The sequence below is a fragment of the Streptomyces olindensis genome (genome assembly GCF_040645895.1).
Taxonomy (GTDB): domain Bacteria; phylum Actinomycetota; class Actinomycetes; order Streptomycetales; family Streptomycetaceae; genus Streptomyces; species Streptomyces olindensis.
The window spans coordinates 1-83,857 of sequence record NZ_JBEYZD010000039.1 but is presented as its reverse complement, the minus strand read 5'-3'; the positions used below and the strand labels follow the sequence as shown (position 1 = coordinate 83,857).

Below are 83,857 nucleotides of genomic sequence, written 5' to 3'. Positions count from 1 at the left end.
GCACCGGGCGAACACCCGAGTACAACCAGTACGCGGGCGTCCGCCCGGCACGCCGAGAGCACGCACCGAACGCCGCAGGGCCCGCCCTCCGGGCGGACGACGGGACTTTGCGGACACCCCCTAGACAGCCTCGTACGCCGCCAGCCCCTCGAAGGCGGGTCCGCCGGCGTCGCCGTACACCACCGCGCCGCCTCCGCACGACGCCGTGATCTCGCGGGACTTCGCGCACCGGTCGAGTTCGCACCAGATGCGCTTGCCGGTGCTCTCGACGCTCCAGCCCCAGCGGTCGGCGAGGCCGTCGACGAGGGCGAGACCCCGGCCGCCGGTCGCGTCGTCGTCGGCGCACCGGGGCACGGGGGCCCGGCCGCTGCGGTCGGCGACCTCCAGGCGGACCGTGGCCTCCTCCGTCACCGCGGGCGGCAGGGAGAGCCGCAGCACGGCGGGGCGGCCGGTGTGCACCACGGCGTTGGTGACGAGCTCGGAGACGAGCAGCACCAGCGTCTCGGCGAGCGGCTCATCGGCCTGTATGCCCGACCCGGTCAGGCGCGAGCGGGCCCACCGCCGGGCCCGCCCCACCTCTGCGGGGTCGGGCCGGATCTCCAGCTGCACTTGAAGCACCTGCACCGCTCACACCATCCGAACCGGCGGACACTTAGGCTCGCGCCTCACGAGGGCCACGATCGTAGCCATTTTCTGCATGGCCAGAACAACGGCCGGGACAAGGATCACGGAATGTGAATCCCTTGTGGGACAGCATGGTTGACGTACAGTCACCCCAACAAGCGCTTCGGGCATATTCCAGCGCGAAGGAGTACCTGTGCGGCATACTGTGCGACGCCCGTCGCGGGCAGTCGAACAGGCGGCGCCACTGGGTCGCACTGCGCTCAGAGCCACTCGCATCTCACACAAGGTACCGGAGCGGGCAGTCGACTCCGGGCCGTGACGACTCACGCAGAGGACACAAGCCGGTATCAACGCTCCGTGATCCCGGTATGCCACGATCCGCGACATCTTCGCGGGCATATTCCACGACGTCGCAGCCAGTGGGCCCGTCAGGCGTCTCCGGCCATCAGAGCGGCCGCCAGAATTTCCTCACTCTCCGTAACTCCGCCCGTACGGTGGGTTCGAACCCATGCCCGCTTCAGGTGGAGGTGGACCTCGGACTCCCAGGTGAAGCCCATGCCGCCGTGGACCTGGAGGCAGTCGCGCGCGCCGCGCACGGCGGCCTCGTCGGCGAGCAGCCGGGCGGCGGCGATGTCGACCGGGTCGGCGGTGACGGCCGCCGCGTACACCGCGGCGCGGGCCGTCTCCGTGCGCACCAGCATCCCTGCGCACAGGTGTGCCACCGCCTGGAAGGCCCCGACGGGCCGTCCGAACTGCTCGCGCGCCCGGGCGTGTTGCGCGGCCAGTTCGCAGACCCGGGCCGCCGTGCCGAGCTGCTCGGCCGCCGTGAGGAGGGCCGCGAGGGGGTCCCGGCCGGGCTGTCGCGCGGGCAGGCGGTGCAGGGGCGTCAGCGGGTCGAGCGAGCGCAGCGGCACGGCCCCGGAGGCGTCGCCTCGCACGACGTCCGCCTCCGCCAGCCACTCCACCAGCGTGCCGTCGACGGCCGCGACCACCGTCTCCCCGGTCGCCGCGCCCGGCACCGCCCCGGCCGCGAGGTGCGTGGCGAGCAGCGGCCCGGGCAGCAGCGCCCGCCCGGCCTCCTCGAACGCCAACACCGCCTCCGGCAGGCCGAGTCCGACCCCGCCGTCCGCCTCCGGCAGCCGCAGCGCGAAGAACCCGGCGTCTCCGAGGGCCCGCCACAGGGCCCGGTCGAGCCGTGGTGGCCCGCCCGCGGGGCCTTCCCCGCCCCGGTCCGCACCACCGACGCCGGCGCCGTCACCGCCCGCCACGGCCCCCCACAGCGCCTCCCGGCCGAAGCAGCGGCCCAGCATCTCCCGCACCCCGTCCCGCAAGGCCCGCTGGTCCTCCGTGAGTCGGAACCGCACGCCCGCTCACCGTCCCTTCGGCAGGCCGAGGATCCGCTCGGCGACGATGGTGCGCTGGATCTGCGAGGTGCCGGCCGCGATGGTGTACGAGAGGGAGGAGAGGCGGTCGAGCGTCCAGGGGCGGTCCAGGTCGAGGCAGTCGGCGCCCAGTACCTCGGCGGCGGCGTCGTACAGCTCCTGGCGGGCGTGCGAGTAGCGGAGCTTGAAGACCGAGCCGCCGGTGCCGGGCACCCCGCCCGCGGCCTCCGCCGCGCTGACGTTCCACTGCGCCAGCCGCCACAGGGCCCGGAACTCGGCGCCCAGCCTGCCCAGCCGGCGGCGCAGGGCCGGGTCGTCCCAGCGGCCGTTCTTTCGGGCCTCGACGGCCAGTTCGCCCAGGACGCGGCGGCAGGCGACGACCTCCCCGGCGAAGGCCGTGCCGCGTTCGAAGGACAGCGTCACCAGGGTCACGCGCCAGCCGTCGTTCTCGTCCCCGACCCGGTTCGCCACCGGCACGCGCACCTCGTCGAGGAAGACCTCGGCGAACTCGGCCGACCCGGCGAGCGTGCGCAGCGGCCGTACGGTGATGCCGGGCGTGTCCATGGGCATGGCCAGCCAGGTGATGCCGCGGTGCTTCGGGGCGCGCGGGTCGGTGCGGACCAGCAGTTCGCACCAGTCGGCGACTTCCGCGTGGGAGGTCCAGATCTTGGAGCCGGTCACCACGTAGGCGTCGCCGTCGCGCCACGCGCGCGTGCGCAGGGCCGCGAGGTCGGAGCCGGCCTCCGGTTCGCTGAAGCCCTGGCACCACACCTCCTCGCCGCGCAGGATCGGCGGCAGCCAGCGCTCCCGCTGCTCCGGCGTGCCCTCGGCGGCGATGGTGGGCCCCGCGTGCAGCAGCCCCACGAAGTTGGCGCCGACGTAGGGCGCGCCGGCCTTCTCGGTCTCCTCCAGGAAGATCAGCCGGGTCGTCGGGGAGGCGTCCCAGTGGACGTCGGCGTACCCGGCGTCGTGGAGCCTGCGCTGCCAGCCGAGGTCGTACGCCCGCCGCCCTGGCCAGTCGTCGGGGGACGGCTTGGGCGGGAGGCCGGGCAGCACCCGCGCGAGCCAGTCCCGCAGCCGGGCCCGGAACTCCTCCTCCTCGGGCGTGTACGACAGGTCCATCAGCGGTCGAGGTCCAGGTCCAGCATCCGGATGGCGTTGCCCCGCATGAGCTTGTAGACCGTCTCGTCGTCGAGGCCCTTGACGTGGTCGAGGGCGACCTCCTTGGTGTGCGGGAAGGTCGAGTCGACGTGCGGGTAGTCGGTCTCGAAGGTGGCGTTGTCGCGGCCGACCACGTCGATCGAGGCGACCCCGTGCTTGTCGCGGAAGAAGCAGCAGTAGATCTGCCGGTAGTAGTACGTCGACGGCGGCTCGGGGACCGTGTCGCGGACCCCGCCCCAGGCGCGGTGCTCCTCCCAGACGTCGTCGGCGCGTTCCAGGGCGTAGGGGACCCAGCCCATCTGGCCCTCGGAGTAGGCCAGTTTGAGGCGCGGGAACCGCACGAGCACCCCGCTGAACAGGAAGTCCATCATCGAGGCCATCGCGTTGTTGAAGCTGAGCGAGGCCTGGACGGCGGGCGGGGCGTCGGGGGATGCGGCCGGCATCTGGGACGAGGACCCGATGTGCATGTTGACGACCGTCCCGGTCTCCTGGCAGACCGCGAAGAACGGGTCCCAGTAGCGGGAGTGGATGGACGGCAGTCCGAGGTGGGTGGGGATCTCGGAGAAGGTGACGGCCTTCACCCCGCGCGCGGCGTTGCGGCGGATCTCGGCGACCGCGAGCTCGACGTCCCACAGCGGGATCAGGCAGAGCGGGATGAGCCGCCCGCCGCTGTCGCCGCACCACTCCTCGACCATCCAGTCGTTGTAGGCGCGCACGCAGGCCAGGGCGACCTCCTTGTCGTGCGCCTCGGCGAAGGTCTGGCCGCAGAAGCGGGGGAAGGAGGGGAAGCAGAGGCTGGCCTCGACGTGGTTGAGGTCCATGTCCTCCAGCCGCGCCTTGGGGTCCCAGCAGCCGCGCCGCATCTCCTCCCGCGTGATGCCCTCCAGGGTCATCTCGTCCCGGTCGAAGCCGACGGCGGCGATGTTGCGCTTGTACGGGAACTTCAGGTCCTCGTAGATCCACCAGTCGGTGGGCGGGCCGTCCGGGTCCATCGTGATGCGGTACTTGCCGCCGATGTAGGCGAGGTCGCCGATCCCGGCGGTCAGCGGCTTGGGCCCGCGGTCGCGGTACTTGGCCGGCAGCCAGGTGTCGAAGAGGTGGGCGGGCTCGATCACGTGGTCGTCGACGCTGATGATGCGGGGCAGTTCGGTCGCCATGGGTCCCCTCCGCCGGACGGTACTTATCTGATGCAGCGTCAGTTAGCATCCCATCTGACGACCCGTCAGCCAAGCAGCAGGGGGCATCCGTGAACGAGACCCCGCACGCACTGAGTTCGTCCCGCACCCTGTGGGAGCTGGCCGGCCGCCGCGCCGCCCTCACCCCCGACCGCCCGCTCTTCCGCCAGGACGACCGCACCCTCACCTTCGGCGGGCTGGCCGCGCGTGCCGAGCGGGTGGCGGCCGGGCTGTACGGCATGGGCGTACGCCCCGGCACGGTGGTCGCCTGGCAGCTGCCCACCCGCATCGAGACGGCCGTGCTGTCCTTCGCCCTGGCCCGCCTCGGGGCCGTGCAGACCCCGGTGATCCCCTTCTACCGGGACCGCGAGGTCGGCTTCGCGCTGCGGGAGTCCAAGGCCGAGTTCTTCGCGGTGCCGGGCGTCTGGCGCGGCTTCGACCACGCGGAGATGGCCCGGCGGCTGGGCGCCAAGGGCGTCTTCGAGGCCTACGACGGGCTGCCCGACGGCGATCCGTCCGTGCTGCCTCCCCCTCCCGCCGACGGCACCGCCGTCCGCTGGATCTACTGGACGTCCGGCACGACCTCCGACCCCAAGGGCGTGCTGCACACGGACCGTTCGCTCCTCGCCGGGGGCTCCTGCCTCGCCCACGCGCTGCGGCCCTCGGCGGACGACGTGGGGTCGATCGCCTTCCCGTACGCCCACATCGGCGGGCCCGACTACACGGTGATGCTGCTGCTGTACGGCTTCCCGGCGGTGCTGTTCGAGCAGTTCGCGCTGCCGGAGGCGCTGGCGGCGTACCGGGCGCACGGGGTGACGCTGGCGGGCGGGTCGACGGCGTTCTACTCGATGTTCCTGGCGGAGCAGCGCAAGCAGCCGGGAGAGCCGGTGGTGCCGTCGCTGCGGCTGCTGGCGGGCGGCGGGGCGCCGAAGCCGCCGGAGCTGTACCACGCGGTGGTCCGCGAGATGGGCGTGCAGCTCACCCACGGCTACGGCATGACCGAGGTGCCGATGATCACCATGGGCGACCCGGACGACACCCCCGAGCTGCTGGCGGCGACCGAGGGGCGGCCCCCGGAGGGCATGGAGATACGGATCGTGGACGGGGAGGTGCGGCTGCGCGGGGAGGCCGTGTGCCGGGGGTACCTGGACCCGGGGCAGACGGCGCAGGCCTTCGACGAGGAGGGCTTCCTGCGCACCGGCGACCTGGGGCGTCTCACGGAGACCGGGCATCTGGTGCTCACCGGCCGGCTGAAGGACGTCATCATCCGCAAGGGCGAGAACATCTCGGCCCAGGAGATCGAGGACCTGCTGCACCGGCATCCGGCGGTCGGGGACGTGGCCGTGATCGGGCTGCCGGACGCGGCGCGCGGGGAGCTGGTGTGCGCGGTGGTGGAACAGCCGCCGGGAGCCGGGGCCTTGACCCTCGGCGCCGTGACCGCGTTCCTGCGCGCCGAGGGGCTGTCCGTGCACAAGCTGCCGGAGCGGCTGGAGGTGGTGGACGCCCTTCCGCGGGGCGAGACCCTGCGGAAGGTGCTGAAGTACAAGCTGCGCGAGCGCTACGCGGGCACGTGACGCCCGGCGCCCGGTGCGGCTACTCGGGCACGGTGAAGTAGCGGGCGAAGGCGGGCACGACCTCGGCCTCGCCGACCTTGCCGTCCCCGTCCGCGTCGAGCGCGGCGGCGGCCGCGCCGGCGACGTCCTCGGGGACGCCGAGGCACTTCAGCACGCGGGCGGCCTCCTCGACCGTCGCCGCGCTGTCACCGTCGGTGTCGGCGACGTCCAGGGCCGCGTGCAGGAAGGGGCGGGCGATCTCGGCGAACCGGTCGGGGTTGTCGCGCAGGCGCTTGACCGCGCCGTTGACGAACTCCTCGCGCGTGATGCGCTGGTCGCCGTCGCGGTCCGCTATCCCCGCCATGCCCTGCCAGAACGCCTCGGCGCCGCCGTACAGCGCCTGTCCCTTGTCGGAGCGGGCCGCCACGGCGAACTCCGCGAGCAGCGCCTTGGCCGCCCCGTAGAAGTCCTCGCGGTCGATGTAGCCGTTGCCGTCCTGGTCGAAGGTGGCGAACCGGGCGGCGATCCTGCGCTCGTACTCGCTGCTGACCATGTCTCTTTCGGGCCGCCTTACGTCAGGTGGGGTGCGTCTCGGTCGGAGCGTACGACGGAGGGGGCCGTTCGGGCGCGCGAAAACGTCACTTGTGCCAAGACCGGGGGAATTCCGGGACAACAGCGTGTCGGAACGGCAACACTCGGCCTACCGTGCGTGTGGGTTACGTCACGCGGACAGGGGTTCGCCCTCGTCGCCCAGGGCCGCGTCCAGATCGCCGTACACGTCGAACAGCCTGCGGACGCCCAGTGCGCCGAGGACCCGGTTGACGTGGGACCCGTCGGCCGCGCCCCGGGCGGGCAGCACCAGCCGCAGCCGGCCCTGGCAGGAGCGGATCAGCCTGCGGGCGGCGATGAGCACACCGACACCGCTGGAGTCGCAGAAGAACACCTCGGACAGGTCCAGGACCAGACAGTGGTGCCCCTCGGCCACCACGTCGTGCACACGCTGACGCAGCACCGGTGACGTCACCAGGTCCAGCTCGCCCGACACCTGGAGCACGGCCCATTCGCCCTGCTCGCCGCCGGTCACTTTGAAGGTCACCACCACGCCCCTCGCTCGCCAAAACGGAAGCAATGCCTACGCTTCCTTGCAGCGCGGCTGCCCAGCGGCCGTTTCCCTGAAACACAACCCGAAAAACGGATCCCCCGCGGAAGAGGCTTGTTTTAGTCGACTTCGATCCTGTTCGATCCTCTTCAGTCAGGTCTGATCGGGGCACGGGTGGGTAGGCGCCGTCTCCGGGGAACCCGGCGCGGGTGCCCGCGACCCCCTACCACCTGCGGCCCGTCGGGGGGCGCACATTGCCACAAAGGGGCGTGCGCCACCGGACGTGCCGACTACATTCGGAGAGACGGCGAGCACAGGCTGGACAGGTCACGGGCGCGGAACACGAGCAGCGGGACACGAGCAGGGGGTGAGGGGGCCGCATGGCGAAGAAGGACGTACCGCCGCGCTGGGACCGCAAGATGCAGCAGCGGCTCGCCCGCGGGGAGGCGGCCGCCCTCGGTGAGCTCTACGACCGGTTCGCCTCCCTCGTGCACGGCCTCGCCCACCGCGTCCTCGGCGACGAGCGCGCCGCCGACGGCATCACCCGCGAGGTCTTCGTCCACGTCTGGGAACACCCCGACTCCTACGACCCCAAGCAGGGCCCGCTGCGCACCTGGGTCGCCACGCTGACCCACCGGCTGGCGGTGCAGCGGCTGCGCGCCACCGAGACCGCCGCCCTCGCCCGCGCGGGCTCCGGCACCGCCGAGGAACTGGAACACAAGGTGCGCCACGCCGCGGTCGCCGCCCGCGCCGACTACATCGTCCAGTCCATGCCCGTGCCGCTGCGCTCGGCCCTGGAGCGGGCCTACTTCCAGCGCCGCGACTACCGCCAGACCGCCGCCGACCTCGGCATCACCGAGGACGAGGCCCGCCGCCGCCTGCGCCTCGGCCTGCAGCTGCTGTCCACCGCCCACGACACCGAGGCACCGGGCGCACCGCCCGGATACGGGGGTGCGGTGTGAACGGGCCGGACCGGTTCGATGCCCACGACGGCCGTGGGGAAGACGGCGACCGCGAGGAGACCGACAACGCCCGGGGCGCGAGCGGCGTCCAGGACGACGGCGGTTCCGGCGCGCCGGACGGACCCGGGCGGGGCGACGGCCGGAGGCCGGACCGGCCGCCGCGGATACCGATGCCCCGGGCCTCCGTCGAGGACAGCGGGCTGCCGCTGCCCGCGCCGGCGGAGCTCGGCGACGCGGCCCCGCCGCCCGTACCGCCCGTGTTCGAGCACGGCGTGCTGAAGGCCCTGCTCGGCGCCTGGGCGCTGGCCGCCTGCTCCGCCGAGGAGGCCACGGCCGTCGAGGAGCACCTCGGTACGTGCGGCGCGTGTGCCGACGAGGCGCGGCGGCTGCGCGAGGCGGTCGGGCTGCTGCAACGCCCCGAGAGCCTCGACCTGGACCCGGGCCTGCGCACCCGCGTCCTGGAGACCTGCCTGGAGCGCCGCCCGCCGCGCATCCCGGTGCCGGACTGGGCGGCCGCGTACGACGCCGAGACCGCGCGCCTGGACGCCCTGCTGCAGGACTTCGGCGACGCCGAGTGGCACGCGCCGGTACGGCTGCGCTGGTTCCGGGGCGAGGAGCCGACGAGCCGCCGCACCACCGTCGCCGGGGTGATCGCCCACCTGCTCAGCGTCGACGGGCTGGTGGCCGTCGCGCTGGGCCTGGACGACCCGCTGGGCGACGTCACGTCCCGGCGCCCGACGCCGGCGTCCCGGACCGAGGCGTACTGGCGCGCCTCCCACTTCCCGCCGACCCGCGCGGTGCGGGCGCCCTGGCGGGAACAGAGCCACGGCCTGGTCCGCACGGTGTCCTTCACGGGCGGCGGCGTCGGCCGCATGCCGGTGTCGTACGGCGACTTCGAACTGCCCCTGCACGACGCGATGCTCGACCGCGCCTTCGAGTGCTGGGTGCACGCCGAGGACATCGCGGACGCGGTCGACTACCCCTACGACCCGCCCTCGCCGCGCCATCTGCACCGCATGATCGACCTGGCGGCCCGCATGCTGCCGACGGCCCTGGCCCACCGCCGGCGGACCGGCCTCGCGGCCCCCGCCCACCACCGCCACCTCGTGGCGGCCGGCGAACCCGGCCGCAGCCTGCGCCTGGAGATCGAGGGCTCGGGCGGCGGCGAGTGGCTGATCCCCCTCGACTCCCCCGCGGCCAAGGGCTCCGCCGACCACGAGGTGGCCCACGTCGCCCTGGACGGCGTCGAGTTCTGCCGCCTGGCAGCGGGCCACGTACCCCCGCAGGAGGCGGCAGCCGGCCAGGTGGGAGACAGGGAGGCGATCAGGGACGTCCTCTACGCCGCCGCTTCACTGAGCCGGATGTAGAACCCGACCTCAGGGGCATGCCCTCAGGGGCGCGGGGAAGTGCGCGACCAACCCCCACGCACCCGCACCCGCCCCCAACGGGACGACCCGAGCTTCTAGGCGAACACCACAGTCCGCCGCCCATTGAGCAGAATCCGACGCTCGGCATGCCACTTCACGGCCCGCGCCAGCGCCTGGCACTCCACATCCCGCCCGATCGCGACCAGCCCCTCCGGCGTCACGTCATGCCCCACCCGCTCGACCTCCTGCTCGATGATCGGCCCCTCATCAAGATCAGCCGTCACATAGTGAGCGGTGGCCCCGATCAGCTTCACACCCCGGGCGTGAGCCTGGTGATACGGCTTCGCCCCCTTGAAGCTCGGCAGGAACGAGTGGTGGATGTTGATGATCCGCCCGGCCAGCGCCTTGCAGAGATCGTCCGACAGCACCTGCATGTACCGGGCGAGGACGACCAGTTCCACGCCCTCCTCGCGCACGATGTCGAGCAGCCGCGCCTCCGCCTCGGCCTTCGTGTCCTTCGTCACCGGAATGTGGTGGAAGGGGATGTTGTAGGAGCCCACCAGCTCGGCGAAATCCGTGTGGTTGGACACCACGCCCGCGATCTCCACCGGCAGCGCACCGGTCCGCGCCCGGAACAGCAGGTCGTTCAGGCAGTGCCCGAACTTGCTGACCATCAGCAGGATGCGCATCTTCTCGTCGCCCCGGTTGATCTGCCACTCCATCTGGAAGGAGTCACCGATCGCCGCGAAGCTGGCCCGCAGCTTCTCCACGGTCACCGGCGCGTCCGCCGAGAAGTGGACGCGCATGAAGAACAGTCCCGTGTCGTGGTCGCCGAACTGCTGGCTGTCCTCGATGTTGCAGCCGGTCATGAACAGGTAGCTCGACACGGCGTGCACGATGCCCTTCCTGTCCGGGCAGGAAAGGGTGAGGACGTACTGGTCGGCCGGGACCGCGGCGCTGGTGGACTGCTCGTTCATGCAGGACAGGTTCCCACAAGGGACGACACCACCGGCAATCGTCCCGCTAGGCGGACCTCGTCATGATCCGCAGCACCTCGAGGCTGCGCGGCGGCGTGTCCGGCTCCTCGCCGTCGCTCGCGGCGAGCCGGACGTGCGCGTCCCGGGCCGCCCGGACCGCCTCCGGCCAGGCCTGGTGCTCCAGGTACGCGGCGACCGGCGCGTCCGGCCCGACCTGGTGCATGATCCGCAGCACCCGCAGCACGGCCGTGTCGACGAGGGCCGCCTCCTGGGAGTCGCGGAAGATCGTGCCGACGTACTTCTCGGCGGACCAGTGGTCCAGCCAGGTGTCCTCGACCAGCCGGTACACCGCGTCGGTCACGTCGCCGTAGCCGTCCACGCCGGCCAGCCAGACGTCCCGCTGGAAGACGGGATCGGAGAGCATGTGCAGCGCCGAGCGCACGTTGCTGCGCCAGCGCCACCACGGCATGTCATTGACAGGCATGCCGCCCATGGTGGAGGAGCGACGGCCACGACGGGAAGAGTTCTCCGAAGCTTGCACGGTCATCGATCGTACGTTCCCCTCCACATGATCCTCACGGACCCCCGCAATTCACCTGTGCGTCACCAATTGTTGACCGGAGATCACTCGCCGGTTAGCCGTGTGACGGAATCGTGCGGAACCATGACCGGCAGGCGACGCATCACCCGCACATACCTCCCCGGCCTCCTCACCCGTCACGCCAAAAAAGGCGTCCTCAGCGCGGGCACGGCGGTCGCGTGCGCGTCCCTCCTCGCCGGCTGCGGGGTCGTCCCCGGTACCACGGGGGGTGCCGGGGACGACCCGATCACCGTCATGACCTGGGCGCCCGAGGACACCAAGGCCACCAACAAGCCCGGCATGCCCGCCTTCGCCCGCGCCTACGCCCGCTGGATCAACGCCAAGGGCGGGATCAACGGCCGCGAGCTCAACGTGCTGACCTGCAACGACCACAACGACAGCGTGGCCGCCGCCAAGTGCGCCCGGCGGGCCGCCAAGGAAAACGTCGTCGCGGTCGTAGGATCCTACAGCCAGTACGCCGACTCCTTCTTCCCCTCCCTGGAGGGCGCGGGCATCCCGTACATAGGCGGCTACGGCATCACCAACGCCGAGTTCACCAGCCCCCTGTCCTACCCGGTCAACGGCGGCCAGCCCGCGCTGCTCGCCGGTCTCGGCAGCGCGCTCGCCGACTGCGGGCCCGTGACGCTGGTGCGCCCCGACACGATCGCCGGGGACCAGCTGCCCCCGCTGCTCGACTCCGGTCTGAAGGCGGGCGGGCACAGGGCCGCGAACGACCAGCGGGCGGCGGAGGACGCCACCGCGTACGACAGCCAGGCGGCGCGGGCGCTGCGGGCGACGGCCGGCGACCCGACGGACAAGGGCTGCGTGGTGCCCGCGCTCGGGGACCGCACCGGCACCTTCATGGACTCCTTTCGGCGCGCCCGCGAGGACTACTCCGACGTACGGACGGCCACCGTGCTCGGCAGCGTCGACCAGACGGTGATCGACGCGACCGGCGGGGCGTCGGGGCCGTACGAGGGCTCGTACATCACCGGCTGGTACCCGGTGGCGAGCGACCCGCGCTGGGACGGGATGAAGCAGGTGATCCGCGAGCAGGCCTTCGGCGACAACCGCATCGACCCCGCGGACGCCGGAGTGCAGACGACGTGGATCGCCTACACCGTCTTCACGAAGATCGTCGAGTCGCTCGGCGACGGCGAGGTGACCGCCGACTCGGTGACGGAGGCCCTCGACAACGGCCTGAAGGTCGGCACGGGCGGGCTCACGCCGACGCTGCACTGGAAGTTCCAGGACAAGCTCGCCGCCGTCGGCTTCCCGCGCCTGGTCAACGCCAACGTGACCCTTCAGGTGGTGCGGGAGGGGCAGCTGGTCTCGGCGCGGAAGGGCTTCGTCGACACCACGAGGACCCTTGAGGACGCCGACGTGAACTACTGAGCCTGCCCGCTCAGCAGTCCACGCCAGGACCCGGTGGCGCGGTCCGTCACAGCTGCGTCGGCTGGCGCTCGGTCAGGCCGTACGTCTTCGCGATCCCGTTCCACAGCCGGGCCGCCTTCGCCTTCTCCGTGCTCGCGACGCCGCTCGCCCGGTTGCCCGCCTGGGTCTGCGCGGTGACGCGGGCCTGGCCCTTCTTGCAGCCCTTCTTGCCGGCGGTCTGGTCGGCCCAGGCCGCGTAGTGGTTGTCGGCCGAGGCCGAGGCCTGCCACGCCTTGGTGAGGGCGGTGGTCAGCGCCGCGTGGTCGGGCAGCCGGTCGACCTGGATCCCGCCGAGCCGGGTGACCAGCTGGGTGCGCTGCCCGGCCGCGTCGCGCAGGTCCTTGGCCGCCTGGGCGAGGTTGTCGCAGCCCTTGACGTCGGCCACCGCGTTGATCACCGTGCTGCGGCTGTTGCCGCTGTCGGCGAGGAGCTTGTCCAGCTCGACCGCCTGGGCGCGGGCCGGGTCGGCGGACGGCGAGGCGGAACCGTCCGTGGCGGGCGCCGAGGCGGCCACGGTCTTGTTGTCGCCGCTGTCGTCGCCGTCGCCCCCGCCGCCGGCGAGCAGCGCGCCGGCGCCGACGCCGAGGACGGCGATGCCGATGCCGACGGCCGCGATGACCGGCAGGCGCGAGCCGGTGCGGCCACCGCGGGAGCGGCCTCCGGCGGGCGGGGTGGGGGAGGGCTGGGGAGCACCGTACGAGGGCTGCGGCTGCTCGATGCGGGGCAGTTGCTGCGTGGCCCCGGCCGGGCTCTCACCGCCCTGCCGGGTGCGGAAGAGGTTGTCGAACTCGGCGGGCGGCTGCTTGTCCCCGCCGGGCACCGGCGCGATGTACTGCGTCGCCTCGGCGTCCGGGTCGGCGGCCGGCGGCAACGGCCCGGCCCCCGCGGCGGCCCGGGGTCCGGTCCCCAGGAACCGCGTCACCTCGGGGTCCTCCCCGGCGGGCGTCTCGGGCGGCAGCGCGCCCGGGCCGACCGGGGGTATGTACTGCGTCGCCCCCTCGTCGGCGGCCGGGGCGACGGGCGGCAGGTACTGCGTGGCCGCGGCGGACCCGTCCGCCGGGACGGGCGGCAGGTACTGGGTGGCGCCCTCGGCGGTGGCCGCGGGCCCCTGGGCGTGGGCGTCGGAGGCCGGCGGCAGCGGGGCGCCTCCGGCGGCGTTGCCGCCCTGCTCGACCGCGGGCGGCAGCGGGTTACCGGCACCGGCCTGCCCGTAGGCGGCGGGCGGGTACGCCTGGCCGCCCGACGGCAGGTCGCCCCCGGTGTGAGGCCCGTAACCGGCAGCGGCCGGAGAGCCGTACGCGCCGGCCTGCGGCAGCGGACCGCCGCCCGGAGCGGAACCGTGCCCACCAGGCCCCGCCTGCGGCAACGAGCCCCCTCCGGCCGGAGAGCCGTACGCGCCGGCCTGCGGCAGCGGACCGCCGCCCGGAGCGGAACCGTGCCCACCAGGCCCCGCCTGCGGCAGCGAGCCGTCTCCCGACGGTGTGCCGTACGCACCGGCCTGCGGTGCGGGCTGGGAACCGTACGGAGACCCGTACGCGTCGGGCTGCGGCAGGCGGCCACCCGTGGCGGCGGTGCCGTAGGGGTCGGAGGCCGGCGGGAGGCCGGCTCCGTGTGCGGCGGGTCCCTCCGGGGGCAGCGGGGCGGCCCCGCCCGGGGTGCCGTAGGGGCCGTTGTCGGGCGACGGCTGCGCCCCGGCGTACGGGTTCGGGGGCTGCGTGCCCTCCGGGGGGAGCGCTCCCGAGCCCTGTGCGCCGGGGGTGTGCCCGGCGTCCCAGGCAGGGGGTTCCGGGGCGGTCCACTGCTGGGACTGCGGGGACTGCCAGGTCTGGCCCGGCGGTGGCGGCGGGGTCTGCCGGTCGGGGCCCCACGGCTGGCCCCAGGTCTGGCCCTCCGCCGGGGCGGCGGCCGGGGCCGGGCCGGGACGGCGGCCGGCCGGAGCGTCACCGGGTCCGCCCGTCATGCCCGGCAGCAGCGGTTCGCCGCCGTCCGAGGGCAGCACGATGCCTTCGCGCGCGGGGCGCGCCGAGGGCTCCTCGCCCCGTCCACTCTGCGTCACCGGGACTCCTACTAATGGGGGACCTTGTGAATCGTCGGGTCACGCTACCGGGTCCCCTGAGCCCGGTGCCACGCAGCACAGGGCGCGACCTCCTGCCCTGTGAGCGCGGCCACAAAACCGGGTCACGGCGCGCCGCTCCTCTCACCTCCCACGCGCCGAGCAGCCGTTTTCCGCACGTTCACGTATCCGCAGGCCCTGTGTTCACGCCGCCGCCTGGAGGTCCAGCCGCGCCCCGAACTCCCTTACCACGGCCTCGTCCCGGTACGGCTCCAGCCGTTGCTGGAAGTCCTCGAGGTACTCGGCGCCCCGGTTGGACCGCAGCCCTTCCAGCAGCTCCACGGCCTTCATGCCCGTGTGGCACGCCTCCTCGATCTCGCGCTGCTGCACCTGTGCCGTGGCGAGGAGCACATAGCCGATGGCCCGGCGGCGCGCCCGCGTCTCGGGATGCCCGGCCAGCGACTCCTGCGCGCACCGCGCCGCCGCCTCGGCCTGCCCGAGGTCCCGGTGGCAGTGGGCCAACTCATCGGCGAGGTAGGCCTCGTCGAAGTGCGCGATCCACACCGGGTCGTCCCCGGCGGCCGGATCGGCCGCCTCCAGGGCGCACACCGCGCGCCCGGCCGCCGACTGGGCGGCGCGCGCGTCGCCCATCAGGGCGTGCCCGCGCGCCTCCGCCGCGTGGAACATCGACTCCGCACGCGGCGTCACGCGCCCCCGCGCCCCCTCCTGCGCCGCACGCGCCAACTGCGCGATCTCCCGCGGGTTCCCGAGCTGCGCGGCGAGGTGGCTCATGGAGGCGGCCAGGACGTAACCGCCGTACCCCCGGTCCCCGGCCGCCTGGGCCAGCCGGAGCGCCTGGATGTAGTAGCGCTGGGCCAGGCCCGGTTGCCCGGTGTCCACGGCCATGTACCCGGCGAGTTCCGTCAGCCGGGCCACCGCGGCGAACAGGTCCCGCCCCACGGCCTCGCGGTACGACCCCGCCAGCAGCCCGGAGACGACGCTGTTGAGGTAGTGCACGACGACCGGGCGCACGTGCCCGCTGCCGTACTGGTGGTCGAGGTCCACCAGCGCCTGGGTCATGGCCCGTACGGCCTGCACGTCGGACTGCCCCACCCGCGGCCCGGCCGAGCGCGAGACCTGCGCGTCGGGCGCGGAGATCAGCCAGTCCCGGCTGGGCTCGACCAGCGCCGACGCGGCGACGGAGGAGCCGGACAGGAAGTCCCGCCGCCCCACGTCGCTGCGCCACAGCTCGCAGACCTGCTCGATGGCCCCCAGTACCGTCGGCGAGAACTGGAGGCCCACGCCCGAGGCGAGGTTCTTGCCGTTGGCCATGCCGATCTCGTCGATCGTGACCGTACGGCCGAGTTTGCGGCCCAGCGCCTCGGCGATGATCGCCGGGGCCCGGCCCCGCGGCTGCTGCCCGCGCAGCCAGCGCGCCACGGACGTCTTGTCGTAGCGCAGGTCGAGGCCGTGCTCGGCACCGCACATGTTGACCCGGCGGGCGAGGCCGGCGTTGGAGCATCCGGCTTCCTGGATGAGCGCCTGCAGCCGTTCGTTCGGCTGCCGAGCGACGAGCGGCCTTGCGGCCATGGCGTACCCCCTGTGGCTGCGGTGCCTGCCCACGCACCGAGTTGACGTGTCTTCCGCGGCCGAACCCCTCACGTCCCAGCGAAAAGATCCGGCCGTGAAGATCAATGCCCCGCCGACCAGGCGAAAATGCGAGGCATGTGAGGATTGCCGGGGTAACGGCTGGTGCCGGCCCCACTCGTGGCTACCCACCTCCGGCCACGGATCCTCCTGCGCGCCCCCGCACATGCACCCATGCGCCCCGGCCACGGAAGGGATGCTCCTCCCCGCGCACGCGGGCGGGCGTAACCCCTGGTGACGACCAGAGTTGTGTTCATCGTGGAAGAGACGATCGCCGGCACCGAAGCCGCTCAGATCCCGAAGCAGCGCGGGGAATCGCTGCTGGAGACCGCCGTCCGCTACGCCGAGGAGCGCCACTGGGACGTGTTCCCGGGCACCTGGCTGGAAGCCGTCGACGGAAGTCAGCGCTGCTCCTGCGGTGACGCCGCGTGTCCGGCACCGGGCTCGCACCCGGCGCGCCCGGACTGGGCGACGCAGGCGACGGGCAGCGCGACGGTCGCGCGCCGCATGTGGCAGAAGCAGCCGACCGCGTCGATCCTGCTGCCCACGGGACGGACGTTCGACGCGATCTCCGTGCCGGAGACCGCCGGGTTCCTGGCGCTGGCGCGGATGGAGCGGATGGAGCTGACGCTGGGGCCGGTGACGCTCACGCCGGACCGGCGGATGGAGTTCTTCGTGCTGCCGGGGGCCTCGGTGAAGGTGCCGGATCTGGTGCGCAAGCTGGGATGGTCGCTGTCCTCGCTGGATCTGACCGTGCTGGGTGAGGGGGCGTACGTGGCGGCGCCGCCCACGCGGTTCGGGTCCCGGGGGGCCGTGCAGTGGGCCTGCCGGCCGACCCCTGCGAATCGGTGGCTGCCGGATGCGGAGGAGTTGATCTCGCCGTTGGCCTATGCGTGCGGGCGGGATCGATAGCGCCTGATCGTCTGCCTGGTTGCCGTTTCGTGGCGGCCGCGGGTGGTCGTCGGTTGCTCGCGCAGTTCCCCGCGCCCCTTGGGTACCGCCGAAACCGTAGGGTGCAAGGTGACGGAGGGAGGCGCGGTGGGATCCAGCGCTGTGCGTGTGCAGGGGCTCTGGAAGCGGTTCGGGCAGCAGATCGCTGTCGCCGGGATCGATCTGGAGCTGCCCGCGGGCAAGTTCATCGGGCTCGTCGGGCCGAACGGGGCCGGGAAGACCACCACGCTGTCGATGGTGACCGGACTGCTCCGGCCCGACCAGGGGACCGTCGAGGTGGTCGGGCACGACGTGTGGCGGGATCCCGTCGAGGTGAAGGCGCGGATCGGGGTGCTGCCGGAGGGGCTGCGGCTGTTCGAGCGGCTGTCGGGGCGGGAACTGCTGGCGTACACCGGGCGGTTGCGCGGACTGCCCGGTGCCGAGGTCGACAAGCGGGCCACGCAGCTCCTCGACGTCCTCGATCTGGCCGGGGACCAGCACAAGCTCGTCGTCGACTACTCGACCGGCATGCGCAAGAAGATCGGGCTCGCCTCCGCCCTGCTCCACAACCCCGAAGTGCTCTTCCTGGACGAGCCGTTCGAGGGCGTCGACCCCGTCTCCGCCCAGACCATCCGGGGCGTCCTGGAGCGGTACACGGCCTCCGGCGCCACGGTGGTGTTCTCTTCCCACGTCATGGAGCTCGTCGAGTCGCTGTGCGACTGGGTCGCGGTGATGGCCGCCGGGCGGATCCGGGCCACCGGCACCCTCGCCGAGGTGCGCGGCGAGGCGCCGTCGCTGCAGCGGGCGTTCCTCGAACTCGTCGGCGCGCAGAGCCGGGACGCCGGGTCCGACCTCGACTGGCTGGGCGGCGGGTCCCGGTGAGCGCCCCCGCGATCACCCCCGTCTTCGTACGGCTGAAGCTGTCGCTGCTGCGCAACGGGCTGCGGCGGTCCGGTGCGCAGCGGGTCGCGTACATCGCGTCCGCCGTCATCGCGCTGCTCTTCGCCGTCCTGCAGATGGTCGGCCTGATCGCGCTGCGCGGGCAGGCGCACATCGACGCCCTGGTCGTCCTTCTGACGGCGGTGCTGGGACTGGGGTGGGCGGTGATGCCGCTGTTCTTCCCCAGCGGTGACGAGACCCTCGACCCGACGCGGCTGGTGATGCTGCCGCTGCGGCCCCGGCCGCTGGTAGGGGCGCTGCTCGCGGCCTCGCTGGTCGGGATCGGGCCGCTGTTCACGGTGTGCCTGCTGGCCGGTTCCGCGATCGCCGTCGCGCGGGGCGGCGCCGCGTACGCCGTCGGGGTCGTGGCCGTCGGCCTGGCGCTGCTGGTCTGCGTGGCGTTCGCGCGGGCCGTCGCCGCCGCCAACGTCCGGCTGCTGAGCAGCCGCAAGGGGCGGGACCTGGCGGTGCTGAGCGGGCTGGTCATCGCGATCGGCGCGCAGGTCGTCAACTTCGGCGCACAGCGGCTCGGTTCGTCCGGCCTCGGGGAACTGGAACCGGTGGCGGACGTGGTGGCGTGGCTGCCGCCGGCCTCCGCGATCGGGGCGGTGCACTCGGTGAGCGAGGGCTCCTACGGGGTCGCCGCCGCACAACTCGCCCTGAGCGCGGCCGCGCTGGTGGTGCTGATCGCCGTGTGGTCCCGGCATCTGACCCGGCTGATGACCTCGCCCGACGGATCCACCCTGCCGGCCGCCGGTGCGGCCCGCGAGCGGACGTCGAGCGGGCTCGGACGGCTGCTGCCCGGGGGCCGCACCGGCACGGTCATGGAGCGCAGCCTGCGGTACGTGTGGCGCGACCCCAAGACCAAGGCCGCGTGGGTGACTTCGCTCGCCATCGGGCTGATCGTGCCGGTGTTCAACGCCTGGCAGGGCACCGGCTCCGTGTACTTCGCGTGCTTCGCCGCCGGGATGCTCGGCATCCAGATGTACAACCAGTTCGGCCAGGACACCTCGGCGTTCTGGATCGTCGCGATGACGATCTCCTCGACGCGGGACGCCTACGTCGAGCTGCGGGCCCGGGCGTACGCCCTGCTGCTGATCACCCTGCCGTACGCGACGCTGGTGACGGTCGTGACGACCGCCATGCTCGGTGACTGGCGGCGGCTGCCCGAGGCGCTGGGGCTGTCCTTCGCTCTGCTCGGCGCGATGCTCGCGACCGGGGCGTGGACGTCCGCCCGCTTCCCCTACTCCATCCCGCAGGAGGGCTACAAGAACGTCGCCCCCGGGCAGACCGGGCTCGCCTGGATCTCCATCTTCGGCGGGATGATCGCGGCCGCCGTGCTGTGCGCGCCCGTCATCGCGCTCACGATCTGGCTGAACGTGAGCGCGCGGGGCGACGACTGGACGTGGCTGCTGCTGCCGGTGGGCGCGGCGTACGCGGCGGGGCTCACCGCGGCGGGCCTGCGCCTGGCCGCGCCGCAGACGGCCCGGCGGCTGCCGGAGATCCTGGGGGCGGTCAGCAAGGGCTGAGCCGGGCTCAGTCGTGGTCGAGGGAGTCCAGGAAGGGCTCGATGGCCGCGCGCCAGGCCTCCGGCTGGTCGTAGTGGACCAGGTGGCCGGCGTCGGCGACCTCCGCGTACTGGCCGCGGGGCAGGACGCGGACCATCTCCTGGGCCTCGGCGCGGCCCAGCTCGCCGTCCAGGCCGCGCACGACCAGGGCGGGGCACCGGACCTGGGTCAGCTCCTCCCAGTGGGCGTCGTACACCCAGGTCTCACGGGAGCGGAGCATCTGTTCCGGTTCGAAGACGGGGCGCCAGCCGTCCGGGGACTCGGCCATCACCTCGGCGTAGAACTCGCCGCGGGCCGGATTCGGCCGCTCCACCCAGGGGTCGTCCTCGCCGAACCACTTGCGGACGTCGGCGAGCGTGGCGAAGGGCAGGGGCCAGGACTTGAACCACTGGTCCCACTCGCGCTGCGAGGCGGCGCCGAGCGCGGAGGCCCGCATGTCGCAGATGACCAGTCCGCGGACCAGGTCGGGACGCTTGGCGGCGAGCTGCCAGGCGGTCAGCGCGCCCATGGCGTGGCCGATGAGGACGACCGGGGCGAGACCGAGCTGCTCGAGGGCGGCCTCGGCGTCGTCGACGTAGGCGTCACGCGTGAAGGAGCCCTGCGGGGGCTTGTCGCTGCGGCCGTGGCCGCGTTGGTCGAGGGCGACCGCGCGGTACCGGCCGGAGAGCCAGCGCGCGGTGGGGGCCCAGTGCGAGGCGCGGCCCATGAGGCCGTGGAGTAACAGCACGCCCGGGGAGCCGTGCGGTGCGGTCCCCGTGCCCGGGCCGCCCTGCACCGGATCCGCCCCGCCCGGAGCGGTGGCCGAATCGACGGCCGGCTCGATGGCTGGATCGACGGCCGGCTCGATGGCGGCCGGATCCGTCTTGGGCGGGTCGCCGAACTCCCAGGCCGCGAGGCGTACGCCGCCCGTCCCGGTCACGTCGATGCGTCGCGCCATGTCCTGGCACCCCCCAAGCTTCGCGCGGACCTCGGCCCTTTCAAGCCGATCGGTCCTGTGAACCGTGTTCTGCCTGCTGTGCCTGTCGTGCTGTGCCTGCTGTGCCTGCTGTGCCGTGCGCGCCGGTGCGCCGGTGAACCTGTGCCCCGGCGTCATCCGCAGACTATCGAATGTCCATTCGAAGATGCCGTTCTCGCGGGCAACACCCCACCTTCGAGTGACCGCCCGCGGGGATTGATCGCCGCCGCCGAGGGGAGATCTTCAGCGGGAGGCGGACCGCTCGGGGAAAACGGTCCGAGGGGGATGACCCTGAGAGCTCGGGGCTCCGGGTCAGCACAGGGGAGGACAGGCCCCGGCGCCACACGGCGCCGGGGCCCTCCTCATCCGCACGGCACGAACGGCACATCCTCCCGCCCCCTCCCCGGCCGGGCGACATCGCTGTCGAGCCACGGCCCAGAGCCCCTCAGGTCATATGCCTCACGCGACAGCGTCGCACGGGAAGCGTACGAGCGCTGCCATTCGACGGACTGAATACAGGATTCGGTACGGATCACGCCAAGCGCCGGGCACACCGCGCGCAGCGGCCCTCGGCGACGCCCCGGCGCCGGCCCCGGGACGCGCCCGGCAAGGCTCAGGGCTTGCAGCCCGGCAAGGCTCAGGGCTTGGCGACGAACACGTGGGAGGCGACGTCCGACTCCAGCTCGGCCGCCTCGCCGCCGCTGCCCACCAGCACACCGCCCGCCGACTCCGTCACGCTCACCACCGAGCCGGGCTGCACGCCCGCCCGGCGCAGCGTGTACATCAGCTGCGCGTCCGTCTGGATCGGCTCGCCGATCCGGCGCACCACGACCGTCTTGCCCTCGGCACCCGGGTCGAGGCTGGCCAGCGACACCATGCCCTCGTCCAGGAACGGGTCGGCGCCGTCCTTCTCGCCGAGCTCCTCCAGACCCGGGATGGGGTTGCCGTACGGCGACTCCGTCGGGTGCCGCAGCAGCTCCAGCACGCGGCGCTCCACGGCCTCGCTCATCACGTGCTCCCAGCGACACGCCTCGGCGTGGACCTGCTCCCACTCCAGACCGATCACGTCGACGAGCAGACACTCGGCGAGCCGGTGCTTGCGCATCACGCGCGTGGCCAGACGACGGCCCTCGTCGGTGAGCTCCAGGTGCCGGTCGCTCGCGACGGACACCAGGCCGTCGCGCTCCATCCGCGCCACGGTCTGGCTCACCGTCGGCCCGCTCTGGTCGAGCCGCTCGGCGATACGGGCGCGCATGGGGACCACACCCTCTTCCTCCAGCTCGAGGATGGTGCGGAGATACATCTCCGTGGTGTCGATCAGTCCGGACATACGTGCCCCTCGATGAGATCTGCCGGAGGCTGGACGGCTCACCGGCGCGTGCGCTGGCCCTGCACCCAATTCTGCCGGATACCACCGACAACCGTGCCGCGGGCGGGAAAGCGGTCGCACGCGCGGACCGGCGGACGAGCACGAACCCGCTCTCCGGGGCCCCGGAGCCTCCCCACCGCGGCCCCGCGGCGCCCGCGGCACCGCTCCCACGGCCGTATTGACACCGCACTGGTCCAGACCGCACCGTGATGCGCGACACCAGCCAGCGAGGCCAGCCTGAAGGGACCCCGTATGAGCGACCGCGCGCCGGCCGGCCAGTTCCTCGACGCCGCGATCGACCTGCTGCGCCGGGTGCGCGACGAGGAGGCCGACAGCATCGCGGCGGCCGGCACCCTCCTCGCCGACACCGTCGCGAGCGGGGGCCGCCTCTTCGCCTTCGGCGCCGGGCACTCCTCCCTCGCCGCGCAGGACCTCGTCTACCGCGCCGGCGGCCTCGCCCTGATGAACCTGCTCGCCGTGCCGGGCGTCGTCGGCGTCGACGTCATGCCCGCCCCCCTCGGCTCCGCCCTGGAACGCGTCGACGGCCTCGCGAGCGCCGTCCTGGACAGCTCCCCGCTCCGCGACGGCGACGCCCTGCTGATCATCTCCCTCTCCGGGCGCAACGCCCTGCCCGTGGAGATGGCCGTGAAAGCCCGCGCCCTGGGCGTGCGCGTCATCGGCGTGACCTCCGTGGCCTACGCCTCGCAGACGACGTCCCGGCATGTCTCGGGCACGTATCTCAAAGACCACTGCGACCTCGTCCTCGACTCGAAGATCGCGGTCGGCGACGCGGAACTCACCCACGACAAGGTGCCCGCCCCCTTCGCCCCCGCCTCCACGGTCGTCACCTCGGCCCTCCTCCAGGCCGTCATGGCGACGGCCGCCGCCACCCTCGCCGACCGCGGCATCGAACCCCCGCTGCTGCGCTCCGGGAACGTCGACGGCGGGCACGAGTGGAACGGCAGGGTCATGGAGCAGTACCGGGACCGGATCTTCTACCGGCACTGAAGCGACCGGCCTGAACCGACTGGACCGAGGCGACTGGACCGAAGCTACTGGCGGCCCGGTGCGCCCTCACGCCTCGTCCGACAACCCCGCGAGGTCCAGCGCCGCCGCGATCCGCACCGCCACGTCCTCCGCGTACACCGCGTCGGACCGCTCGAACGCGCTGCGCCCCGCGCCCCGCAGGAACGTCACGACACCCAGCGTCCGCGCCCGGCTGCGCAGCACCGCGCACAGCGCGTGCACCGCGTCCGGCGGCCACTGACGGGCCAGCGCCCACTCCCGGGCCTCCTCCGGCCGCACCGCGCCCGCGCTCGCCCGCAGCGCGCCCACCCGCTCCACGCACTGCAGGGCCGGATGCCCCTCCGCGTACCGCACGGGAAGCCCCGCCCGGTCGGCGAGCCTGCTCGGCCCCGGCGCACCCGAGGGCGTGGCCGCCACCCGCACCAGCCGCACCGGCCCCTCCGCCTCCGCGTCGGTGAGCGCGCCGCCCGCCACCCGGTCGATCAGCGCGTGGTCGGCGAACCCGGCCAGCGCGAAATCCAGGTGGACGGTGGCCGCCTCCGCCGGGTCCTCGCACTCGGCGGCCGCCCGCGACGCACGGTGCAGCTGCTGCGTACGGAACCGCAGCAGCGACGCCTCCTGCTCGCCCTGCTTGGCCTCCGTCACGTCCTGGAACAGCCAGCCCACCCCCAGCGGAACCGGCTCCTCCGCAAGCGGCGAGGCCAACCGCAGGAACCCGCTGCGCCAGCACCGCCGCTGCTCGCCCTGCGGCGTGCGCACACTCACCCACACCTCCGCGGGCGCCGGCGGAGCGCCCTCGGCGAGCACATGCTGCAGCGCGCTCTCCAACTCCTCCACACCCTGCGCGAGCAGTTCCCCGAGCGGCCGCCCCAGCACGGACGTACGCCCCGTGCCCAGCGCCCGGGCCGCGTGCGCGTTCACCACCGCGGGCCGCAGATCGACGTCCACCAGCACGACACCCCAGCTGGCGTCCTCGAACAGCGCCTCGCTCAGCGCGATCGACCGCTCCAGGTCGATCTGCGCGTGCACCTCGCTGAACGCGCAGTACACCCCCGCCGGCTTCCCGTCGGGCCCCCGCACGGCCGCCGACTGCGTCCGCACGAGCACCCGCCCGCCGTCCTTCGTCAGCAACGCGAACTCGTGCACCTGCCGCCCCGGGGCGTGCATCGCGGACAGCAGCCGGCCCTCGACCTCCTCGGCGTCCGCGCTGCGCACGGCCCACCCGGCCAGTCCCTGCCGCCCGACGGCCTCCTCCGCGCTCCACCCGAGGATCCGCTCGGCCTCGCGGTTCCAGTGCGTCACGACCCCGTCGGCGTCGAAGGCACACAGCGCCGCGTCCATCCCGTCCAGCAGCGCGGCAAGCAGATCGGACCCATCCGAACCATCCCGCTCGGGCTCGTCCGGCCCCAGCTCGTCGGTGGTCCCACTACGCCGGGAAGCACTCACCTGGACCCCCTGCAGGCTGCGTCCGCACGTACGGCACGTCGGTTCGCTACTTGCAATCATTCAACTCGAACGTGACCCAGCGCACACCGAGTTCCCACAACATTGAAGGAATCGTTGTACGGCGGCAATCCCCACGTCAACGCCCCCGGCGACCGCCTGCCGCCACGTCGTGGAGTCAAGGTCTCAAAAAAAACGGTTGATCCGGAGCCGAACCGTTTCCTAGGGTTCCAGGTACACGAGAGAGGAGGTGGTTCGGCAGATGTATGGAAACCGGACGCGTGAGGTGGCTGCGGGCTAGCGGCCCGACACCACACTCAGTGCGGTGCCGAGCCAGCGCGTGAGCGAAGCGCGCAGCCGGCCCAATCTCAGGCAGTCACCCGACCCGCGAGTCGCCGGTACGTCCGGCCGGCTCCTCCTCAGGAGGACCCAGACTCGCGGGTCGTCTGCGTTTTCGGGGGTGATCGTGTCGGCTGAATGGCGCGCGGAGCGTGTCGGCAGTGCCCTGCGGGGTGAGAACCCCTGTCGGAGCTGCCCCGGAGCAGGCGGCTGGCGTTCCTGGGCGACATGGAGCGGCTGGGCGAAGCCGTCGAGCGGGCTTGTCGGCGGGTGGAGTCCGGGTTTCGGCGGGTCAATCTCGAGATTCTCGGGAACAGGGGCCCGAGGATCTCGTGCGACTGCCCGTGTGGCTCTGTCCGAGGGGGATGTGGAGCGAGGAGCGGTACGCGCTCGGGGCGCGGCACGACCCGCTGCGGGAGGCGGTCGGTGAGGAACTGGACCGGCTCATGGGGTGAGATGTGCAGACGATCAGCACGGCCCCACCCGGAGTCGGGTGGGGCCGTGTGTGGTGGGTCAGTGGGCGATGTCCTCGTAGCCCTCGATCTCGTGGGGGTCGCGGGTGCCCGGGCCGGTGTAGCGGGCCGAGGGGCGGACCAGGCGGCCGGTGCGCTTTTGTTCCAGGATGTGGGCGGACCAGCCGGCCGTGCGGGCGCAGGTGAACATCGACGTGAACATGTGCGCCGGGACCTCGGCGAAGTCCAGGACGATGGCCGCCCAGAACTCGACGTTGGTGGCGAGGACGCGGTCGGGGCGGCGGGCGTGGAGTTCCGCGAGGGCCGCCTTCTCCAGGGCCTCGGCGACCTCGAAGCGGGGGGCTCCCAGTTCGCGGGCCGTGCGGCGCAGGACCCTCGCGCGGGGGTCTTCGGCGCGGTAGACGCGGTGGCCGAAGCCCATCAGGCGCTCGCCCTTGTCGAGGGTCTTCCTGACGTAGGCCTCGGCGTCGCCCGTGCGCTCGATCTCCTCGATCATGTGCAGGACCCGGGAGGGGGCGCCGCCGTGCAGCGGGCCGGACATCGCGCCCACGGCGCCCGACAGCGCGGCCGCGACGTCCGCGCCCGTCGACGCAATGACCCGCGCGGTGAATGTGGACGCGTTCATGCCGTGCTCCGCGGCGCTCGTCCAGTAGGCGTCCACCGCCGCGACGTGCTTGGGGTCGGGCTCGCCGCGCCAGCGGATCATGAAGCGTTCGACGACGGACTGGGCCTTGTCGATCTCGCGCTGCGGGACCATGGGCAGGCCCTGGCCGCGGGCCGACTGGGCGACGTACGACAGTGCCATGACGGCCGCGCGGGCGAGGTCCTCGCGGGCCTGTTCGGCATCGATGTCGAGGAGGGGTTTCAGGCCCCAGACCGGCGCGAGCATGGCCAGCGCGGACTGGACGTCGACGCGGATGTCGCCGGAGTGGACGGGGATGGGGAACGGCTCGGCGGGCGGCAGGCCGGGGTTGAAGGCGCCGTCGACGAGCAGGCCCCAGACGTTGCCGAAGGAGACGTGGCCGACGAGGTCCTCGATGTCGACGCCCCGGTACCGGAGTGCGCCGCCCTCCTTATCCGGTTCGGCGATCTCCGTCTCGAACGCGACGACTCCCTCGAGCCCGGGTACGAAGTCGGACATCAGGCGGCTCCTCGTGATGTAAGTGACAGATGGTGTTGTGGGGTGAGCGAAAGAACCATGTGTCAGTCAGCTTGCGAAGCGGGCGGCCGTCCGGTGGATCCACGGTCGTGTGCGGTGACTCGCGGTCCTGGCCGGTCTCCCCTGTGATGCCCCGTGCGGCTGGTGGTCACCCAACCGGAATGGCACGGAAACGATATCCCCGAGTGCCATCCTTGGGGAGGGTTCACGGCACTCAGTGCCAGGCAGTGACGAAGGACACCGTCCGTACGGCAAGATGACCGGGTGACCGACCGCGACGCCGTCCCCTTCGATCTGGCCTCGATGCGCAAGCAGTACCGGGCCGAGGGGCTTTCCGAGACCGAGCTGGCCGCCACCCCTGTCGAGCAGTTCGCGCGCTGGTTCAAACAGGCCGCGACGGACGGCGGGCTGTTCGAGCCGAACGCCATGATCGTGTCGACGGCGGACGCCGAGGGGCGCCCCAGCGCCCGGACGGTGCTGCTGAAGCACTTCGACGAGCAGGGTTTCGTCTTCTACACGAACTACGACTCGCGCAAGGCGCGCGACCTGGCGGAGAACCCGTACGTCTCGCTGCTGTTCCCGTGGCATCCGATGGCCCGGCAGGTGATCGTCACCGGGGTCGCGCGGCGGACCGGGCGGGACGAGACGGCGGCGTACTTCCGGACCCGGCCGCACGGCTCCCAGCTGGGGGCGTGGGCGAGCGCGCAGTCGTCGGTGATCTCCACGCGCGCCGACATCGACGGGGCGTACGCCGAGCTGGCCGCCCGCTACCCGGAGGGCGAGCAGGTGCCGGTGCCGCCGCACTGGGGCGGTTTCCGGGTGGCGCCGCAGACGGTGGAGTTCTGGCAGGGCCGCGAGAACCGGCTGCACGACCGGTTGCGGTACGTGGAGCGGCCGGACGGGAGCTGGCGGGTGGAGCGGCTCAGTCCGTGACGGGGCCGGGCGTCAGACCTTGCCGGAACCGTGGCCCCGCCATTGACAGCGCTCTCAGCCCAGCGCGTCGTCCAGCAGGTCCGCCCACTGGGCCACCACGCGTTCCCGCCGCGCCGCGTCGTCGGTGAGGAGGTTGGCGAGGCCGAGGCCGCGGGCCATGTCGAGGAGGCCCTGGACCGTTTCGCGGACGCCGGGGACGGATTCGTCGGCGGAGAGCAGGTCGACCGCGATGCGGTGGGTCTCGCGGCCGACGCGGGATTCGAGTTCGGTGACGCGGGGGCGGAGCTGTTCCTCGTTGGAGGCGGCGACCCAGAGGTGGAGGGCGGCGCGGAACAGCGGCCCGGTGTAGAGGTCGACCAGGGCCGCCACGACCGCGCGGCGGTCGCCGGCCGCGCCGTCGGGGAAGAGGGCGCGCAGGGCCGTGGAGCGTTCCTCGGCGACGTATTCGACGGCGGCCGTGAAGAGGTCCTCGCGGGTCGGGAAGTGGTGCTGGGCGGCGCCGCGGGAGACGCCGGCGCGTTCGGCGACGACGGAGACGGTGGAGCCGGCCCAGCCGTGTTCGGCGAGGCAGGCCACGGCGGCTTCCAGGAGCCGCTGCCGGGTGGCCCGGCTGCGGTCCTGCTTGGGGACTCTTTCCGCACGGTCGACCGTGCTCACACCACCCATGCCGGATCCCGTCGTTCGAGGAAGGCCGTCATTCCCTCGCGTGCCTGCGGGGAGGAGAACAGCCGGGCCGAGAGCGCGGTCAGGCCGGCCGCGTCCCGTTCGAAGGCTTCCAGCACCCTAGTCGTGAGCAGCCGTTTCGTCTCGGCCAGGGCGTCGGGGGCGGATCGGCGCAGGCCGTCCAGGACGGGCGCCAGGGCGGAGTCGACGTCGTCGGCGTGGGTGGTGAGCAGGCCCGCCGTGGTCGCCGCCGCGGCGTCGAAGCGCTCGCCGGTGAGGTAGTAGCGGGACAGGGCGCGCGGGTCCGCGCGCGGGAGCAGGGGCAGGGAGATGACGGCGGGGGCGACGCCGATGCGGACCTCGGTGAAGGCGAAGGTGGCCTCGGTGGAGGCGACGGCGATGTCGCAGGCGGCCAGGAGGCCGAGGCCGCCGGCGCGGACGTGGCCGGTGACGCGGGCGACGACCGGTTGGGGCAGTTCGACGATCTGCCGGAGCAGGGCGACCAGCGCCTCGGGGGGCGGGGGGTCCTTGAGGTCGGCGCCGGCGCTGAAGGTGTTGCCGGTGTGGGTGAGGACGACGGCGCGGACGCCGGGGTCCTTGCCGGCGTCCGTGAGCGCCTCGGCGAGGTCGGCGACCAGGGCCGCCGACAGGGCGTTGCGGTTGTGGGGCGAGTCGAGGGAGAGGGTTTCCACGGCACGCGCGCGCGTGCGGCCGATGAGGGTCATGCGCGCTCCCTGAGCTGTCGGCGGAGGATCTTCCCGGAGGCCGCGCGGGGGACGCCGTCGATGAAGGTGACGCGCCGGATCCGCTTGTAGGGGGCGACGCGCTCGGCGACGTACATCATGATCTCGGCCTCGGGGAGATCGGTGGCGGTGGGCTGGCGGACCACGTAGGCGTGCGGGATCTCGTTGCCGTCGTCGTCGCGGGTGCCGATGACGGCGGCGTCGGCGATGCCGGGGTGGGTGAGGAGCAGGGCTTCGAGTTCGGCGGGGGCGACCTGGAAGCCCTTGTACTTGATGAGTTCCTTGACGCGGTCGACGATGAACAGCCAGCCGTCCTGGTCCACGTGGCCCACGTCCCCGGTGTGCAGCCAGCCGTCGGTGTCGATCATCGCGGCGGTGGCGTCGGGGCGATCGAGGTAGCCCTTCATGATCTGGGGGCCGCGGATGAGGATCTCGCCGGATTCGCCGGCGGGGAGGTCCTTGCCGGGGTCGTCGAGGGAGACGATCCGCATCTCGGTGCCGGCGATGAGCTTGCCGACCGTGCCGGGGGGTGCCTCGCGCATGGCGGCCAGGGGGACGACGTGGGTGCCGGGCGACAGTTCCGTCATGCCGTAGGCCTGGCCGACGGGCGGCAGGCCGAGGCGTTGGGAGCAGGCGGCGGCGAGGCGGGCGTCCAGGGGTGCGGCGGCGCTGACGATGTACTTCAGGGACGACAGGTCGTACTGCGCGACGGCCGGGTGCTTGGCGAGGGCGAGGACGATCGGCGGGGCCACGTACAGGGCGGTGATGCGGTGGTTCTGGATGGCCGCGAGGAACTGCTCCAGGTCGAAGCGGGGCAGGACGACGACCGTGGCGCCCTGCCGCAGGGGGGCGTTCATCAGGGCGGTGAGGCCGTAGATGTGGAAGAAGGGCAGGACCGCCAGGACGCGGTCTCCCGGGCCGGCGGGTATCGCCGGGTGGAGCTGCGCGAGGTTGGTGGCGATCTGCCGGTGGGTGAGCATCACGCCCTTGGGGGTGCCGGTGGTCCCGGAGGAGTACGGCAGGGCCGCGATGTCCTCGGCGGGGTCGACGTCGACGCGCGGCTCGGGGGCGGTGGTGGCCAGCATGTCGATCAGGGAGCGGTGGCCGGTCGCGCTGTCGCACACGAAGATCTCGCGGACGCCGCCCGCGAGTTCGGCGGCCCGGCGGGCGATGTCGAGGAGGGGGGAGACGGTGATGATCCAGCGGGCCGCGGAGTCGGTGAGCTGCTTGGCGAACTCCTGGGCGGTGGCGAGGGGGTGCACGGTGGTGACGGTGGCACCCGCGCGCGTGGCGGCGTAGAACGCGGTGGGGAAGGCGACGGTGTTGGGGCTGTGCAGGGCGAGGACATCGCCCTTGCGGACGCCGGCCTCGGCGAGGGCGGCGGCGACGCGCCGGTGGAACCGGTCCACCTGCTCGTACGAGAGGGTGGTGCCGTCGGTGCCGTCGACGAGGGCCGGGATGTCGCCGAACTCGGCGGCCCGGGCCAGGACGGCGTCGTGGATGGGGAGGTCGACGGGCGGGACGTCTGCGTACTCGCTGCGGAACATGGCTGGTTCCTCCTCGCGGCGCGGGCCGTCTCAGTACGACTTGGGCAGGCCCAGGGTCTGGTGGGAGACGTAGTTGAGAATCATCTCCCGGCTGACCGGGGCAATACGAGCCACGCGCGCGGCCGTTATCAGCCGCGCCAGGCCGTACTCGCGGGTGAGGCCGTTGCCGCCGAGGGTGTGCACGGCCTGGTCGACTGCCTTCACGCAGGCCTCACCGGCGGCGTACTTGGCCATGTTGGCGGCCTCTCCGGCGCCCATGTCGTCGCCGGCGTCGTAGTGGGCGGCCGCCTTCTGCATCATCAGGCGGGCGAGTTCGAGGTCGATGTGCGCCTGGGCGAGGGGGTGGGCGATGGCCTGGTGGGCGCCGATGGGGGTGTTCCAGACGGTGCGGTCGCGGGCGTACTCGACGGCTTTGGAGAGGGCGTAGCGGCCCATGCCGATCGCGAAGGCGGCCGTCATGATGCGTTCGGGGTTGAGTCCGGCGAAGAGCTGGAGGAGGCCCGCGTCCTCGTCGCCGACGAGGGCGTCGGCGGGCAGGCGTACGTCGTCCAGGACGAGTTCGAACTGCTTCTCGGCGGCGCTGAGTTCCATGTCGATGGGGCGGCGGGTGAAGCCCGGGGTGTCGCGCGGGACGATGAACAGGCACGGCTTGAGGCGGCCGGTGCGGGCGTCCTCGGTGCGGCCGACGATGAGGGTCGCGTCCGCGATGTCGACGCCGGAGATGAAGACCTTGCGGCCGGTGAGGAGCCAGCCTCCGGTGTCCTGGTCGCGGCGGGCCGTGGTGGTGATGCGGTGGGAGTTGGAACCGGCGTCGGGTTCGGTGATGCCGAAGGCCATCCGGCGGGTGCCGTCGGCCAGGCCCGGGAGCCAGGTTTCTTTTTGTGCCGCTGTGCCGAAGCGGGCTATGACCGTGCCGCAGATGGCCGGTGAGACCACCAGCATGAGCAGGGGGCAGCCGGCCGCGCCGAGTTCCTCCAGGACGATGGAGAGTTCGGAGATGCCGCCGCCTCCACCGCCGTGTACCTCCGGCAGGTTGACGCCCAGGTAGCCGAGTTTGCCTGCTTCCGACCAGAGTTGTGCGGGGTCGCCTTCGCGGCCGTGGCGTTTGCCGAGGGCGGCGACGGCTTCTCGTAGGGCTTTGTGGTCCTCGGTGTCCATCGGAGTCCTTTCGGGTGCGGGTCGTGTGTGGCCGGGCGCGCTCACGCGGCGGAGCCGCATGTCGATACAGCCCCGCGCCCCTTCAGGCCTCCTGCACAACCGCCAGCAACATCCCCGGCTCGACCTGCTGACCGGGTGCGACCGGCAATGAGGTAAGCGTTCCCGTCACCGGCGCCGTGATCTTGTGCTGCATCTTCATCGCCTCCAGCCAGAGGAGGGGGTCGCCCGCCTTCACGGGGGCGCCTGCCGTGAGGCCGTCGGCGACGCGGACGACCGTGCCCGGCATGGGGGCCAGGAGGGAGCCGGGGGCGTGCTGGGCGGTGGGGTCGGGGAAGCGGGGCAGGGCCGTCAGGGCGGTGGTGTTGACGTAGACCTGGTCGCCGTGGCGGGAGACCTCGAAGCGGCGCCGGACGCCGTCCACTTCGAGGATCACGAGACCGGCCTCGGCGTGCACCACGCCCACCCCGTCCGCCTCCAGGCCCTGCCTGGTGTGCCGGTAGCGGGCCTCGTGCTCCTCCCCCGCCATCAGGTAGCGCTTGGTCTGCGGCTGGGAGGGGACGTTGCGCCAGCCCCCGAAGCCCGGGCGGGAGCGGGCGTGGGCGTCGGCGAGGGCGGCGGCCAGGGGGGCGTGCGGGTCGGGGGACGGCTCGGTGAGGTCCGGGAGGTGGCGGTCGTAGAAGCCGGTGTCCATGCGGGCCGCGATGAACTCCGGGTGGCGCAGGGAGCGGACCAGGAGGTCGCGGTTGGTGACGGGGCCGTGGATCGCTGCCCGTTCCAGGGCCGAGGCGAGCTTGCGGACGGCCTCCGCGCGGGTGGGGGCGTGGACCACGGCCTTGGCGATCATGGGGTCGTAGTGGACGCCGATGTCGTCGCCGTCGGTGTAGCCGGTGTCGAGGCGGATGCCTTCGGGCAGGGCGAGGCGGTGCAGGCGGCCGGTCTGCGGGGCCCAGTCGCGGGCGGGGTCCTCGGCGTACAGGCGGGCCTCCACGGCGTGGCCCCGCGCTCGGGGCGGGTCGGGGTCGAGGGCGTGGCCCTCGGCGATACGGATCTGCTCCGCGACCAGGTCGACGCCGAACACGGCCTCGGTGACGGGGTGTTCGACCTGGAGGCGGGTGTTCATCTCCAGGAAGTGGGCCCTGCCGCCGGCGACGAGGAACTCGACCGTGCCGGCGCCCACGTAGTCGACGGCCCGGGCGGCCCGGACGGCGAGGGCGTGCAGTTCCGCCTCCGGTTCGGCGGGGAGGCCGGGGGCCGGGGCCTCCTCGATCACCTTCTGGTGGCGGCGCTGGAGGGAGCAGTCGCGGGTGCCGAGCGGCCAGACGGTGCCGTGGGTGTCGGCGAGGACCTGCACCTCGACGTGGCGGCCGTTCTCGACGTACGGCTCGACGAAGACCTCGCCGTCGCCGAAGGCGCTCGCCGCTTCGGCGCGGGCGGCGGCCAGTTCGGCGTCCAGGTCCGCGAGGTGCCGTACGACGCGCATGCCGCGGCCGCCGCCGCCCGCCGCCGCCTTCACCAGCACGGGCAGGTCGGCCTCGGTGACCTCGGTGAGGGGCTCGATGCCCATGAGCTGCTTGGCGCGGGTCTTGGACGCCATCGCCTCGATCGCGGACGGGGGCGGACCGATCCAGACCAGGCCCGCGTCCAGGACGGCCCGGGCGAAGGCGGCGTTCTCGGAGAGGAAGCCGTAGCCGGGGTGCACGGCGTCCGCTCCGGCCGCGACGGCCGCCTTCACGATGAGGTCGCCGCGCAGGTAGGTGTCGGCGGGCGCCTCCCCCGGGAGGCGTACGCTCGCGTCGGCCACGCGCGCGTGGAGGGCGTTCGCGTCGGCGTCCGAGTGCACGGCGACCGTGCGGATGCCCAGTTCGCGGCAGGTGCGGAAGACGCGGCAGGCTATCTCGCCCCGGTTGGCGACCAGCACAGAAGTGATCACTGAGGGTTCCTCACATCCGGAAGACGCCGAAGCCGCCGCGGGCGCCCTCGTAGGGGGCGGTGTGGATCGCGGACAGGCACAGGCCGAGGACGGTGCGGGTGTCGCGCGGGTCGATGACGCCGTCGTCGTAGAGCCGCCCGGAGAGGAACATCGGCAGCGACTCGGACTCGATCTGCTGCTCGACCATGGCGCGCAGCGCGGCGTCCGACTCGTCGTCGTAGGGCTGTCCCTTGGCGGCGGCGGACTGGCGGGCGACGATCGACAGCACGCCGGCGAGCTGCTGGGGGCCCATGACGGCCGACTTGGCGCTCGGCCAGGCGAAGAGGAAGCGGGGGTCGTAGGCGCGACCGCACATGCCGTAGTGGCCGGCGCCGTAGGAGGCGCCCATGAGGACCGACAGGTGCGGCACCTTCGAATTGGACACGGCGTTGATCATCATCGCGCCGTGCTTGATGATGCCGCCCTGCTCGTACTCCTTGCCGACCATGTAGCCGGTGGTGTTGTGCAGGAAGAGCAGCGGGATGTCGCGCTGGTTGGCGAGCTGGATGAACTGGGCGGCCTTCTGGGACTCCTCGCTGAAGAGCACGCCCCGGGCGTTCGCCAGCACTCCCACGGGATAGCCGTGGAGGCCGGCCCAGCCGGTCGTCAGGCTCGTCCCGTACAGCGGCTTGAACTCGTCGAAGTCGGAGGCGTCGACGATCCGGGCGATGACCTCGCGCGGGTCGAAGGGGCTTTTCAGGTCGCCGGGGACGATGCCGAGGAGCTCGTCGGCGTCGTACTCGGGCGGCTCGGCCGGACCCGGATCGTCGTACGCCTTGCGGTGGTTGAGGCGGGCGACCACGCGGCGGGCCTGGCGCAGCGCGTCGTGCTCGTCGGCGGCGAAGTGGTCGGCGAGGCCCGAGGTGCGCGCGTGCATCTCGGCGCCGCCCAGGGACTCGTCGTCGCTCTCCTCGCCGGTCGCCATCTTCACCAGCGGCGGGCCGCCCAGGAACACCTTGGCCCGCTCCTTGACCATGATCACGTGGTCGGACATGCCGGGGACGTAGGCGCCGCCGGCGGTGGAGTTGCCGAAGACGACCGCGACGGTCGGGATGCCGGCGGCCGACAGCCGGGTGAGGTCCCGGAAGATGGCACCCCCGGGGATGAAGATCTCCTTCTGGGAGGGCAGGTCGGCGCCGCCGGACTCCACCAGGCTGATGCAGGGCAGCCGGTTGGCGAGCGCGATGTCGTTCGCGCGCAGGGCCTTCTTCAGGGACCAGGGGTTGCTCGCTCCGCCGCGTACGGTCGGGTCGTTGGCGGTGATCAGGCATTCGACGCCCTCGACGACCCCGATGCCGGTGACGAGGGACGCGCCGACGGTGTAGTCGCTGCCCCAGGCGGCCAGCGGGGACAGTTCCAGGAAGGGCGTGTCGGGGTCGAGGAGCAGCTCGATGCGTTCACGGGCGAGGAGTTTGCCGCGCCCGCGGTGCCTCTCGACGTACTTCGCGCCGCCGCCCGCGAGGGCCTTGGCGTGCTCGGCGTCGAGTGCGGCGAGCTTGGCGAGCATCGCCTCCCGGTTGGCCCGGTGTTCGGGGCTGTGGGGGTCGAGCGCGGAGGTCAGGACGGTCACAGCAGGGCCTCCGGTATCTCCAGGTGGCGGGAGCGCAGCCATTCGCCGAGGGCCTTGGCCTGCGGGTCGAAGCGGTGCTGGGCGGCGACACCGGCGCCGAGGATCCGCTCGACGACGAAGTTCAGGGCGCGCAGGTTCGGCAGCACGTGCCGTACGACGGTCAGCTCGCGGCTCTCGGGGATCAGCTCCCGGAACCGTTCGACGGTCAGCTCGTGGGCGAGCCAGCGCCAGGCGGCGTCCGAGCGGGCCCAGACGCCGACGTTGGCGTTCCCGCCCTTGTCGCCGCTGCGGGCCCCGGCGACGAGCCCGAGCGGGGCGCCGCGGCACGGTCCGGGCGGCAGCGGCTCCGGCAGGGGCGGTTCCGGGACGTCGTCGAGGACGCGGGTGTCCTGGGGCGGGGGCACCGTGACCCGGCGTCCGTCCTGGAGGACGGCCACATGGTCGACCGCGCCATGGGGGACGTACACATCCTCGAACACCCCATAGGGCGCGCCCTTCCCTGGTGGCGCCAGCACATGGAAGCCGGGGTAGCTCGCCAGGGCCAGCTCCACGGCGGCCCCGCTCAGCGCCCGTCCGACGGCCTGCTGGTCCGGGTCCCGTACGACGAGCCGCAGCAGCGCGCTCGCGGTCTCCTCGGTGCCGGCGTCGGACCGGTCGGTGCGGGCCAACTCCCAGCGGACATCCGCGACTTCCCGCAGCACGGGCTCCATCTGCTCCCGCACCAAGTCGGCCTTGGCCTCGATGTCGAGGCCGGTGAGCACGAAGACGACCTCGTTGCGGAAGCCGCCGAGCCTGTTGAGCCCGACCTTGAGGGTGGGCGGGGGCGCCTCGCCGCGCACGCCCTCGATCCGCACCCGGTCCGGCCCGTCCTGGCCGAGCCGCACGGTGTCCAGCCGGGCGGTGACGTCCGGCCCGGCGTACCGGGCACCGGCCGTCTCGTACAGCAACTGGGCGGTGACCGTGCCGGTGTCGACGAAGCCGCCGGTGCCGGGGTGTTTGGTGATGACGCAGCCGCCGTCCTCGTGGAGTTCGGCGAGCGGGAAGCCGGGGCGGCGGACGTCGCCGTCGCGGAAGAAGGCGTAGTTGCCGCCGGTGGCCTGCGTCCCGCACTCCAGGACGTGCCCGGCGACGACGGCGCCCGCGAGCCGGTCGTGGTCCGCCGGGGACCAGCCGAAGTGGGCGGCGGCGGGCCCGGTGACCAGGGCGGCGTCCGTCACGCGCCCGGTCACCACGAGGTCGGCGCCCTCCCGCAGACAGGCCGCGATGCCGAAGCCGCCGAGGTAGGCGTGGGCGGCGAGGCTCCCCGGGTGCGCGGCGGTGAGGTCGTCGCCCTCCACATGGGCGACGCGCACGGGGATGCCCAGCCGGTCGGCCAACCGCCGTACGGCGTCGGCGAGTCCGGCCGGGTTGAGCCCGCCCGCGTTGGTGACGATCTTCACGTCCCGCTCGTGCGCGAGGCCGAGGCACTCCTCCAGCTGCCGCAGGAAGGTGCGGGCGTATCCGGCGTCCGGGTCCTTCAGCCGGTCCCGGCCGAGGATGAGCATGGTCAGCTCGGCGAGGTAGTCGCCGGTGAGGACGTCGAGTTCGCCGCCGGTGAGCATCTCGCGCAGGGCGTCGAAGCGGTCGCCGTAGAAGCCGGAGGCGTTGCCGATGCGCAGGGGCCGCACCGGGCGACCCGCCGCAGCGGTGCGCGAGGTCGTCACGAGGCGGCTCCCTTCGGCGGGCGGCCGCCTCCCGGTGGTCCCGCGAAGGCCTGGGCGATGTCCAGCCAGCGGTCGGCGTCGGGGCCGTCGGCGCGCAGGGCGAGGTCGGCGCGGTGGGCGCGCCGGGTGACCAGGAGGCAGAAGTCGAGGGCGGGGCCGATGACGGACTGCGGGGCGTCCTCGGGGCCGTACGTCCACAGGTCGCCGGAGGGGGCGTGGAGTTGGACGCGGAAGGGGTCGGTGGGCGGGGTCAGTCCGTGCACGCCGTAGGCGAAGTCCCGGGTTCTCACCCCGAGCCAGGCCACATGCCGAAGCCGGTCGGTGGGTGGGCGCACCACACCCAGGGCGTCGGCGACGTCCTGGCCATGGGCCCAGGTCTCCATGAGGCGGGCCGTCGCCATGGAGGCGGCCGACATGGGTGGCCCGTACCAGGGGAAGCGCGCCTTGGGCGGGGCGGCCCGCAGTGCCTTCTCCAGTGCCGTACGACCCTCGCGCCAGCGGGCGAGCAGGGCGGCGGGCGGGAGTCCGGCGTCCTCCTCGGCGCCCTCGTCGACGAAGGAGTGCGGCGCGGCGAGGGCCTTCTCGACCAGGGCGCGGAAGCCGTCGGCGTCCGTGACGGCGAGCAGGGCCGAGCGGTCGGTCCAGGCGAGGTGGGCGATCTGGTGGGCCACGGTCCAGCCGGGTGCGGGGGTCGCGAGCGTCCAGCGCCGGGCGCTCAAGGCGGCGACGAGGCCGTCGAGTTCCTCGCTCTCCCGGCGCAGGTCGTCGATCACGGACGTCGGATCGGACACGGGCGCTCCCCTCGGGGCACTGCGGTGTGCGGGGTGGTGCGGCGTGCTGAGGAGCATGGCAGCGCGGCCGGAAACAATCAAGCTTGCTTGCATGAAAATATGGCGGCCGGGCCGGAGAGGGGAAGCACCTGCTCCAGCGGCGGGATCAGCCGTTCCGGTATGAGGCGATCAGCCGTTCCGGTACGAGGTGATCAGCCGTTCCGGTACGAGGCGATCAGGCGTGCCAGATGGCGGCCCGCCACCTCCAGCGGCGTCGCGCTGCGGGCGACCTGGGCGGCCAGTTCGGCGCCCTCCAGGGTGGCGATCACCGTGTGGGCCAGCTCCTCGGCGTCCGGGGCGGCGAAGCCCGCGGCGACGAGCTTCCCGGCGACCACTGCGCGCCAGCGCGCGAACGCCTCGGCCGCCGCCTGCTGGATGCCGGGGGCGCCGGCCGCCGTGCCCACGGCGGTGGAGGTGACCGGGCAGCCGTCGAGCCAGTCGGAGTCGCGCAGCCCGTCGACGAGGGACGTGGTGAGGGCGAGCAGGGCCTTCTCCGGGTCCGGCTCGGCGTCGAGGGTCTCGCGCAGCAGCTCGGTGAACTCCTCGTCGCCGAGCCGTACGGCGGCCGTGCCGAGCTCCTGCTTGCCGCCGGGGAAGAAGTGGTAGACCGAGCCGAGCGTCGCCCCGGCCTCGCGGGAGATCTGCTTGATGCCGGTGCCCTCGTAGCCCTGGCGCTGCATCAGGCGGGACGCCGTACGGACGATCCGCTCGCGGGTGCCTGCGGTGTCCAGGTCGTGCGGGGCCTTCGTCTTCACGCCACCACCTTACCGGGCTAGAGCGATCGCTCTAGTCGCTGTGCTACGTTCCTCTCTGGATAGAGCGTTCGTTCTAGTCGACGTGCGCTCCCGTCGTCCGTTCCGTGAACTGAGGGGGATCTCCGTGAACAAGTCCGTGACCGTCATCGGCCTCGGCCCCATGGGCCGCGCCATGGCCGCTGCCTATCTGGACGCCGGCTACCGGGTGACCGTCTGGAACCGCACCCCGGGCCGCGCCGACGAACTGGTGGCCCGGGGCGCGGTGCGCGCCGCCACCGTCGAGGAGGCGCTGACCGCCAACGAGGTGGTCGTGCTGAGCCTGACCGACTACGCCGCGATGTACGCCGTGCTGGAGCCCGCCGCCGCTGCGCTGGAGGGCCGCGTCCTGGTCAATCTCAGCTCGGACACGCCCGCCAGGACCCGCGCGGGGGCGGCCTGGGCGGCACGGCACGGGGCGCGCCATCTCACCGGCGGGGTCCAGACACCGCCGTCCGGCATCGGCTCGAAGGAGTTCGACACCTTCTACAGCGGCCCGCGGGACCTCTTCGAGCAGTACGAGGACGTCCTGGAGGTCCTCACCGGCACCGACTACCGGGGCGAGGACCCGGGCCTGGCCGCGCTCTACTACCAGCTCCAGATGGACCTCTTCTGGACCACCCTCACCGCCTGGCTGCACATGCTGGCACTGGCGGACGCCAACGGCATCAAGCCCTCCGAGATCACGCCGTACGCGGCCGGGACGCTGGGCGGGATGGGCCAGTTCCTCGACTTCTACACGCCGCGGATCGAGGCGGGGCGGCACGCGGGGGACGTCGAGCGGATCTCGATGGCCGTGGCGAGCCTGGACCACGTCGTGCACACGACGCGCGACTCGGGCGCGGACCCGGCGCTGCCCGCCGCGGTGCTGGAGACCTTCCGGCGCGCGGCGGCGGAGGGCTACGAGGAGGACAGCCTGACCCGGCTGTTCGAGGTGTTCGGCCGGGGCGCGGCGGCCTGAGCACGAGCGAGGGCGCCCCGCACACGCGGGGCGCCCTCGGTCACGTACGCGGGAAGGGTCAGAGCTTCTCGATCACGTAGTCGACGCACTTGGTCAGGGCCTCGATGTCCGCCGGGTCGATCGCCGGGAACATCGCCACGCGCAGCTGGTTGCGGCCGAGCTTGCGGTACGGCTCGGTGTCGACGATGCCGTTGGCGCGCAGGACCTTGGCGACGGCGGCGGCGTCGACCTCGTCCGTGAAGTCGATCGTGCCGATGACCTGCGAGCGCTTGGCCGGGTCGGTGACGAACGGGTTGGCGTACTTGATGTCCTCGGCCCAGCCGTACAGGGTCCGCGCGGAGGTGGCCGTGCGGCGGACCGACCAGTCCAGGCCGCCCTGGCCGTTGATCCACTCCAGCTGCTGGTTCAGCAGGAACAGCGTGGCGAGGGCCGGGGTGTTGTACGTCTGGTTCTTGCGGGAGTTGTCGATCGCCGTCGGCAGCGAGAAGAACTCCGGGACGTGGCGGCCGGAGGCGTGGATCCGCTCGGCGCGCTCGATCGCGGCCGGGGAGAAGACGCCGATCCACAGGCCGCCGTCGGAGGCGAAGGACTTCTGCGGGGCGAAGTAGTAGACGTCGGTCTCGCTGACGTCGACGGGCAGGCCGCCGGCGCCGGACGTGGCGTCCACCAGCACCAGGGCGCCCTCGTCGGCGCCGGCCACGCGCTTGATCGGCATGGCGACACCGGTCGAGGTCTCGTTGTGGGTGAACGCGTAGACGTCCACGCCCGCCTCGGCGACCGGCTCGGGATGCGTGCCCGGGTCGGCGGAGATGACGTCCGGCTCGGCCAGCCACGGGGCGAGCCCCGCGGCCTTGGCGAACTTGGAGGAGAACTCGCCGAACGTGAGGTGCTGCGACCTGTTCTCGATCAGGCCGTGCGTCGCGATGTCCCAGAACGCGGTGGAGCCGCCGTTGCCGAGGACCACCTCGTAGCCGTCGGGGAGCTGGAACAGCTCGCGGATGCCCTCGCGCACCTGGCCGACCAGGTTCTTGACGGGAGCCTGGCGGTGGGAGGTGCCCATGAGGGAGGTGCCGGTGGCGGCGAGGGCGTCCAGCGCCTCCGTCCGCACCTTGGAGGGACCCGCGCCGAAACGTCCGTCCGCGGGCTTGATGTCAGAGGGAATCCGGATCTCAGCCACGGAGGGGAGCGTAGCCGTTTCCAGAAACCTGGGCGAAACGTCGTCCGTCGGATGAGACGCGTCGTGGACGGTGCCGCGCCGGGGCGCCGGCCGCGACGGCATCACCGTCGGTGCTCGCGTGCATGCTGGAGGCATGACGGATCTTCCGCACGGCAGGGATCTGACGGCTCTCGAGGGCGAGTTGCGCGCGGCCGTCCGGGGAGACGTGGGGTTCGGTGCCCTGGACCGCGCGCTGGTCACCATGGACGCGTCCAACTACCGGCGGGTGCCGTACGGGGTCGTGGCGCCCAGGGACGCCGACGACGTCGCGGCGGTGCTGGAGGTGTGCCGGCGGCGGGGCGTGCCGGTGGTGCCGCGCGGCGGGGGCACGTCCATCGCCGGGCAGGCGACGGGCACCGGCGTGGTGCTGGACTTCACCCGGCACATGAACCGGCTGCTCGCCCTGGATCCCGGGGCGCGGACGGCGGTGGTGCAGCCGGGGCTGGTGCTCGACCGGCTCCAGGAGGCCGCCGCCCCGCACGGACTGCGGTTCGGGCCGGATCCCTCGACGCACAGCCGGTGCACGCTCGGCGGCATGATCGGCAACAACTCCTGCGGCTCGCACTCGGTGGCGTGGGGCACGACCGCCGACAGCGTGCGCGAGCTGGACGTCGTCACCGCCCGCGGCGAGCGGCTGCGGCTCGGGCGGGACTGGGCCGGGGCCCCGGACGGCCTGCGGGCCCTGGTGGAGGGCGACCTGGCCCGGCTGCGCACGGGCTTTCCGGACCTGCCCCGCCGCATCTCCGGATACGCGCTGGACGCCCTGCTGCCCGAGCGGGGCGCCGACGTGGCCCGCTCCTTCTGCGGCTCCGAGGGCACGCTCGGCGTGCTGACGGAGGCGGTCGTACGCCTGGTCGAGGCGCCCCGCGCGCGTGCCCTGGCCGTGCTCGGGTACGCCGACGAGAGCGCGGCCGCGGAGGCCGCGGCCGGGCTGCTGCCGCTGTCGCCGCTGACCGTGGAGGGCATGGCGGCGGACCTGGTGCCGTCGGCGGCCGCGCTCCCCCGGGGCGGGGCCTGGCTGTTCGTCGAGACCGGCGGGGAGTCGGCGGCGGAGGCACGCGCGCGTGCGGAGGCGATCGTGCGGGCCGCCGACGTCCTGGACGCGCTGGTGGTCACCGATCCCGCCGGACAGCGCGCGCTGTGGCGGATCCGGGAGGACGCGAGCGGCACGGCGACGCGCATGCCCGACGGGACGGAGGCGTGGCCGGGGTGGGAGGACTGCGCGGTGCCGCCCGCCCGGCTGGGCGCGTATCTGCGGGACTTCCGGGCGCTGATGGCGGCGCACGGGCTGCGCGGCACGCCGTACGGGCACTTCGGGGACGGCTGCATCCACGTGCGGATCGACTTCGACCTGCTGACGGAGGCGGGGGTCGCCCGCTTCCGCCGCTTCTCGGAGGAGCTCGCGGAGCTGGTGGTGGCGCACGGCGGATCGCTGTCCGGGGAGCACGGGGACGGGCAGGCGCGCGCGGAGCTGCTGCCCAGGATGTACGGCGCGGAGACGGTGGGCCTGTTCGAGCGGGTGAAGGGCGTGTGGGATCCGGACGACCTGCTCAACCCCGGGATGCTGGTGCGGCCCGCGCCCCTGGACACAGGCCTGCGCTTCTCCGTCCTGCCGCGCGAGCCCGTCGACGTCGCCTTCGGCTACCCCGCCGACGGCGGCGACTTCTCGGCGGCGGTGCGGCGCTGCGTGGGCGTCGCCAAGTGCCGTACGACGTCGGTGTCCGGCTCGGGCGTCATGTGCCCGTCCTTCCGGGCGACCGGCGCGGAGGAGCACTCCACGCGCGGGCGCGCCCGGCTGCTGCACGAGATGCTCGCCGGTGAGGTGGTGACCGACGGCTGGCGCTCGACGGAGGTGCGGGACGCGCTGGACCTGTGCCTGTCCTGCAAGGGTTGCCGCTCGGACTGCCCGGTCGGAGTCGACATGGCCACGTACAAGGCGGAGTTCCTGCACCACCACTACGCCGGGCGGCGCCGGCCCGCCGCGCACTACGCCATGGGATGGCTGCCGGTGTGGCTCCGGGCGGTGGCGCGTACGCGCACGGCGTGGCTGGTCAACGCGCTGTCGGGGCTGCGGCCCCTCGCGTGGCTGGCCAAGCGGCTGGCCGGGATCGCGCCGGAGCGGGAGATCCCGCGGGTGGCGTCGCGGACGTTCAGCCGGTGGTGGGAACGGCGTCGCGCGCACCGGCCCTCGGGTGACGGCAAGCCCGCGTACCGGCCCGCCGGTGACGGCAAGCCCGCGTACCGGCCGGCCGCCGACGGCGAACCCACGCACCCGCCCGCCGCCGACGGCGAACCCACGCACCCGCCCGCCGCCGACGGCGAACCCACGCACCCGCCCGCCGCCGACGGCGACCCCGCGCACCGGCCCTCCGCCGACGGCGAGCTGGTCGTGCTCTGGCCCGACACCTTCACCGAGCACCTCTCGCCGTCCGTGGGGCAGGCCGCCGTGCGGGTGCTGGAGGCGGCCGGGCTGCGGGTGGCGCTGCCGCCGACCGTGCGGCTGGAGAAACCCCCGGTGGGCGACGGCCGGACGGTCGCCCTCGATCCGCTGTCGCTGCTGCGGGGCCGGGGCCGCGTCTGCTGCGGGCTGACGTACATCTCGACCGGCCAGCTCGACCGGGCCCGGGCCGTCCTGCGCCGCACGCTCGACCTGATGGAACCGGTGCTGGAGACCGACGCCCCGGTGGTGGTCCTGGAGCCGAGCTGCGCCGCGGCCCTGCGCACGGACGTGCCCGAGCTGCTGCACGACGACCCGCGTGCGGCCCGCCTCGCCGCGCAGGTCCTCACGTTCGCGGAGACGCTGGAGCGCCACGCCCCCGGCTGGACACCGCCGCGTGTGGACCGTCCGGTGGCCGGCCAGACCCACTGCCACCAGCACGCGGTGCTGGGCGACGCCGCCGACCGCCGGCTGCGCCGGGCCGCGCGGCTCTCCGGCGAACTGAGCGGCGGCTGCTGCGGCCTCGCGGGCGACTTCGGCTTCGAGAAGGGCCACTACGAGGTGTCCACCGCCTGCGCGGAGGAACAGCTCCTGCCGTCCGTACGCGACGCCCCGGACGGCACGCTGGTCCTGGCGGACGGCTTCTCCTGCCGCACACAGCTGGAGCAGCTGGCGGGGGTGCGCGGGAGGCACTTGGCGGAGGTGCTGGCGGGGGCCTTGGAGGGAGCGTTGGAGGGAGCGTTGGAGGGAGTGGGGGGTGAGGGTGAGCCGGGGGACGAGGACTGACGCCGACGCGAGTACGCGGCCAGGACACGGCGGTGGGCACCCGGCCGTCCTGGTCGGTGTGCGCGGCGTGCTTGAGGCGTTCGGGCCATGCGATGGGTGGACCCGAGTGTCTGAGCCGGGGGACGGCCGGGGCCGCTCCTAGGCTCGCGGGACCAGACACTGCCCGTCGAGGGCCGCTGCTCGAAGGAGCCCGCGCATGAGCGTCCGCGTCCAGCCGATCACCCGCGACGAGCACCTGGCGTTCGTCTCGGCCCGCCCCTCCGCCAGCCACACGCAGATCCCGTCCTGGGGCGAGGTGAAGCCCGACTGGCGTGCGGAGAGCCTGGGCTGGTTCGACCCGGGCGGGCAGCTCGTCGGCGCGGGACTGGTCCTGCTGCGCCCGCTGCCCGGCCCGCGGCTGCCGGGGCTGCGCCGCTACCTCGCGTATCTGCCCGAGGGCCCGCTGATCGACTGGCACGAGCCGGAGCTGGAGCGCCTGCTGGAGCCGATGCTCGCGCACCTGCGGCGGCGCGGCGCCTTCGCGGTGCGGATGGGCCCGCCGGTCGTGGTGCGCCGCTGGAGCGCCGAGACGGTCAAGGCGGCCATCGCCGACCCGGCCGCCCGGCGGCTGCGGGACGTACGGGCGACGTCGTACGAACCGCGCGCCGGGCAGGTCGCGGACGCCCTGCGCCGGATGGGCTGGCGGCAGACCGAGTCCGGCGGCGAGGGCGGCTTCGCCGCGGGCCAGCCCCGGTACGTCTTCCAGGTGCCGTTCGCCGGACGCTCGCTGGACGACATCCACAACGGCCTGAACCAGCAGTGGCGGCGCAACATCAAGAAGGCGGAGAAGGCCGGCGTGAAGGTCGTGCGCGGCGGCTACGAGGACCTGCCGGCCTTCCACGAGCTGTACGGCGAGACCGCCGAGCGGGATCGTTTCCTCCCGCGCCCGCTGCCGTACTTCCAGCGCATGTGGAACGCGCTCACCGCCGAGCACCCGGACCGGATGCGGCTCTACCTCGCCTACCACGACGGCGAGGCGCTCGCCGCGGCCACGATGCTGACCGTCGGCGACCACGTCTGGTACTCCTACGGCGCCTCCACCGGCCGCCGCCGCGAGGTCCAGCCGAGCAGCGCCCTGCAGTGGCGCATGATGACCGACGCCCACGAGCTCGGCGCCGCGGTCTACGACCTGCGCGGCATCACCGACACCCTGGAGGAGTCCAGCCACCTGCTGGGCCTGCTCCGCTTCAAGGTGGGCACCGGCGGCGAGGCCGTCGAGTACCTCGGCGAATGGGACTTCCCCCTCAACCGGCTCCTCTACAAGGCGTTCGACCTTTATCTGTCCCGCCGCTGAGGAGGCGGGGTCCGGCCACTCCGCGTCTCCGGCCCACTCGGCGTCTCACGCCCCGAGACAGAGGTAAAAGGGCTTCACGCACCTGACCGGGTCCATTACCCTGGACTGTGCAGTACACCGGGATGTACGTCACGTGCAGGCCGGTGTACGCCGCCCCGCACCAGCGCCGACGACCCCAGGACCGCCCGTGACCACCCCCGACAGCGTCACCACGCCCCAGCCCGCGACCACCACCGCCGCCGGCGCCGCCGCACCGGCCGCCGGTCCGGGCCGGCTCGGTTCCCTCGGGCCCCTGGGCCTGGTGCTCGCGGGCGGGATCTCCGTGCAGTTCGGCGGCGCGCTGGCGGTGACGCTGATGCCGCGGGCCGGTGCCCTCGGGGTGGTCGCGCTGCGGCTGCTCGTGGCGGCGGTGGTCCTGCTGCTGGTCTGCCGCCCGCGACTGCGCGGCCACTCGCGCACCGACTGGGGCACGGTCGTCGTCTTCGGCATCACCATGGCCGCGATGAACGGCCTCTTCTACCAGGCCGTCGCCCGTATCCCGCTGGGCCCCGCGGTCACCCTGGAGGTCCTCGGCCCGCTCGCCCTGTCGGTGCTGGCGTCCCGGCGCGCGATCAACGTCGTGTGGGCGGCCCTGGCCCTCGCCGGTGTCTTCCTCCTCGGCGGAGGAGGCTTCGACGGTCTCGACCCCACCGGAGCGGCCTTCGCCCTGGGGGCGGGCGCCATGTGGGCGGCCTACATCGTCTTCAGCGCGCGCACGGGCCGCCGCTTCCCGCAGGCGGACGGGCTGGCCCTGGCGATGGCGGTGGGCGCGGTGCTGTTCCTGCCGCTGGGCATCGCCGAGTCGGGCGCGAAGCTCGCCGACCCGGTGACGCTGGGCCTCGGCGCGGCGGTGGCGCTGCTCTCCTCGGTCCTGCCCTACACCCTCGAACTCCTCGCCCTGCGCCGCCTGCCCGCCTCCACCTTCGCGATCCTGATGAGCCTGGAGCCGGCCATCGCCGCGACGGCCGGCTTCCTCCTCCTGGACCAGGCCCTCACCGCCCCGGAGGCCGCGGCGATCGCCCTGGTCATCGCGGCGAGCATGGGGGCGGTGCGGACCCAGGTGGGCCAGGGGAAGACGAAGGGGCTGGAGGCGGCGGGGCCGGGCACCCCCTAGCGGACATCCCCTAGGCCTCCGTCAGGCCTCCGCGATCGCCCCCGCTACTGCCAGGTCGCGGTGTCGGGGTCGATGCCGTGGGCGCGCGCGTCGGCGTCGACGATGCGGCGGAACCACGCGGCGAGGCCGGGGCGGATGCCGTCGTAGTGGGCGGCGAAGCCCGGATCGGCCTCGTACATGCGGCCGAGACAGACCTGCATCTGCCTGCTGAGGGGGAAGTACGAGGCGAACACCTCGCGGTGCCGCCCGGCGAGCCGGTTCGCCTCCTCGCTGCCGGGTTCCACACCGGCGTCCATCGCCTTCGCGAGGGCCCGGTCGAGGTCGGCCACCTCGTCGGCGACGGCCTGCCATTCCTCCGGGGTGCGAGAGGCCGAGCGTTCGGCGTACTGCCGCCACTGCGTCGTGTCCCCGTAGCGCTCGCGGGCCCGGGCGGGCCCGTCCGGGTCCCACTGGGGGCCGAAGATCGCGGCCTGCTGCTCCGCGGTGAGCAGCACGCCGCGCTCGTGGGCGTCGATCATCCGGTCCAGTCCGGCGCCGAGCCGCTGGAGGCGCTCGATCCGCTCGGCGACCTGGGCGCGCTGCGCGCGCAGGGCGCCGGGCACGTCCGCCGTCGAGTCGTCCAGGACGGCCTGGATCCTGTCCAGGCCGAGGCCGATCTCGCGGTAGACGACGATCCGGTGCAGGCGTTCCAGATCACCGGCGGTGTAGAGCCGGTACCCGGCGGCCGTGCGCAGCGACGGCCGCGCCAGACCGATCTCGTCCCAGTGGTGCAGTGCCCGGACGGTCACGCCCAGCCGCGCGGAGACCTGGCCGACGGTCAGGCCGTCGGTGTCGGTGGAGTCAGGCATGCTCCTCATTGTCGCCGCGCCGGACGTCCGGTGGAGTGATCCCGACGGCGGCCAGGTCCCGCGCTTCCTGACTGTCCGGGTCGACGGGCCGCGCCGCGGTGAAGACGATCCGTGCGTTCTCGGGGGTGATCACCTCCACGTCGCGGGTGGTCCAGGGGGTGTCCCGCGGACCGTCGACCGAGTCCGGGCGCAACGCACGGCAGTTCTCGACGAGGGAATCGATCTGGCTGAGCACGCACGCGAAGCTGACGCTCATCGCCGGTGCCCGCTCCGGGACGCCCGCCGTCGGGACGAGGAGCACGTCCTGGAACGCCCACCTGCGCAGATGCACCACGCTGCCGGGGATGCTGAACAGTTCGATGAAGCCGAGCCCGCGCGTCCAGAATTCCACCGACGCCGCCAGATCGCTCGTGGGGATCGTCACGAACGCGGGCATCCCGTAGATGCCACGGAACGGCTCCGGTGGAACCGCGTGCGGGCCGGGAGCGGGCACGGGGCTGATCTCGAACGCGTTGTAGTGGTCGCTCATGCACCCGACTCTCCGGCCTCACGCAACGTGAGGGTCAAGCCGGTTCCGCGGAGCCCGGCCGGCCCGTTCCCGTCCCCGGTCGGGGCGTCCGCGCCACGCGGAACCCCACGTCGTCGATCCGGAACGTCGGATGGCTGCGGCGCCGTACGGACGCGCGGCAGCTCCAGTGCTCGTCGGACCAGCCGCCGCCGCGGAGCACCCGGTAGGTGCCGTAGACCTCGGGGTCGTAGACGTCCCAGCACCAGTCCCAGGTGTTGCCCAGCATGTCGTGGAGGCCCCAGGCGTTGGGCTGTTTGCCGCCCACGGGGTGGATCCCGTCGTCCGAGTTCCCCCGGTACCAGGCGATGTCGTCGAGGCGGCCGTAGCGCGGGCCCGTGCTGCCGGCGCGGCAGGCGTGCTCCCACTCGGCCTCCGTCGGCAGCCGGTACCCGTCGGCGGAGGTGTCCCAGTCGGCCGTCCCGGTGTCGCCCGGCAGGTGATAGGCGGGGGTCAGCCCTTCCCGCCGGGACAGGGCGTTGCAGAAACGCACCGCGTCCCACCAGGACACGCCCTCGACGGGCAGCCGGTCGCCGGCGGCCGAGCTCGGCCGCCGGCCGGTGACGTCGGCGTACCACTCCTGGGTGACCGGGAACACCGACAGGCGGAAGGGCGCGACGTCGACCGGCCAACTGCGCTGCGTCCGCCGGTCCGACAGCCGCACCTGCCCGCCCGGAACGGAGATCATCTGGCTGTCCATACCCACACCCTCGCCCAGGGCCAGTGACCCTGTCGACCGCCGGGCGCCCCCTCACCGCCGCGTCACGTCGCCATGCCTCCGGCACGTCCCCGCCCCCGGCGCGCCCAGGCGGGCGCGCCGCCACCCGGGCCACCCGGCCCACCCGGCTCGCCCGGCCCACCGGGATCGCCGGGCCCGCCGCCCGGGTCGGTGCCGGGCCCGCCGGGCGCGAACCCAGGGGCCTTGACGAGCGCCAGGTACGCGTCCTTCACCGTGTCGACCGTCTGCCAGTCGTTACTCCGGGAGGTGCGCGGACCCGGCCCTCGTCACCGGCTGAGCTTCTTGAACCTTCGTACGGCGAGCGGCAGGAAGATCACCGTGAGGATCACCGGCCACACCCCGGCCATCAGCAGCGCGTGCTGCTCGACCCACGTGTCGCCGGTGACCGGCGTGCCGAACAGCTCGCGGGTCGCCGCCGCCGTGGACGAGATCGGGTTCCAGACCGCCACCCAGCCCAGCCAGTCGGGCATCAGCTGCGGCGCGACGAAGATGCTGGAGATCATCGTCAGCGGGAAGGCGACCGCGAACAGGCCGCCCGCGGCCTCCGGGTTGGGCACGAGCAGGCCGAGCCACACGCCGATCCAGATCAGCGCGAACCGCAGCCAGAGCAGCAGCCCGAACGCGGCGAGGAAGCCGAGGCCCCCGTCCGGCCGCCAGCCCATGGCCAGTGCGGTGAGCATCATGATCGCCAACTCGGCGCAGGCGACGATCAGATCGGTGACCCCGCGCCCGGCCACCACCGCCGAGGACGCCATCGGCATCGAGCGGAACCGGTCGATGACGCCCTTGGTGGAGTCGTACACCACGACCGTGGCGGTGTTGATGAAGCCGAACGCCATGGTCATCACGAACATGCCCGGCATCAGGAAGTCCTTGTAGTCCCCGCCGCCCGGCACCTTCATCGCGCTGCCGAAGACATAGCCGTACATCAGCACGGACAGGATCGGGAAGCCCAGCTGCCAGGCGATGTTGACCGGCTGGCGCTGGTAGTGGGTCAGTCCGCGGCGGACGATGTTCCAGCAGTCCGCGAGCAGCCAGTACGTGCCGCTGCGGGTGCTCGGGGTGCTCAGGTCGACGGCACTCACGCGGCGGCCTCCTTCTCGGTCCGGTGTCCGGTCAGGCGCAGGAAGACGTCGTCGAGGCTGGGCCTGCGCAGTCCGATGTCCTCGACGCGGACGCCCTCGTCCTGGAGGGTCCGCGCCACCTCCGTGAGGGCCGTGACCCGGTCGGTGACCGGGGCGTGCACCCGCAACTCGGCCTCGTCCGCCTCGGGTTCGCCGTCCGTGACCCGGGCGATCACCTTCACCACGCGCGGGATCTCGGACCGCTCGGCGACCACGACCTCGACGCGGTCGCCGCCGACCAGGTTCTTCAGCCCGTCCGGGGTGTCGTCGGCGATGGCGCGCCCCTGGTCGATGACGGTGATGTGCGAGGCGAGCTTGTCGGCCTCCTCCAGGTACTGCGTGGTCAGCAGCACGGTCGTGCCGCCCGCCACCAGCGCCCGGACGGAGTCCCAGACCTCGCCCCGGCTGCGGGGGTCCAGCCCGGTCGTCGGCTCGTCGAGGAAGAGCACGGCCGGGGCCAGGATCATCGACGCGGCGAGGTCGAGGCGGCGCCGCATGCCGCCGCTGTACTTGCCGACGCCCCGGTCGGCGGCGTCGGTCAGGTCGAACTGGTCCAGCAGCTCGGCCGCCCGGAGCCTGGCGCGCTTGCCGCCCAGGTGGAACAGGCGGCCGAACATCTCCAGGTTCTGCCGGCCCGTGAGCACCTCGTCGACCGCCGCGTACTGGCCGGTGAGCCCGATCCGGGCCCGGACCTCGCGCGGCTGCCGGGCCACGTCGAGGCCGGCGACCGTCGCGCTGCCCCCGTCCAGCCGGATCAGCGTGGACAGGATGCGCACCGCCGTGGTCTTGCCCGCCCCGTTCGGCCCGAGCAGGCCGTGCACCGTGCCCTCGCGTACCGCCAGGTCGAAGCCGTCGAGGGCGCGTTTCTCGCCGTACCGCTTCTCCAGCGCCTCGGCCCGCACCGCGTATCCGTCCATGCCGCCCCTCCCGTGTGCTCGTGCCGTGCCCGGCACCCCGAACTGAGTACAGCGTACCCGATTACGCGTACGTTGTACCCAGTTTTTTCGCGGGGACCTAAGCTGGGTGCCATGACGAGCGGTACGAGTGGCACGGGCAGCGCGGAGACCAGCGGCAGCGGCGATATCGCCCGCACCCTCGAACTGCTGTGGGACACCGGCCGGCGGCCCAGCCGGGGCCCCAAGCCGACCCTCACCCTGGACCGGATCGTGGAAGCCGCCATCCAGGTGGCGGACACCGAGGGTCTGGAGGGGCTCTCCATGCGCCGCGTCGCGGCCGAGCTGGGCACCGGCACCATGTCGCTGTACCGGTACGTGCCCGGCAAGGGCGAGCTGCTCGACCTCATGCTGGACCGGGTGCAGCGCGTCTCCGAGGACCCGGCCGACTTCGGCGACGGCGGCTGGCGCACGGCCCTGGAGACACTGGCCCGCGAGACCCTCGCCCTCTACCGCCGCCACCCCTGGCTGCTCCAGGTCAACCAGTCCCGGCAGATCCTCGGCCCGGGCGCCCTCGACGGCATGGAGAAGATCCTCACCCGGATCCGCCCGATGGGGCTGAGCGACCCCGAGCTGCTCTCCGCGGTCATCATGATCGACGGGTACGTCGTCGGGGCCGCACGCTCGCACCTGTACCAGCGGGAGGCCGAGCGCCGGACGGGCCTGACGGACGCCGAGTTCTGGCAGGCGCAGGTGCCGGTCCTGGAGAAGGTCATGGCCTCGGGCCGCTACCCGGTCATGGCGTCACTCTCCGAGGACACCTTCGGACCCGACTTCGACCACTTCGAGTTCGGGCTCCAGCGCATCCTGGACGGCCTGGAGGTCCTGGTGGCACGGCGCCGGGACCAGGACGCGCAGCCGCCGGAGGAGGGCTCCTAGTTCCGCCGCCGCAGGCGCCGCAGGCCGAAGAGGACGACCAGGGCGGCGGCCGCGGCGATGGCGCCGGTCTTGAGGTTGCCGCTCAGCCCGTCACCGCCCGCGCCGCCGTCCGAGGCGGCCGAACCGCCGCTCCCGGAGGGCGAGTCGGACCCCTCGGCCCCGGGGGCGTCCTGCGGCTCCACGGGACTGTCGGCGCCCTCGGCGCCGTACATGAGCTTCTTCCCGTCGGCGGTGTAGGTGACGGACTCGCCCTGCCCCAGGAACGGCACGCCGAGCCGCTCCTTCCGCTGGAGCTTCCCACCGTTCCAGTCGTACGCGATCGCGCCGAAGTAGCTGCGGACGACGAGGTGTTCGCCGTCCGGGGAGAGCGTGGCGTCGGTGGCCTCCAGGTCGGGGACGGCCGCGACGGGCCGGAAGACGTTCGTCCCGGACGGGGAGAGCTCGGCCGGGCCCTCGTACAGGTGCCCGCCCTTCTCGTTCTTGTCGACGATGTAGACGCGGCCCGTCTTCGGGTGCACGACGAGCGACTCGGCGTCGCGCGCGCCGTCGGAGTACTTCACGACGTACTGCGTGGCCCGGATCGTCTGGTCGCGCAGGTTCTTCGGCTCAGGCAGCCGGTAGATCCAGACGTGCGGCCAGGTGCCGCCGAGGTTGTCGCCGATGTCCCCGACGTAGATCTGGTTGCCGGGCCCGATCGAGATGGCCTCCACGTCACGCGGGCTGCCCACGCCGGTCATGGTGATCGTCGCGACCGTCTCGCCCGTCGCGCTGTCGACGGCGTAGAGGTACGCCCCGTCGTCGCTGTCGTTGTGCGTCCAGTAGATGCCGGGGTGCAGACGCGAGGCCGCCAGGCCGCTGGACTCGGTGATGCGCGGGTCCTTGATGGTGAACTCCTCGTCCCCGTCGGCGGCGGAGGCGGGCACGGCGAGGGCGCCCACGAGAAGGGCCGCGGCGAGAAAGACGGAGGGGCTGCGCATGCCCCAAGCCTGCCATCCCGCTCCGCGGTTCATCATGTGTTGTCCGGGGACGGCTGCCGTCTAAGACGGTCTACAGATCCGCCTTCAAGCGGCAGGTGCTTTGGACATGTCCGGACTCTTGCCCTCTTCGGCCGCCGTGGCGCATCGTTCACACCGGTCGGCGTCCGATCGCCAGCAGGTGGGAGCTCGCTGCCAGCAGCTCGGGGTAGGGCTCGGCCATGCGCGCTGCGGTCAGTGCCGACTCGAAGAGGGCCGAGTCGCGGAAGTCGCCGCCGGTGTTGCGCTCGGCTGCCGCAAGCATCGACCAGGCCGGGCCCTCGATGCCGAAGACCTCGGTTCCCTCGAACCCGGCCGCGGCGACCTCGTTGCGCAGCTGCTCGCCGCTGTGGAAGTAGGCAGCGGTGAACGCCTTCTTCCCGTCGTGGATCTGGCTGCGCAGGATGCCGCCGATGCTCGCCTGCACCGCCTCGTCCTGGAGGTGAGCGAAGGCGGCGTGTTCGAACAGGGATGAGTATCGGTTGATGCCTGCGGCCGCCAGGAGGCCACCTGGCTTGAGTACGCGGTACGCCTCGGCGAGGGCTCGGTCGCGGTCTGCCCGTTCGATGAGGTGGTAGAGGGGGCCGAGCAGGAGCACGACGTCGTATGAGGCGTCCTCGCCGGTGAGCCGGCGGGCGTCCCCGAGCTCCACGCTGGCGCCCGTGTCCTCGGCCTGCTCGATGTGGCGTGGGATCGGGTCGACGAGGTGCACGGTGTAGTCGTCCTTCACGAGCCAGCGGGCGTGGGCGCCGGGGCCTCCGCCGACGTCGAGGACCCGGGCCGGTGGCTGGGGGAGGTGTCGGCGCAGCAACTCCTGCGTGCGTACCATCTCCAGGCGTCCGTCGGCAGTGGTGGTCAGCCTGTCCGCCTCGTCGATGGTCTCGCTGTAGAACCGCGTGATCTCCGGCGCTAGCTCAGGGCTCGTCATGCGAGCATTCTGGTGGCCTGCCGGTGGACCAGTCCAGTGATCGGAAGCCAGCCATGCCTCTGCTGAAGTACGAGCAGATCGCCGACGACCTGCGCACGCGCATCGCCAACGGTGAGTTCGGCCCGGGTGAGCTGCTGCCGTCAGGTCGTGATCTGGCCGAGCAGTGGAGCGTGTCGAGGGCCACGGTCGTCAAGGCATACGACGTGCTACGGGCCGATGGCCTCGTCGTGGCCCGGCAGGGGGCGGGGTTCACGGTCGTCGAGGCGCCGATCGCGCGTCCTGCGGGCGGACGCCGAGCCGGCTCGAGCCGTGTCACGGGCGGCGCGCCCTACCGGCGACTGGGGATGCCCGACCGGGTCGTCCCGCCCGCGCACGTGATCGATGCCCTGGGGCTGAAGCCCGGCGAGACCGCGTTGCGACGGAGGCGTCTGGTGCTTCTCGACGACGGTTCGCCGGGAACGCTCGTCACCGCCTGGTTCCCGCCGGCGGTCGCCGACCTGGCGCCCCGGCTGGCCCTGAACGGACCTATCGCCGAGGGCACCACGCACTACGTGCGGCGTGAAACCGGTCGGTCGCCCGCTGAAGGTGTCGACATCACGACGGTCCGTCTGGCCAGTGACGAGGAAGCCGGCGTGCTGGAAGTGGATCAGCCTGTGGCGGTGGCCGTCGTGCTGCACGTGGCGTATGACCAGGACCGACGTCCCCTGGTGTGCGAGATCGGTGTCACGCCGTCGCACGTGTTCGAAGAGACGGACACGTACCCGATGAGGTAGCAGCGCACCCGAGCCGCTTGACTGGACCGGTGGACCGGTCCAGTCTTTGCTTGTGCCGTGACAGCGCGCCGTGAAAGCGGCCGTGCTGTGTCCGGCTGTCGGAAATTGACGAAGCCCGGCGACCGCTGACACGGCCCCGGGCGCGGCCAACGCTGCTGAGGAGCGTTGACAATGGAATACCTATCACGATCACTCCAATGGGTGAGAGCGGTGCTGTTCGGACCGCGCACGCCCGGTCGGCACCGCTGTATCCCCGCCCCGCACGCGGTGCTCCCCGAGCCCTCTCGCCATCCGTCGCCTGAGGTCCGGGGCACGCGGCTCATGGCCGCCCGCAGTCACCGCCGGGAACGGCAGGGACAGCCTCCCTGGGACGAGACAGGCGCCCTGGTCCGGCCCTACGTGGCGCGCCTGGGCGAAGGCTTATACGCGGACGCCCTGGCCAGCCCCTGGGGAGAGGCACGATGAACGCCACCCGCTCCGAGACCGAAGTGCCCGTTCCGGGCGTGACCGCGATGCGCGCCCAGGCGAGTTGGTTCCTGGACCAGCGCACCCTGCCACGCCACCAGGCCACGCGTCTCATGGAACGAGAACTCCGCGCGTTCCTGGAGCACTTGATCCCGCACATCGAGCAACTCGCCGCCAAGCGCTCCGAGGACGACGTGCCGACGAACGTGGCCTTGGCCGGCATCACCGAGGCCAGGCGTCGCATGGACGAGCCGGAGGCCGCGGGCCTGGTCGGAGAGGTGGAACGGGTGAAGCTGCTGGCCCGGTCGGTGGTCTCCCTGTGCGACCACCACGACGCACTCACCGGCATCACCATCTGCATGCTCTGCGACCACGTCATCGGCGACGAAGCGTGGGTGCCGTTTCAGCGGGCGTGCCCCTCGGGAGCAGGTCTCAAGTCGGGTCGCGTCCATAAGCGCTGTGCACCCGCGGTGAGTCGCCCCGGCCGCTGACCGGTCGCCCGTCCCGTGAGAGGACCACAAGCCTCCGGCGGGACGGGTTCCCAGACGCCCGCCCCTGCTCCCCCGAACCCTGGACAGGTCGAGCAGCCGGGGCGGGCCGTACCTCACACCTGACGGAAAGCGAGGAAACCCTTTGTTTGCTCATTCCGATCGGCTCCCCACCGGGACGCCGCTGCCGTCCGGCGCCTCGACCCCTGTCCCGTGGGGCCTGCGGCGCATGGCCCCCTACCCGGCGTTCGCCCCAGGCTACGCACGGACCGAACTCGACCCCGCCACCCAGACCGCCCGCTACTTCGACGCCGATGGACAGGTGCTGGAGATGGGAAAGCACGGCACCAGCACCGGGACGAACCCGCCGACCAACACCGGCAACCCGTCCGACGGCCAGGGCGGTGGCGGCAGCGGCGGCGGTGACCAGGACACCGGGAACGACAGCGACCAGTGACCGATTCCGGCCCGGTGCTGGTCGTCACCAACCTGGACGACCCCACGGCCGACGTGGTGATCAGTGAGCTGCACGGCCGGGATGTCCCGGTCGTGCGGTTCGACTCGGGGGATTTCCCCCACGCCCTGTCGGTCGCGGCCACGATCACGTCGCACGGCGTGGCGGGCACACTGTCCACGCCGTCCCGGTCCGCAGACCTGTCCGGCATCCGCTCCCTGTATTACCGCCGGCCCTCCGGCTTCACCTTTCCCCACCTGGATCAGCAGGACGCTCGGTTCGCCATCGCCCAGGCCCGCTACGGGCTCGGCGGCATTCTGGCCTCGCTGCCCGGCTGCCGGTACGTCAACCACCCGCACCGCGTGGGGGATGCCGAGTTCAAACCATCTGGCCTGGCCGCCGCGGCGGCAGCGGGCTTCCGCCTGCCGCGTACGGTCATCACCTCCGACCCCGACACGGCACGGAGCTTCGTCAAGCAGTACAGGCCTGTGATCTACAAGCCGCTGTCGGCGCCGCTGTACCGCATCGACGGCGTCTCGTGCACCGTCGAGGTTGCCGAAGTCCGCGCCGACGACATCGATGAGGCCGTCTCCGGGACTGCGCACCTGTTCCAGCAGCGCGTCGACAAGGTCGCAGACGTACGGGTCACCGTCATAGGTGACCAGGTCTTCGCCGTCCGTATCGACTCTGACTTGCTGGACTGGCGCACCGACTATGGCCGCTTGCGCTATTCCGTCGCCCAACCGCCGCCCGGAGTCACCGAGGCCCTCCACGCATACCTGGCTCACTTCGGGCTGGCCTTCGGCGCTTTCGACTTCGCTGTCGACGGCCAGGGGCAATGGTGGTTCCTGGAGTGCAATCCGTCCGGCCAGTGGTACTGGCTGGAACCCGAGACCGGCCTGCCGATGCTCGCGGCCATGGCCGACCTCCTGGAAGGGAAGAACCGCTGATGAACGTCATGGACTCCAGCGCCCTGCGCCGGGCGCTGGCCGACCAGCTTGCCGGGGCCGGTGCCTTGCGCACCGAGCCGTGGCGGCAGGCCGTCGAAGGGGTGCCCCGGCACGAGTTCCTCCGCGGCGGCTTCTTCGAGCGGGTCCAAGGCTCCGCCCCGACCGCCTGGCGGCCGATCCTGGCCGACACCGACGGCTGGCTGGAACGCTGCTACGCCGACGAGTCGCTGGTCACGCAGATCGCCGGCACCATCGTGCCCGGCGACATCCGTGGCCAGATCATGCGTGTCCCGACCTCTTCCAGCACACAGCCGAGCCTGGTCCTGCGCATGCTGGAGGACCTCCGGATCGAGGACGGTGACCGGGTGCTGGAGATCGGCACCGGCACGGGGTACTCCACCGGACTGCTCTGCCACCGGCTCGGCGACGACCTGGTCACCTCTGTGGAAGTGGACCCCGAAGTGTCACGCCGAGCCGGCACCGCCCTCGGCGCCTGCGGCCACTTCCCCGAACTGGTCGTCGGTGACGGCCTGGCCGGGCACAAGGAGGGCGCCCCATACGACCGGCTGATCGCCACCTGCGGCGTGCTGGAGCTACCGCACACGTGGATCGAGCAGACCGAGCCGGGCGGCATCATCCTTGCCACGCTCGGCGGCTGGCTCTACTCCTCGGAGCTGGCCCGGCTGACCGTCGGCCACGACGGAGTGGCCCACGGTCAGTTCCTCGGCGGGCGGGTCTCCTTCATGCTCGCCCGCCCGCAGCTCCCGCCCCCGCTCGGCATGCTCCCCGACTTCGACGCCGGGCAGGAGCGGACGACGCCGGTCGGTGCCGATGTCCTGGACGACTGGGGCGCGCGGTTCGTCGCGCAGCTGGCAGCCCCGCGCGCGCAGCGCCTCAGCCTGACGATCGCCGACACGACCCAGCAGGTCCTTGTCGACGTGGAGGTCGGCGCGTGGGCAGCCCTCAGGCAGGACGGTGAGCACTGGATCGTTCGCCAGGGCGGACCGGTGCGGTTGTGGGACGTCGTCGAGGACCACGTGCTGCGGTGGCGGGCGAGCGGCTCCCCGGCCCTGGACCGCTTCCGGATCACCGTCACCCCCGAGGCGCAGAGGGTGACCTGGCAGCAGGCCTGACGTCCTTCCGACCGGCCCCGCGGCCCGATGGGGCGGGTTTCTCCGTATGCGGCGCGTGGCCCGACTCACACCCCTCCGTACCCCGTCGGCGGCCGTGATCGTCCATGATGAGCGGATGCTCAGGTTCATGCCCGTCGGTGACTCCATGACGATCGGAAGCGCGGGCGAACACACGTGGCGCTACCGGATGTGGCAGCACCTGTGCCGTTCCTACGGCGGTCCCTTCACCCTCGTCGGCCCCCGCGAGACGCTCTACGACAAGCTGGCCGAGGCCCCGACGTCGTACGCCTACGCCGAGCCGGACTTCCCGCGCGCCCACCTGGCCGGCTGGGGCGAGGGCTGGCTGCACCTGGCGCCGCTGATCGGCGACGCGGTGCGCTCCTGCCGGGCGGACGTCCTCCTGGTCTCCCTGGGCCTGATCGACCTGGGCTTCTACACGAACGCGGAGCAGACCGCCGAGAACGTCCGGGCGTTCGCGGCCGGGGCACGGGCCGCGAACCGGCGGGTGCGGATGGTGTGGCTGCCGGTCACCCCGAACGTGCGGGCCGCCACGGACACGGCCTTCGCCACCGAGGTCGCCCGCTTCAACGAGCTGCTGGCCAAGACGGCCGCCGACCTCGACGAGCCCGGCTCCCCCGTCCTCCTCGCCTCACCCCCGCCGTCGTACGACGTCGACACCGACACCTACGACGGCACCCACCCCGGCCCGAGCGGCGAGCACAAGATCGCGGCGGCGTTCGCGGAGGCCATGCACCAGGGCTGGGACCTGGGCGGACCCTACGAGGGGTAGCTCTCCTCGATCACCCGCGCCAGGCGCCGCGCGCAGGGCCGGACGTCCAGGTCGTCCCACCGTTCGTCCTCGTCGCCGAGGTAGAGCTCCACGAGGTGGCCGGTGCCGGTCCACCCTCAGAACCCCACGTCGGCCGCCCGATAGGCCGGCGGCCGCCGTACCCGGCTCACCTGCTCGTACGCGTACGCCAGCCGCAGCAGCGTCGGCTCGCTCCACGCCGTGCCCATGAAGGTGAGCCCGACCGGCAGGCCGAAGGCGAACCCGGCGGGGACGCTGATCGCCGGGTAGCCGGCGAGGGCCGCGGGGGTGGAGGAGCCGCCGCCGTGGGCGTCGCCGCGGACCAGGTCGATCTTGGCGGGCGGGCCGCAGGTCGGCATCACCAGGGCGTCCAGGCGGTGCTCGCGCAGCACGGCGTCGATGCCCTCGGCGCGCGACAGCCGGTGGTTGAGGGCCAGGGCCTCGCGGTACTCGCGTGCGCTGAAGTCCAGCTTCTCGACGGTCTCCAGGCCGTCCTGCCGTACGTAACGCAGCTCCCGGTCGGCGTGTGCGCGGTTGAACTCGATCAACTCCCGCAGGCTGCGCGGGTGGTCGCCGGGCGCGGCGGTGAGGTACGCGTTCAACGCCCGCTTGATCTCGTACACCTGCACCACCACCGAGCTCGGCAGGTCCTCCAGGCGCTCGGCCGTGGGGATGTCCGCCGGGTCGACGATCGTGGCACCGGCCTCGCTCAGCACCGCGATCGCCCGCTCGGCGATCTCGTCGGCGTGGTGGTCGTAGCCGAAGTACACCGAGCGCGGCACGCCGATACGGGCGCCGCGCAGCCCGTCGGCGTCCAGGAAGCGGGTGTAGTCGCGGTGGTGGTGGCCGCGGCTCGCCCGCGTCGCCGGATCACGGTCGTCGAGGCCCACCAGCACGCCGAGCACGATCGCCGCGTCGCGGACCGTGCGCGCCATCGGGCCCACGCTGTCCTGGCTCGGCACGCCGGGGATGACACCGCCGCGCCCGACCAGTCCCACGGTCGGCTTCACCCCGACGACGCAGTTGGCCGAGGCCGGGTCGATGATCGAGCCGTTGGTCTCGGTGCCGATGCCGGCGACGCACAGGCCGGCCGCGACGGCGACGCCCGTACCGGAGCTGGACTCGTTCGGGGAGCGGTCGAGTTTGTAGGGGTTGCGGGTCTGGCCGCCGCGCGCGCTCCAACCGGCGTGGTGGGTGAGGGACATGCCGCCCGCCCACTCGCTGAGGTTGGTCTTGCCGAGGATGACGGCACCGGCCTCGCGCAGCCGGGCGGCGGCGGTGGCGTCCGCGGCCGGCCGCAGCCCCTCCAGGGCGAGCGAGCCTGCCGTGGTGTGCATCCGGTCGGCGGTCTCCACCAGGTCCTTCAGCAGGACGGGCAGGCCGTGCAGCGGCCCCCGGGCGCGCCGCCGGGCGTCCAGGCGGCGGGCTTCGCGGAGCGCGTCGGGGTTGACCTCGATCACGGAGTGCAGGAGCGGATCGAGGCGCTCGATGCGCTCCAGGTGGTGGCGGGTGAGGCGTTCGGCGTCGAGGCGCCCGTCGGCCATGCGGCGGCGCAGTTCGTCGATGCCCGGCTCGTCCTGTTCTTCTGGCGCGGTGCCGGCGGGGCCGCCGGTGCGGGCCCGGGCCGTGGCCGGGCCGAGCCAGGGCGTGGCCGCGGCGGCCGTGCCGAGCGCGAGCGCGGTGCGGCGCGTGGGGGATGACGCGGGAGTCCTCATGACCAGCACGGTAGGGACGTGAGCGGCCCGAATCGCTGAGGCTGTCACCCGATTCGTGCCGGGTGCCCTCCCCCGGCGCGAGGTGAGGTTCACCCCCACCAGGTGATGTTCACCCCCACCTGGTGAGGTTCACCCCCACGTGGGGTTTGCCCACCGCCCGCCCCCGTCCCCTCCGTCCCCCGCCCTACGGTCCCAGCCATGGCGACACAACCAACGGTCGAGGAACTGGCCCGGCGGGTGGCGGACGGGCCGCCCGGGGAGTTCCGCAGCCGGCTGCGCGAGGAGTTGCTCCGCCAGCCCGCCGAGTGGCTGGCGGACGAACTCCTCGCCCGCCTGCCCGAGGACCCGTACGTTCCGCACCCGCGCCCCTCGCGGGAGCCGAGGCCGGCGGTGTCGGACGAGGACTGCTCCGGGCGTCCGGACCGCATCCGCTCCTGGCGGTTGGACCACGCGGGACTCGACGAGCGCGTCACCCGCCTCACGTCCTGGACCCGCGACCGCCTGACCGCCGAGGGCCTGCTCCTCACCCCGCCGCCCGAGGGCGGCCCCCTCATCACCCCGTCCCACCGCTCCCCCGCCGGCGAGGACCTCCTGCGCGAGGCCAAGGACCTCCTCTACGCCCTGCTGTTCGGCGAACCGGCGGACGGCGTCGCCCTCGACCGCGTCGAACGCGAACTGCTCACCCTCACCCTGCCCCGCGACAAGGCCCACACCGTCGCCTTCATGCTGCGCGCCGCCACCGAGATCGGGGCCGTCGGCACCTGGCAGGACCCGGCGGGCCGGACCCATGACGAACGCGCCCCGAACCTGCTCTTCCAGATCGAGTACGGCGAGGTCGCCGGCGAACTGGTGGGACACGGCATCAGGGCGTGCCTGCGCCTGGTCAACGACCTGGAGGTCAACGAGCAGGTGCTGTACGGCCGTATGGAGAATGTGGAGGAGAGCACGCTCGCCTAGGGACGCTCTTGCTTGGAGCGCACTTCAAGACGTTGGCTAGGGCGTCATGGAGTACACGCAGCTCGGACGCACGGGACTCAAGGTCAGCAGGCTCGTCCTCGGCACCATGAACTTCGGTCCGCAGACCGACGAGGCCGACAGCCACGCCATCATGGACGCGGCGCTGGACGCGGGCATCAACCTCTTCGACACCGCCAACGTGTACGGCTGGGGCGAGAACAAGGGCCGTACCGAGAGCATCATCGGCAACTGGTTCGCCAAGGGCGAGGGCCGGCGCGACAAGGTCGTCCTCGCCACGAAGGTGTACGGCAACATGGGCGCCGACGGCCCGGCCTGGCCGAACCACGACAAGCTCTCCGCCCTCAACATCCGCCGGGCCGTGGACGCCAGCCTCAAGCGGCTCCAGACCGACCACATCGACGTCTACCAGTTCCACCACGTCGACCGGGACACCCCCTTCGACGAGATCTGGCAGGCGATCGACGTCCTGGTCCAGCAGGGCAAGATCCTGTACGTCGGGTCGTCGAACTTCCCCGGCTACAAGATCGCCCAGGCCAACGAGATCGCCGCCCGGCGGGGCGGGACCATCGGGCTGGTCAGCGAGCAGTGCCTGTACAACCTCGCCGAGCGGCGCGCCGAGATGGAGGTCATCCCGGCCGCGCGGGAGTACGGCCTCGGTGTCATCCCGTGGTCGCCGCTGCACGGCGGTCTGCTGGGCGGTGTCCTCAAGAAGGAGGTCGAGGGCAGGCGCCGGGCCTCCGGCCGCGCCGCCGACGCGCTCGCCGACCCCGCGACCCGCGCGCAGATCCAGTCCTACGAGGACCTGCTCGACAAGCACGGCATCGAGCCCGGCGAGGCCGCCCTGGCGTGGCTGCTCACCCGCCCCGGCGTGACCGGCCCGATCGTCGGCCCGCGCACGGCCGAACAGCTCGCCTCCGCCGTGCGGGCGTCCGAGCTGGAGCTGTCGGAGGAACTCCTGACGGGCCTGGACGAGATCTTCCCGGGCCCGGGGCCGTCGCCGGAGGCCTTCGCCTGGTAGGAGACGCCCTTCTTTCAAGGGGCGCGGGGCTGTTCTTGATATGCGGCTCCGCCGCGTGGGCGCGACCGGCCCCCACCGGCCCGCGGCCGGGGAACAGCCGTCCGCAGTTCCCCGGCCGGCCTACCTCCCGAGCAAAGAAGCCAGGGCGACGACCAGCAGCATCAGCACAAGCACACCGGCCATGATCCGGTTACGGGTTTTCGGGTCCACGACACCGAGCCTAACCGGCGCTCCCGAGCGGCCAGCGCCCGACCGCCTCGTACCGGGGCTGCTCCCCCGGCACACCCGACGTCGGCAGGTTGCTCCGCACCAGCACCAGCTCGTCGACGGTCCAGGTCCGGCTCCGGAAGGCGTTCAGCGCGTCGAGGCAGGCGCGCACGTCCCGTGCCTCCCGGCTCCGGGCCACGGTCACGTGGGGCTTGTACCGCCGGTGCTCCCCCATCGGCAGACCCGCCTTCCGCGCCACCGCCTCCGCCCGCTCGGCCAGCAGCCGCAGGGTCGCCAGGTCGCCCTCGGCGCCGGCCCACAGCGCCCTGCCGTGCCCGAACTGACCGCCGCCCCGCACGGCCAGCGCGAAGGGAGGGGTGCGGTGCGCGGCCCGCTCCAGCCGGGCCGACAGCTCCGGCACGCGTGCGTCGTCGACCTCCCCGTAGAAGGCGAGCGTGAAGTGCCAGCCGGGCCGGCCGGTCCAGCGCATCCCGTCCGCCCCGGGCAGTGCGCGCAACGCGTCGACGACGGCACCGAGTTCACGACGCACCTCGTCCGGGGGCAGCACGGCGGCGAAGAGTCTCATGGTGCCAGCCTGGCACCATGAGGCCATGGAGATCACCATCAGGGACGGCGGGCCGGACGACATTCCCGCGATACTCGGCATGCTCGACAGCTGTGTGGAATGGCTCGTCTCGCAGGGGCGCACCGGGCAGTGGGGGACGAAGCCCCTGTCGCAGAGCCCGAAGACGGTGGAGTCGGTCGGCCGGTACATGGCGGAGGGCAGCGTGTACATGGCCGAGGTCGACGGCGTCCCGGCCGCGACCCTGACCCTCACCGACTCGCCCGGCGCCTACCTGTCGGACCTCGCACCGGCCGGGGAGCCCGAGCGCTACATCCACTGGCTGGCCTCCGACCGCCGCTTCAAGGGGCACGGCGTGGGCAGCGCCCTCCTCGCGCACGCCGCGGAGGAGACCCGCCGGGCCGGGGTGTCCCTGCTCCGCGTGGACTGCTACGCCGGGGACGACGGCAAACTCGTCCGCTACTACGAGGCGAACGGCTTCACCCGCGTCGAGTCCTTCACGGTCGGCGAGCACGACTGGCCCGGCCAGCTGCTGGCCCGCAGGGTGTAGGCCGCCCGGCACCGGCCCGGCGGCCTCCTGCACCCCTGCGTCCCTGCGGCCCTGCGCCCCCCCGTGCCGCTATGCGGCGGGAGCCAGTTGCTCCTGCTGCTCCCGGGGTACGAACCGCACCCGGGGATGCCCGCGGTGCCAGCCGATCGACAGGCGGAGGTTGCCGACCCGGGCCAGGATCAGACCGATCACGGCCGCGGCGAGGAGCGCCACCGCGCCGCCGGCGGCCAGGCCGACCCGGGCGCCGTAGGTGTCGGTGATCCAGCCCACGATCGGGGCGCCGACCGGGGAGCCGCCGAGGAAGACCATCATGTAGAGGGCCATGACACGGCCGCGCATGGCCGGGTCGGTGGACATCTGGATGCTGGTGTTCGTCGTGACGTTGACCGTCATGCCGAACAGGCCCAGCGGGACCATGAGCAGGGCGAACATCCACAGGGTGGGGATCGTCGCGGCCAGTATCTCCAGTGCGCCGAAGGCCATCGCCGCCGCGATCAGCAGCCGCAGCCGGGCCGTGCCCCGCCGCGCGGCGAGCAGCGCGCCCGCGACCGAGCCGACGGCCATCAGCGTGTTGAACATGCTGTACGCGCCGGCGCCCGCGTGGAACACGTCGTCCGCGAAGGCCGAGAGGTAGACGGGGAAGTTGAAGGCGAACGTGCCGACGAAGCCCACCAGCACGATCGGCCAGATCAGCTCCGGGCGGCCGGTGACGTAGCGGACGCCTTCGCGCAGCTGTCCCTTGCCGCGCGGGGCGCGCTCGACGACGTGCAGCTCGCGGGCGCGCATCAGCAGCAGGCCGGTGAGCGGCGCGATGAAGGACAGGCCGTTGAGGAGGAAGGCGTAGCCGGTGCCGACGCCGGTGATCAGTATGCCCGCGACGGCGGGGCCGACCAGGCGGGCCGACTGGAAGTTCGCGGAGTTCAGGCTGACCGCGTTCTGCAGCTGCCGGGGGCCGACCAGCTCGGAGACGAAGGACTGCCGGGCCGGGTTGTCGACGACCGTGGCGAGACCGACCGCGAAGGCGGCGACGTACACGTGCCACACCAGGACGTGGCCGGTGAGGGTGAGGACGGCCAGGGCGATCGCGGTGAGCGCCATCGACGTCTGCGTCACCAGCAGCGTGGGCCGCTTGCGGAGCCGGTCGACGAGGACACCGCCGTAGAGGCCGAAGAGGAGCATCGGCAGGAACTGCAGGGCGGTCGTTATGCCGACGGCGGCGGAGGAGCCGGTGAGGCTGAGGACCAGCCAGTCCTGGGCGATGCGCTGCATCCAGGTGCCGATGTTGGAGACGACCTGCCCCATGAAGAAGAGGCGGTAGTTCCGCACCTTCAGGGAGGAGAACATCGAGGACTTGCGGGCGGGTCGGCCGGCGGGTGCGTCGGAGGCGGGCGGGGAGTCGTGGGGTTCAGGTGCGGGGACGGAAGCTGCTCCGGGTCCCGAACTCAAAGGGTTCGCCTCCTTGCGACGTACGGCTTACAGATGCGCGAGCTTCTCCAGTACGGGGGCGGCGGCGCGAAGTTTCGCCCACTCGTCCTCGTCGAGGTTTTCCACCAGCGAGGCCAGGAATGCGTTCCGCTTGGCGCGGCTCTCCTCGAGCATTGTTTCGGCCTGCTCGGTGCGCGTGACGACCTTCTGGCGCCGGTCCTCGGGGTGCGGCTCCAGCCGGACCAGCCCCTTGGCCTCGAGCAGGGCCACGATGCGGGTCATCGACGGCGGCTGCACGTGCTCCTTGCGGGCGAGTTCGCCCGGGGTGGCCCTGCCGCACAGGGACAGGGTGCCCAGCACCGACATCTCGGTGGGGCTGAGCGACTCGTCGACCCGCTGGTGCTTGAGCCGACGGGAGAGCCGCATCACGGCGGAGCGGAGGGCGTTCACGGCGGCTACGTCGTCGCCATGGCTGAGGTCCGGCATGTTCTTTAGCTTAACTCATTACTCTCGCTAAAGACCAGCGGGAACACCCCGGATCGGCCGTGACCCCCGCCACTGAACCGTGACATCACTCATATGGGTGATCCGATGGCGGAACGCGACACACCGTACCGAAGGGTGCCGCGACCCTCATGGCCATGGGGACCAGTGTGCTCAGCCTACGAATAGACCACGACCTGCTGGAACGACTCCGGCACCACGCCGCGAAGAGGGGAATGAGCGTCCAGGACTACGTCGTCCGGACGCTCGTTCGAGATGACTTCGACGAACGGTTCCAGACCGCCGTCGAGGAGACGGAGAGGTTCTACGGGTCACCCGACGCGGGCGACGGGGATCAGGTCAGACCCAGCGCCGGCATCAGGTAGTAGAACGCGAACACCGCCGCCACCACGTACATCGCCGTCGGCACTTCCCGGCCCCGTCCGGCCGCGAGGCGCAGCACGACGAAGGTGATGAAGCCCATGCCGATGCCGTTGGTGATCGAGTAGGTGAACGGCATCATCAGCATCGTCACGAAGGCCGGGATCGCGATCGTGTGGTCGGCCCAGTCGATCTCCCTGACGGAGCCGGCCAGGATCAGGAAGCCGACCGCGACCAGCGCCGGGGTGGCCGCCTGGGACGGCACCATCGTGGCGACCGGCGTGAGGAAGAGGGCCACGGCGAACAGACCGCCGGTGACGACGTTCGCGAGGCCGGTCCGGGCGCCCTCGCCGACACCGGCGGTGGACTCGACGAAGGCTGTCGTGGCGGAGGAGGAGCTGGCGCCGCCGGCGGCGACCGCGAGGCCGTCGACGAACAGCACCTTGTTGATGCCGGGCATCTGCCCCTCGCCGTCGGTCAGCTTGGCCTCGTCGGAGACGCCCATGATCGTGCCCATCGCGTCGAAGAAGCACGACAGCAGCACGGTGAAGACGAACAGCACCCCGGTCAGCACGCCGACCTTGTCGAAGCCGCCGAACAGGCTCACCTGGCCGATCAGCCCGAAGTCGGGGCTGGCGACGGGGTTGCCGGGCCACTTGGGCGTGGTCAGGCCCCAGCTCGGCACCTTCGCGACCGCGTTGACGACGACCGCGAGGACCGTCATGGCGACGATCGAGATCAGAATCGCGCCGGAGACCTTGCGCACGATGAGCGCGAGGGTGAGCAGGACACCCAGGACGAAGACGAGGACCGGCCAGCCGTTGAGGTGACCGTCGCCGCCGAGCTGGAGCGGCACGGTGGTCTGGGCGGCGTCCGGGATCCGGGAGACGAAACCGGCGTCGACGAGCCCGATCAGCATGATGAACAGGCCGATGCCGATGGAGATGGCCTTGCGCAGCCCGTAGGGCACGGCGTTCATGACGCGCTCGCGCAGCCCCGTCGCCACCAGCAGCATGACCACGAACCCGGCGAGGACCACCATGCCCATCGCGTCCGGCCAGGACATGCGCGGGGCGAGCTGGAGGGCGACGACGGAGTTCACGCCGAGGCCGGCGGCGAGTGCGATCGGCACGTTGCCGATGACGCCCATGAGGAGGGTGGTGAACGCGGCGGTCAGAGCCGTCGCGGTGACCAGCTGCCCGTTGTCGAGCTGATGGCCGTACATGTCCTTGGCGCTGCCGAGGATGATCGGGTTCAGCACGATGATGTAGGCCATCGCGAAGAACGTGGCGAGGCCGCCCCGGACCTCGCGGGGCAGGGTGCTGCCCCGCTCGGAGATCCGGAAGAAGCGGTCGAGTGCGCCGTACGGCCCGGCTCCCGGCTGTTCAGGGGCGGGGACCTTGGCGGGAGCCGAGGAGGACATGTTTTGTTGGTTCCTACGAAGAGAAGTGGTCAGACACAAACCGTTTCAGTATGAACATATAACGCCCCACTCGGCCATCTCCGCGCGTAGACCTGATCGCCTCGTAAGCTGTCCCCATGGCGAAGTGGACCCCCCGACACGAGGCGCCGGAGCCCCTGGAGGGCCCCGTGGTCGCCACCATCACCGGCGGCACGATCCTGTGGTTCGTCCTCTTCCTCGTCCAGCTCCCCTTCTACGGCTGGTTCGACGACCGCGGGCAGACCTGGTGGGTGTGGACCTGCCTGGCCGGCGGCGGACTCGGCCTGATCGGCATCTGGTACGTCCGCAAGCGCGACACCGCGATCAAGCGGGCGGCAGCACAGGACGCCCCTGCGCCCCCGACTCCCCCGACCCCTTCGGCTCCCTCGGCGCAGTAGGCCCCCCCCGGGGGGGGGACGAACGCACCCGCACCCGCCGGACGACGCAAGGGGCCGTGTCGGGGGGTGTCCGCCCGCAGCGGTTGGCGCGTCAACGGGGAGTCAGTCGGCACGCAAGTCGATCGCGCCGTTCCGAGGACGGACACCCCCCGGCGCGGCCCCGACCCACCACCGGCGAGAAGGCGAAGCCGCGCTCCCCCACCGAAGCAGCCACAGGCCGCCCGGCAGGACACACCCCCGCCCCCTCCCTACGCTCGAAAGGGAGGCGGCGAAACGCTCGCGACCCGTCGTGCGGAACCGCCGCCCGACCGGTGAGGAGCGCAGCCATGACGATGCAGAACAGCGAGGCCGAGGCCGACCGTGCGCTGAAGGCCAAGCACCGGGCGATGTGGGCCCAGGGCGACTACCCGTCCCTCGCCGCCGAGATCATCCCCGGCCTCGGCGCGATCCTGGTCGAGGCGTGCGGGGTGGGTTCGGGCCAACGGGTGCTGGACGTGGGCGCCGGCTCCGGCAACGCGGCGATCCCGGCGGCCCTGGCCGGCGCGGACGTGGTCGCCTCCGACCTCACCCCCGAGCTGTTCGAGGCGGGCCGGCGCGTGGCCGAGCAGCAGGGCGCACGGCTCACCTGGCAGGAGGCCGACGCCGAGGCGCTGCCCTTCGGGGACGCGGAGTTCGACACCGTGCTCTCCTGCGTCGGCGTCATGTTCGCCCCGCACCACCAGCGGGCCGCCGACGAACTCGTCCGGGTCTGCCGGCCGGGCGGCACCATCGGGCTGCTGAGCTGGACGCCCCAGGGATTCATCGGCCGGATGTTCGCCACCATGAAGCCGTACGCCCCACCGCCCCCGCCGGGCGCCCAGCCGCCCCCGCTGTGGGGCGACGAGGACCATGTGCGCGGACTCCTCGGCGACCGGGTCACGGATGTGCGCGCCGAGCGCCGGACCGTCCGGGTCGAGCGCTTCGCGACGCCCGAGACGTTCCGCGACTACTTCAAGGAGCGCTACGGCCCGACCATCACGGTCTACAAGAACATCGCCGGCGACCCCGACCGTGTCGCGGCCCTCGACCGCGACCTGGCGGCCCTGGCCCGCGACGCCGACCTCGGGACCGGGCAGGGCGGGACGGTCCTGGACTGGGAGTACCTGCTGCTGACCGCCCGCCGGGCCGGCTGACGAGCGGAACGGCACCGGGGGCCGACGACGTACAACTGCCGTACGACCACGGCACGAAGTCCGTCCTTCCCAGGTCGGATCTTCCGCGCATTCGGCAGGTGAACCCGTAAATCCGCACGTACCGTCGAATGCATGACGCATCTCGACGCGGGTGCCCGGCCCGACTCCGCGCGGCCGGCGACGGTCACCTCACGCGAGACCGGCCTGACCAGTGCTCAGGTCGCCGAACGGGTGGAGCGCGGCCAGGTCAACGACGTGCCGGTGCGCAGCAGCCGCTCCACCGTCGACATCGTCCGGGCGAACGTCTTCACCCGCTTCAACGCGATCATCGGCGTGCTGTGGCTGATCATGCTGGTGGTCGCGCCGATCCAGGACAGCCTCTTCGGATTCGTGATCCTCGCCAACACCGGCATCGGGATCATCCAGGAGTGGCGGGCGAAGAAGACGCTGGACTCGCTCGCGCTGATCGGCGAGGTCAGACCCACCGTCCGCCGGGACGGGGCCGCCGGGCAGGTCAGCACCTCCGAGATCGTCCTCGACGACCTGATCGAGATCGGCCCGGGCGACAAGGTCGTCGTCGACGGCGTCTGCGTCGAGGCCGACGGGCTGGAGATCGACGAGTCGCTGCTCACCGGCGAGGCCGACCCCGTGGTCAAGCGCCCCGGCGACCAGGTGATGTCCGGCAGCTTCGTGGTCGCGGGCGGCGGGGCCTTCCAGGCGACCAAGGTCGGCCGTGAGGCGTACGCCGCGCAGCTCGCCGAGGAGGCGTCCCGGTTCACCCTCGTCCACTCCGAGCTGCGCTCCGGCATCTCCACGATCCTGAAGTACGTCACGTGGATGATGGTCCCGACCGCGATCGGGCTGATCATCAGCCAGCTGTTCGTGAAGGACAACGCCTTCAAGGACTCCGTGGCGCGCACGGTCGGCGGCATCGTCCCGATGGTCCCCGAAGGGCTCGTCCTGCTCACCTCGGTCGCCTTCGCCATCGGAGTCATCCGGCTCGGCCGCAAGCAGTGCCTGGTGCAGGAGCTGCCCGCGATCGAGGGCCTGGCCCGCGTCGACACGGTCTGCCTGGACAAGACCGGCACCCTCACCGAGGGCGGCATGGACGTCACCGAGCTGCGGCCCCTCCAGGGCACCGAGGAGACGTACGTGCGGAAGGTGCTCGGCGCCCTCGGCGAGTCGGACCCGCGGCCGAACGCCTCCCTCCAGGCGATCATCGACACCTACCCGGCCGTCGAGGACTGGCGCTGCACCCAGGCCCTGCCCTTCTCCTCCGCCCGCAAGTACAGCGGCGCCGCGTTCAGCGAGGGCGACGGGCAGAGCAGCACCTGGCTGCTGGGCGCGCCCGACGTGCTGCTGCCCGAGGAGGACCCGGCCCTCGCCGAGACCGAGCGGCTGAACGAGCAGGGCCTGAGGGTGCTGCTGCTGGCGCGGGTCGAGCGGGACCTGGACGATCCCGGGGTGGCCGAGGGGGCGAAGCCCACCGCCCTGGTCGTGCTGGAGCAGCGGCTGCGGCCGGACGCCGCCGACACGCTGCGCTACTTCGCCGACCAGAACGTCCGTGCCAAGGTCATCTCCGGCGACAACGCGGTGTCGGTCGGGGCGGTCGCGGCCAAGCTGGGGCTCTCCGGGACCACCGTGGACGCGCGGCGGCTGCCCGCCGACCAGGACGGGATGGCCGCGGCCCTCGACGACGGCACGGTGTTCGGGCGGGTCACCCCGCAGCAGAAGCGGAACATGGTGGGGGCGCTGCAGTCCGGCGGGCACACCGTCGCGATGACCGGCGACGGCGTGAACGACGTCCTCGCGCTGAAGGACGCCGACATCGGCGTGGCGATGGGCTCCGGCTCGGAGGCGACCCGGGCGGTCGCGCAGATCGTGCTGCTGAACAACAGCTTCGCGACGCTGCCGTCGGTGGTTGCGGAGGGCCGCCGGGTCATCGGCAACATCACGCGGGTCGCGACCCTGTTCCTCGTCAAGACGGTGTACTCGGTGCTGCTGGCCGTCCTGGTGGTCTGCTCGCAGGTCGAGTACCCGTTCCTGCCGCGCCACCTGACCCTGCTGTCGACGCTGACGATCGGCGTCCCGGCGTTCTTCCTGGCGCTCGCGCCCAACAAGGAGCGCGCGAAGCCGAACTTCGTGCGGCGGGTCATGCGGTACGCGATCCCGGGCGGGGTGGTGGCCGCGGTGGCGACCTTCGCGACGTATCTGGTCGCGCGGGAGCACTACACGGGCGCGGGCGCGCTGGACGCGGAGACCAGTGCGGCGACGCTGACGCTGTTCCTCATCTCGATGTGGGTGCTGGCGATCATCGCCCGGCCGTACACCTGGTGGCGCCTGGCGCTGGTGGCCGCGATGGCGGGGGCGTTCGTGGTGGTGCTGGTCGTGCCGTGGCTCCAGGACTTCTTCGCGCTGAAGCTGGTCGGGATGACGATGCCGTGGATCGCGGTCGGCATCGCGGTGGTGGCGGCGGCCACCCTGGAGTTCACGTGGAAGTGGGTGGACCGCCGCTTCCCGGCCTAGCCGGTCCTGTGCCCGGCCTGGCCGGTCCTACCGCACGTCGACGTAGTCGCCCGTGGCGTTGACCGCGGGGGTCGTCGTGGTGCCGGCGAAGCTGAAGCGCCAGTAACCGTCGTACTGGGCCGTGGCGGTGGCCTTCAGGTTGCCGTACTGGTCGGAGTACACCGTCTTGATGGTGGTGTACGTGCTGGTGCCCGCCTTGCGGAACTGGAGCTTGACCGGCTGGTTGGTGTAGCCGTGGTAGGCGTTGTCCTCCCAGTTGGCGCGGGACAGCTTGCCGGTGGACGTGATCGTCTTGCCCTTGTAGACGGGCTCGGGGCCGGCGTTCACGGTCAGCTTGGAGTAGCGCTGGACCTTGGTGGTGCCCAGGCCGCCCTGCTCCTTCTGGTCGCCGTTGCTGGTGACGGCGAGGGCGCCCGCGCCCCAGGTGCCGGCGTCGGAGTTGAACAGGTCGCCGTCGGCCGGGCGGATGCTGATGACGCCCTTGCAGTTGAGGACGGTCGACGAGGCGGCGGTGCAGGTGGCCGGGTCGTCGCTGATGAAGAGGTTGTCCGCGGTGTCGATCGAGGAGCCGTGGTAGATCAGCGGGCCCGTGGCGAAGTTGTCGGAGCTGGTGTCGAGGTCGGCCGCGTGCGTCACGGTGTAGGTGACGGGGAAGCTGACCACGTTCGTGGTGCCGACGACGATGTTCTTGCCGCTGTTCACCTTCATGTTGGAGAAGGTGACGTCGAGGGTCGACGCGGTGGTGGTGCTGCCCGATTCGGCGCCGGCCGAGGCGGAGCCGAAGGCCGCCTTGCCGGACGGCGCGTCGGCGGCCTGGGCGGCCGGGACGACGAGGGCGGAGAGGGCCAGGGCGCCGGCGACGGCGGCCACGGTGGCTCGGATGTGCATGTGTTCCCCAGGTGGAGAAGTGATCTAGGAGTCTGTTGACTCACGCGATCAGATCCACGAGCCCCCCACCGGGTTGTAGGGCGCGGTCCGGGTTTTGCCATGTCATCCATGATGCTTGACACGCCCATGAGACAGGCACAGGACAGGCACGGCGCGGACGGGGGCGCGGACGACGACCGCCGGCCCCGGAACGGCTCCGGGACCGGCGGTCGGCATCCGCGTGAAGACGGGGTTATCGCACGTCGACGAAGTCACCCGCGGCGTTGACCGCCGGAGTGGTCGTCGTGCCCGCGAAGGAGTAGCGGAAGTAGCCGTCCGTGGAGGCCTTGACGGTGGTCTTCAGCTCGCCCGTGGAGTTGGACTTGATGGTCTTCAGCGTGGTGTAGGTGTCCGTGCCCTTCTTGCGGAACTGGAGCTTCACCGGCTGGTTGGTGTAGCCGTGGTACTTGTTGTCGTCCCAGTTGGCGCGGGACAGCTTGCCGGTGACCGTGATGGTCTTGCCCTTCTTCACCGGCTCGGGCGAGGCGTTGACCGTCAGCTTCGAGTAGCGCTGCAGCTTGAAGGAGTTGGTCGGGTCCGTCACCGCGACACCGACGTTCTCCAGGTTCGGGTTCTCCGGGTCCTCGCCGTTGAACGCGACCGCGAAGGCCGCCGCCTTCCAGGAACCGGCGTCCTCGTTCAGCAGCGCGAACGGGTCGATCTCGACGGTGGCCTTGCAGTTGGCCACGGTCGGGGAGGAGTCGGTGCAGCTCGCGTCGTTGCTGTCGAAGAAGAAGATCGACTCGTCGAACGAGGCGCCGCGGTACAGCTCGACACCCGCGAAGAAGTCCGCGGCGTGGATGTCCACGTCCTTGGCGTGCGTCAGCTTGAAGGAGACGGGCACCTTGACCAGGTTCGTGGTGCCGACGGCGATGTTCTTGCCGTTGTTGACCTTCACGGAGGAGAAGGTCGCGTCCAGGACGTACGGCTCGCCCTCCGCGGCGGCGGCGAAGGCCGACCGGCCGGAGTCGGCGTGGACGGCCTTGCCGGCGGCGCCGTGGACGACCTTGCTGGCGGCGGCGATGTCCGCGGGCACCTTCGGCTCGGCGGCCTGCGCGACCGGCACGGCGAGGGCGGAGAGGGCCAGGGCGCCGGTGACGGCGGCCACGGTGGCTCGGATACGCATGCGTTCTCCAGGTGGAGAGGGGCCCCCGGCGCTCGTCGTCGGCTCCTGGGGGCCCAAGTGATCGTGGAGTCTGTTGACTCACGTGATCAGATACCTCAGCGAGGCGCTTGGTTGTACGACTGGTGAAAAATATGTGCGGAACTTTTCACCAACAGCCGTACGTCACCACCGGATCAGTCGAACCACCGGTCCCGCGCCAGCTCCTCCGTCCGGGACGGATCCTCCAGCAGCGCCGCCACCTCGAACCGCCGCGGCCACTGCCCGGCCGCCCAGGCGAGCCCCGCGGCGACGCCCTCCAGGGTGGCGGCGTGCAGGACGCCGTCGTCCGTGAGCCGCCAGTCGATCTCCACGCCGTCCACGACGAGTTCCTCGTGCTCCACGTAGGAGGCCGGGGTCAGCCGGCCGAGCAGCACCCGCACCGCCTCCGGTACGTCGTGCTCGGTGCCCTCGGAGGTGACCTGCCCGGTGACGGACTCGCTCAGCCGCCGCACCTGGAACAGCTCGGCCAGCTCGGCGGCCCGGGACGGCCGCACCGGCAGCAGCGGGACACCCTCGGTGAACGGCAGCAGGTCGGGCGAGTCGCACACCACGGCGTCGGCCGCGTCGACGACCTCCACCCGGCCGTCGACGACCGCGCGCAGCTCGTCCGGCAGGGTCACCTGCTCCGGGTCCAGCTCGGCCAGCGCCCCGTACAGGGCGTGCAGCTGGGCCCCCGTCACCTCCCGCTCGGGGTCGGCGAGCCGGTCGAGCAGCTCGGCGGCGCCGCCGGGCTCGTCCAGCAGCGCGGCGACGGACGTGCGCACGCCGAGCGCCCGCAGCACCTGCTCGTCCTCGAACCCGGTCGCGTCGGCCTCGTCGTACAGCCCGCGCAGCAGCGGGTCGCCGCCCGCGGCCCGCAGTCCGGCCGGGCGGCGGCCGTCGAGCACCGGGTTCCCGCGCAGCCACCACGCCGTGTACGGCCGGACGACCTCGTGCGTCCCGTCGTGCAGCAGGACCCGCACGGGCTGCACGATCGCGTCCCGCAGCGGCGGCCGGGACAACAGGGCCAGTGCCTGCGGCCACTTGTCCTCGTCGACGAGGTCCAGGTCCCGGACGGCGACGATCTCGGTCGCGACCGGCGGCACCGGGCTGTCCGGGAAGCGGTCGAGGATGTCCTCGCACCACACGTCGACGGCGTCCAGCAGGCCCGCGTCGTCGGGCTCGGCGAAGTCCCCTTCGCGGGGCTCCAGTTCGTCCGGGTCGAGGACGACGTCGGTGGCCCGGACGACGGCGAAGTCCACCAGGACCCCGCAGGCGGCCAGCGGCTGCTCGCCCCACTTCGCGGCCAGCTCGGCGTCCACGGCGGCCAGTTCGCCCTCGCGCATGACCTGGGCGAAGGGGCCGCCGGGGAAGACGAGTTCGCAGGCCGGGGCCGGTTCGCCGTCCTCGTCGGGCAGGGCGAGCGCGCCGAGCCAGGGCTCGTCACCGGGCTCCAGGCCGGCGTCCCGCACCAGGGCGAGGACGGTGTCGGCCAGTTCCTCGGCGTCGAGCGCGTCCTCCTCCCAGTTCACGCCGCCCTCGTCGTCCAGGGACGCGGCGACGGCGGCCCGCACCTGGGGGGTGGTGAGGACGGCCCGCGGGGTCGCGGGCAGGGCGCCGAGCTTCTCCAGGATCGGGTGGGCCGCGTCCGGGTGGGCGACCTTCAGCCCGAGCCGGGCCAGCACCTCCGGGTCGATCCGGGCGCCGTCGGCGCCGGGCAGCAGCACCTGCCGGGGCCCGATGGTCGTCCGGCCGTCGGCCAAGGGCACCGGCAGCCCCGACAGCCGGTCCGGGTCGACCCCGGCCAGGCTGTCGTAGAGCCGCCGCCACCAGCCCGGGTCCTTCTCCAGCCCGGCCAGCCGGTCGATCGCGTCGGTCAGCGGGACCCGGGCGACCGCCAGGGTGCGCAGCTCCGCGCGGCGTTCCAGCCCGGCGGGCAGCAGCGTGGGCAGCACCTCGGCGAGGACGTCCACGGTGTCCGCGCCGGCGCCCTCCACGAGTTCGGCGTCCCGCGGGCGCAGGGATTCCGGCAGGTCGTCACCGTCGTGGGGCGGGACCGCGGGTGGCAGGAAGGACGTGCGGGGCAGCCGCTCCAGGATGGCCTGGCGCAGGGCGCCGTCCAGCTCGCCCTTGCCGAGCGGGCCGGGCACGAGGTCGATGATCCCGGCGGTGACCGGCCGCCAGTCGGCGAGGAGTCCGGCGTAGGCGTCGGCCGCGCGCTGCACCAGGAAGTCGGTGAGCGGGCCGGGGGCGGCGTGCCGGCGGGTGGAGTCCAGCGGGAAGGAGGCGATGAGCAGGGCCGGGACGCCGAGCGGCTCGTCGCTGGGCGTGGGCGCGTGCACCACCGGGCTGGTGCGGGGCCGGGCCGGGCTGCCGTCGCTGTCGACGGGCACGGCCCAGGTGACCGACCAGTGCGGTCGCAGCCGCTCCTCGACGGGCCGGTCGGCGAGCAGCTCGGGGGTGAGGGGACCGTGGGCGGCGGCGGTGCGCCAGTGGGTGACGCCGTTGCCGGAGTCGTCGACGACCGTGAAGGGCCCGTCGGTGCGGCGGGTGAGGGTCCGGGGGCTCTCCCCGTTCACCTCGACGACGAGTTCCTCCAGGCCGGGGAGGGTGAGCAGCAGGGCGTCGTCGACGGCGTGCAGGAGCCGCTCGGCGAGATCGGCGGCGGCCGCGTCGCGCAGCGGCAGGATGACGGCGGTGTCGTACGGGTCGGGGGCGGTGCCCTCGGCGGCGAACGGCAGCCGCAGCAGCGGTACGTGCCCGTCGCGCCGCCGGATCTCGTCCCCGAGTCCGGGGCTGTGCCGGGCGGTCTCGGCGGCGTGTTCCCGGGCCTCGGCGAGGGACCAGCGGACCCCGCCGTGGCGGCCGACGACGGCGGGCTCGTCGGTGACGGCGAGGACGGCGGCGAAGCCGACGCCGAACCGGCCGACGGCCCGCTCGTGGGTCTCCCGCTTCGCGGAGGCACGCAGCGTGGACAGCGACTCGACGCCGGCCGCGTCCAGCGGGGCGCCGGTGTTGGCGGCGACCAGCACCCCGTCGCGCAGGGTGAGCCGCAGCCGCCCCGGTACACCGGCGCGGGCCGCCGCGTCGGCGGCGTTCTGGGCGAGCTCGACGACGAGCCGGTCCCGGTAGCCGCCGAGGACGAGGTCCTCCTCGGCGTTGGCGTCCTCACGGAACCGGGCCGGGCTGGTCGCCCAGGCGTCGAGGACACCGCGCCGCAGACGGGCCGTGCCGAACGGGTCGGCACCCTCGGCGGCCGGGCGCACGAACTTGCTCACGTTCACTCTCCTCGTCGGCGGCGTGGGCCGTGAGGTTGAAGGTACCGCGAGCGGGAGCGCCCCTCGGACCAGGCTCTAGGAGTGCCCCAGTTCCGCCGACGACTCGTCCTCCGTGACGGGCACGGAACCCGAGTCGGAGGCCGGGCGCAGCGGGAAGGGGTCCACCCGGGTCTCGTCGATCACCGGCGGGGCCGGCTGCGGGGGCTTGGGCATCACCGCGGCTTCGGAGTGGCCGCCGCAGCCGTAGGCCAGGGAGACGAGGCGGCCGTCGGCCGGGGAGAACTCGTTGGCGCAGACGCCGAAGGCCTGGCCCAGGGAGCCGCCGACGGGGACGAGGAAGCCGCAGCTGACGCACGCCGCGGGGGCGGACTGGGCCATGGGGGTCTTGGGGCCGAACGCCTCCTCCCAGCGGTCGGCCGCGGTGTGCAGGCCGTAGCGGGAGAGCACCCGGGCGCGGCGCATGCCCAGTTCCTCGGCGACCGCCGCGATCGACCCGCGGGACGGGGCGACCGGCAGGCGGGACGGGGGCCCCTCGGTGACGTCGGCGTCCTCCGCCTCCACCAGGTCGGCCATCTCGTGCGACACGGCGGAGTTCGGCGCGGGCTCGTCCTCGCCCGAGTAGCCGGGCTCCAGGCGCAGGTCCTCGGCGTCCGTCGGGAGCAGATCGCCCGGGCCCATGTCGCCGGGGCGGAGCCGCTCGCTCCACGGCACCCACTCGGGCGCGAGCACCGCGTCCGGGCCGGGCAGCAGCACCGCCTCGTCCACCGTGACGATCTTGGCGCGGGAGGCCCGGGCCACCGTCACGGCCCAGCGCCAGCCCCGGTACCCGAGCTCCCGGCACTCGAAGAAGTGCGTGACAACGCGGTCCCCCTCGGAGACCAGCCCCACGTGCTCGCCGACGATCCCTGGCGCGGCGGCCTCCTCGGCTGCGGCGCGCGCGAGGTCGACGGCCTCGGCGCACAGGCGGTCAGGGGTGCGGCTTCGCGTTGTCGCTGCGCTCACAGGTATCGCTTCTCTCCATACGCCGTCTCACGAGTGCGCCACTCCCAGCGCCGGGGCGGGACGGAGCGGACCGGGGGACCGCGTCGACGTCCTTCATCCATTCTGCGGGATGGCGGAGATACGCACGCTACCCTTCCGCCCCACGTCGCGTACACCGACGGTTCTGTTCGCCGTCGGCCCGGTCGTCGCCCGCCCCGCCCCGGACAGTCACCCCACAGGCCCTATACAAGCGGTAATGGCACTAGCCACAGCCTTATCGGGGCACTATGACGTCGTGGCAGCGGCGAAGTCGCCCCAGGGCGCCACCGGGACCGGTGGGCCGAAAGGGCTCAAGGGAAGCAGCCGACCGAGCGGACCGGGCCGCCTGGGCGGCTCCCTCCGCGCGGTCGGCCGTGCCTTGCACTTCCCGGTGACCGGCACCGCCCGCGGCATCCGCAAGGCCACCCACGCGCACGGCGCCGGCGAGTCCGGCCTCGGCAAGCTGATCGAGCTGCACGGCGTGAACGGCGCCGGCGACGTCATGATCACCGTCGCTCTCGCCTCGACCGTCTTCTTCTCCGTACCGACCGACGAGGCCCGCGGGCGCGTCGCGCTGTACCTCGCCATCACCATGGCGCCCTTCACCCTCCTCGCGCCGGTGATCGGCCCCCTCCTCGACCGCATTCCGCACGGCCGCCGGGCGGCGATGGCCGGGGCGATGCTGGCCCGGGCGCTGCTCGCGATCGTGCTGTCCGGCGCGGTCGTCACCGGCAGCATCGAGCTGTACCCGGCCGCGCTCGGCGTCCTCGTCGCGTCGAAGGCGTACGGCGTGGTCAGAAGCGCGGTCGTGCCCCGGCTGCTGCCGCCCGGCTTCTCCCTGGTCAAGGCCAACTCGCGCGTCACCCTCGGCGGCCTCCTCGCCACCGGCATCGCCGCGCCCGTCGGGGCCGGACTCCAGCAGGTCGGGCCGCGCTGGCCGCTCTACGGCGCCTTCCTGATCTTCGTCGCGGGGACGTTCCTGTCGTTCACGCTGCCGCCGAAGGTCGACTCCGCCAAGGGCGAGGACCGGGCGCTGCTCGCGGCCGACGAGCAGCACCTGCACGGGCCGCACCGCAAGCCGGTCAAGCGCCCGGGGCTGCGCACGGTCGGTCCGGCCGTCACCCACGCCCTGGCCGTCAACGCCTCCATCCGCTGCCTCACCGGCTTCCTGATCTTCTTCCTGGCCTTCCTGCTGCGCGAGCACCCGATCTCCGGGCAGAGCGCCGCCGTGTCCCTGGGGATAGTGGGTGTCTGCGCGGGCGCGGGCAACGCCCTCGGTACGGCGGTCGGGGCGTGGCTGCGCTCCCGGGCGCCGGAGATCATCATCGTGACGGTGGTGGCGTGCGTGCTGGGCGCGGCGATCACGGCCGCGGTGTTCTTCGGCGCGGTCCTGGTGGCCGGTCTGGCCGCGATCGCCGGCTTCGCGCAGGCCCTGGCCAAGCTCTCCCTGGACGCGCTGATCCAGCGGGACGTGCCCGAACTGGTCCGCACCTCGGCCTTCGCCCGCTCCGAGACGCTGCTGCAGATGTCCTGGGTGCTGGGCGGCGCGATCGGCATCGTCATGCCGCTCAACGGCACGCTGGGCCTCGCGGTGGGCGCCACGATCGTCGGCACGGGCTGGCTGACGACCGTCCGGGGGCTGATCGGCTCGGCCCGGCGGGGAGGCGCGGGGCGGCCGCGTGTGGCGTAACGCGAGGGCCGCGTCCCACCCCAGGTGGGGAGAGGGCTCGGCTCGCCCGATAGCCTTCGCCCATGAACACGTTGCAATCCGCTGTGCGACGCCGCCGCGCCGTCGCCGCCGCCGGCGTCGTATCCGCCGGACTGCTCGTCCTGTCGGCCTGTGACAAGCCGACGGCGATGGCCACGGTCACCGTGGGCAGCTCCTCGGTGAACTCCGAGGCCACCTGTGGCGGCGAGGGCGAGACCCTGAAGTCCGCCGACCTGACCCAGTGCCTGAAGGACAAGGGCATCAAGAGCATCTCCGTCGACCCGGACGAGACCGTCCGCTTCGGTGTCGACCCGGAGATCGCCGACAAGGGCTGGACGATCCTGATGAACGGTCAGCCGCTGACCGACTCCAGCACGAAGACGTACCGCACCATCCCGGGCAGCGTGTTCTTCAACGCCCAGTACGGTGCGCAGGGCAACTCGACGCTGGTGTCCATCAAGGAGGGCGACAAGGACACGTCGGGGCTCTGGAACTTCAAGCTCGAGAAGGACGCCTGATCGCTGCCGCCGGGCTTGGCCGGGTGCTGGTGGCCACCGCGGTTCCTGTGGAGAGGGACGCGGTGGCCGGGGCTTTGTCGCACGGCGGCAGCGGCAGCGGCAGCGGGATCGATGTGATCACTGTGGGGGTCGGGCCCGGGATCGCCGGTGCCTCCACGGCCTCCGTGCTCACCGCCGCCGCCCTCCAGGGCCGCCCCTACGGCCTCGTCGTCTCCGCCGGGATCGCGGGCGGGTTTCAGCCCGGCGCGCCCGTGGGGTCGCTGGTCGTCGCCGATGAGGTGGTCGCGGCCGATCTGGGGGCGGAGACCGAGGACGGGTTCCTCTCCGTCACCGAGCTGGGATTCGGGAGCGTCCGGCACCGGCCGCCCGGGGATCTCGTGCGGCGGGTCGCCGAGGCGACCGGGGCCCGTACCGGCGCCGTGCTCACCGTGTCCACCGTGACCGGGACCGCCGCCAGGGCCGCGGCCCTGCGCGAGCGGCACCCGACCGCCCTCGCCGAGGCCATGGAGGGGTTCGGGGTCGCCGAGGCCGCCGTCGCGCAGGGCGTGCTCGTGCTGGAGATCCGGGCGGTCTCCAATCCCGTCGGGCCCAGGGACCGTGCCGCCTGGCGCATCCCGGACGCCCTGGCGGCCCTGACCGAGGGTTTCGGGAAGCTCGTGCCCGTACTGGAGAGTTGGAACCGGCATGACAGTTGAGCAGCTGCAGATCGCCTACTCCCCCTGCCCGAACGACACCTTCGTCTTCGACGCCCTGGCCCACGGCCGCGTCCCCGGCGCCCCCGAGCTGGACGTGACCTTCGCCGACATCGACGTCACCAACGGCATGGCCGAACGCGGCGAGTTCGACGTGCTGAAGGTGTCGTACGCCGTGCTGCCCTACGTCCTCGACCAGTACGCCCTGCTGCCCTGCGGCGGCGCGCTGGGGCGGGGCTGCGGGCCGCTGGTGCTGACCAGGGATTCGGACGTCGACCTCGGCGGGCGGACCGTCGCCGTGCCGAGTGAGAAGTCGACCGCGTACCTGCTGTTCCGGCTGTGGGCCGCGGACACGCTGAAGGACGGGGTGGGCGAGATCGTCGTCATGCCGTTCCACGAGATCATGCCGGCCGTGCGGGACGGGAAGGTCGACGCGGGGCTCGTGATCCACGAGGCGCGCTTCACGTACCGGAACTACGGGCTGCACAAGCTCGCCGACATGGGCGAGCACTGGGAGAACACCACCGGGCTGCCGATCCCGCTGGGCGCGATCATCGCCAAGCGGACGCTGGGCGAGCAGAGGCTGCGGCTGATCGCCGACTCCATCCGGACCTCCGTACGCGCCGCCTGGGACGACCCCGAGGCGTCCCGCCCGTACGTCATGGAGCACGCCCAGGAGATGGACCCGGCCGTCGCCGACCAGCACATCGGGCTGTACGTCAACGAGTTCACCGCCGACCTCGGCGAGGACGGCTACGCGGCCGTGCGCGGGCTGCTGACGCGCGCGGCGGCCGAGGGGCTGGTGCCGCCCCTCGGCCCGAACGCGCTCGCCTTTCCCTGAGCGGGTCCCTGGACGGGTCCCCGGGCGGGTCCTTGAGCGGGCGTCACACGTCCAGCTGGTCGGCGACCGCGCGCAGCAGGCCGGCGATCTTCTTGCCCGCGGTCTTCTCGGGGTAGCGGCCCCGCTCCAGCATCGGCGTGATGTTCTCCAGGAGCGTCGTCAGGTCCTGGACGATGGAGGCCAGCTCGTCCGGCTTCTTGCGGGTCGCGGCGGCGACGGACGGGGTCGGGTCCAGGATCGTCAGGGACAGCGCCTGGTCGCCGCGCTGCCCGGCGACGACCCCGAACTCCACTCGCTGCCCGGGCTTGAGCGTCTCGACTCCGGCGGGGAGGACCGAGGAATGGACGAAGACGTCACCGCCGTCGTCGCGGGAGAGAAAGCCGAAGCCCTTCTCGCTGTTGAACCACTTGACCTTGCCGGTAGGCACGTCTGTCCTCGTCCTCGTACTCGTCGGAAAACTGCTTCTGAAACGGCTCTTGATAGCACTCGGGCGGGCCGTACGGACCCGCCGGTACCAAGGCTAATGGTCTTCAGGCCGGTGACAAGACGTCACCCGGTTGTTCCTTCGCGCTGGGAACTACCCTGGTCCGGTGCGTGACAAAACCCAAACGAATTCCGCCGCTCCCGGTGACCGCCTGGTCCGTGCCGGCGCCATCGTCTTCTTCATCGGCGCCGTGGCCACACTGGTCACGGTCGCCCCGCTGTTCCTCGGGACGACGCCCTTTCCGACGTACATGTTCGGACTGAGCATGCTCATGGCAGTCGGTTTCCTGATGGCCGGTGCGGGAGTACTGCGTTCCGTGGCGGCCGGGCGCCGTCAGGCGCGTGCGGGGCGGTAGTCCGAAAGCCACCCGGGGAATTCGGTCAGGTCGGTGAGGACGACGTCCGCGCCCGCCGCCCGCAGTTCCTCCCCGGGGCAGGGCCCGGTGGCCACCGCGACCGACAGCGCGCCGGCGACCCGGGCGCCGCGCACGTCGCCGACGTGGTCGCCGACGTAGACACCCGCGTCGTGCTCGCGCAGCGCCTCGGCCTTCTGCTCTGCCCACAGGTCGCCGATGACCGCGTCCGGCTCGATGCCGAGGTGGGCGAGGTGCAGCTTGGCGTTGGGCTCGTACTTGGCGGTGACGACGATCGCGCGTCCCCCGGCCTCCCGTACGGCCGCGATGGCCTCCCGGGCGCCGGGCAGCGCCGGGGTCTCGGCGATCGCGATCGTCGGGTAGATCTCCCGGTAGACGTCCGCCACGGTCGCGACCTCCTCGGCCGGGAACCAGTTGATCAGCTCCTCGGCCAGCGGCGGCCCGAGCCGCGTGACCGCCAGATCGGCGTCGATGTACGTCCCCGTCCGTTCCGACAGCGCCCGGTAGCAGGCGCGGATGCCGGGGCGGGAGTCGATCAGGGTCATGTCGAGATCGAAGCCGACGGTGAGTGCGTGCGAGGTCGTGGAGGCCATATGGGCCATTGTGCCCAGGCGGTGCGAACGGCAGGCGTCCGCCGGGTCGGGGTCCGCCTGTGACCGGCTAGCGGGAGCGCTGTGAGCGCCACACCAGGAACAGCGCGGAGGCCACCGCCGCTCCCCGCACCACCCACGGCCAGGTCTGTGCCACCGCGTCGTTCATGTGGCCCTCGGCGATGGGATCGCCCCAGCGGTCGTTCATCCGGCCCCACAGCCAGACCAGGCCCGCCACGACGGCCGTGCTGGGCAGGATCACCACCGCCCACTTGGTCTCCGCCGGGCTCAGCCGGCGGGACGCGTAGGCGATGAGCCAGCCCAGGAGCAGCACGAACCAGTTGCCGAGCACCGCTCCGGCGACCAGGAGCCCGGCGGCGATCAGGAGGAGCGGGTTGCTCCAGCCGCTCGCGGGCAGGCCGGGGATCCGGCGGCGCTTTCCGGTCGCGGCGGCCTCCTCCGCCGCCTCGGCGGCCGGGGCCGGTTCCTCGGCGGTCTGCTTCTCCGGCTCCGCCTTCCGCTGCGGCGGCGGCTTCAGCAGGTCCGGCAGTTCGACCCCGCCCACGAAGCCCGGCACCTCGTCGCCCGCCCCGAAGGGGCTGCTGTCCACCCGCCACCAGTCCGGCTGGACGGCGCTGTCCCCGAGTTCATGAGCGGCGGCCAGGTGCGGCGGGGCGGCGCCCTCGGAGGCGGCGGGGCGCGGCTCCTCGGCGGGCCGGGCCGGGCGGGGCCGGGGCACGACGCGCCGCAGGACGCCCTTCGCCCGCTCGCCCCGCTCCTCCGGCTCGCGGCCGGGCTGCACGGGGACGGAGGCGGGGGCGGAGGTCCGCGGCCCGCCCGGGCCGGATCCCGTGCCGTCCGCTGCCGCGGCCACGACCTCGTCGGGGCTGCCGAGGCGGGTCAGGATGCGGCGGACGGCGGCGGGCGAGTCGACGGTGGCCCTCGCCCGGCGCCGGTCGATCTCGTCGCGCAGGTCCGCGACCAGGCGCATGCGGGTGGCCGACGACAACTGCCGCTGCTGGGCCACGTCGCCGACGCGGCTCAGATACTCGTAAACGACCTGGTCGCTCTCGATCCCCACGAAGTCCCCTCCGGGGCGGGTGCCTTGGGAAGCCCGTCGGACGACGGTACCGCGAGCGGCGACCGTGCCGCCAAAAGCCCGTCGCGCACAGTCGGCTCACCCCTAGGGGGTGTCCGCAAAGTCGCGTCGTTCGCCCGGAGGGCGGGCCCTGCGGCGTTCGGTGCGTGCTCTCGGCGTGCCGGGCGGACGCCCGCGT

General features: G+C 72.7%; 75 protein-coding genes and 1 pseudogene. 33 read left to right on the top strand and 43 right to left on the bottom strand.

Annotation, left to right across the window (positions count from 1 at the left end; translation table 11 throughout):
- Window positions 1–120 precede the first annotated feature (120 nt).
- The 4 genes from ABZ948_RS24665 to ABZ948_RS24650 form a co-directional block, all read right to left on the bottom strand.
- On the bottom strand, window positions 121–609 hold the full coding sequence (locus ABZ948_RS24665) for an ATP-binding protein (protein WP_359762932.1): 489 nt from the start codon (window positions 607–609) through the stop codon (window positions 121–123).
- Between the two features lie 443 nt (window positions 610–1,052).
- Complete coding sequence (locus ABZ948_RS24660; RefSeq protein WP_359762925.1) at window positions 1,053–1,988, bottom strand: acyl-CoA dehydrogenase family protein; 936 nt, start codon at window positions 1,986–1,988, stop codon at window positions 1,053–1,055.
- 6 nt (window positions 1,989–1,994) lie between these two features.
- Window positions 1,995–3,128 (bottom strand): acyl-CoA dehydrogenase family protein, encoded by a 1,134-nt coding sequence (locus ABZ948_RS24655; RefSeq protein ID WP_359762924.1) that lies wholly within the window; start codon window positions 3,126–3,128, stop codon window positions 1,995–1,997.
- Window positions 3,128–4,324: an amidohydrolase family protein gene (locus tag ABZ948_RS24650; RefSeq protein ID WP_359762923.1), complete on the bottom strand. Its 1,197-nt coding sequence runs from the start codon at window positions 4,322–4,324 to the stop codon at window positions 3,128–3,130. The genes ABZ948_RS24655 and ABZ948_RS24650 overlap by 1 nt, the downstream gene beginning before the upstream one ends.
- An 89-nt stretch (window positions 4,325–4,413) precedes the next feature.
- Between ABZ948_RS24650 and ABZ948_RS24645 the strand changes: the two genes are divergently transcribed.
- Window positions 4,414–5,916 (top strand): class I adenylate-forming enzyme family protein, encoded by a 1,503-nt coding sequence (locus ABZ948_RS24645; protein WP_359762921.1) that lies wholly within the window; start codon window positions 4,414–4,416, stop codon window positions 5,914–5,916.
- A 19-nt stretch (window positions 5,917–5,935) separates the two neighbouring features.
- On the opposite strand, the gene ABZ948_RS24640 is transcribed toward ABZ948_RS24645, so the two are convergent.
- Window positions 5,936–6,448: an EF-hand domain-containing protein gene (locus ABZ948_RS24640; RefSeq protein ID WP_359762919.1), complete on the bottom strand. Its 513-nt coding sequence runs from the start codon at window positions 6,446–6,448 to the stop codon at window positions 5,936–5,938.
- Window positions 6,449–6,616: 168 nt separating this feature from the next.
- Window positions 6,617–6,997, bottom strand: a complete 381-nt coding sequence (locus ABZ948_RS24635) for an STAS domain-containing protein (RefSeq protein WP_010035749.1) — start codon at window positions 6,995–6,997, stop codon at window positions 6,617–6,619.
- Between the two features lie 377 nt (window positions 6,998–7,374).
- On the opposite strand from ABZ948_RS24635, the gene ABZ948_RS24630 reads away from it, so the two are divergent.
- Window positions 7,375–7,956 (top strand): sigma-70 family RNA polymerase sigma factor, encoded by a 582-nt coding sequence (locus ABZ948_RS24630; RefSeq protein ID WP_359762916.1) that lies wholly within the window; start codon window positions 7,375–7,377, stop codon window positions 7,954–7,956.
- Entirely contained in the window at window positions 7,953–9,323 is a 1,371-nt protein-coding gene (locus ABZ948_RS24625) for a zf-HC2 domain-containing protein (RefSeq protein WP_359762914.1), read from the top strand. Before ABZ948_RS24630 ends, ABZ948_RS24625 begins: the two co-directional genes overlap by 4 nt.
- A 95-nt stretch (window positions 9,324–9,418) precedes the next feature.
- Here ABZ948_RS24625 and purU read toward each other — a convergent pair whose 3' ends face one another.
- Together purU and ABZ948_RS24615 are read right to left on the bottom strand one after the other, a co-directional pair.
- Window positions 9,419–10,300 carry a formyltetrahydrofolate deformylase gene (gene purU / locus ABZ948_RS24620; RefSeq protein ID WP_359762912.1) on the bottom strand — a complete coding sequence of 294 codons (882 nt, stop codon included), beginning with the start codon at window positions 10,298–10,300 and terminating at the stop codon, window positions 9,419–9,421.
- A gap of 46 nt (window positions 10,301–10,346) precedes the next feature.
- Window positions 10,347–10,847, bottom strand: a complete 501-nt coding sequence (locus ABZ948_RS24615) for an SCO4402 family protein (RefSeq protein WP_359762910.1) — start codon at window positions 10,845–10,847, stop codon at window positions 10,347–10,349.
- Window positions 10,848–10,964: 117 nt separating this feature from the next.
- On the opposite strand from ABZ948_RS24615, the gene ABZ948_RS24610 reads away from it, so the two are divergent.
- A complete protein-coding gene (locus tag ABZ948_RS24610) occupies window positions 10,965–12,275 on the top strand; it encodes an ABC transporter substrate-binding protein (protein ID WP_359762908.1) in 1,311 nt (436 codons plus the stop codon).
- Window positions 12,276–12,321: 46 nt separating this feature from the next.
- On the opposite strand, the gene ABZ948_RS24605 is transcribed toward ABZ948_RS24610, so the two are convergent.
- Together ABZ948_RS24605 and ABZ948_RS24600 are read right to left on the bottom strand one after the other, a co-directional pair.
- Window positions 12,322–14,370, bottom strand: a complete 2,049-nt coding sequence (locus ABZ948_RS24605; RefSeq protein ID WP_359762906.1) for a hypothetical protein — start codon at window positions 14,368–14,370, stop codon at window positions 12,322–12,324.
- 201 nt (window positions 14,371–14,571) lie between these two features.
- Entirely contained in the window at window positions 14,572–15,957 is a 1,386-nt protein-coding gene (locus ABZ948_RS24600; RefSeq protein WP_359762904.1) for an NsdA family TPR-like regulatory protein, read from the bottom strand.
- 306 nt (window positions 15,958–16,263) lie between these two features.
- Here ABZ948_RS24600 and ABZ948_RS24595 point away from each other — a divergent pair, with 306 nt between their 5' ends.
- The 3 genes from ABZ948_RS24595 (at window position 16,264) to ABZ948_RS24585 (ending at window position 19,412) form a co-directional block, all read left to right on the top strand.
- On the top strand, window positions 16,264–16,926 hold the full coding sequence (locus ABZ948_RS24595; RefSeq protein ID WP_359762930.1) for a bifunctional DNA primase/polymerase: 663 nt from the start codon (window positions 16,264–16,266) through the stop codon (window positions 16,924–16,926).
- Window positions 16,927–17,034: 108 nt separating this feature from the next.
- Entirely contained in the window at window positions 17,035–17,826 is a 792-nt protein-coding gene (locus ABZ948_RS24590) for an ABC transporter ATP-binding protein (RefSeq protein WP_359762902.1), read from the top strand.
- On the top strand, window positions 17,823–19,412 hold the full coding sequence (locus ABZ948_RS24585) for a transporter (protein ID WP_359762901.1): 1,590 nt from the start codon (window positions 17,823–17,825) through the stop codon (window positions 19,410–19,412). Before ABZ948_RS24590 ends, ABZ948_RS24585 begins: the two co-directional genes overlap by 4 nt.
- Window positions 19,413–19,419: 7 nt before the next feature.
- On the opposite strand, the gene ABZ948_RS24580 is transcribed toward ABZ948_RS24585, so the two are convergent.
- Both ABZ948_RS24580 and ABZ948_RS24575 read right to left on the bottom strand, forming a co-directional pair.
- The gene (locus tag ABZ948_RS24580) at window positions 19,420–20,388 is read right to left on the bottom strand and encodes an alpha/beta fold hydrolase (RefSeq protein WP_359762899.1); all 969 of its coding nucleotides are present in this window, start codon (window positions 20,386–20,388) and stop codon (window positions 19,420–19,422) included.
- Between the two features lie 655 nt (window positions 20,389–21,043).
- Complete coding sequence (locus ABZ948_RS24575) at window positions 21,044–21,736, bottom strand: iron-dependent transcriptional repressor DtxR (protein WP_010035781.1); 693 nt, start codon at window positions 21,734–21,736, stop codon at window positions 21,044–21,046.
- A 291-nt stretch (window positions 21,737–22,027) separates the two neighbouring features.
- On the opposite strand from ABZ948_RS24575, the gene ABZ948_RS24570 reads away from it, so the two are divergent.
- Window positions 22,028–22,783: an SIS domain-containing protein gene (locus ABZ948_RS24570; RefSeq protein WP_359762897.1), complete on the top strand. Its 756-nt coding sequence runs from the start codon at window positions 22,028–22,030 to the stop codon at window positions 22,781–22,783.
- A gap of 66 nt (window positions 22,784–22,849) precedes the next feature.
- Here ABZ948_RS24570 and ABZ948_RS24565 read toward each other — a convergent pair whose 3' ends face one another.
- A complete protein-coding gene (locus tag ABZ948_RS24565; RefSeq protein WP_359762895.1) occupies window positions 22,850–24,307 on the bottom strand; it encodes a PAS domain-containing protein in 1,458 nt (485 codons plus the stop codon).
- 403 nt (window positions 24,308–24,710) lie between these two features.
- Between ABZ948_RS24565 and ABZ948_RS24560 the strand changes: the two are divergent.
- Window positions 24,711–25,038, top strand: a pseudogene (locus ABZ948_RS24560) (hypothetical protein).
- A gap of 58 nt (window positions 25,039–25,096) precedes the next feature.
- Here the strand turns inward: ABZ948_RS24560 and ABZ948_RS24555 are convergent.
- On the bottom strand, window positions 25,097–26,197 hold the full coding sequence (locus ABZ948_RS24555; RefSeq protein WP_359762893.1) for a citrate synthase 2: 1,101 nt from the start codon (window positions 26,195–26,197) through the stop codon (window positions 25,097–25,099).
- A gap of 282 nt (window positions 26,198–26,479) precedes the next feature.
- Between ABZ948_RS24555 and pdxH the strand changes: the two genes are divergently transcribed.
- Window positions 26,480–27,148: a pyridoxamine 5'-phosphate oxidase gene (gene pdxH / locus ABZ948_RS24550; protein WP_359762891.1), complete on the top strand. Its 669-nt coding sequence runs from the start codon at window positions 26,480–26,482 to the stop codon at window positions 27,146–27,148.
- Between the two features lie 54 nt (window positions 27,149–27,202).
- On the opposite strand, the gene ABZ948_RS24545 is transcribed toward pdxH, so the two are convergent.
- The 9 genes from ABZ948_RS24545 to ABZ948_RS24505 all read right to left on the bottom strand — a co-directional run bounded on the left by ABZ948_RS24545 (window position 27,203) and on the right by ABZ948_RS24505 (window position 38,086).
- The gene (locus tag ABZ948_RS24545; RefSeq protein WP_359762889.1) at window positions 27,203–27,814 is read right to left on the bottom strand and encodes a TetR/AcrR family transcriptional regulator; all 612 of its coding nucleotides are present in this window, start codon (window positions 27,812–27,814) and stop codon (window positions 27,203–27,205) included.
- The gene (locus ABZ948_RS24540) at window positions 27,802–28,536 is read right to left on the bottom strand and encodes an enoyl-CoA hydratase family protein (protein ID WP_359762888.1); all 735 of its coding nucleotides are present in this window, start codon (window positions 28,534–28,536) and stop codon (window positions 27,802–27,804) included. Before ABZ948_RS24540 ends, ABZ948_RS24545 begins: the two co-directional genes overlap by 13 nt.
- On the bottom strand, window positions 28,533–30,101 hold the full coding sequence (locus tag ABZ948_RS24535; protein ID WP_359762886.1) for a 4-coumarate--CoA ligase family protein: 1,569 nt from the start codon (window positions 30,099–30,101) through the stop codon (window positions 28,533–28,535). The genes ABZ948_RS24540 and ABZ948_RS24535 overlap by 4 nt, the downstream gene beginning before the upstream one ends.
- Before the next feature lie 30 nt (window positions 30,102–30,131).
- Window positions 30,132–31,259: an acyl-CoA dehydrogenase family protein gene (locus tag ABZ948_RS24530; protein WP_359762884.1), complete on the bottom strand. Its 1,128-nt coding sequence runs from the start codon at window positions 31,257–31,259 to the stop codon at window positions 30,132–30,134.
- Window positions 31,260–31,341: 82 nt separating this feature from the next.
- On the bottom strand, window positions 31,342–33,189 hold the full coding sequence (locus ABZ948_RS24525) for an acetyl/propionyl/methylcrotonyl-CoA carboxylase subunit alpha (protein ID WP_359762882.1): 1,848 nt from the start codon (window positions 33,187–33,189) through the stop codon (window positions 31,342–31,344).
- A gap of 10 nt (window positions 33,190–33,199) precedes the next feature.
- The gene (locus ABZ948_RS24520; protein WP_359762881.1) at window positions 33,200–34,798 is read right to left on the bottom strand and encodes an acyl-CoA carboxylase subunit beta; all 1,599 of its coding nucleotides are present in this window, start codon (window positions 34,796–34,798) and stop codon (window positions 33,200–33,202) included.
- Complete coding sequence (locus ABZ948_RS24515) at window positions 34,795–36,465, bottom strand: acyclic terpene utilization AtuA family protein (RefSeq protein WP_359762929.1); 1,671 nt, start codon at window positions 36,463–36,465, stop codon at window positions 34,795–34,797. The genes ABZ948_RS24520 and ABZ948_RS24515 overlap by 4 nt, the downstream gene beginning before the upstream one ends.
- A 32-nt stretch (window positions 36,466–36,497) precedes the next feature.
- Window positions 36,498–37,292 (bottom strand): TIGR03084 family metal-binding protein, encoded by a 795-nt coding sequence (locus ABZ948_RS24510; RefSeq protein WP_359762879.1) that lies wholly within the window; start codon window positions 37,290–37,292, stop codon window positions 36,498–36,500.
- 191 nt (window positions 37,293–37,483) lie between these two features.
- Window positions 37,484–38,086: a TetR/AcrR family transcriptional regulator gene (locus ABZ948_RS24505; protein WP_359762877.1), complete on the bottom strand. Its 603-nt coding sequence runs from the start codon at window positions 38,084–38,086 to the stop codon at window positions 37,484–37,486.
- A gap of 124 nt (window positions 38,087–38,210) precedes the next feature.
- Between ABZ948_RS24505 and ABZ948_RS24500 the strand changes: the two genes are divergently transcribed.
- Complete coding sequence (locus ABZ948_RS24500) at window positions 38,211–39,083, top strand: NAD(P)-dependent oxidoreductase (RefSeq protein ID WP_359762875.1); 873 nt, start codon at window positions 38,211–38,213, stop codon at window positions 39,081–39,083.
- Between the two features lie 58 nt (window positions 39,084–39,141).
- Here ABZ948_RS24500 and serC read toward each other — a convergent pair whose 3' ends face one another.
- Window positions 39,142–40,260 carry a phosphoserine transaminase gene (gene serC / locus ABZ948_RS24495; RefSeq protein ID WP_359762873.1) on the bottom strand — a complete coding sequence of 373 codons (1,119 nt, stop codon included), beginning with the start codon at window positions 40,258–40,260 and terminating at the stop codon, window positions 39,142–39,144.
- A 133-nt stretch (window positions 40,261–40,393) separates the two neighbouring features.
- Between serC and ABZ948_RS24490 the strand changes: the two genes are divergently transcribed.
- From ABZ948_RS24490 to ABZ948_RS24480, 3 genes are all read left to right on the top strand, one after another.
- Entirely contained in the window at window positions 40,394–43,522 is a 3,129-nt protein-coding gene (locus tag ABZ948_RS24490) for an FAD-linked oxidase C-terminal domain-containing protein (protein ID WP_359762871.1), read from the top strand.
- A gap of 196 nt (window positions 43,523–43,718) precedes the next feature.
- Window positions 43,719–44,855 carry a lipid II:glycine glycyltransferase FemX gene (locus ABZ948_RS24485; protein WP_359762869.1) on the top strand — a complete coding sequence of 379 codons (1,137 nt, stop codon included), beginning with the start codon at window positions 43,719–43,721 and terminating at the stop codon, window positions 44,853–44,855.
- Between the two features lie 187 nt (window positions 44,856–45,042).
- Window positions 45,043–46,008 (top strand): EamA family transporter, encoded by a 966-nt coding sequence (locus ABZ948_RS24480; RefSeq protein WP_359762867.1) that lies wholly within the window; start codon window positions 45,043–45,045, stop codon window positions 46,006–46,008.
- A 44-nt stretch (window positions 46,009–46,052) separates the two neighbouring features.
- Here ABZ948_RS24480 and ABZ948_RS24475 read toward each other — a convergent pair whose 3' ends face one another.
- The 5 genes from ABZ948_RS24475 to ABZ948_RS24455 form a co-directional block, all read right to left on the bottom strand.
- Window positions 46,053–46,856, bottom strand: a complete 804-nt coding sequence (locus ABZ948_RS24475) for a MerR family transcriptional regulator (RefSeq protein WP_359762865.1) — start codon at window positions 46,854–46,856, stop codon at window positions 46,053–46,055.
- Window positions 46,849–47,385: a VOC family protein gene (locus ABZ948_RS24470; RefSeq protein ID WP_359762864.1), complete on the bottom strand. Its 537-nt coding sequence runs from the start codon at window positions 47,383–47,385 to the stop codon at window positions 46,849–46,851. The genes ABZ948_RS24475 and ABZ948_RS24470 overlap by 8 nt, the downstream gene beginning before the upstream one ends.
- A 34-nt stretch (window positions 47,386–47,419) precedes the next feature.
- Entirely contained in the window at window positions 47,420–48,121 is a 702-nt protein-coding gene (locus ABZ948_RS24465) for a formylglycine-generating enzyme family protein (protein ID WP_359762862.1), read from the bottom strand.
- Window positions 48,122–48,426: 305 nt separating this feature from the next.
- Entirely contained in the window at window positions 48,427–49,245 is an 819-nt protein-coding gene (locus ABZ948_RS24460) for an ABC transporter permease (RefSeq protein WP_359762860.1), read from the bottom strand.
- Complete coding sequence (locus ABZ948_RS24455) at window positions 49,242–50,201, bottom strand: ATP-binding cassette domain-containing protein (RefSeq protein ID WP_359762858.1); 960 nt, start codon at window positions 50,199–50,201, stop codon at window positions 49,242–49,244. Before ABZ948_RS24455 ends, ABZ948_RS24460 begins: the two co-directional genes overlap by 4 nt.
- 111 nt (window positions 50,202–50,312) lie before the next feature.
- Here ABZ948_RS24455 and ABZ948_RS24450 point away from each other — a divergent pair, with 111 nt between their 5' ends.
- Window positions 50,313–51,116 carry a TetR/AcrR family transcriptional regulator gene (locus tag ABZ948_RS24450; RefSeq protein WP_359762856.1) on the top strand — a complete coding sequence of 268 codons (804 nt, stop codon included), beginning with the start codon at window positions 50,313–50,315 and terminating at the stop codon, window positions 51,114–51,116.
- On the opposite strand, the gene ABZ948_RS24445 is transcribed toward ABZ948_RS24450, so the two are convergent.
- Both ABZ948_RS24445 and ABZ948_RS24440 read right to left on the bottom strand, forming a co-directional pair.
- Entirely contained in the window at window positions 51,113–52,093 is a 981-nt protein-coding gene (locus tag ABZ948_RS24445; RefSeq protein ID WP_359762854.1) for a WD40 repeat domain-containing protein, read from the bottom strand. The two genes, ABZ948_RS24450 and ABZ948_RS24445, sit on opposite strands and share 4 nt — an antisense overlap.
- A 148-nt stretch (window positions 52,094–52,241) precedes the next feature.
- The gene (locus tag ABZ948_RS24440; RefSeq protein ID WP_359762852.1) at window positions 52,242–53,057 is read right to left on the bottom strand and encodes a class I SAM-dependent methyltransferase; all 816 of its coding nucleotides are present in this window, start codon (window positions 53,055–53,057) and stop codon (window positions 52,242–52,244) included.
- 53 nt (window positions 53,058–53,110) lie between these two features.
- Here ABZ948_RS24440 and ABZ948_RS24435 point away from each other — a divergent pair, with 53 nt between their 5' ends.
- From ABZ948_RS24435 to ABZ948_RS24410, 6 genes are all read left to right on the top strand, one after another.
- Window positions 53,111–53,830: a GntR family transcriptional regulator gene (locus ABZ948_RS24435; protein ID WP_359762850.1), complete on the top strand. Its 720-nt coding sequence runs from the start codon at window positions 53,111–53,113 to the stop codon at window positions 53,828–53,830.
- A gap of 461 nt (window positions 53,831–54,291) precedes the next feature.
- Entirely contained in the window at window positions 54,292–54,786 is a 495-nt protein-coding gene (locus ABZ948_RS24430) for a DUF6415 family natural product biosynthesis protein (protein ID WP_359762848.1), read from the top strand.
- A gap of 142 nt (window positions 54,787–54,928) precedes the next feature.
- Window positions 54,929–55,240: a putative ATP-grasp-modified RiPP gene (tgmA, locus tag ABZ948_RS24425; RefSeq protein ID WP_359762846.1), complete on the top strand. Its 312-nt coding sequence runs from the start codon at window positions 54,929–54,931 to the stop codon at window positions 55,238–55,240.
- Window positions 55,237–56,187, top strand: coding sequence for an ATP-grasp ribosomal peptide maturase (gene tgmB / locus ABZ948_RS24420; RefSeq protein WP_359762844.1), 951 nt, complete (start codon window positions 55,237–55,239; stop codon window positions 56,185–56,187). Before tgmA ends, tgmB begins: the two co-directional genes overlap by 4 nt.
- Window positions 56,188–56,195: 8 nt before the next feature.
- Complete coding sequence (gene tgmC / locus ABZ948_RS24415; RefSeq protein ID WP_435857588.1) at window positions 56,196–57,320, top strand: ATP-grasp peptide maturase system methyltransferase; 1,125 nt, start codon at window positions 56,196–56,198, stop codon at window positions 57,318–57,320.
- Between the two features lie 115 nt (window positions 57,321–57,435).
- A complete protein-coding gene (locus ABZ948_RS24410; protein WP_359762840.1) occupies window positions 57,436–58,110 on the top strand; it encodes a GDSL-type esterase/lipase family protein in 675 nt (224 codons plus the stop codon).
- Window positions 58,111–58,226: 116 nt separating this feature from the next.
- Here ABZ948_RS24410 and ABZ948_RS24405 read toward each other — a convergent pair whose 3' ends face one another.
- Window positions 58,227–59,843 (bottom strand): amidase, encoded by a 1,617-nt coding sequence (locus ABZ948_RS24405; RefSeq protein WP_359762838.1) that lies wholly within the window; start codon window positions 59,841–59,843, stop codon window positions 58,227–58,229.
- Between the two features lie 198 nt (window positions 59,844–60,041).
- On the opposite strand from ABZ948_RS24405, the gene ABZ948_RS24400 reads away from it, so the two are divergent.
- The gene (locus ABZ948_RS24400) at window positions 60,042–60,800 is read left to right on the top strand and encodes a hypothetical protein (protein WP_359762836.1); all 759 of its coding nucleotides are present in this window, start codon (window positions 60,042–60,044) and stop codon (window positions 60,798–60,800) included.
- A gap of 46 nt (window positions 60,801–60,846) precedes the next feature.
- The gene (locus ABZ948_RS24395) at window positions 60,847–61,839 is read left to right on the top strand and encodes an aldo/keto reductase (protein WP_359762834.1); all 993 of its coding nucleotides are present in this window, start codon (window positions 60,847–60,849) and stop codon (window positions 61,837–61,839) included.
- 220 nt (window positions 61,840–62,059) lie between these two features.
- On the opposite strand, the gene thpR is transcribed toward ABZ948_RS24395, so the two are convergent.
- Window positions 62,060–62,632 (bottom strand): RNA 2',3'-cyclic phosphodiesterase, encoded by a 573-nt coding sequence (gene thpR / locus ABZ948_RS24390; RefSeq protein ID WP_359762832.1) that lies wholly within the window; start codon window positions 62,630–62,632, stop codon window positions 62,060–62,062.
- 25 nt (window positions 62,633–62,657) lie between these two features.
- On the opposite strand from thpR, the gene ABZ948_RS24385 reads away from it, so the two are divergent.
- The gene (locus ABZ948_RS24385) at window positions 62,658–63,179 is read left to right on the top strand and encodes a GNAT family N-acetyltransferase (protein WP_359762830.1); all 522 of its coding nucleotides are present in this window, start codon (window positions 62,658–62,660) and stop codon (window positions 63,177–63,179) included.
- Between the two features lie 69 nt (window positions 63,180–63,248).
- Here the strand turns inward: ABZ948_RS24385 and ABZ948_RS24380 are convergent, their stop codons facing one another.
- A complete protein-coding gene (locus ABZ948_RS24380; protein WP_359762828.1) occupies window positions 63,249–64,625 on the bottom strand; it encodes an MFS transporter in 1,377 nt (458 codons plus the stop codon).
- A 27-nt stretch (window positions 64,626–64,652) separates the two neighbouring features.
- Window positions 64,653–65,090, bottom strand: a complete 438-nt coding sequence (locus ABZ948_RS24375) for a MarR family winged helix-turn-helix transcriptional regulator (protein WP_031113621.1) — start codon at window positions 65,088–65,090, stop codon at window positions 64,653–64,655.
- A gap of 155 nt (window positions 65,091–65,245) precedes the next feature.
- Between ABZ948_RS24375 and ABZ948_RS24370 the strand changes: the two genes are divergently transcribed.
- Window positions 65,246–65,473, top strand: coding sequence for a ribbon-helix-helix protein, CopG family (locus ABZ948_RS24370; protein WP_359762826.1), 228 nt, complete (start codon window positions 65,246–65,248; stop codon window positions 65,471–65,473).
- Here the strand turns inward: ABZ948_RS24370 and ABZ948_RS24365 are convergent.
- Window positions 65,443–66,891 carry an NCS2 family permease gene (locus ABZ948_RS24365; protein ID WP_359762824.1) on the bottom strand — a complete coding sequence of 483 codons (1,449 nt, stop codon included), beginning with the start codon at window positions 66,889–66,891 and terminating at the stop codon, window positions 65,443–65,445. The two genes, ABZ948_RS24370 and ABZ948_RS24365, sit on opposite strands and share 31 nt — an antisense overlap.
- A 116-nt stretch (window positions 66,892–67,007) precedes the next feature.
- On the opposite strand from ABZ948_RS24365, the gene ABZ948_RS24360 reads away from it, so the two are divergent.
- From ABZ948_RS24360 to ABZ948_RS24350, 3 genes are all read left to right on the top strand, one after another.
- The gene (locus tag ABZ948_RS24360) at window positions 67,008–67,307 is read left to right on the top strand and encodes a DUF2530 domain-containing protein (RefSeq protein ID WP_359762822.1); all 300 of its coding nucleotides are present in this window, start codon (window positions 67,008–67,010) and stop codon (window positions 67,305–67,307) included.
- A gap of 326 nt (window positions 67,308–67,633) precedes the next feature.
- Window positions 67,634–68,479, top strand: coding sequence for a class I SAM-dependent methyltransferase (locus ABZ948_RS24355; protein ID WP_359762820.1), 846 nt, complete (start codon window positions 67,634–67,636; stop codon window positions 68,477–68,479).
- 132 nt (window positions 68,480–68,611) lie between these two features.
- Window positions 68,612–71,005, top strand: a complete 2,394-nt coding sequence (locus ABZ948_RS24350; RefSeq protein ID WP_359762818.1) for an HAD-IC family P-type ATPase — start codon at window positions 68,612–68,614, stop codon at window positions 71,003–71,005.
- Window positions 71,006–71,032: 27 nt separating this feature from the next.
- Here the strand turns inward: ABZ948_RS24350 and ABZ948_RS24345 are convergent, their stop codons facing one another.
- From ABZ948_RS24345 to ABZ948_RS24330, 4 genes are all read right to left on the bottom strand, one after another.
- The gene (locus ABZ948_RS24345; RefSeq protein WP_359762816.1) at window positions 71,033–71,893 is read right to left on the bottom strand and encodes a hypothetical protein; all 861 of its coding nucleotides are present in this window, start codon (window positions 71,891–71,893) and stop codon (window positions 71,033–71,035) included.
- 232 nt (window positions 71,894–72,125) lie between these two features.
- Window positions 72,126–73,058, bottom strand: coding sequence for a hypothetical protein (locus tag ABZ948_RS24340; RefSeq protein ID WP_359762814.1), 933 nt, complete (start codon window positions 73,056–73,058; stop codon window positions 72,126–72,128).
- A 173-nt stretch (window positions 73,059–73,231) separates the two neighbouring features.
- Window positions 73,232–76,354, bottom strand: a complete 3,123-nt coding sequence (locus ABZ948_RS24335; RefSeq protein WP_359762813.1) for a sacsin N-terminal ATP-binding-like domain-containing protein — start codon at window positions 76,352–76,354, stop codon at window positions 73,232–73,234.
- Window positions 76,355–76,429: 75 nt separating this feature from the next.
- Window positions 76,430–77,356, bottom strand: coding sequence for a DUF3027 domain-containing protein (locus tag ABZ948_RS24330; protein ID WP_359762811.1), 927 nt, complete (start codon window positions 77,354–77,356; stop codon window positions 76,430–76,432).
- A gap of 274 nt (window positions 77,357–77,630) precedes the next feature.
- Here ABZ948_RS24330 and ABZ948_RS24325 point away from each other — a divergent pair, with 274 nt between their 5' ends.
- The 4 genes from ABZ948_RS24325 to ABZ948_RS24310 all read left to right on the top strand — a co-directional run bounded on the left by ABZ948_RS24325 (window position 77,631) and on the right by ABZ948_RS24310 (window position 81,133).
- Entirely contained in the window at window positions 77,631–79,064 is a 1,434-nt protein-coding gene (locus ABZ948_RS24325) for an MFS transporter (RefSeq protein ID WP_359762809.1), read from the top strand.
- A gap of 62 nt (window positions 79,065–79,126) precedes the next feature.
- Window positions 79,127–79,600 (top strand): DUF2771 domain-containing protein, encoded by a 474-nt coding sequence (locus ABZ948_RS24320; RefSeq protein ID WP_359762807.1) that lies wholly within the window; start codon window positions 79,127–79,129, stop codon window positions 79,598–79,600.
- Between the two features lie 29 nt (window positions 79,601–79,629).
- On the top strand, window positions 79,630–80,295 hold the full coding sequence (locus ABZ948_RS24315; protein WP_435857586.1) for a futalosine hydrolase: 666 nt from the start codon (window positions 79,630–79,632) through the stop codon (window positions 80,293–80,295).
- Window positions 80,285–81,133, top strand: coding sequence for a 1,4-dihydroxy-6-naphtoate synthase (locus ABZ948_RS24310; protein WP_359762806.1), 849 nt, complete (start codon window positions 80,285–80,287; stop codon window positions 81,131–81,133). The genes ABZ948_RS24315 and ABZ948_RS24310 overlap by 11 nt, the downstream gene beginning before the upstream one ends.
- 43 nt (window positions 81,134–81,176) lie before the next feature.
- On the opposite strand, the gene ABZ948_RS24305 is transcribed toward ABZ948_RS24310, so the two are convergent.
- The gene (locus tag ABZ948_RS24305) at window positions 81,177–81,560 is read right to left on the bottom strand and encodes a cold-shock protein (RefSeq protein WP_010035896.1); all 384 of its coding nucleotides are present in this window, start codon (window positions 81,558–81,560) and stop codon (window positions 81,177–81,179) included.
- 163 nt (window positions 81,561–81,723) lie between these two features.
- Between ABZ948_RS24305 and ABZ948_RS24300 the strand changes: the two genes are divergently transcribed.
- Window positions 81,724–81,972, top strand: coding sequence for a hypothetical protein (locus ABZ948_RS24300; protein ID WP_010035898.1), 249 nt, complete (start codon window positions 81,724–81,726; stop codon window positions 81,970–81,972).
- Here the strand turns inward: ABZ948_RS24300 and ABZ948_RS24295 are convergent.
- Window positions 81,951–82,583 (bottom strand): HAD family hydrolase, encoded by a 633-nt coding sequence (locus ABZ948_RS24295; RefSeq protein WP_435857585.1) that lies wholly within the window; start codon window positions 82,581–82,583, stop codon window positions 81,951–81,953. The genes ABZ948_RS24300 and ABZ948_RS24295 overlap by 22 nt on opposite strands.
- A gap of 67 nt (window positions 82,584–82,650) precedes the next feature.
- Window positions 82,651–83,661 carry a hypothetical protein gene (locus ABZ948_RS24290; protein WP_359762801.1) on the bottom strand — a complete coding sequence of 337 codons (1,011 nt, stop codon included), beginning with the start codon at window positions 83,659–83,661 and terminating at the stop codon, window positions 82,651–82,653.
- Between the last annotated feature and the right edge of the window lie 196 nt (window positions 83,662–83,857).

Coding starts and splice junctions, on each gene's coding strand:
- ABZ948_RS24655 (WP_359762924.1), bottom strand. CDS start 3,128: ATGGACCTGTCGTACACGCCCGAGGAGGAGGAGTTCCGGGCCCGGCTG.
- ABZ948_RS24650 (WP_359762923.1), bottom strand. CDS start 4,324: ATGGCGACCGAACTGCCCCGCATCATCAGCGTCGACGACCACGTGATC.
- ABZ948_RS24640 (WP_359762919.1), bottom strand. CDS start 6,448: ATGGTCAGCAGCGAGTACGAGCGCAGGATCGCCGCCCGGTTCGCCACC.
- ABZ948_RS24630 (WP_359762916.1), top strand. CDS start 7,375: ATGGCGAAGAAGGACGTACCGCCGCGCTGGGACCGCAAGATGCAGCAG.
- purU (WP_359762912.1), bottom strand. CDS start 10,300: ATGAACGAGCAGTCCACCAGCGCCGCGGTCCCGGCCGACCAGTACGTC.
- ABZ948_RS24615 (WP_359762910.1), bottom strand. CDS start 10,847: ATGACCGTGCAAGCTTCGGAGAACTCTTCCCGTCGTGGCCGTCGCTCC.
- ABZ948_RS24610 (WP_359762908.1), top strand. CDS start 10,965: ATGACCGGCAGGCGACGCATCACCCGCACATACCTCCCCGGCCTCCTC.
- ABZ948_RS24600 (WP_359762904.1), bottom strand. CDS start 15,957: ATGGCCGCAAGGCCGCTCGTCGCTCGGCAGCCGAACGAACGGCTGCAG.
- ABZ948_RS24580 (WP_359762899.1), bottom strand. CDS start 20,388: ATGGCGCGACGCATCGACGTGACCGGGACGGGCGGCGTACGCCTCGCG.
- ABZ948_RS24575 (WP_010035781.1), bottom strand. CDS start 21,736: ATGTCCGGACTGATCGACACCACGGAGATGTATCTCCGCACCATCCTC.
- ABZ948_RS24570 (WP_359762897.1), top strand. CDS start 22,028: ATGAGCGACCGCGCGCCGGCCGGCCAGTTCCTCGACGCCGCGATCGAC.
- ABZ948_RS24565 (WP_359762895.1), bottom strand. CDS start 24,307: ATGATTGCAAGTAGCGAACCGACGTGCCGTACGTGCGGACGCAGCCTG.
- ABZ948_RS24555 (WP_359762893.1), bottom strand. CDS start 26,197: ATGTCCGACTTCGTACCCGGGCTCGAGGGAGTCGTCGCGTTCGAGACG.
- ABZ948_RS24545 (WP_359762889.1), bottom strand. CDS start 27,814: ATGGGTGGTGTGAGCACGGTCGACCGTGCGGAAAGAGTCCCCAAGCAG.
- ABZ948_RS24540 (WP_359762888.1), bottom strand. CDS start 28,536: ATGACCCTCATCGGCCGCACGCGCGCGCGTGCCGTGGAAACCCTCTCC.
- ABZ948_RS24535 (WP_359762886.1), bottom strand. CDS start 30,101: ATGTTCCGCAGCGAGTACGCAGACGTCCCGCCCGTCGACCTCCCCATC.
- ABZ948_RS24530 (WP_359762884.1), bottom strand. CDS start 31,259: ATGGACACCGAGGACCACAAAGCCCTACGAGAAGCCGTCGCCGCCCTC.
- ABZ948_RS24490 (WP_359762871.1), top strand. CDS start 40,394: ATGACGGATCTTCCGCACGGCAGGGATCTGACGGCTCTCGAGGGCGAG.
- ABZ948_RS24485 (WP_359762869.1), top strand. CDS start 43,719: ATGAGCGTCCGCGTCCAGCCGATCACCCGCGACGAGCACCTGGCGTTC.
- ABZ948_RS24475 (WP_359762865.1), bottom strand. CDS start 46,856: ATGCCTGACTCCACCGACACCGACGGCCTGACCGTCGGCCAGGTCTCC.
- ABZ948_RS24470 (WP_359762864.1), bottom strand. CDS start 47,385: ATGAGCGACCACTACAACGCGTTCGAGATCAGCCCCGTGCCCGCTCCC.
- ABZ948_RS24465 (WP_359762862.1), bottom strand. CDS start 48,121: ATGGACAGCCAGATGATCTCCGTTCCGGGCGGGCAGGTGCGGCTGTCG.
- ABZ948_RS24455 (WP_359762858.1), bottom strand. CDS start 50,201: ATGGACGGATACGCGGTGCGGGCCGAGGCGCTGGAGAAGCGGTACGGC.
- ABZ948_RS24450 (WP_359762856.1), top strand. CDS start 50,313: ATGACGAGCGGTACGAGTGGCACGGGCAGCGCGGAGACCAGCGGCAGC.
- ABZ948_RS24445 (WP_359762854.1), bottom strand. CDS start 52,093: ATGCGCAGCCCCTCCGTCTTTCTCGCCGCGGCCCTTCTCGTGGGCGCC.
- ABZ948_RS24440 (WP_359762852.1), bottom strand. CDS start 53,057: ATGACGAGCCCTGAGCTAGCGCCGGAGATCACGCGGTTCTACAGCGAG.
- ABZ948_RS24435 (WP_359762850.1), top strand. CDS start 53,111: ATGCCTCTGCTGAAGTACGAGCAGATCGCCGACGACCTGCGCACGCGC.
- ABZ948_RS24430 (WP_359762848.1), top strand. CDS start 54,292: ATGAACGCCACCCGCTCCGAGACCGAAGTGCCCGTTCCGGGCGTGACC.
- tgmC (WP_435857588.1), top strand. CDS start 56,196: ATGGACTCCAGCGCCCTGCGCCGGGCGCTGGCCGACCAGCTTGCCGGG.
- ABZ948_RS24410 (WP_359762840.1), top strand. CDS start 57,436: ATGCTCAGGTTCATGCCCGTCGGTGACTCCATGACGATCGGAAGCGCG.
- ABZ948_RS24405 (WP_359762838.1), bottom strand. CDS start 59,843: ATGAGGACTCCCGCGTCATCCCCCACGCGCCGCACCGCGCTCGCGCTC.
- ABZ948_RS24400 (WP_359762836.1), top strand. CDS start 60,042: ATGGCGACACAACCAACGGTCGAGGAACTGGCCCGGCGGGTGGCGGAC.
- ABZ948_RS24395 (WP_359762834.1), top strand. CDS start 60,847: ATGGAGTACACGCAGCTCGGACGCACGGGACTCAAGGTCAGCAGGCTC.
- thpR (WP_359762832.1), bottom strand. CDS start 62,632: ATGAGACTCTTCGCCGCCGTGCTGCCCCCGGACGAGGTGCGTCGTGAA.
- ABZ948_RS24385 (WP_359762830.1), top strand. CDS start 62,658: ATGGAGATCACCATCAGGGACGGCGGGCCGGACGACATTCCCGCGATA.
- ABZ948_RS24375 (WP_031113621.1), bottom strand. CDS start 65,090: ATGCCGGACCTCAGCCATGGCGACGACGTAGCCGCCGTGAACGCCCTC.
- ABZ948_RS24370 (WP_359762826.1), top strand. CDS start 65,246: ATGGGGACCAGTGTGCTCAGCCTACGAATAGACCACGACCTGCTGGAA.
- ABZ948_RS24365 (WP_359762824.1), bottom strand. CDS start 66,891: ATGTCCTCCTCGGCTCCCGCCAAGGTCCCCGCCCCTGAACAGCCGGGA.
- ABZ948_RS24360 (WP_359762822.1), top strand. CDS start 67,008: ATGGCGAAGTGGACCCCCCGACACGAGGCGCCGGAGCCCCTGGAGGGC.
- ABZ948_RS24355 (WP_359762820.1), top strand. CDS start 67,634: ATGACGATGCAGAACAGCGAGGCCGAGGCCGACCGTGCGCTGAAGGCC.
- ABZ948_RS24350 (WP_359762818.1), top strand. CDS start 68,612: ATGACGCATCTCGACGCGGGTGCCCGGCCCGACTCCGCGCGGCCGGCG.
- ABZ948_RS24345 (WP_359762816.1), bottom strand. CDS start 71,893: ATGCACATCCGAGCCACCGTGGCCGCCGTCGCCGGCGCCCTGGCCCTC.
- ABZ948_RS24340 (WP_359762814.1), bottom strand. CDS start 73,058: ATGCGTATCCGAGCCACCGTGGCCGCCGTCACCGGCGCCCTGGCCCTC.
- ABZ948_RS24320 (WP_359762807.1), top strand. CDS start 79,127: ATGAACACGTTGCAATCCGCTGTGCGACGCCGCCGCGCCGTCGCCGCC.
- ABZ948_RS24310 (WP_359762806.1), top strand. CDS start 80,285: ATGACAGTTGAGCAGCTGCAGATCGCCTACTCCCCCTGCCCGAACGAC.
- ABZ948_RS24295 (WP_435857585.1), bottom strand. CDS start 82,583: ATGGCCTCCACGACCTCGCACGCACTCACCGTCGGCTTCGATCTCGAC.